A 115343-nucleotide genomic window follows, 5' to 3' on the forward strand; every position below is an offset into this window, starting at 1 on the left:
GGACGTGATCGCGATCAGCGTCTGGTTCTCGATGCCCTCGCGCTCGGCGTACTGTTTCGCGCCCGCCACGGCGAGCGAGCCGGCGGGCTCCAGCACGCTGCGGGTGTCCTGGAACACGTCCTTGATCGCGGCACACAGCGCATCGGTATCCACGAGCAGCACGTCGTCGAGATATTCACGGCACAGGCGGAAGGTTTCCTCGCCGACCAGCTTCACCGCCGTGCCGTCCGAAAACAGGCCGACTTCATTCAGCGTGACGCGCTCGCCGGCTTTCAGCGACGCCGCCATCGCGCACGAATCGTCCGTCTGCACGCCGATCACCCTGATCTCCGGGCGCACCGATTTCACATACGCGGCCACCCCCGCCGCCAGCCCGCCGCCGCCGATCGGCACGAAGATCGCGTGGATCGGCCCCTGATGCTGGCTGAGAATCTCCATCGCGACCGTGCCCTGGCCGGCGATCACATACGGATCGTCGAACGGATGCACGAAGGTCAGCCCGCGCGCTTCCTGCAAAGTGAGCGCATGTGCGTACGCATCGCTATACGACTCGCCGAACTGCACCACTTCGACCGTCGGGCCGCCATGCGCGCGCACCGCATCGACCTTCACCTGCGGGGTGGTCACCGGCACGACGATGATCGCCTTCACGCCCATGCGCGCCGCCGACAGCGCCACGCCCTGCGCATGATTGCCCGCCGACGCGGTAATCACCCCACGCTCCAGCGCCCCGGCCGGAATATGCGCCATCTTGTTGTATGCGCCGCGCACCTTGAAGGAGAACACCGGCTGGTTGTCCTCGCGCTTCAGATAGACGGGATTGCGCAACCGTGCCGACAGATTCGGCGCACGCTCGAGTTCGGTCTCGCGGGCCACGTCGTAGACGCGCGCGGTCAGGGTTTTCTTCAGGTAGTCGTGCCTGAGAGCCACGCTGTCAGCGGCTTCGACAACCTGTTTGAGTTCGTATAGCGGCAAGGCAAGCTCCTATGTGGCAAAGAAAAATCACCAGAGACACCCAGGAGACGGCCATAAAAAAACCCGCCTCGTGGGGCGGGTTGATGTCACTGCTATCAGACGCGCGCTAACCCACCATTCGATGAATGGTGCTAATAATCAGCGCAATACGGATGTCGAGGCAGTTCATGGCGCATGATCTTCGTTGACCTGGCCGGCTTTGTCAATCCCCGCTTTATCGATCTGGCTTTGGCACCTGAGCACGTCGTGCGTCGTTGCCTGTTGCTCGCGCCTCGACTACAAGCACCTGAGCACGTCGTGCGTCATTGCCTGTTGCTCGCGCCTCGACTACAACGCATCGCGGCACCGCCACCGGCGCCGCAAACCTCAGCGCAAGGTGAGTGCTGCTGCGCCTGCGCGACGCGCAAATCGGCGGCGCTTTCATGCAGCGTACTTATTCGCGTATACCGCTTTGCTTTCTGAAGGCGCTGAGAATGCGCCGTTCCAGCGCGTTGTAATCGCGACCGAAGTGATGGTCGCCCGACGTGCGAACGACTTCGACGCCGGTGCTGGCCAGCGCCGGACACAAGGTGTCTTTTTCATTCTCGCCGTAGAAGCACTGCACGATCGCAGGCGGCACGCGGGTCAATTCCGGCTGCGCCTTCAGGGCCTTATCGCTCGCCGGCATGCCGAGCCAGCCGCCGACACGGATCTGAAAATCGGCGTCGGGCGCGAAGCCGAGCAGCGAGATCAGCGACACCTTCGCGCGCAGCGCGTCAGGCAACCGCTTATAGGCGAACGGCATCACGTCGGCACCGAACGAATAGCCGACCAGCGCAACGTGGTTCGCATGCCAGCGCGCGCCATAGGTTTGCATCACGCGCGCGAGGTCGCGGCTCGTCTGCGCGGGCGTCTTTTCGCTCCAGAAATAGCGCAGGCTGTCCAGGCCGATCACCGAGACGCCGTCTTTCTGCAAGGCCTGGGCAATGGTCTTGTCGAGATCGCGCCAGCCGCCGTCGCCCGAGATCACGATCGCCATCAGCCCGTTCGGATGCGCCGCGGGCAACTCGATCAGCGGCAGATCGGAGACGTCGTCCTCGTTCGCCGACACCGCGCGCAGATGCGGCGCGATCAACGCGACGAGGCGCGCGCGATCGGCCGTGCCTGTCGAGGCTGTCTCGACGAAGCCCGGCACCTTGTCGCGAATCACCGTTGGGTCCGGCGGGCACGGTTGAAAGCGCGGGTCCAGATCGCGCTCTCCATCCACCGCGACCGCGCCGGCGATCGTGTTCGACGGCGCCTGCTCGAGCACATGCATCGCGAGCGTCGCGCCCTGGCCGGTGCCGGCGACGATCGGCGCGAAATACCGGCTCGATTGCGATTGCCGTTCAAGCTGGTGACTCAACGCTTCGGCGTCGCCTACCAGTTGATGGCACGCCTCTTTTTTAGCGCTCAGGTTTGCTGCATAACGCGCCGTATCCACGCCGACCGTCAGCGCGCCGGCCTTGGCGAGCGCATCGGCGCTCTGCTGATCGGCGGCGCTCCAGCCGCCCGCTTGCGAGTACAGCACCACGAAGCCGCGCAACGGGCCAACCGGCTGCGTGACCGACACGTCGCCGTAGCGGCCACCGGATACGGTGGCGGCCGCTTGCGCGCCCGCGCCGCAAAGAACGAGGCTCGCCGCTACGGCGAGCCTGAAAACCGGATGCAATGTCATGAACGCCGGCCTCCTGCCAGCAATGACAGGTCCGCCAGCGTGAAGAACACGCCCATCGAACCCGACGCCGCGAGATAGCGCGGCTCCCAATGCGGCTGGAACTTGCTCTTGAAAGCGCGCAGTCCGCGGAAGTTGTAGAAGCGGCCGCCGAAGCGCCACACGATTCCCGCCAGCCGGTGCCAGCGCGACGCGAGCGGCGTGGGCTGCATGCCGGAGAGCGGCGCGATGCCGAGACTGAGCGAACGGAAACCTGCCTGCTTCAGATGCAGCGCCAGCTGCGTGAACAGATATTCCATCGCATACGGCGATGCGGCCTCGACGTGACGCATCACGCCGACTGTCGCTTCGGTGTTCAGATCGGTCGTCATGAAGGTCACGAACGCGGCCGGCTCGCCGTTCTGGCGCACCAGCATGACGGACTGCGCGGCGAGATACTCGTCGGTAAACGCCGCCACCGAGAAGCTTTTCTCGCGCGCGTCGCGGCTGTCGAGCCAGCCGTCCGAAATCTGCCGCAACGTCTCGATCGCAGCGGGCACGTCGGCCTGATCGATCACTTCGACGGTAAAGCCATCGCGTTCGCCGCGTTTGAGCGCATAGCGAAGATGCGCGCGATGCGAGCCCTTCAGGTCGAAATCGTCGAGCACCACGTGGGCTTCTTCGCCGAGCTTCATTAGCGTGAGGCCGGCGTCGAGATACAACGGCAACGCATTCGCCCGCACCTGATAGAACGCCGCGCGGCCACCGTGCGTGTGCGCGAGCGCGACGAACTTGCTGATGAGGCCGGCCCACTCTTCGCGCGGACCGACCGGATCGTGCAGCGCCGCCCACGTACGGCCGTTTTTCGCGTACATCAGGAAGGCCTCGCGCGACTCGGAGAACAGGAAACTCTTGTCGCCCATCAGCGCGAGACCGGCGTCGCTGCGCTCCTGCGCGCGCACGATGCGCGCCGCGTCCAGCAGATCTTCTTGCGCGGGCTTGACGAAGCGGCCCGGCGCCGGGCGCAGCAACTGCCAGAACGCGAAAGTGGCGGCGAAGACGCTCGCGGCCAGCGTCGCGCGCAATGCCCGCGGCGCGCGTTCGTCGAAGGCGAATTGCCACCACAGATCTTGCGTGTACGGCACATCGCGGAACGCAAACAGCATCACCCACACGGCCAGCATCAGCACCATCGCCACCGATACCAGCCAGCCGGACGTAAAGCGCTCGGCAAACAGCGACGAATGACGGTTGAAACGACCGCGCGTCAACAACAGCAGCGCGATCAGCATGCCGAGCACGCCCGCTTCGACGAACGCGAGACCTTTCGTCAGCGACAGCGCGAGGCTCAGCACCGCCAGCAGCAATGTCATCCACCACGCGGCATCCAGGCGCCGCAGCAAACCGCGCGCGACGAACAGCAGCAGCACGCCGAGCACGCTGCACAGCATCTGCGAGCTTTCGAGCACCCACAGCGGCAGCACGTCGCGCAGAATCTGAATGCGTTGCCAGAACGCGGGCGTCGCGCTGGAGATCACCAGCATGCCGCCGACCACAAAGGTCACGAGGCTCAGGAACAGCGGCGCGAGTTTCGACGCTTGCGCCGCGTGATGCAACGGCAAGCGGCGTTTCAGCGCGCGTCCCTCGAAGCCGGCGAGCAGTCCCGCCGACACGATCAGCGGCACGCCGAAGTAGATCGCGCGATACGCGAGCAGCGCCGCGACCATCTGATGCGTTTGCACGCTGCCGTTCAGCGTGAACACCATCGCCGCTTCGAACACACCGACACCACCAGGCGTGTGGCCGATCATGCCAAGCAGCATCGCAGCGGCATAGACCGCGATGAAGGTCACGAAGCTCACGTCCGCATGCGGCAGCAGCGCCCACAGCGCGAGGCCCGCGGCCACCACGTCGAGTACGGCGAGGCCCAGCTGGGCGAGCAGATCGCGGCGCGCCGGAATATCGAACGACAGCCACTGCCAGCGCGTGCGGATCGGACGCGTTTCGCTGCGGCACGCGGCGGCCGCGAGGCCGAGCACGGCCAATAGCGCCGCGCCGCTCCAGCCGAGCGCGAGCGGCGCGAGATGCAGCATCGACGCAAGCGGACCGGCCGCGCACACCATGCCGAGCGCCGTCATCAGCACCAGCGCGAGCGCCAGTGAGACGCTCGTGAACACCGTCATGCGGCCGATCTGCGCGGGCGTGACGCTCGCGACGCCATAGACGCGCGCGCGTACCGCCCCGCCCGTCAACGCACCGAAGCCGGTCGCATTGCCCAGTGCGGAACCGGCGGTCGCGCCGATCCACAACGCCGCGCGCGGCACCACGGCGCCGAGGTAACGCAGGCCGATCGCATCGCGGCCGACCAGCGCGACGTAACTGAGCGCGGTCGCGCCAAGCGACGCGGCCCATTCGGCCGCGCTCAGGTGGCACAACTGGCGTATCAGCGAGCGGTAGTCGACAGCTTGCGACAGATGCTGCAAGACGATCAGCAGCAGCCCGCAGATGACGAGCGCGAGCACAGGCGAGAGGATGCCCCGGTTGCCGAGCGTCTTCGATACACGGTCGAACATCGCGCCTAGCCGGTCGGATTTATTGTTATATCGGTGGAACATAGGTCAGTGCGGCCTTGCTTGGTGCTGGCTTGCTATCGCAGCGACGGGTCGTCTGCCACGGCGTCGCCCTACTACGGCGATTACAAATGGATAACGGCACAATCTCGAAAAGGTTGACAACGTAAGGCGGTGCGTAGGGATTTATCGCGGCCGGGGAAGGCAAAGCGAAATAAGGCCGACGGCTCGGCGGCGTGCCTGGCGACGTAATACGCGTTGGTAAACGGTCGAAATTGCCGGCTGGCCTGCCGGTGTCGACCACAGAATCGCACAGGGGGCAGGATTCTAAACGCTAATTGCGACCGGGGAGATGAAGATTCGAGATCATGTCGATGACGCGCGGTCGGCAACATCGCAATTGCGCTAGGTCTGCCTGCTGGACCTGCCCGTTTAAGCCGCGCGATGATCCTGAAGCGGCGGAGCTTCGAAAGGGCTCGACTGAATACTTCGCAGATGGCTTCCAGAGGCGGCCCTCGAGCGGCCCGACGCGTTTTGATGCTCTAATCGACGGCAATGCATCGAATGACGACGCATGCTTTCCACTGGGACAGGAGACACGGATTGACGAACGAACAGCAACTCGAACGCTGGCTCGCGCAGGAGCAGGAAGTATTGGCGAAAATGAACGCTGGCCCCGGCCCCGGCGTTGCAACGCCTGAACAGGTCGCGGGCAAGAGCGGCCTCGAAATCATGCAGGCCATGATGAATGCCGAGCTGCCGTACGCCGCGATCGCGCGCACGCTCGACTTCACGATCGTCGAAGTTAATGCGGGACACACGGTATTTCAGGGCACGCCGCTCGCGCAGCATCTGAATCCCTTGGGAACCGTGCATGGCGGCTGGATCGCGACGCTGCTCGATTCCGCGCTAGGCTGCTCGGTGCATACGATGATGCCGCCAGGCCGCGGCTACACCACGGCCGAGCTGAGCGTGAACTACGTGAAAGCGCTGACGCCGCGCGTGCAGCGCGTGCGTGCGGAAGGCAAGGTAATTCATTGCGGACGCCAACTGGCGACGGCGGAAGCGCGCCTCGTCGGACCCGACGGCACACTGTACGCGCATGCCACAACGACCTGCCTCGTGTTCGAGATTCCCAGCCGTTGATTCCCAGCCTTCCCTACCGCCAGGACGTGCGCGGGCGCTGATCCCGTGCGCCTGTTTTCAGCCGCCGGCCGGCGCGGCCGTTACCGCGAGTGCGGCAATGACCGCGATTGCTATGCCTACCGCGCGCTTACTGCGGGCGGCGATGCGCTTCGGCGAGCACAGCGCAGGTCTGTAGATGCAGGTTCAGCGCGCGCAACGCGAGGGCGCGCAGTTTGCCGAGCCAGGTGCTGTTAGCGGCGACGGTGGCAGCGCGGGCAGTCTTGGTGTTGGAAGCGGTGTTCATCGTGGACTCCTATATAGGGTTTATACCTAGGCAATAACCCGATTATAGTCTCCTGATGCCGCACCGCAACAAAAAATAAACATGCGCTCAGGCTGTTGTGCCCCGGTCACATCCGCTAGTACACCGTCAAAAAAGGACCGCATCAGACCGCCGGCTTATTAGCAACCCGCACCGTACAGGTGCAATAATCACACCTTTGCCCGCGCCAGCCCGCCGCAGCCCGCCTCCATGACGCTCGCCCAGAAAGCTCTGATTGCGCCTCTCATCGTCGCGTGCGCGATGTTCATGGAAAGTGTCGATGCAAACGTGATCGTTACCGCGTTGCCGGCGATGGCGCGTGACTTCGGCCGCGATCCGGTCACGCTGAAGATCGCGGTAACGAGTTACGTGCTCGGCCTCGGCGTTTTCATTCCGGTGTGCGGCTGGCTCGCCGACCGTTTCGGCGCGCGCACCATCTTCCGCACGGCGATCGGCATCTTCGTGACCGGGTCGTTGCTGTGCGCGGCGTCGAACTCGCTGGCCACCTTCACGCTCGCGCGTTTCGTCCAGGGCGTGGGCGGCGCGATGATGGTGCCGGTCGGCCGGATCATCATCTTCCGCGTCGTGCACAAATCCGACTTCATCCGCGCGATGAATTATCTGAGTGTCCCCGCGATGCTCGGCCCCGCCGCGGGGCCGTTGCTCGGCGGCTTCATCACCACCTATCTGCACTGGCGCCTGATCTTTTTCATCAACGTGCCGATCGGCATTCTCGGCATCTATCTGACCAACCGGCATATCGCCAACACGCGCGAACCAGACCCCGGTCCGCTCGACTGGATCGGCTTCTTTCTGTCTGTGGCCGGCGCGGTGCTGCTTCTGCTCGGCTTGTCGCTGATCGGTGGCGAGCTGATTTCGAATCGGGACGCGTTCGGCATGTGCGCGTGCGGCGCCGTCCTGCTCGCGGCTTACGTCGCGTATGCTCAGCGCGTCAACCTTCCGTTGCTCGATTTGCGTTTTTTCAAAGTGCCGACCTTCCAGGCGAGCGTGCTCGGCGGGTCGCTGTTTCGCATCGGCCTCGGCGCGCTGCCGTTTCTGCTGCCGCTAATGTTGCAGGAGGGGCACGGGATGAGCGCATTCGAATCCGGCCTCATCACCTGCGCGTCCGCGTTCGGCGGCATGTTCATGCGGGCGATCGCTTCGAGCGTGCTGCATCGCTTTGGCTTCCGCTCGGTTCTCGTGGGCAATGCCGCGCTGTCCGGGCTGTCGATTGCGGCGTGCGGTCTGTTTTTCCCCGGCACGCCGGTCTGGATCATCTGGGTGGTCGTGCTGCTCGGCGGCTTTTTCCCTGCGCTGCAATTCACCAGTCTGAACTCGCTGACTTATGCGGAAATTGCCAGCCGCGATGTGGGGCGCGCGACTAGCCTTGGCAGCGTGGTGCAGCAGATGTCGCTCGGGCTCGGGGTAACGATCGGCGGAATCGTGCTGCAGATTTCGCGCGTGCTGCACGGGCATCCGGCGATCGCGTGGTCGGATTTCTGGCCGGCGTTTCTGGTAGTGGGGTTGTGCTCGTTCGCGTCGATTCCGGTTACTTTGCGGATGCCACGAGGGGCCGGCGAGGAGATCGCGCGGGGTGGGCGGGGGTAAGTGTTGCGCGCCGGCGCTGGGGTTTTGCATCTCATCCGGTTTCTACCGCCGCCTCGTCAGTGCGCCGCCGCTACCTTTTCCGCCAGCTTCGCGTCGTAGCTCGAGTGAACGTGCACCCGCTTCTTCTCGGGAAACGCATACGCATAAGCCTTGCGCAGCGCCAGCGACGCCTCGTGAAAGCCGGACAGAATCAGCTTCTGCTTGTTCGGATAGTTGGCGATATCGCCGACCGCGAAGATACCGGGCCGCGAACTTTCGTAGTTGGAGGTATCCACGTCGACGCGGCCACCGTGGATCGACAGGTTCCACTGCGCGATCGGCCCCAGGTCCGCAACCAGCCCGTACAGCACGACGAGTTGCTCGGCTTCGAGCTGCGTTTGCCCGTCGATATGATGCAGTCCGATCGATTTCAACGCGTTGTCCCGCACCGTCAACCCGGAGATCGCACCGACGATAAAGTCCATCTCGCCAGCCTCGACCGCGCGCCGCATCGCAGCGACGCTGGAATCCGCCGCGCTGAAGCCATTGCGCCGATGCACCAGCGTCACGCGCCGCGCGACCTTGCGCAAAGCAAGCGCCCAGTCGAGCGCGGAATCGCCGCCGCCCGCCACCACGACGGTCTTGTCGGCGAAATCGGCGAGACGCGGCACGCTGTAGTGCACATGACGCGTTTCCAGCGGTACGGCTTCGGCGAGCGCCAGCTTCTGCGGGACGAACGCACCGTTGCCGGCGGCGAGCAGAATCGCCGCGACGTCGAACGCGAGGCCGCGATCGGTGCGCACGGTCCAGCGCCCGTCGCCGCGCTGTTCGACCGACTGGACCCGCTGTTCCAGGTGGATGGGCACGTCGAACGGCTTGCACTGCACCATCAAACGCTCCACCAGTTCGCGCGCGGTACATGACGGAATCGCGGGAATGTCGTAGATCGGCTTGTCGGGATACAGTTCCGTACATTGCCCGCCGATCTTGCCGAGCGCATCGACGATCTGGCACGACAGCCCGATCACGCCCGCCTCGAAAGCGGCGAAGAGGCCCACGGGCCCGGCGCCGACGATCAGGACATCGGAGCGAATCGGCTGCGGAAGTTGATCTGCGTGGGGCGTCATTCGATATCTCTTGGCTAGGTCGATGACCCACCATACAGAATCGCCCAAAGCCCGGCAACGATGCCATTACGCACCGTATGGTCGCTTGGACCATCGACCGGCGGCGCCGGTGCGCGAAGAGCGTGGCTAAAAAGTTGCAGTGAAGTGGCTACCTGAAAATAGCCAAAACTGGTGATTTCCTGAAGCCAGTCTTGCGACTAATCTTCACCTACCGCATCGTTGGATGCGCGCAACCCAAACCCCGGAGTGAATCATGGAGCAACGTCTCGATTTCTACAAAGCTAACCCCGCCGCGATCAAGGCACTGATCGGCGTCGAAGAACGCGTCGGCAAATCGGCTCTCGAAAAATCGCTGACCGAACTGGTCCGCCTGCGTGCTTCGCAGATCAACGGCTGCGCGTATTGCGTCGATATGCACACGGCCGACGCCCGCAAAGGCGGCGAAACGGATCGTCGTCTGGCAACCGTGGTGGTGTGGCGCGAGACGCCGTTTTTCACCGACCGCGAACGCGCGGCGCTCGAATGGACCGAAGCGGTGACGCTGGTGTCGCACGAACATGTGCCCGACGCGGTCTGGAGCGCCGTGCGCCCGCACTTCAGCGACGAAGAACTGGTCGATCTGACGCTTCTGATCGCCGCGATCAACGCCTGGAACCGCTTCGCGATTTCGTTCCGCAAGCTGCCGGCTTGAGTGCCGCCCTGGCGTCCTCGCTGTGCCTGGCCGCGCGTGGCAGTGTGCCTACGAATACCTCGCCGATGCATCCGCGTATCAGGTTCATCATAGCGAATTATTATGGAATCCTGCTGGTATGGTGAGCGTGTCGAAGATTCCGTAGCCGATGCGCAAGCGGAGATCGTTACCGCGATTTATGACCTACACTAGAAACGCGTCTTTCGCGTGCTCGGGTGCTGCTTTGACGCAATGCAACGTCGCCGGCAGCCGATTGAAGCGGGCGAATGGCCGTGGCACGGGCAACACACCGTCATCTGCTGCCCGAATTCATCTGGAACTGGTGTTCAAGAAAGGGGGCATCATGTTGCAAGCCAGTGAAATCCAAAAGCGCTTTACTCATCTGCAGCAAACCGTCAGCGAAGCATCACGGACCTGCCATGCCGACACGGCGATTCCAAAGGACTTGATGAACTGGGTGGATGAGCTCGATAAGGAATGCAAATCGGCAAAGAAGATCATGTCGTCCAAGGATGAAGATCGAATCCGGCAGTGTGTCGACGATCTCGAACGGATCGGTAATCGTGCAGAGCGCGCTTGCCAACAGGCCGGCAGTCTCGATGCCAGGATCATGGATGCAGTCAGTTCGATGCATTCGGAACTTTCTGACCTGAAGCGACAACTGCACTGACCTACTTGACGGCCCCGGTCCAACCCGCCGGGGCTATTTACACCTCAGCACCATCAAGACGCGCAGCAACGCATCCGCTTGACGCGCGGCCGTTTGCTTCCGCTTGACTGCCGTGCCCGATTGCGGACGAGTTCATCGCGGCACTGTAACGGGGATTGATGGATCGGGCTCGATGCGATGAAATTCACCGGGTTGATGCTGCGTCTCGCCGTCGCGTATCTGACCGTGTTCGCAGGAGTCGCCATCTTGCAGGATCGATTTATCTACTTCCCTGAGAAGGCCGCAATCGAGGACCTCGCGTCCGGCGGACTTCGCGCCTGGCCGACACCTGAGGCGTTTCGGGGCCTCGTGGCCGAACCGGCCGGCAAGGCGTGCGGCACGGCCATCGTCTTTCACGGCAATGCAGGGCACGCCGGGCACCGTTCGTTCTACGCCGCGGCGCTCACCCGGCTTAGGCTACGCGTGATCCTCGCCGAATATCCTGGCTACGGGCCACGCGACGGCGCGCCGGGCGAAGAGAGTCTGGTGGCCGATGCCCAAAAGACCATCGTGCTTGCGCATCGCCTCTACGGCACGCCGCTGCTGCTCATCGGTGAATCGCTCGGGGCCGGCGTGGTGGCCGCGGCCGGCTCGCGCGAACGCGACAAGACTACCGGCTTGCTGCTCATCACACCATGGGATCGGCTCGAACATGTCGCCGCTTACCACTATCCGTGGCTCCCCGTGAAGTGGCTGCTGCGCGACCGATACGACAGCGTGACACATCTGGCGTCGTTCGATCGCCCTGTTCTCGTCGTGGTTGCGGAAAGCGACACCATCGTCCCCGCGCGCTTCGGCGAGGCGCTCTACAACGCACTGGCCGATCCGAAAAAACTGATGGTCGTAAAGGCGGCTGGACATAACGACTGGATTGGGCACGTCGACGATACCTGGTGGCAGGAGGCGATCGGCTTCCTGCTCCCGCCTTGCCATTGAAATATGAAATCCCGCTCTGTCCCGCCCAGGTGGGAACGATTCTACGTCCTCGATGAGAAGAACAGGCCTGTCGAGGTGTTCGACCGCAGCGAGTGGTCGCGCTGGATGTCTGAGAATGAACTGATTTTCCGCCGCACGTTGCTGGAAGAATCCGGCGTGACGGTCACGACCCGCTTCCGCGGTATGTCCGAAACGAGTACCGGGGAGGCCCTGTTGTTCGTGACGCGCATCGCCGGAATGCAGGCGCGAGACAACAAGAGCTATGGAGGAGGTACGCTCGATGAGGCGTTGGAGCAGCATGAGCGCATCGTACAGAAAATCCTCCGGATGCTGACCGGGCGGTGATCGGCCTTGTGCGAAGCTTTCCATAAGGCCGAGGATCCGCCGGCTCTTCATTGGAAGCGAGTGCCATTTCTCAACCCCAAAGAGATGTTCGCTTCGCGAGATAGCAGACGTTCGCGCGCGCCCGGAAAATGACACGCCTGGCTGTCCCTTGGAGAGAACGCCATCGACTTCGATACCTCTACGCTGTGCTGCCAACCCTCTTTTACGGATGGCAAAGGACACCGCGCGCAGTAGTCGCCTCCACCTGAATACGTTGGCCGTTGATTTCCCCCGGCGTCAGCCTAGTTTTCACGGCTGGCGGCGAATAGCGCAGCCCTGCAAACGTTGAGGAGTTGAGAAGCAGCAGGATAGCCCGCAGCAATTGGAGCCTGAATGGCCGTGCGCCGTGAAAATTGCGAAATCCACGCTTCGCTAGCCAAGCCACGAGCACGATCGTCTGGAGTAGCGCTTCCGGCATCGCCGTACCCAATCGATATGACGACGGCGTTTACCCCAAATCGTCGACAACATGCTTTGCGGCAGCCAGCGTCCGACGCAATCGCTCGTCCAGTTCGAGCGTCTCGGCGAGCTTGCGGTTGGGCACTTCAAGTCCGAATGGAATGCCCGGCGGCAACGCGGCGACGAACTCGCGCAGCGGCAAGCCGCCCTCGCCCGGCAACAGGCGGTCATAGCGCGCTTCGTCGGAAATAGCCGCCGTGGTTGCGGGCTCCGTCGCGCTGGCGTCACAGAATTGCGCGTACCTGATTCGTGCGGGATCGAGGGCCGCAATGTCGCCAATCTTGCCGCCGCTGCGTATCAGGTGAAAGGGATCGAGCAAAATCGCACCGTTGGCTTGCGCCGCTTCGCTGACGATCGCATTGGCGGCCTGAATGCTGCCGACACCGAGCCACGCCGCAAATTCCAGCGCGCAGGAAGTACCGAACGGTGCAGCCAGTTCGCAAAGCTGCGCGAATTTCTCGACGGCCAGCGAGCGCTCGGCAATATCGATCAGCGTCAAAGCATTGCGCGCGCCGAGACGCTGAGCCGTCTCGAATACACGCTTGAAGTCCTTCACGTCGCGTTCAGGCGTGAGCAGCATGACTTCGATATCCAGCACGTCGAGACCGGTGTCACGTAAGCGAGCTTCCGTCTCGAGCAACATCGGCGAGCTGTCGAACATCGGATGCTGTGCCTCGCCCGCCCGAAACGGGCTGAGGCGCAGACTGACCGCGTCGTAACCCGTGCGGCCCGCCGCCGCCACCAGTTCGGGCGGCGTCAGCTCGATCGCTGTGAGCGGCACGAGAGAATAGAACCGTGTCATCACATTGCCCCTGGTTTAGCCTGCTTCGCTCATGGTCGGCTCGGCGTGCAACTGCTCGTGCGCAACCCGTTTCAGCAGATCAAGTGCGACGTCGACGATCATGTCTTCCTGACCACCCACCATCTTGCGCCGGCCCAGCTCGACAAGAATGTCCACGGTTTTGAGCCCGTACTTGCCTGCCGCCACTTCCGCATGACGCAGGAAGCTCGAATACACGCCCGCGTAGCCGAGCGCGAGTGTTTCGCGGTCCACGCGCACCGGACGGTCCTGCAACGGTCGCACCAGATCGTCCGCCGCATCCATCAGCCGGTACAGATCGCAGCCGTGATTCCAGCCCTGACGCTCCGCAGCCGCGATGAACACTTCCAACGGCGCGTTACCGGCTCCTGCCCCCATGCCCGCAAGACTCGCATCGATGCGATCGCAACCTTCCGCCACCGCCACCAGCGAATTCGCGACGCCAAGGCTCAGGTTGTGATGCGCATGCATGCCGGTCTGCGTTTCCGGCTTCAGCGCGTCCTTGAACGCACGGAAGCGATCGCGGATATCGTTCATGCCGAGCGCGCCGCCCGAGTCCACCACGTACACGCAGGTCGCGCCGTAGCTCTCCATCAGCTTCGCCTGTTCGGCGAGCTTCTGCGGCGTGGTCATGTGACTCATCATCAGGAAGCCGACCGGGTCCATGCCGAGTTCGCGCGCGAATTCCAGATGCTGACGCGAGACGTCTGCTTCGGTGCAGTGCGTGGCGACCCGTACGACGCGCGCGCCGGCGTCGTACGCGTTGCGCAGATCGTGGGTCGTACCGATACCGGGAATCAGCAGCGTTGCAATCTTCGTTGTCTCGACGCTTTCCGCCGCGGCCGCAATCCACTCGACGTCGCTATGCGCACCAAAGCCGTAGTTGAAGCTCGATCCTTCGATACCGTCTCCATGCGCGACTTCGATGCTGTCGACGCCCGCCTTGTCCAATGCCGATGCAATCGCCTTCACGTTCGCGATGCTGTACTGATGGCGAATCGCATGGCTGCCGTCACGCAGCGTGACGTCGGATATGTAGAGTTTTCTATCGAGCGATGTCATTTACACGGCCTCCTTGTGACCACGCGCAATACCGGCCGTAACCCGGCGACGCGCCATCATGTCGCCGCACGCGAGCGCGGCCGAGGTCATGATGTCGAGATTGCCCGCATACGAGGGCAGATAGTGAGCGGCGCCTTCTACTTCGAGGAACACCGAGGTTTTGAGGCCGTGCCTGGGACCGATGCCCGGCACGTTCAGCGGCTGCTCCGGCGAGATCACGTCGAACTGCACCTTCTGCTTCAGACGATAGCCGGGGACATAGGCCTGCACGCTCGCCATCATCTTCGCGATGCTGTCTTCAATCAGTTGCGTATCGATCAGATCGGACAGCACGAACACCGTGTCGCGCATGATCAGCGGCGGCTCGGCGGGATTGAGCACGATGATCGCCTTGCCGCGCGTCGCGCCGCCGAGTATTTCGATCGCGCTGCGCGTGGTCTCGGTGAACTCGTCGATGTTGGCGCGCGTGCCCGGGCCCGCCGACTTGCTCGCGATCGACGCGACGATTTCCGCGTAATGCACCTTCGTGACCCGTGACACCGCAGCGACCATCGGAATCGTCGCCTGGCCGCCGCAGGTGACCATGTTCATGTTGCTGGCGTTTTCGGCTTCGAGATTGATCGCGGGGATCACGTACGGTCCGATTGCCGCGGGCGTGAGGTCGATCACCTGCACGCCGTGCTGTTGAAGCACGTCGTTGTGGCGCTTGTGCGCGCCTGCCGAGGTGGCATCGAACACAATGTCGATGTCTTTGAACACGTCAAGCTTCAGCAAGCCGTCGATACCTTCAGCCGTCGTCGTCACGCCCATGCGTTCAGCTCGCGCGAGGCCGTCCGATTTCGGATCGACGCCGACCATCGCGCCCATTTCGAGGTGTTTGCTGTTGCGCATCACCTTGATCATCAAATCAGTGCCGATGTTGCCCGGCCCGATGATTGCCACCTTTACCTTGTCAGTCATATCCTCTCCGGAACCCTGCTTCATGCCTTGGGAAACGTCGCGCTGCCATCCACGACGCGCTCCGCAATCGGCATCGCCTTACCCTTTGACGTGAAAACCCGCGCTGCCGAGCTGTTCCATGTCGACCGACACGTATTGCCCGGGCTTGATCCACTCGGCCGGCGTCGCGCCACCTGCCATCACGATCCAGCCGGCTTGCAACGGCTCGCCAGCCTGAGCGGACAATCGCGCGGCCGCCACCAGCGAACGCAACGGATGACCGAGCAGCGCCGCAGTAGAGCCGACCTGCACGGCACGGCCGTCGATATTGAGCGTCAGGCCAAGATTGCTGAAGTCGATCTTCGGATCGCACCACGCGCCGATCACGAAGCCGCTCGACGATGCGTTGTCCGCGATCACCTCGGGCAGCGTGAACTTGAAATCCTTGTAGCGCGAATCGATGATCTCGAGTGCCGGTGCAATCGCTTCAACAGCGGCGAGCGCTTGCGGTCCGGTCACGTCACCTTCGAGCGAATGCTTCAGTACGAATGCGATTTCCGGTTCGACGCGCGGATGCACGAAGCGGGAGAAATCAATCGCGGTGCCTTCTTCGATCTGCATGCCTGCGGTGAGGCGACCCCAGATCACATCGGAGAGCCCCATCTGAACCATCTTCGCGCGGCTCGTGAAACCCATCTTCACGCCGACGCGGCGTTCACCCCGCTCTACCCGCCGTTTGATCGACGCGGATTGAATTTCGTAGGCCCGATCCAGCGACAGGCGGCCTTCGGGATCGAACTGGGAGACTTCGGTTGCATAGCGCGCTGCGTCGTCGAGCAGCGTCGCGTATTCGGTAATCGAGTTCATTAGCGTGCCTCGCTCGCGGTTTGCGTGGAATCGGCTTCGAACACGGCGCGCACCGAGCCCAACCCGTTGATGCGCGTCTCGAAGATGTCGCCGGGCGTCACCGCCACCATCGGTCCGAGCGCGCCGGACAGCACCAGGTCACCCGCCAGCAGCGGCGTACCGAGCGCGGCCATCTTGCGCGCCAGCCACACCACCGCATTGATCGGGTTGCCGAGGCAAGCCGCGCCCGCGCCGACCGACACCGGCTCGCCGCGCCGCTCCACTACCATGCCGCACAGCCGAAGGTCGAATTCGGACAGTTTGCGAGGACTGTTACCGAGCACATACGCGGACGACGACGCGTTGTCGGCGATCGTGTCGGTAATGCGGATATTCCAGTTGGCAATCCGGCTGCCGACAATTTCGAGCGCCGGCAGTGCGTAATCGATGGCGTTCAACACATCGAGCTGGCCCGGATTCGGCATCCGCAGATCGTGGCCAATGACGAAGGCGACTTCAGCCTCGATCTTCGGTTGAGTCAGAATGGACGCGGGAATGGGTTCGCCGTCGCCGTAACCCATGTCGTCGAACAACATGCCGAAGTCCGGCTGATCGACGCCCAGTTGTTTCTGCACAGCCGCTGAGGTCAGGCCGACCTTGCAGCCGACAATGCGCCGCCCTTCGGCCACGCGCCGGTCGGTGTTGGCGCGCTGAATCGCGTAGGCGTCTTCAATCGTCAACTGCTCGTAGGTCTCGCGCAACGGCGCGATGTACTGGCCGCTACGCCCGGCCTCGACCAATGCGTTGGCCGCTTGTTCGATCGAATGGGGTGTCATTTTCCGTTCTCCTGTGCGGCTGCGGCGAGCTCGTCCCTGGTTTGATCGCCGACGGCCCAATACGCGGCCGGCGTGACCGTCGCGTACACGCGGATGGTGTTGAGCGGCGCGCCTAGCGTTTCGTGCACCGTGCGGGCCACGGCCTTGACGCACGCCTTGACGGCGGCATCGTCGCGGCCTTCTACGAGTGAAATATGGATGATGGGCATAGCATTCCTGTGTGCGTGACGCGACGTCTGGTTAGCGTGCAGCGGGTGGCGCGACCACTGCCGCCGTCTGGCCGCTAAGCGCAAGCGAAGCGACAACGTTCCCCTGAACTTTCATTTCTTCGATGAATGCAGCGAGCGCTGGCGCTGCTTCGGAGCGATCCTTCGGCACGCCCATCGCCTGGCGAATCGTCATGAAGCTGTCGTCGAGTACGCGCAAGCCCCCACGCGTCGATGCATAACGGCTGACTACCTGGCGTACACCGGCAGCAGCGTCGCAGCCCTGCGTGACGAACGCCTCAAACGCTTCGGCGGCGGTGGCGTGACGCTCGATCCGCGCCTCTTTGAGCGTGCGCGTCAGATAGAGGTCGTACGCGCTGCCCGCACCTACCGTTATGCGCACGCCGCTGCAGTCCACCTGCTCGCTACGCACGAACCGCGACGCATCGCGCACCATGTACGCGCCTTCGATCAGCACATACGGCGGCGTGAAGGCGATCTGTTCGCCGCGCGTCGGATCGATCGCGAGGAATGCGACGTCCCACGCGTTGCTGGCGAGCGCTTCGAACACTTTTCCCGCGGCTTCGAAGGTGACAAATTGCACCTCTGCGTCGAGCCGCCTGGCGAGTTCACGTGCAAGGTCGACGGAAACGCCGCTGAGCTCGCCGTTATCAGCCGAACGCTGCGCGAGCACTGTATTGCCGAGATTGATCGCCGCGCGTAAAACGCCGCCCGGCGCAAGCTGCTCACGTGCCTGCTGAAGTGCCTGCTGAAGCTGAGCGTCGCTCATGACGTGCGCTCCAGCACGGACCACGCCGGGCGCGGACCTTCCGCCTTGCCGGTGATCGGCGGCTTCGGCAATTTGGCCTCGCCTGCTTCGATCCTGAAGTGATGCGCGAGCGAATACCACGGCCCCTGGATATCGTCGGACGGTGTGGGCTCGTTGTCGTGCAACACGTATTGGCCCACCAGCGCCTGCGTCACGCCGAATTGCACGTCGGTATCGAGATTGGGATCGTCGCTCGAATAGACCTGCGAGAACTGGGTCTTGAAGCCGGGCTTGTAGATCATGAAGTGGATGTGCGCCGGACGCATGTTGTGGCGCCCTTGCGCGCGCAACAATTCACCTACCGGTCCCGACAGCGGAATCGGATAACCCGCCGGCTTTACGCTGCGCAAAGCAATGTGGCCTTCGCTATCCGTGGTCAGCTTGCCGCGCAGATTCATGTCGGCCTGCTCCGGGTCCTGATTTTCGTAGAAGCCTTCGGCCGACGTGTGCCATACGTCGACTTCGGCACCTTCCACAGGTTTGCCGTCGACATCGTGCACCCACGCGTCGACAAAGATCGGCACACCGGGGGTCGCCGAACGCACAATCGAGCCGCCGTTTGGCGTGGCGGGCGAGTCCATGCGCCAGAACGGCCCCATCAGGTTTGCGGTCGTTTCGGTCTGGCCGTTATCGCCGTTATTTAGCAGGCAAACCAGCGATGACAAGCCGACCGAACCAGCGGCCAGCACCACCTCGTTGTGCGATGCGCTCGACAATTGCCCGAGCTTTGCGATGAAGCCGCAGGCCTGATGAAATTCAGCTTCAGTCAGTTTTGCGTCGCGTGCGAAGTCATGCAGATGCTGCACCGCGGCCGACATGATTTCGCGAAAGCGCGCGTTGGGCGCGCGGCTGAGTTCTGCGAGAACCGCCTGGGTGACGTCTTTCTGATTGCCGATAATCATGCTGTCTCCAATCGTGTGCGCGCTACGCCGGCTTTTCAGTCGCTACGGACTTTGCGGACGATGCGCTGCTGGACGTGTTGCAGCCATGATGCACGCCAGGCGAACATACCGTCCAATACCAATTTTTAAATTCCTGATACCGTATCGGTATGGCTCCAACCGGGCACTCGATACTCCGCCGGTTTTCGGCATACATCCATGAAAGAGAGACGATGGAACTGAAGCAGATGCGCTATTTTCTGGCCCTCGCGGAGGAACTGAACTTCGGGCGAGCCGCCGAGCGCCTGCACATGGCGCAACCACCGCTCACGCGGAATATCCGGGCACTGGAAGAAGAACTCGGTACCCAGTTATTCATCCGTACGACCAAAGGGGCGGAACTAACGGAAGCGGGTCGTGCACTGCGCGACGAAGTGCCGAACATTCTGGCGCTGTCCCGTCGCGCCGAAGAACAGACCCAACTCGCCGGCAAGGGCTACATGGGCCGGCTCGACGTCGGCATCTTCAGCTCCGGGATCCTGAACGTGATTCCGCGACTGCTCGCCGATTTTCATACCGGGAGGCCCGAGGTAAAAATCGGCTTGCACAACATGTCGAAGGCGGAGCAGATCGCGGCGCTTCGGGAGCGGCGCATCACGATCGGCTTTAACCGGCTGGTGCCGAACGAACCGGATATCGCCGTCGACTGGGTACAGCGCGAGCCGTTTCTGGTGGCGCTCTACGAGGGGCATCCGCTATGCGGGAAGAAAACCGTGACGCTGCTCGACCTCGACAACGAGCGCATGATTCTGTACCCCAATGCACCGGTGCATGGGCTCGCTCAGGAGGTCACGGCCGCATTTCGTGCGGAAGGCGTCCGTTTGCGCGTTGAACAGGAAGTGGAGGACGTCGTGACGTGCATCGCGCTGGTTGCGAGCCGATTCGGCGTGTGTGTGACGACGGAGTCAGCGGTCAACCTGCGCTTGCCCGGCGTGGTGTATCGACCGCTTAAGTCAGCTCAGTTGCGGGAGATCGAGTTGAGTTGCCTGTATCGACGCGAAGACACCTCGCCGATCTTGCAAGCCTTTCTCAAGTTGATACGATCGTCCCGCTCGAAACATGTCCACGTGAAGCGCTGAACGTAGCAGCCACGCTGATTCCAGCCGGGTGAGTTGGTGGAATGGAGAGCGAGCTGTCCTTGCATGGCAATTTTCCGCACGTATTGAATGAATTGATCTTCTCGATAAGCGGCCCGAACCCGATAATGGGTTGACGACCAACCGCCCGGCGGTCTGGTACGCACGCGTCGGAAGCCGCACTCGCTTGTGATTTCCTGTCGCGTATTCAGCACTTGTCCACATTGACCGTTACAAAATGGCATTCATGACCGATACGTCCGAAGAAATGCGGACAAACCAGTGGTTCTGCTCCTTGCCTGCGGTCGAGCAGGAGGCGCTTGTCGAGCGAAGCGAATTGATGACGCTGCAGCCTGGCGAATATCTGTTCCGCCGCGGCGATACGCCGACCGGCTTCTGTGGCCTCAAGAACGGCAGACTCAAAGCCTTCACGCTGCGCGAAGACGGCAAAGAGGCGATCCTGGCGGTCATCGAAGCCGGCAACTGGTTCGGACAGACCTCCATGACCGTTCGCCAGCCGCGCGCGCGTGACGTCGTAGCGATCGAGCGATCAACCGTTTTCGTGGTCAGGACACCCGCCTTTGACGAGCTGATGCAGAGTCAAGCGTTCCTTCGGGCCATCGCCGAGTTGCAGTCCATCCACATGAATTGGCTCTATCGCATGGTTGAAGATGCCACCCTCCACTCGACGCGCGCACGCGTTGCCCGGCGCCTGCTGCTGCTCGCGTCGGGCGACGTGACAACGTGGCCGCAGAGTCGCCAGAACGTCAGCGTCTCGCAGGACACCTTGGCCATGATGCTCGGCATCACACGCCAGACGCTGTCGCTGGAGCTCAAGGCACTGGCCGAAAAAGGAGCGATCGTTCTCCGGTATGGTCGAATCGAAATATGTTCGAAGGACATCCTCTCGTCCTTTCAGGATTACCCATGATCGCTCCCGTCGGCGCTCGCCTGGGGCCGCGCGCCGTCCCGCAGGTAGCCTAGAACGTATGCCGGATGCCGGCCATGATGCCTAGCTGGGTCGTGCCGTATGCCGAACTCAGGGCGTTAATGCCCTGGAACTGGGCACCGACCATTCCGCCGCGGTACAGCGAGTAGTCGGCTTCCAGATAGGTATCCGTGCGTTTCGACCAGTTATAGTCAGCGAGCAGCTGGAACTGCGTCGCGTTCCCGTCGGCCGCCTGCGTCTTTCCGGTCTGAATCGTGCGCCATACATTCGCAGAAAGGTGAGTCGCGTCCCCTACCAGTTGCGTCACCCCACCAAAAAACATTTGCCGGGCACTGAATGTATTGAATTTAAGCGCGGACAATTCCGGTGGGGTGAATGGACCGTTAGGGAAATTGCCGACAAACCCGGCGTCCTGCCGGTTCACGGCCCAGCCGGCATTGACTGTCGTATCTCCGAACGAATAGGACCCGCCAGCAGTCCAGGATTTGAAGTGCGCGGAAGTGTTCACGGCATCGCGCGAGTCCAGGTATGCGGCAGCCAGTCGCAATGGTGCGCCCGGCAAATAGAGAATCGATGCCCCAATCTGACTTCCCGAACCAAATGCGCCTGCATTGCCACCAAACGCATACGACACTTCAGCCGTGAGGTATTGCCATCGCACCGCGTATTTCACCATGTTGCTGGTCCACACGCCCTGAGCCATCGTGACTTCCGGCCGAAACTGGTAGAAGGTCGGCAGCCATGCATTGGTCACGAAGGCGCTCAGTACGGCGTCAGAAAGCGGGTTGATCTGACGACCCATGGTCAACTTTCCGTAACTGCTCGACTGCAGGCCAACAAAAGCCGTATTGAAGAACGGATAAGCGGGATCGGTCGCCCCGGTGTTCGGGAAGAAGCGATTTTCCAGCTGAAATACGACCTTCGTTCCGCCACCAATGTCTTCCGTCCCCTTGAATCCCCAAAGGCTCTCGCTTGCGCCGTTGGCGAGCTGCACACGAGAATCGCCTTGCGGATCCGCATGAGTCGTGTAGCGAATTCCTTCATCGACGACGCCGAAAAGCGTGATCGACGACTGCGCGGCGGCTGAGGCGAAGTACAGCGTCGCAGTAGACATGATGGCTGCCAACAGGCCGGCCTTGCGTCGATGTCCCTCTTTTCCAGACAATCTCCCTACCTTCCTCATATATAGATTCCTATTTTATGATTATGTCGTACTACGAATCATATGAACTACATCGGCCGCTTATTCATTACCAGCCGAGCGCGAGCACTTGAGTTCTTGTTGCGTGACTCAATGAGCCGACATGACTTGATCAGCCTGCCGGCCCGGCGAAAACCTCATCCTCTGACGGCACCGGCTCCGATCAAGGCGTTGTGTCCACAACCACACGTTGCCCGGAAACTTTGACCACAACTGCCAGAAAACTTACTTTGCGCGCTGCGAACGCATCGTCCACTGCACCACGCCTTATTCCGCCGCGTTGACGAGGCATGCGGGATAACCCTGGAGGCGTGGCAAAAACACATCGCGCGGGCAACGGATCAATCCAGCCGGCGACCTTCGGATTGAACGCTTCGACTCTGCGTTTCCTCTTCCTGCAGCAGTCGCCACTGGATCTTTCCGCTCGCGGTACGGGGCAAGCTGGCGGCAAACTGAATGACGCGCGGGGCCTTATAGGACGCCATGCGTTCGCGGGCCCACGACACGATTTCTTCTTCCGTTGCGTGCTCGCCGTTCCGGAGCACGATGACCGCCTTTACCGACTCGCCTCGGCGCGGGTCGTGGGTCGCAATGACACACGCTTCCTGTATCGCGGGATGCTCGAATAGCATTGCCTCGACCTCGGCCGGCCAGACTTTGTAGCCGGAGGCGTTGATCATGCGTTTGAGCCGGTCGACAATAAAGAAATATCCGTCCCGATCGACGTAGCCGAGGTCTCCGGTGCGCAAGTAGCGCTTGCCATCGATCACAACGAACGCCGCTCGCGTGGCTTCCGGCGATTTCCAATACCCGTCGAACACTTGAGGTCCGCTAACGAGAATCTCGCCTGTTTCTCCTTCACCGAGAGGTTCGAGCGTCTCGGGATCGACAACCAGCGAATCCGTGTTGAAGACCGGCACCCCCATGCACTGTTGCTTGCTGTGCTTCGGCGGATTGATGTGCGTCGCCGCCATCGTCTCGGTGAGGCCGTACCCTTCCACGTACGGGATGCCCCAACGCTTCTCTATCTGCTGCGCGACAGCCTGCGGCATCGCGGCACCGCCGCCGCTCAGGTACGCAATGGAACTCAGATCGAACATGCCGGCGTCCGCCAGGTTCAGCAGGTCGATGAGCATCGTGGGAACAGTGACCCATGTGCTTACGCGGTGGCGTTCAATCACGTGCGCGGCACATTTCGCATCCCAGCGGGTCATGATCGCCGTCGTGGCGCCGATGAATATTGGCATGTTCATGCAGTTCTGCATGCCGGTGACGTGAAACAACGGCACGGAACACAGCATCACGCTCTCATTCGCGAGGTTCGGCCATTCAGCGCACGAGACCGTTGAATGCATCACGCTGCGATGTGTATGGATGCACCCTTTGGGACGCCCGGTGGTGCCGGACGTGTACGGAATGACCGCCAGATCTTCGGGCCTGGATTCGTGGTCGCGCGGAACGCACACACGAGCAAGCGCGTCATTCCAGCCGATGAGGGCGGCATGGCCGTCGACAGATTCTGCATGAAGCTGCGGACCGGGCGATGTCAGGACGTCGGGCAGCGACAGATCGGTGCGATCGCGCAGATAGTCGGCATAACGTGCAGGGATCACATAATTCACCTGGCGACCGAGCAACGGCCGCATGTGCTCCATGAGCTCTTCGCCGACGAAGGCGACTCTAGCCCCGCTATCTTCGAGTATGTGTTGCAGTTCCGAAGTGCGGTTCATCGGATTGACGGGCACGACTACCGCATCTGCGCGCAGCACCGCATAAAAGGCGATGACGAATTGCGCACTGTTCTGCATGTACAGGACGACGCGGTCACCGCGGGCGATGCCGCAGCGCTGCTGCAGGAATCCAGCCATCGCGTCGGCTTGATGCCGCAACTGCCGGTAGCTTACGGAACTGCCGTAGTAAAGGATTGCGGCCTTTTCCGGATGGCGGTTCGAGGAGACTTCGAGATTCGTGTACAGCGAGGTCTGCGGCGCGGATAGTTGCCGCTGCACGTCGACCAGCCGACGCGTTGATGTTGCCGTCATGTCGACTCCGAGCATTAAACGAAATGCAGTGATATGGCGAAGCGCATTGAAACCGGTTGCTGCGTCACGGGCAAATCGCCCGTGACGCAAGCAGGATCTGCCCACGTCGGCGATGCATGAGCAGGTTGTCGCATCCGAACATCGCGCCATGCGCGAGGCGGATGCGTCTCTCTACTTCTGAAGAAGCTGGCGGCTCCACTGGCCGACTTCTTCAAGCGTCCCGGCGGTTTCCGGCAGAAACGGGAAGAGCGTGAAGACGTGAACCGAATCGGCCACCATCTTCAACGTCACGTTCGCGCCGGCCGCCCGTGCCCGCTCCGCAAAGCGAGTCGTGTCGCTTTCCAGCACCTCTCCCTCGACGGCCGAAAGGAAGACCGGCGGAAGGTCTGCCAGATCCGCGAACAGCGGCGAGACCATCGGATCGGTCGGCTCGTGCCCCTGAAAGTAGGACGCGACAAGGTTGGAAAGCGTCTCGCGATTCGCGGCCGGGTCGTCTCCCGAATTCGCCATGACGGTGGGGCCGCCAAGCGTGAGGTCGGTGAGCGGGCAGATTGCAATGACACCGGCTGGCAACGGCAGCCCCGCGCGACGCAACGCAGCAGCCAGCGCCAGGGCGAGGCCGCCACCGGACGATTCGCCGCTCAGGAACACCGTCGACGGATCGACACCCGAAGCAAGCAAGCCGCGATAGGCGCTGAACGCGTCATCGAATGCCGCCGGATACGGATGCTCGGGCGCGAGGCGATAGTCGACCGTGTAGGACGGACCGTTCAGGGCGCGCGAGAGACGGCTTGCGTATTCAACCGAGCTCTTAGCTGTTCCCAGCACGTAGCCGCCGCCGTGAAAGTGCAATATGGTCGCCTTTTTCCCCGCTCCCGCCGCAACCACGCGCAGCGCATTCACCCCGTGAAGATCGACATCCGTCACCTCGGTGCTTGCCGGCGCCGGGAACTGCTCCCGAAGGAACCGTTCGTAGGCTGCACGCTGCCCCCGGTCGCCACGAGCAATGTCATCCGGCTTGAACACGCCCTTCCAGAGATCGAAAGCACGCTGGCTCTCGGGGCGCGCCATCCGCTTTCCTTCGCGTGCCGCGCTCAAGCCCACGACCTCGCCCGGCGGCAGCCTGGCGGCCTCGAGGATGTTGTGTCCCCAGGCGAACGACCACGAAGCCTCTGCCAGCGGATCGATACGCGAGAGTCCCTTCAGTCGTCCGTTACGCTGGTGGACACGGGCCTCGTCGGGCTCGTGTGCCCAATCGACGACAAATCGCGCGCCCGCCTGAATCCGCGTAGTACGCGGCTGGCGACGCCGTTCGTATTCCAGCAGCGCGTCCTGAACGCCGGCCCGGCCATGGCTCTTGAGACAGGTGGCGAGGACCCATGCGTCTTCGATCGCCTGGCAGGCGCCTTGCGCCAGGTAAGGCACCATCGCATGCGCGGCGTCGCCGAGCAGGGCGATCCGTCCGGTACTCCAGTGTTCGATCGGATCCCGGTGGTACATCCCCGTAATGAACGTCGAGTCCACGGCTTCCAGCATTTTCTGGACGGTCGGCTCGGAACCTGCGAACGAGCGTCGCAGTTGTGCGACGTCCCCCGACTGCGTCCACGACTCGCGGCTCACTTCGGTCGCCGGCACCGACGCGAGAATGCTGTAGAGATCCTTGCGAACCCAGTACGAGACGATATTCCTGCCCACGCCGAACCAGTTGTTCCCCGCCACCGGCAGCTTCAGCCCCGCGAGCCGTTCGGCAGGGATGAGCGAACGCCACATCAGGATGTTGGCGAACTGCTTCTCTTCAGGTCCCCGAAGCGCCGTTCGAACGGCAGAGTGAATGCCATCCGCGCCGATCACCGCGTCGCCACGAATCACTTCGCCATTTTGCAGCGTAACGCAGGCGCCCTCGTCGTCCTGGGAAACCGACGCGCATTCCACCCCAAGCCGGATCACATTGGGCGGCACGGCCTTCGCGAGCAAGTCGATCAGGTCGGCGCGGTGGACGTTGTAGAGCAGCGCCCCGTAACGTGCCTCGGCTTCCTTGCCAAGCGGTGCCACGTACAGAAGACGCCCAGTCGACAACTCGAGGTAGTCAAAGCGCTCGGGCACCGTCGCGATCTTTGCTAGCGCGGGTTCAAGCCCCAATTCCCGTAGCACGATCGTGCCGTTCGCAGCGATCTGGACGCCCGCTCCGACCTCCGTCAATTGCGGGGCGCGCTCCAGTACAATCGGCTCGATACCTTGGTGCAGTAGCGCCAGAGCGGTCGTGAGCCCGCCAATGCCTCCTCCAACTATTACGACTTTCATGCTAAGTTTCTCCAACTGGGTTAGTTACTCCAGTGTAGTTAATTAACTCGACACGGTAAAGTAATGGCAACGTCAGGGAAAACCCTTCGCTCGGATGGGGCAGAGACACGAATTCGCTTAAAAGAAGAAGCCCAACGCCTGTTCGCGCTGCGCGGACTGGACGGGGTTTCCGTGCAGGACATCATCTCCGCCGCAGGGCAGCGCAACAGCGCCTCGCTGCGCTACTACTTCGGGAACAAACTGGAACTGGCACGTGAGCTGGTCGTCGACGGTGCGCGCCTCATAGACGAGGACCGTCAAGCGCGGCTCGACGGACTGGAGGCAGAGGAAGGGGTAAACGTGCGAGCGGTATTGGGCGCGCTGCTCTTTCCGATGCTTGATCTGGCGGATCGTACGGGTCAGGCGACGTATATCCGCATGATCGCCAACTTGCAGTTGAACAACCGCGCGTTCTTGCGGGAGGCGCTGGAAAACAAGTGGAATCTGGGTTATCAGCGTTGCAACGCCCTGCTTCGGAACCTGCTTTCCCAAATTCCGCCGGCAATAGTCGATCACCGACTGTCGCTCATCGGCATCTACGGCAATGCCGCACTGGCAGCGTGGGAAGCCAGTCGGGACAATGGCGGTTCGGGAGGGCTCTGGTCCCCGCAATACGCCGTGTCCAGCTTGATGGACACCTTTGAAAGCGTACTCACCGCAGAGCCGTCGGAGGAAACGCGGTCCCTGCTGGGGGGATCTGACGGCGAGTGCTAGTCGTCTGGCCAATGCGCCGGAAACTCAAGGCGCCCCCCGCGAGGTTACTCTGGTCCCATGCAAAGCCTTGAGACTGGCGCGATGCGTTACACCGACGCCATCAGGTAGGGATTATCCTTGCCCGGCTCATAGGGCTGCGCCTTGATTTCCATGCGTGCAATGCTTTGCAGGTGAACCTCGTCCGGGCCGTCTGCGAACCGCAACGCACGGCCCCACGTCCAGCTATCGGCCAATGGCGTGTCGGGGCTCAACCCCATCGCGCCAAACACCTGCATCGCCCGCTCGCAAACAGCGGTGTGAACACTTGGCACGAGCGCCTTGATCATCGAGATCTCCTTGCGCGCCTCCTTCGCACCCACGTTGTCGATCATCCACGCGGCTTTGAGAACGAACAGCCTCGCTTGATCGATTTCGATTCTGGACTTCGCGATCCATTCGGAGACGGCCCCATGCTCATGCAGCATCTTTCCGAATGCCGTGCGTGCCTGGGCGCGTTCCACCATCAACTCGAGCGCCAGTTCCGCTGCGCCGATTGAACGCATGCAGTGGTGGATCCGTCCCGGTCCAAGGCGCGCCTGCGCGAGCGCAAAGCCGCCGCCCTCTTCACCGAGGAGATTCGACCGGGGTACGCGCACGCCTTTGAACTCGATCTCGCAGTGTCCTTCCGGTGCCACGTGATTGACCACTGTGATATTGCGGATCACCTTGACGCCCGGTGTATCCCGGGGCACGAGAATCATGCTCTGCTGACGGTGGCCCGGTGCGTCCGGATCTGTTTTGCCCATCACGATGAAGACTTTGCAATTCGGGTGTGCTGCATTCGTGATGAACCACTTCCGGCCGTCGATGACATAGTCATCCCCGTCACGGCGAATCGACGTCGTGATATTGGTCGCGTCCGAGGAGGCCACAGCCGGCTCCGTCATCGCAAACGCCGAGCGGATCTTGCCGTCGAGAAGGGGCTTGAGCCACTGCTCGCGCTGAGCGGGCGTGGCAAACATATGGAGCAGTTCCATATTGCCCGTGTCCGGCGCATTGCAGTTGAACACCTCCGATGCCCACGGCACCCGCCCCATGATTTCAGCCAGGGGCGCGTACTCGAGATTGGTCAGGCGGGTGCCGGGCTCGTCGTCGCGCAAATGCGCAAGGAACAGGTTCCAGAGACCCTCTTCTCGCGCCTGCTCCTTCAAGGTATCCATAAAGGAAACCGGATATCGACCCGCACTCACTTCCTCGTGCCATTGCCGGATGCGCGCAACGATGTGGGTGTCCATGAACGTACGCACCTGGGTGCGCAGCGCTTCGACTTTCGGGCTGTATGCAAAGTCCATTTCTACTCCTCCATAATCTGATTAGCGTCGTCAAGGCATCGGCCAACAGTGCGGCCAATCGCGCGTTTCGATCACTTGACTAGATCGTCAGTCCACCATCGACGACAACACACTCTCCATTGGTGTAGCTCGCAGCGTCGGACACCAGGTAAAGCACGGTACCCGCCATCTCGCGAGGTTCCGCGTGGCGCCGCAGCGGGATGCGCGACATCCAGTTTTCGTAGGTAGCCTGATCTTCGAACAGTGCCCCCGCAAATCGGGTTTTGGTCAGTCCGGGGAGCAGCGCATTCACTCGAATCCCCAACGGCCCGCACTCCTTCGCGAATGCCCGCGTCATATTGACAACGGCGGCTTTGGTGATCGAGTAGATTCCCTGCCTGTCGCCAGGCTGCAATGCATTGACCGAAGCCGTGTTGACGATCGCACCGCCGCCGTGCTCCCGCATCAACTTGCCCGCCTCCACGGACATAAAGAAGTAACCGCGCAGGTTGACTTCCACCGTCTTTTCGAAGGACGCCAGATCGGTGTCGAGGATGTGGCCAAAATACGGATTGGTCGCCGCATTGTTGACGAGGATGTCCAGACGGCCATGCCGTGCGCGAATATGCTGGAAGATCGCGAGAATGTCCTCGACGCGCCCGACATGGCACGGTTGCGCTTCAGCGCTCCCGCCGGCTTCCTTGATCTCCCGTGCCACGGATTCGCAATCTTCCAGCTTGCGGCTCGACACGATCACGTGGGCACCCTGCCCGGCGAGTAGTTTGGCGATCTCCTCACCGATACCCCGGCTGGCGCCCGTCACCAGAGCAATTTTTCCTTTCAGATCAAACAAATTAGTAGTCACAATCAGCCTCTCCATGTCTACGTTCCGTGTTTCCTGCCTGTCTTCAGATCAGGTCAATGCCCATCTTCGCAAGCGCCCCAGCCATCTCGCCCACCTGGCGCGCTTTTTCATTCGATGCGTTACCGCTCAAGGCCCGCTTCTTCACGCCCTGTGCGATAGCGGCGAGCCGGAAGAAGCTGAACGCCATGTAGAAGTTCCAGTTCTCAATCGACGACATTCCCCGAAGCTCGCAATACCGCTCGACAATCGACAACTCGTCCGGCACCCCCAACGCCCCTCGATTCAGGCCCTCGAGTCCGGCGATATGGCTGCCCGGCGGCAATCGCAAACACATGCAGAAGTACGCGATGTCAGCCAGAGGATTGCCGAGCGTGGATAGCTCCCAATCGAGAACTGCGCGAACTTGCGGCGCACCGGGCATGAAAATGAGGTTGTCGATGCGGAAATCGCCGTGCACGAGCGAAGGCTTGCCTGCTTCCTCCGGGCAGTGAGCAGGCAGCCACTCGATCAGCGACTCCATCGTCTGCAGTTTATCGGTCTGCGCGGCGCGATATTGCTTGGTCCAGACGTCGATTTGACGCGCGAAATAGTTGCCCGGGCGGCCGTAGTCGGACAATCCGGCTTCGTCGATATCCACGTCGTGAAGAGCGGCCATGGTGCCAAGCAGTGCGTCGTAGATGGAGCCACGCTCTTCGACAGGCACTTCGGGCAGCGCCGGATTCCAGAAGATTCGCCCGTCTTCGTAGCTCATGACGTAAAACAGGCTACCGATGACGTCACGGTCCTCGCAAAGGTGATACGCGCGGGCGACAGGGACCGCCGTTCGGCCGAGCGCCGATATCACGCGAAACTCACGATCAACCGCATGAGCAGCCTTGAGCAGTGTGCCGGGAGGTTGACGCCGCAGCACGTAGCGACCGCTTTGCGCCTTCAAAAAAAACGTCGGATTGGATTGTCCGCCGGGAAATTTCTCGACGGACAACGGCCCATGAAACCCGGGCACGTGCGCCGTCAGATAACGTGTGAGATCTTCGATGTCGAATTGGAGGCTGGTGTGGTTCATTTAGGGGGAATCCCGTCCGAGGTCAGCCGGCAGTTTGCCGATACCGCTGCATCGTGCCGATGGCAACGCGATCGAACCGCAATTCCGCCTGCGCGAAGTACTCGCCGAGCCAACGTGACTGGGTACGACCGGAAGGTGATAGCTCGTCATAGTTTTCAGCGCCGAAAGACGCCTCACCATGACGTACAGGATAGAGTTCTGCCATGCCGTCCTCGCTTCAACATGGCTAGCAGAATACCCAGCGCCGCATCATTCAGGAAATTAATTGTCGTGATAGCCGGCTATAAATTTTCGTGACACTGGGTGCGTATGTCCCGGATGCCCCTTAGACCCGAGCTACCGGGTCATTTCCCGCATAAGACGGCCAACCTGCTCACGCAGCCAACGATGAGCCGGGTCCCCGGTCACGCTTCGATGCCAGTAACAATGAGACTCGAGATCCGGAAGATCGAACGGCAGTTCCAGGATTCGCGCGTCATAGCGCTGAAGGAGCACGAGGGGGGCCGTGAGGACGAGATCGGTTCGCATCGCGATCAACGGGGCGACCAGATAGTGTTGAACCCGTGTCCGAATTGATCGCCTGAGGCCCAACTTGTTCAGTTCCGTGTCGACGAGACCAGACCCTTGGGGGCGACTGGATACGTGGATATGACCGAACCTGAGGTAGTCATCGATCGTCAGTTTCTTCTTTGTAAACGCATGGTCGTGACGCAGCATGCATGCATACCGGTCGCGGCCCAGCGGCTCCTGCTCGAGGTATGGGTCGTCAATCAGCGGCGCGTCGATCGCAAGATTGACCGCGCCACTGGCTAACGCTTCCGGAACCTCTCTACGCGTCGTGAAGTAGCTCTCGATGCGGATGCCGGGCGCCAGTCGCTGCAGCACCTCCTCTAGTGCGGGCAGAAGGAGCGCCTCCGTGAGGTCGGTCATGCTGAGCCGGAACGTACGCTCAGACAAGGCGGGGTCGAAGCGTCCTCCGACGTGAGTACTCGAGTCAAGCAGCTGCAGCGCCTCACGAACCTGGCCGATGATGTTTTCCGAAACGGGAGTCGGCATCATGCCGGCCGACGTACTCACAAAAAGCTGATCGTCGAATGCTTTGCGCATCCGCGCCAACGCATTGCTGACAGCAGGCTGAGTGATGAACAGCATCTCCGCTGCGCGCGTCAGGTTTCGTGTTCTGTAGACGGCTTCGAAAACCACGAAGAGATTCAGATCAACCTTTGACAGACGCATTTTCAAGTTCCCCGACGCCACTCGAACTGTATTTTCGACTCCTCCTGTTCACGCGCATGCGTCGGCGCAAGGCGACGATCGGCGTGGTATCACGGAGCAACCCGGCGAGTCTACTCCTGCCAGTGCGAGACAGCCAAACAGGGACATGAGGACGCTTCGCGCACGCATATCCTTCGGTTCCGCGCAATCGTAAAAGCGGCGATCGATTCGTCCACCGCCGCCCTTAACCCATCGCCGTCTCCCCCCGATGGCAGGCAATGAAGCAATACGGTTCAGCGGCGCGCGCGACCCGGGCGCCGATCGCGTGCAGCATCGTGTTCGCCATCGAGCCGTGGTTGAACGAACCGATCAGCCTGCGCCGGCCGTTCAGCTTCAGATAGCGCGCCGTCCACGCGATCGGCGTTCCGACATCGCAGGTGAAAATCGCGTCGTCGGCCGCGAGCCGCGCTTCCGCACCGGCCGCGAAGGGGCGTCCACAAGCAGCAGGAACTCGCGGTACTGGTAGCGCGCGGGATCGAGATACTCGTCTTGCTCGCCGGTGAACTGCCAGTCGATGAAGAGCACGACCGCGTGCTTTAGGATTCGCACGGTGACGTATCGAAATCGCGCGAAGCGGCGCACCGATCCCGAAAGGAAATCGTGCACGCCGGGAATACCGGCACATATATACCGTCGCGGGGACCCACTTCTACGACCCGCACGTTCAGTTCAACATGGAAATAGTTGATGCCTTCAGGCGCGCGGATATCGCTCGCCGCAGATCCGTGGCACCCTGGTAATGAAGTCACGGATTTGGATCGCCGAGACTGGCCGCGCGCAATCGGTTGAAATCGAGAATGGCGATTTCCCCGGATTTCAGGCTCAATATGCGTTGACTTTCGAGGTTCCTGAGCAACTGATTCGTGGTCTGTCTCGACAGCGACACCATTGAAGCCAGGCTGTCTTGCGAGACCCTGATCCTGCTCTGCGAGGCGTTGAGACCGCCATAACCTCCAGCGATCATCAGCAAACGGTTCGCCACGCGCTGTGCCGCGGGCAACAGAGTCATCGCTTCGGCGTTCTCGAACGAAACCCGAAGTCTTTGCGCCATCAACAACGCAAAATCGCGCCAATAACGAGGCGTGGAATCGAGCAGGTCTTGCAGCGCGGCCTCGGGCACGTGCAGCAACAGCGTCCGGCTGACCGCAGTGGCGTCGTTCGGCCGTGGCAGCCCATCGAACATCGAAATTTCCCCCAGCCATGCAGTCGGTCCGAGCACCGCGAGCAACGCCTCTTTCCCGTTCACGCCGACTGTGCCGAAAGCGAGTGCGCCGCCCAGCACGGCATACAGGCCACAAGACCGATCGCCACGCCGATACAGGAGTTGGCCCCTTTCCAGCGTGAGCAGGTTGGCATGGCTGATCAGATAGTCCCGCAACTCGACGGGCAGACCCCGGAACCACGGCGTCGTTTCGAGTTGTGACCGGTAGCGGTGCAGGCTGGATTCCATTGGCGCGTCGACCTGTCGGGTATCCGACAGATTTTAGGCGGCTTTGCGAGCATTATGTGGACTCGCATCCGACAACGCTATTACTTTGGCCCTTGATGCCCCGTTGCTTTACGGGAACCGCATGCGCGATTTACCGTGCGCTGTCTCAGGTTGTTCCACTACTTGAATAATCGAATCAGTCATCGAATAAGGAGTGTCGACGTGGCCTCATCTCATGTCAGTCTGAAGAACGACGTATCGCCCGCCGAATGGGAAGCGCGAGTCAATCTCGCGGCCGCGTATCGTCTTACCGCACTGTTTGGGTGGGACGACCTGGTGTTTACCCACATCTCGGCGCGCGTGCCCGGCCCGGAGCACCATTTCCTGATCAACCCGTACGGCATGATGTTCGACGAGATCACCGCGTCGTCGCTGGTCAAGATCGGCCTCGACGGCCGCAAGATTTCCGAATCACCGTATGACGTCAATCCGGCCGGTTTCACGATCCATAGCGCCGTGCATACGGCACGCGAGGACGCCCTTTGCGTGATGCACACTCACTCGGTCAATGGCGTTGCCGTGTCGGCGCAGGAGGCAGGGCTGCTGCCGCTCTCCCAGCAGTCGCTCGGTGTGCTGGCGTCGCTCGGCTATCACGACTACGAGGGCATCGCACTGAATGAAGCCGAGAAGCCTCGCCTCGTTCAGGACCTCGGCAGCAACACTTACCTGATGCTGCGCAACCACGGTCTGCTGACGGTCGGCGCTGCGCCGGCGGATGCCTTCGTCGCCATGTACTTCTTTGAAGCGGCTTGCATGATTCAGGTGCGTGCGCAGGCAGGCGGCGGCAAGTTGATTCCCATCGCGCAGCCGATCCTCGACGGCATCAAACACCAGATCGCACTGGCGACGAGGGGCGTCACGCCGGGGGGGTTGGTGTGGCCCGGCTTGCTCCGCCGACTCAACCGCCGTAACCCCGGCTATGCCGACTAGCGCTGTCCGTTCGTTCGGTACGCTAAGCGATGTTCGAATCGGTGTGCGAATCGGTGTTCGAAGCGAGCGGAGAAAGCGCCATGGATCGCGTTCACCGATTCAACGCATCGCCGATGTAATTCGGTAGGTCACTTGAGAAACTGTATGGCAAAGATCTGTATCTACGGCGCGGGTTCCATTGGCTGCTATGTCGGCGGACGGCTTCTTGCCGGGGGTAGCGACGTCAGTTTCATTGGACGTGCGCGCGTGGCCGATCAGTTGCGCGATCATGGCATCACCCTGTCGCGGCACGACGATAGCCGCTGGCACGTGCCGCCGGAGCGGATCGATGTATCGACGGAGGCGGCCAGCGCCGCCGCTGCCGATCTCGTGCTCGTCACTGTCAAGTCAACTGCGACACCCGCGGTTGCGGCAGAACTGGCGAACGTGCTTCGCCCTGGCACGATCGTCGTGAGCTTCCAGAACGGGATTGGCAATGCGGACGTGCTGCGCGCCGCGCTGCCACAGCACACGGTGCTGGAAGGGATGGTGCCATTCAATGTCGTCGAACACGGCCCTGGCGGATTTCATCAAGGCTCGGCGGGCGAGTTGGAGATCAGGCATACACCGGCCATGCAGCCGTTCGTCGACGCGTTCAGGAAAGCGGGTCTGCCGCTGATCCAGCACGTCGATATGTTGCCGGTGCAGTGGGCGAAGCTTTTGCTCAACCTCAACAATGCCATCAACGCGCTAGCGAACCGGCCTTTGAAGGAGGAGCTCTCGCAACGCGCCTATCGCATCTGCCTCGCTATGGCGCAGAAAGAAGCGCTCGCGCTTCTGAAACGGGCCGGCATACGACCGGCCAGAGTGACACCGATTCCGGCCACCTGGATACCGCGTGTTCTCAGCGTACCCGATGCGTTGTTCGAACAACTGGGCCGCACGATGCTGACGATCGATCCGCTCGCGCGCTCGTCGATGTCCGACGACCTGGCGGCAGGGCGCGCCACGGAAATCGTCTGGATAAACGGCGAGGTCGTGCGCCTCGCCCAACGCCTTGGGCGAACGGCACCGGTAAACGAACGGCTATGCGAACTCGTGCGGGAAGCCGAGCGAGCCGACGTGCGCCCTGCATGGTCAGGCGAAGCACTGCGGGCCGAGATGCGGGCCGCAGCGCATGCCACTTCATGGCCGCACGCGGCCCATTGAACTCATCGCGCGGCCGCTCAAATCGAGCATCCATAATGGCGTTGTCAGGTTGTTGGGCCGGTCGCGTAAGATGGCGTGAGCATGGCGCCGAACTCGACATCCTGCTACAAAAGCGGCGCGACAAAGCCGCAGCCAAACGCTTCTTCAAGCGCGTGCCGGCTTTTCGTCTCACGCTCGACAAGTTGATAACACCCGCGTGGCCAATCAATAAAATCTTCGCTCAGGTCCGCAAACATGGTCTACGTTCCTGAAAATTACTACCGCGCACCAAGAGCATTCCCCAAGTGAGCACGGGGCTGCATTGACGGACACCTTCGTCGCTGACACGCTCAAATGACGGCCGTCCAGGCGTTTGGCCGGCGCAGGTATCATTCAATAGAATTTCGTCATCGGACGCGGTGTCGCTGGCGGAAAAACATTCCACGTACCGTCGATGTGCCGGAAGAAAAAGAAGGAAACCCGTCGCTCCTGTCGCGACACCTCGACGCGCACGAAGCGCGTGCCGCCGATTGCCATTCGACTGAAGTCGCTCACTCGGGCAGGTGCGGCTGGCGTTGGCCTAAGCCATTTCTCCACCACAGAACGAAGCGATTGCTGCGCGAATCTCACACGCTCTGGCGCGGAATTCACTGTAATTGGACTCATTTGGCTTACCTCCATACCGACACATCATCCCCTTCCCCCCTTGTACGCGAAATTCCCGGAAACACTACGCCGAACTCACGTACAGCAGGCCAAGGTTCGAAGATCGGACTTTCGCCAACAATCGACCCTGGTCTTTTTCGATTCATCGAATACCGTTGATGATTATTATGTTTTCCATATGTACAGTTTAGACTAGTAAAATACTTACCAGATGTAAAGCATTACGGGGTTAGGACTATCCCTATGTGGCGGCGCCTTGCGAACACGAGAACCATCAGACGTTATCGTGAGCTGTGGGGACCGCACGGCCACGGCGAGCCAATCAAGCGGCAGCAAATGGCGACCTGATTCCCGGCACAGCATGCACGCTTCGTCTCTGCCCCTACCCGTCCTGAGCCCGCCACGCCGGTTGCCGCAATAACGTGCGAATTATCCAGGCTATGCGCGTCACTCAGCAGACAACTGGTTGTATATGAACGCGTCCCGTTTGCGCCAGTGTTTCGTGTGTTCCGACATCGACAGGGTGGGTTGCAGCTGTATATCCGGCCTTGTTGCAGCCGATACTGCCGCTGCGGGCCCCGATGAAATCCGCTGACTCACACCTCATTGCGGGAACGAGCTCGAAGCTCGGCAACCAGTTCAGGTTTAGTGAGTCCCGGTCCGACCTGTCTTGTCATCTCACGCGATTGCCAACGCAACTTTTCGACGTCCACCTTGTGTTAAACGCCTTCAAAGCATCGGGATTCTAGCCGATTCGCGCGATGCGAACGAAACCCATGCCCGCTGTGGCGTTCAGCCGATTCCGGCAGCTCGAAAAAACCCGCAACCAGTAGAAAAACTCGGGCGAGTTGCACAGGCGCGCTCGAAATCGCGGCATGCCGCCACGTTCGAGGCTCGGGAATAAAGCGGACGCTGGCGTGGTTAGCTCAGTGTACGCAGCACGATCGACAGATCGCGGCGTTCCGCTACCGACAGCTGATCGTCGTGAGCTGCGGCAGAAATGGAAGGAGGCGAACATGAACATCGCCGAGAAGTCCCTGCGGTTCCTGGTAGAAAAATGGCTTGCGCCTACTCCGACGACGCAGCTCCGCGTAATTCAATTCGGCCGTACCGGCTGCGAGAGGAGACGTTATGTGCGCGTTGAAGCCTTGGCCCCGAGCGGTTCGCATGCGATTTTCTTCTTTCGGCACGATGACGGCTGCTGGTGTGTATTCCCGCCTGCGATTGCACGGCCGGCATTGAAGGGTCGTCGGCTTGCAGCGTAGAGGAGCGCCATACGGGTAAAAGGAGCAATCGGGCGATTGCCCAGCCACGGATAGACGTTCTTCGCAAGCCGCCGCTCGATCTATCCAGATAGGCTACCGACCAGTGCGGTTTCTGCTCCCTGGTCCAGACTTTTGCCACTGCTTCAAAGGTCGAGTCGGCGTTGAACCTGGCTTGAGCCTTCGCCTCTCGCGTGCCTTGCGTCGGATCAATCCCCTGCCGCAGCAGTTCGCGGCCAGCCGCGTGAGCAGCGCGGGCCTCTTTTTCCGAAACCTCTGGCGATCCGCCCAGCGCCATCGTTTTGGTCTTGCCGGCGAAATCGTAATTCCATCACCAGAGCTTAGCCCGAAAACACCCAGCGAAGCCTTATGGGATAAGTTGCCCACGCAATTCGATCCGGCGGATACAACGAAAAATACAACGATCCGGGGTTCTGCCGCAAATGTCGCAGCTTGGCAACGGAAATCTGACCTCACTAGCTAACCCGAAGTGCGGGTCGGGACGCTCTCACCGTACGAGCCATTCGGGCTTGCTCGAGCCTCGTGGCACGAGCACCGTCCTGAAGGCCCCCGGAGTCTTCGACAAGACCACCTGGTCGGTCATGCCCTGATAGGTGCCCAGCGGGGTGTCCGCCGTGAACAGATCGGGAGCGACGTAGGCGTGCTCGTCGGAAGATCCGGCGGTCGCCCGCGCATAGTCCCTGTCGAAGATGCCGAGCGAGAACAGCCACAGCACGGTTCGGGTCAGAGAAACGGTGACTCGATAGCTGCCGCCCTCGATCGCACGCCGGCGCAGCGCCGCGAGTACGCCGACCGTGCCCAGCCAGCCCACCACGTTGTCGACAATGGGGATGATCGGCGGCGACTTCGGACGCGCGAGGGTACCTTCGACGGCGAACAGCCCCGAGACGGCCGCGCCGATTTCATCGAATCCGGGACGATACTTCCAGGGGCCCTTGGCGCCGTGAAGCAGGACACTGGCATGGATCAACCCAGGCTTCGTGCCGCAGAGCTCCTCGGCCTCGAGACCATGGCGTTCCAGATAGCCCGGACGCTTGTTCGCGAAGAAGACGTCGGCATCCTTCAGCAGGAGATCGAATTTCGCGCGATCCTCCTTCGAGTAATCCAGGATCGTCGAGCGCATCCCGACCTGGGTGTCCCACGCGAACGCCTCGATCTCGCTGTCGTCGAACGGCCGCCAGATGTTGAGGACATCGGCCCCGTGCAAAGCGAGGTCCCGCCCGATGGCCGCTCCGGCAATCACGTGACCCATCCCAAGTGCGCGAATGCCGTCCAGCGGACTGGTGCCCTCTTTCCTGAAAGGGATCGGCTCGCTTTCGCCGATCTTTTCCACGTTGATCAGCGACATTCTCGAGAGGACCTCGGTGTACTGAAGCTCCTTGCAGAATTCCTCGAAAGTACGCACCTTCGCGATGACGATCCCGGCGTCCGCCGCCGCATTCTCCAGGTCGTCCGCGCGCCATTGCAGAATGGCGTTGCGCACGGCTTCCGGGCTGGCGTCGCACCGCAGCAGGCTGAGTTCGCGGGCGGCCAGCTTTGGGTAGATGTTCAGGGGCACGACGTGCCGTCCATCGCGGGTCTCGCGGAAGAGATTCGTATCGACTTTGAGGGCCGGAGGACGTCCATTGATCGTTTCCCATTTCAGATCGAAGAACCCCGCGAAGCGCCGCAACGCTTTACGAACGTCCACTTCGATGTCCTGTTCCTCGCCGCTCCGCAGTCGCCATAGCGCAGCGACGCCGACGGCCTTGGCGGCCAGGGCGATCGCGGACAACGCGCCGAACCGGAACAGAGCGGGAATGATCGGATCCCGGCCGTGGAAAGTGATCTTGCCACCGCTGTCCGCCGTCGATAACCCCACGTCTTTCAGTACGTCATTGAGCGCGCCGTGCAGGTCGATATCCGGGCTCCGCGCCGGATTCGCGAGCTTCGATTGAATGATTCCGGTAAGCCGATCCGTTTCATTTTCGATTGGAAGATTGTTCGAGTCATTCATTTGCGAAATTCCATTTCGATAGGGAGTGTCAACTGCCCGCGATCAGTTCCCGCGAGCCGCGGCCACGCGTGGCGTGGCCGCATTCGTACCTTTAACGCGCCTTTCCTTTAGTGCGCAGTTCGATGAGGCCGAGCAGCATCTCGTCGCGCTCTGCCTCCAGCTCCTCGATGGACCGCGATCCGACCTCGGAATGAACGCCGTCGATGAGCTTCTTCTGCACTTCCGGCGTCAGCTCGGGCGAGCCGAGATCCTTCCACCCGGCCGTCATCGGACCGGTGAACTGATGGAAGAAGTGCTCGATACCGCCCTGACCGCCGCCGAGGTGATTGAGCATCATGTTGCCCATCACGCCCCAGCGCAGGCCCGGCCCCCAGGAGAGGGCGATGTCGGCGTCGGCGGCGCTCAGCACATCCTCCGCCACCAGGTAATAGACCTCGCGCGCCAACGCGAACTGCAGACGGTTGGCGACGTGGCCCTGCAGTTCCTTGTGCAGGCGCACCGTCTGTTTCCCGATCGATGTGTAAAACTCCGCAGCGCGCCGGATCGTCTCTTCCGAGGTCTTTGCCCCGCCGACGATCTCGACTAGCGGGATCAGGTGCGGCGGATTGAACGGATGGGCGACGACGCAGCGCTCGGGATGCAGCGCGGCGCCCAACTGGATGCTGCTCATGGGGAGGGTCGACGTGCTCGACGCGATGATCACGTCGGGCGGCAGCAGTTCATCGAGTTGCCGATAGAGTTCCTGCTTGAATTCGAGCCGCTCGGGCCCGTTTTCCTGGACGAGATCCACATCCGTGAGCGCTTGCGCGAGCACGGGCGTGAACGTCAGGTTCGTTTGCGACGCTCCGGTCGCAAGGCCCAATCTCTTGAGCGCCGGCCAGGCGGACGCCACGAACTTCCTGAGCTGGGCCTCCGCGTTCGGCGCAATGTCCGTCGCAACGACCTGCAGTCCCTTGGCGAGAAACAGCGCGATCCAGCTGGCGCCGATCACGCCGGTGCCGATGACGGCGATGCGATGAATGGGCGTGGTATCAGTCATGTCACTTCTCCGATGCGTTGGTCAGACTTCGGCATAGGCGATGCCGGTGAGATTGCCTTGGGCGAAGAGGAAGTTGCGCTGGTTCTTTCCATCGAGATCGACGCAATAGATGGAGCCGGCCAGGTCCGTGACGAACATCCGATTACCGGGAACGTCAAGCGCGATGCCGATTCCCTCCATCAGGTGCGTAACGATGATTTCAGGCGCCGCCGCTCCGTCGACCGGCGCGCGATTGACGGTATTGCCGAGCGGAGGATCGCCGCGGTCGGTCCAGTAGAGGACGCGGTTCGCGAGGTCGAGCTCGAGGTCGATGGGTTCTGGCAGCCGGTCGAACAGCACCTCGACGTCGGAGCGGTTTGTCGGGTCTTCGCCCTGCGGGACGTCGACGTTGGCGCGGAAGATGCGGCCCAGACCGGCGTTGTCCGGTCCTTTCTGCGTCCAGTAGAGTTTCCCGAGCTTCGGATCGACAGTGATGCCGACGCACCACCGGGTCTGGTCGAGCCGATCCTTGTCGCCATGCCCGGTCGCGACCAGCGTTTCGATTTGAGAGCCGTCGAGGTTGGCGCGCATCACGCGCATGCCCTCGCGGTCGCACCAATAGAGCTTGCCGCCAGCCTTGTCGAGATGAATCTGCTTGGGTGTATGCGTGACGCCTTGCGGGACGATGACCACGCGGTTTTTGCCGTCGAGGTCGGCGCGCTCGATTGAGCCATCATCGCGGCTGATCGTACCCATGTTGGTCCAATAGATATGACCGGCATCCGCCTCCACGACGATTCCGTCGGGGAGGCGGCAATCGGTGACGATCGTCTTGCGATCGGATCCGTCGGGGTTTGTCGAGTGAATGCGGCCGCCGCTCAGTTCGAGGAAAAACAATCGGCCGGAGCGGGTCGCGTCCGCGGAAACATTTGCTCCACTGATTTGGGGCACAGTCATGGTGCGTCCTTTTGTGTCACTGCCGTTGGAAGAGAGACTGACTGTCGGGCGCGACTGTGTACCGCGGGGTAGCGCGCCCGTCGATCATCGCGAAAGGATCGGAAAACCGGCGGTCGGCGCCAACGCACTAACTGCGTACCGAAGCGCGAGATTTTTGATGGTAGTTGGCGGGGCGAAGGACGGCTATTACATGAATCTGTAATCAGCCCAGCGAGGCGATTGGCGCTCGACGGCGCCGTCATTTGCAACCCGATACGACTGAATACTCTGGGAACCGCGCACCGCATTTATGAAAACAATGGGCTTTATGACTGCGAGGCTTACGATAGAAATTCGCGTTCAGCCTGGTCCAACTCCTGTATAGCCTAGTCACAGTGCGCGTGACGCGCTATATTTGCCAGGCGCCATGCGCTCGGCCGGTCCGCATTGAATCATGCGTTGCCGCCGGGCGCCGCGCGGAGCACGCCTGCGGTGAATCGCCCCGTTTGCGCAGGACTGGGGACGATGCGGACAACGAAAGAAGAGTCCACCTGGGAGCTGACGTGAAATATCAACTGGGCGCATTCGTGCTGCTCGCAGCCAGCACTGCCGCATCGGCACAGTCGAGCGTGACGCTGTATGGCCGCGTCGACGGTGGTGTCGAGTACCTGAATCACATCGCCAACGGCACGGGCGGCAGCTCGAGCCGCTGGAGCGCGGAAGGCGGCGACTGGGGCACGAGCATGCTCGGCTTCAAGGGGACCGAGGACCTGGGAGGCGGCACCAGCGCGCTGTTCGACCTCGAAACCGCGCTGCAGATCATGAACGGCACGACGGGCGGCGGCAAGATGTTCTCGCGCCGCGCGTACGTCGGCTTGAAGAATGAGACGTGGGGCCAGCTGCAGGCGGGCCGCAATCTCTTCATCGACAGTGACGGCGTGTGGGAGTTCGATCCGTTCGTGCAGCAGGCGGTTTCGTCGGCCTCGCTCGTGCGCGGGCGCAACTGGCAGCAGACGAGCAACAACGTCGAATATCACAGCCCCGTCTGGCGCGGCCTCGACGTGCAGGCGCAGTACGCGTTCGGCAACCAGGCGAGCGGCTTCAACAACGGCGCCGAAGGCGATTTCGGCCGCTCGGACGGCATCATGCTCAGCTATCACTCGCCGCTCTTCGATCTGCGCGGCATCTACGACGAGCTGCGCGATTCGAACGGTCGCTTCTCCAACGTCTTCACGGCCTCGCGCGAGTACTTCCTGGGCGCGAACGTGCGCGTGCAGAAGTTCAAGATCCAGGCCGCGTACACGCACTACGCGGCGCCCGATTCGCCCGCGGGCGTGGCCGACAGCGCCGACCACTACTGGCTTGGCGCCACCTATCAGGCCACGCCGCGCTGGGCCGTGACGGCGGCGGGCTTCTACATCCGGGTGGGCGACGGCGGCGGCGACGTCTCGCACGATCCGGGCAGCCATGCGATGCTCTATGCGCTCGGGACCACCTACAACCTGAGCGCGCGCACGTTCCTGTACGGCACCGTCGCGTACGTGAACAACAGCAAGAACGGCACCTTCTCGGTGTTCGCGACGCCGCGCGATTCGAGTTCGCCGACGAGCCCGATGGCCGGCGAATCGCAGACCGGCGCATACATCGGGATGATGCACGTGTTCTGACGTGACTTTTTTTCCGCATTTCCGGCATGCCCGAGCGCACCGGGCCGGCCGGATGCCTCGCCGGCGTTCGCGCCGGCGTGCCTGCGCTGCGGGCATCGCGTGACAGGCGGTGCGAGCGGCGTCCTCAAAAGAAGGTTGAGATCGTCATGCCCAGACAATCGACATCGCCGGGTTTCATCAGCGTCATCACACTACTGTTCACCGCGCTAACCGCGCTCTATCTGCTGATAGGCGGCGCATGGCTGCTCTCGCTCGGCGGATCGGCGTATTACGTCGTGACCGGCGTCGTGCTGCTCGGCGTGACCTGGCTGCTGTACCGCCGCAGTCCGGCGGCGCTCGTGCTCTACGCGCTCGTGCTCGTCGGCACGGCGATCTGGGCGCTGTGGGAGTCGGGCCCCGATTTCTGGGCGCTCGCGCCGCGCTCCGGCGTGCTCGTCGTGTTCGGCGTGTGGCTGCTGCTCGTGAGCTGGCGCCTCGAAGCGCCGCGCAAGCTCGGCGTGAGCTCGCTTGTCGGCGCGCTCGTGATCTGGGCTGGCGTGCTGGTCTACGCGAGCTTCAATGATCCGCAGACGATCAACGGCACGCTGAGCGCAGCGGCCGGAACGCCCGCGGCGACCTCGAACGGCATCGATCCCGCCGACTGGCCCGCCTATGGTCGCACCCAGGAAGGCACGCGCTATTCGCCGCTGCGGCAGATTACGCCGGAAAACGTGAAGAACCTGCAGGTGGCCTGGACCTTCCGCACGGGCGACATGAAAGGCCCGAATGATCCGGTCGAGATCACCAATGAAGTCACGCCGATCAAGATCGGCAATCTGCTCTATCTGTGCTCGCCGCACCAGATCCTGTTCGCGCTCGATGCAAAGACGGGCGAGCAGAAGTGGAAGTTCGACCCGAAGCTGCAGCCCGATCCGTCGTTCCAGCACGTGACCTGCCGCGGCGTGTCGTATGTCGATCTCTCGGCGGGCGCCGCGACGGCAGAGGCCGCCACGCCCGCGAGCGACGCCGCCTCGGCAGCAACAGTGGCGTCGTCGGCCAACGGCGCGTGTACGCGCCGCATCTATCTGCCCGTCAACGACGGCCACCTCTACGCGCTCGACGCGCAGACGGGCGAGCGTTGCGCGGGCTTCGGCAACAACGGCGACCTCGACCTGCAGCACGCACAGCCGGTCACGACGCCAGGCATGTACGAACCGACCTCGCCGCCGGTCGTCACGAACAAGGTGATCATCGTGGCGGGCGCGGTCGAGGACAACTTCTCGACGCGCGAGCCCTCGGGCGTGATCCGCGGCTTCGACGTGCGCACCGGCGAGCTGCTGTGGGTGTTCGATCCGGGCGCGCGGGACCCGAACAGGATTCCCGGTGCGGGCGAGCATTACACGCTCAACTCGCCGAACTCGTGGGCGCCCTCCGCCTACGACGCGAAGCTCGACATCATCTATCTGCCGATGGGCGTGACGACGCCGGACATCTGGGGCGGCAACCGCACGCCTGAGCAGGAGCGCTATGCGAGCGGCCTGCTGGCGCTGCATGCGTCGACGGGCACGCTGGCCTGGTTCTACCAGACCGCGCACCACGACCTGTGGGACATGGACCAGCCGTCGCAGCCCACGCTCGCCGACATCACCGACAAGGGCGGCAAGACCGTGCCGGTCGTGTATGCGCCCGCCAAGACCGGCAACCTGTTCGTGCTCGACCGCCGCACCGGCGCGCCGGTCGTGCCCGCACCCGAAATGCCGGTGCCGCAAGGCGCCGCGCCCGGCGACCACGTCTCGCCCACGCAGCCATTCTCCGATCTCACGTTCCGCCCGAAGAACCTGCTCACCGACGCCGACATGTGGGGTGCGACGATGTACGACCAGCTCGTATGCCGTGTCATGTTCCACAAGCTGCGGTACGAAGGCACGTTCACGCCGCCGTCGCTGCAGGGCACGCTGGTGTTTCCGGGCAACCTCGGCATGTTCGAATGGGGCGGCATTGCGCTCGACACCGACCGCCAGCTCGCTATCGCCAACCCGATCGCGCTGCCGTTCGTCTCGCGCCTGATCCCGCGCGGCACGGGCAACCCGATGGAGCCGCAGCCCGGCGCGAAGGGAAGCGGCACGGAAGCGGGCATCCAGCCGCAATACGGCGTGCCGTACGGCGTGACGCTGAACCCGTTCGTCTCGCCGTTCGGCCTGCCGTGCAAGCAACCGGCGTGGGGCTATATGTCGGCCATCGATCTGAAAACAAACGAGATCGTGTGGAAGAAGCGCATCGGCACGGTGCGCGACAGCTCGCCGCTCCCGCTGCCGTTCAAGATGGGCATGCCGATGCTGGGCGGTCCGATCGTGACGGCGGGCGGCGTCGCGTTCATCGGCGCGACGGCGGACAACTATATCCGCGCGTTCGACGTGAACAACGGCCAGGAACTCTGGCGCGCGCGCCTGCCTGCGGGCGGCCAGGCCACGCCGCTGAGCTATTCCATCAACGGCCGTCAGTACGTCGTGATCGCCGCGGGCGGCCACGGTTCATTCGGCACCAGGTTCGGCGATTACGTGATCGCCTACGCGTTGCCGCAGTAACGGGTCGATCGAGCGCGGCGCAGCGCGTCTGACGCGGCACGGCGACGTGCGCTTCGGGACGCGTCGGGACAACGCCGACCAGTTCAGCGCGGCCTGCGAGTACGATCTTTCGAAGCGCGTGCTGCTCTACGCGAGCCGCCGGCTGGCTGCGCAACCGGGGGGATCCGTGGTCTTCGACAGCCAGAAGATTCCGACTAGAAACGATAGCCGATTCCGACAAAGGTAATCCACGGATTGGCCGTGATATGCGTCTTGTTGGTCAGCACCGCTTGCCCGTTGGCGGCAACGGCGCTGATCGTCGCGTTTGTCTTGAGCGGCAGGTAAGTCGCCGACGCAGTGGCGTACCAGTTCTTGCTGATGTTGTAAGAGACGCCAGCATTGAAAGCGGGATTCCACGACGGGCTGAGCGATGCATTGACATGGCCGCCTGGTCCCGCAAACTGCTGCAACGCGCCGTTGAAGGTCGAATTGAGTTCGATATGCGAGTACCACGTGTAATTGACGCCCACGCCGATGAAAGGACGCAGCCTGGTTTGCGCCGCGCCGAAGTAGTACTTCAGGAAGAGAATCGGCGGCCACGCTCTCGTGGTGGCGAGCGGTTGCAGGTTGCCGAGAGGGAGACCCGGCCCGCCTGGGCCGAGCGGGGCCGCCGTGCCCTGCGCATAGAGCTTGAGTTTGGGCGGCACGCCGGTCGCCAGATCGACAGCGATGTTGTCCGTGATGAAGTAGGTCAGCGAAAGCTCGGCGGTGAACGTATTGTGAATCTGTCCAGCCGTTCCCGTCGAGGTAAACGTGCCCGCTGCAGAAGTACTCTGCAATGCCGTTGCAGACGACGGACCAAAGTCGAGCCACGCCCCACCCGCGCTGGTCACGAGGCTGCCGGCGCTCTGCGCCATTGCGCTGCCACCTATCGCCGCTGGTATCAAGGCAAGATACACGATCCGTTTCATCTCTGCCCCCTCATTATTTCGCATGCCGAATTGATGCGTTTGTGGTTTTCGCAAGCCGTCTATACTGCGCAATTAAAGTTGCTCGATCGCGACTTGCGTTGCGCCCGATGAGCCGGTCCGGATTGCGTCCAGAAGACCGCTGGCTTTAGGCAGGATTTTGTCTGCGTAGAATCGCGCGGTGGCGAGCTTTGCCTGATGGAAGTCCGGGTCCGGGTCTCCACCGGTCGCACTTTTCCTGGACACGACCAAAGCCGCACGCGCCATTTGCCATCCGCCGCATACATAGCCGGTGAGCATCAGATAGTCGACCGAACTGGCGAGCGCTTCATCGACCTGACTCGTCAGTTCGCGCAACATCCAGCCGGTAGCTTCCTCGAGCGACTGAACGCTCGCGGCCACGCTGGTGCCAATCGCGGCAAGCTGCCTGTCCGCGCTTCGTTCCAGCGCCAGCGCAGTGTCACGCATCTCCGCGATCAGCTCACGCATCGCCGCGCCCTGATCCGACGCGAGCTTGCGGCCCACCAGGTCCGCGGCCTGAATGCCCGTCGTGCCTTCGTAGATCGTTGCGATCCGTGCGTCACGCAGGAACTGGCAGGCGCCCGTTTCCTCGATGTAACCCATCCCGCCATGCACCTGTACGCCCAGCGAGGCCACTTCGACGCCCAGTTCGGTGCACCATCCCTTCAGAACCGGAATCAGAAGATCGACGCGCGCCTGGCGACGCGCGCGTTCGGCGGCATCCGGATGCCGGTGCGCGCGATCCATGTCGGCCGCCATCACGTACGCGAACGCGCGCATCGCTTCGCTCTGCGCCTTCATCGTCATCAACATCCGCCGCACATCCGGGTGATGAACGATGGCAACGGCGTTACCGGATTTGCTCGTCGCGAGACGTCCCTGAACCCGCTCCCGCGCATAGTCCCGAGCCTGCTGATATGCCCGCTCGGCCATCGCCAGTCCTTGTATCCCGACCTTCTGACGCGCTTCGTTCATCATCGTGAACATGTGCGCGAGGCCCTTGTTCTCCTGCCCGACGAGATAGCCGATCGCGCCACCCCGGTCGCCGAAGCTCATCACACAGGTCGGACTCGCGTGAATACCGAGTTTGTGTTCGAGCGACACGCAGTGCACGTCGTTGCGCGAGCCCGGCGAGCCATCGGCGTTGAGGAGAAACTTCGGCACGAGGAACAGCGAGATGCCGCGCACGCCTTCGGGCGCGTCAGGCGTGCGCGCCAGCACGAGGTGAATCACGTTGTCCGTCATGTCGTGATCGCCCCACGTGATGAAGATCTTCTGGCCATGGAGGCGATAGTGATCTCCGTCAGGCACGGCTTTCGTACGCACGGCGGCGAGATCCGAACCGGCTTGCGGCTCCGTCAGGTTCATCGTGCCGGTCCACTCGCCGCTGACCATCCTCGCCAGATAACGTGCTTTCAACTCGTCCGAACCGTGCTGCCGCAACGCCTCGGTGGCGCCGGCGGTCAACAGCGGACACAGGGCGAACGCCATGTTGGACGAATTCCACATCTCCACGGTCGCCGCCTGCACGAGTTCGGGCAGGCCCTGCCCACCAAACTCGGGGTCACCGCTGAGGCCGCTCCAGCCTCCGGCGACGAATTGCCGGTACGCAGCCGCGAAACCATCGGCGGCCAACACGCCATCAGGCGTCAGTCGCGCGCCCTGTTCGTCGCCCGGTTTGTTGAGCGGCGCAAGCACTTCAGTCGCAAGCTTTGCGGCCTCCTCGAGTACCGCCTCGGCAAGTTCCGGGGTTGCTTCCTCGTAGCCTGGCAGCGCGGACAATTCGCCGAGCTCCGCCAGTTCCGTCATCACAAAACGCATGTCGCGCAACGGCGCAATATAAGTGCTCATCATGTGCTCCCGCATCAACCCTGTTGCAACTTGTCCAGTTCGCGAGACAACTCCGGCAATACCTTGAAGAGGTCGCCCACGATCCAGTAATCGGCGACCTGAAAAATCGGCGCCTCCTCGTCCTTATTGATCGCGACGATCACCTTCGAGTCCTTCATCCCGGCCAGATGCTGGATCGCGCCGGAGATGCCCACCGCGATATACAGTTGCGGGGCAATGACCTTGCCGGTCTGGCCCACCTGATAATCGTTGGGCGCGAAGCCCGCATCGACCGCGGCGCGCGATGCGCCGACCGCCGCGCCGAGCTTGTTGGCAATCTCATCGATAAGCGCGAAGTTTTCGCCGGAACCCATGCCGCGGCCGCCGGAGATCACGCGTTGCGCGGACGTCAGTTCCGGACGCTCGGAACGGGTGAGCTGGTGACTCACGAAGCGCGAGCCTGGCACGTCAGCGGCGGCCTCCAACGCTTCGATCGTGGCGGCGCCCCCTTGCGCGGGTGCGGCCGCGAAGGCCGTGGTTCGAACGGTAATCACCTTGATCGGGTCGGCGCTTCGCACCGTCGCCAGCACGTTGCCCGCGTAGATGGGGCGCACGAACGTATCGCCGGATTCGACTGCAACGATCTCGGATATCTGCGCCACGTCGAGCAGCGCGGCCACACGTGGCATCACGTTCTTCGCGGTGGTGGTGGCCGGTGCGATCACGTGGCTGTAGTCTGCGGCGATCTTCACGACGAGCGCCGCGAGGTTCTCGGCCAGCGCGTGGCCGTAGTGCGCGGCGTCGGCGAGTCGAACCCGCGTAACGCCCGCAATGCGGGCCGCCTGTTCGGCGACGGCCGCGTTGTGCGAGCCGGCCACGAGAACATGAATGTCGTCGCCGAATCGGGCGGCGGCGGTGACGGCATTCAGCGTCGCGGTCTTGAGCACTTGATTGTCGTGCTCAGCAATAACGAGTACGGGCATGGTTCTCCCCTTGCATGTTAGATGACGTGTGCGACGTTATTCAGCTTGTCGACCAGTTCGGCGGCATCGGCGACGCGAATGCCTGCCTCGCGTTTGGCGGGCTCCGCGAGCGCGAGCGTGGTGAGACGCGGCTTGACGTCGACACCGAGCGCATCCGGCGTCACGACATCCAGCGGCTTCTTTTTCGCCTTCATGATGTTGGGCAGCGTGGCGTAGCGCGGCGTGTTCAGCCGGAGATCAGCCGTAACGACCGCCGGCAGATCGACTTCGATCGTTTCGAGGCCGCCGTCGATTTCGCGCGTGACCGTGGCCTTGCCCGCTTCAATGGCGACCTTCGAGGCGAACGTTGCCTGCGGCCAGCCGAGCAGTGCCGCGAGCATCTGGCCGACCTGGTTCGAGTCGTCGTCGATCGCCTGCTTGCCGAGCAACACCAGCTGCGGGTGCTCCTTGTCCACGAGCGCCTTCAGCAGCTTCGCGACCGCTAGCGGCTGCAATTGCACGTCCGTGCTGACAAGAATGGCGCGGTCAGCACCCGTCGCCATCGCGGTGCGCAGCGTTTCCTGGCACGCCTCCACGCCACACGAAACCGCGATCACCTCGGTCACCACGCCGGCCTCCTTCAAGCGCACGGCCTCTTCAACACTGATTTCGTCGAATGGGTTCATCGAGAGCTTCACGTTGGCGATGTCGACAGCGCTGCCGTCGGCCTTCACGCGAACCCTCACATTCGCGTCGACCACGCGTTTGACAGGAACAAGTACTTTCATTGCCTACTCCATTTGAATATTGCATAGCGTTCACCGCACCGTCATGGCATCGCGGCGAACACGCTGTTGGGCTGACCATCGAACCTGTCGACCAGGTAGCGTTCAAGCGGCTTTTCCGATGCGGTCTTCGGTATCTCGGGCACCACCTGCAACCAGGAGATGACCGAATTCGCTTCCAGCTTCGCGCGGCACGCGCGGAATATCTGTTGCGGGTCGAAACGGGCTGCGTCCTTGGGCACCACCGCCGCGACCACATCCTTCTCGCCGGGCGCGCCTGAGGCGGCCTTCACGCCGTACACGTAGACATCCTCGACAAGGCCCGATTCGGCGATCACTTTCTCGATCGGCGCCGGGTTGATGAACTCGCCGTTGTGGCGAATGCCGCCACCCTTGCGGTATTCGAAGAAGAGCCAGCCGTTCTCGTCCTCACGCACAACGTCCCCCATGTACAGCCAGCCGTCCCGGCACTTCTTCGACGATGCTTCCGGGTTGCCGAAGTATTCGACCTTGAACGGCGAGCCGTCCGCCGGACGGAACAGCAGTTCGCCGGGCACGCCGGGTGCGCAGTCGTTACCGTCGTCGTCGACAATGCGGTGCCTGAGAATCGGCGCCGGCTTGCCGATGCTGCCGACCGGACCGATGCCGAGCGGCTTGACCGTGAACCCGCCTTCCGCCGCGCCGTAGAACTCGACGATCTGGACACCGAAGCGCTGCTCGAACGCCGTCCAGATCGCTGCGGGCATCCCCGCGGATATCACGAAACGCACGGGGTTATCCGCGTCATCGGGCTTGTTCGGCTCGCTGTAAACCGCCGTGGTCATCCCGCCGAGCAGCGTGAATGTCGTACAGCGGTATTTGCGGGTGATGTCCCACAGACGCGACTTCGTAAAGCGGCGCGACAGCACGGCGCGCATGCCGGCGGTGAGCGAGGCGCCCAGCGTCACGATCTGCGCATTGGCATGCGTCAGCGACAGTCCCGAATACGGCCGGTCGCCGGGAACGTAGCCAAACAGTGCCGACACCGCCGCCGAGGTCCCGCAATAGCGGCGGTGCGTCATGACAATGCCCTTCGGATCGCCGGTGGTGCCGGAGGTGAAGATCAACTGCATCGCGCTGTCTGGATCGCGGGCCACGATGGGTAACCCGGGCACCTGTTCCGGCAGCAATGCGCGGTACGACAGCACGCCGGGGAAATCGCTGAGCGGCTTCGCATCCTCGTGCGTTTCGAGCCCGATCACCCAGGACAGTTGTGAGAGCGAAGCGCGTACGGCAAGCAGGTTATCGAGCGCATAGTCCGCGGCGATGACGCCGCGGCAGCCCGCGCTGTCGAGCATGAAGGCAAGCTTCTCGCCCCGCGCACGCGGATCGATCGGCACGAACACCGTGCCCGAAATCGACGCCGCGACCATTGCGTCGATAAACTCCGCGTGATTGGCCATCAGCAGCGCGAAGTGCTCGCCGGGTTGCAGGCCCTGATCGATCAGCACCTGTGCGAGCCGTTGGCCGTTCTCCCACAGCTGCCGGTAGGTGCGCACCTCATCGGGGCGCACGCCGGCGCCTTCGATGGTCAGCACGTCGAGATCCGGCATACTCTCGACGCGGTTGACGAGCAACGCTGCCAACGTGGTTTCGGGTATGGTGCTCATGGCGCCCTCTCTCCTTGCAGATACGGTTCGGTGTTGCGCGTGCGCAGAATCTGTCGCGGCTTCACGCGCGGCTTAACGATGCAGCCTCAACGTCCGAGAATCGTGATGCTGGCAACGGCCTCTTCCACGCCGCACAGTCCGCCGCCGTTCTCCGCGATCGCGATACGCGCGCCCTCGACCTGGCGTGCGCCTGCTTCACTGCGCAACTGGGTTACCAGTTCGTAGAGCTGACCGAGTCCTGTCGCACCGATCGGGTGGCCCTTCGATTCGAGGCCGCCCGACGGATTGATCGGAATCCGGCCGCCTATCGTGGTCTCGCCGCGTTCCGCGGCCACCCCGCCCATGCCCGGCTCGCACAGTCCAAGCACTTCGGACTGGATGATTTCGCCGATCGCCGTCGCGTCATGCACCTCGGCAACCGAGACATCCTGCGGCGCGACGCCTGCCTGCTCATAAGCGCGCAACGAGCCCAACCGGACCAGATGCCGGTCGAGCGCCGAGGCCGGCCGGTCGCTGCCCGTTTGCAGCACGGATGCCAGCACGCGAATGGCGCGCGAGCGCCGCCCACCCAACAGCGCGAGGCCTGCCTCGCTGCACACGATCGCCGCGGCCGCGCCATCGCTGACGGGCGAACACATCGGCAACGTGAGCGGATAGGTGATCGGCGGTGCGGCGAGAATCTCTTCGATCGAGTAAGCCTGCCGGTACTGCGCGAGCGGGTTGTGAATCGAATGTCCGTGGTTCTTGGCGGACACGGCGGCAAACTGCCGCTGGGTGGTGCCGAATTCGCGCATGTGCATGCGGCCCATGGACGCATAGATATCCATGAACACGCTGTACGGTTTCGTCGAGACGCTGCCTGCGGGCGGCTCGATGCCCTCGCCCATGTCGAGCAGCCGGCGCTTGCCGTTCTCGGTGTCGTGCACGTCCCACGCGCCGTCGAAGGCGCTGAAGGTGCGCGCCTTGTCCGTGGAAAACATCTTCTCGGCGCCCACCGCGAGCACGATGTCGGCAGCACCGGCTTTCACGTAGTTCACCGCGAGGTGAAACGCGGTGCTGGCGCTCGCGCAGGCGTTCTCGACGTTGATTACCGCGACCTGGTCGATACCCATTGCCCGCAGCGCAAGCTGGCCGCGAATCATGTGCTGGCCTTCCATGTGGCCCTGCGTGGAATTGCCGAAAAACGCGCCCTGCAACTGCGCTTTGTCACAGCCTGCGTCGGCGAGCGCATCTTCCACTGCCGTGCGCGTGAGCTGCTTCACGCTGGTTTCCAGATGCTTGCCGAAGGGCGTCATGCCGACGCCCGCGATATACACTTCGTTGCCCATTTCGATTCTCCACCGCCAGGAGGCGCGCGCCGCAAGCCACAAGCTGCTGACGCGAGCCGTTTGATTCGTCGTCAAACGCTCTTTACTTCGTAGGCGAGATAGCCTTCCTCGGCCTGTGCGGCGACCAGATTTCGTGCGCCGAACGCCTTCGCCGGCGAAACGAAACCGGTTGCGTGCAACTGCCCGCGCAACACGCGCCGCACCGCCTCCGCACCGAGCACGCCGGTTTGCGCATAGGGCGAATTGCCACGCAGAATCACACTGACCGAATTGGTATTGCCTCGCCCCTGACACGACAGCGTGCAGCGATTCACATCCGGGTTTTCGCGCGGAGGCTCGACCTGCGTCACGGCCTTGCCCCACTCATTGGTAACCTCTTCCTGTTTGGCGGGATCGAGGTGCCGGCACTCTTGCTCGAACTTCTTCAGCAGACCTGCCACCGCGAGAAAACGCTCCCGATTCCTGAACGACACGAGCGTCTGGCAATTGCGCACGCGCGGATCGTCCTGGTACCAGATCGGCTCGCCGCCGCCGCTCCATGGCAACGCGTTCAGCAGCACGTGCTCGCCCGGCACATGAACCTGATACGGCGTCGCCCACGGCCACTGCACCAGTTGCCTGTTGCGCAGGTAGAACTGCGGCTGCGTGCACATCCGCAGAAACGACATCGTCGAGGCGACGCTCACTTCGGAGTCGCCGAGATAGAGCACGTCGAGCGTGTCGATACCCGGCGTTTCCAGTGCGATCTCCGCCGCGAGATTGCCTTCAGTCCACATGTATGAATTGCCGGGGCACAGCGCCAGATCACGGGCAGCGAAGGCCTCGCCATACGCGCGTTTCAGCAGGGACATCCAGTCGGTCTCGCCAGTGGTGTCGAAGTAATGGCAACCGGCCGCGAGGCTTGCCTCGACGACCGGGCGCCCGAGCTGCATGAATGGCCCGACGATGTTGATCACCACCTTCTTGCCCTTGAAGAACTCGGTGAGCGCGCCTGTTTCGTGCGGAGCCGCCACGCATCGATAGTCATGTCCAGCGAGTTCGGGCACCTTCGCCAGCTCTTCTTCCAGCCGCTCCTTGCTGCGCCCGGCGGCAATGAACGGAATGCCGCGCTCGGCGAGCTTCCATGCCGTGAGCTTGCCCGTGTAGCCACTCGCTCCATAGAGGACCACTTCGTATGTCGTTGCCATTTCGTCGTCTCCTTCAGGTTGTCATCGGATTGCGCGAGCGTGCCGTTCAAAGCAGCTCGGGATCGATCAGGTAGTAGCCGCCCTTGATCGCGAGCACTTCGTTGCAGCCGTCCTCGATCATCGAAGCGCGTGCGTCGCGCCAGATCTTTTCGATCGGATACTCGCGTGTAAGCCCGTTGCCGCAGAAGATCTGCAGCGCGTCGTTGGCGACTTCGAACGCGGTCTGGGTCGCAGTGACCTTCGCGGTCATTGCCGCGTGCAGCGAGGGCTGAGCCGCCGTGAAGTTGTGGTGCACGACACGCTGCGCGAGCGCACGGGCGGCCTCCACCTTGCGGAACATGTGAAAGAGCCGTGATGCGACCGACTGATGGCGAATGATCGGCAAACCACCCTGCTTGCGTTCATGCGCATAAGCGAGCGCGAGTTCGAACGCGGCGCGCGCGGTACCGGTAAAAACGGTGGCCATGATCGCGTTGGCAAACGTGTGGATCGCGTAGACCGCGTCGACGTACTGGTCCGGGCCGGCGAGGAGGTGCTCCTTCGACAACGTGACGTTCTCGAAGAACAGTTCGCCCTGATTGAGCGCGCGCTGGCCGATCTTGTCGAGCGGCTTGCCGCGCGAGACCCCTTTGGCGTCGAGCGGCACGATCACCACCACGCCGCGTTTCGTGTCGGCGCCGTTACCGCGGTCTGCCGCGCAATAGAGAATGCACACGTCGGCGGCGATACCGTTCGACACCCACGCCGACTTCTGCCCGTTGATGATCACCTCGTCGCCGCGCAGCGTCGCCACGCAGTTGGGCCGGCCGTATGTGCCCTGCGGATGAAAGATCATGCCGTTCACGTCGAGCATGTCGGAGCCGTGATCGGGTTCCGTGATGGCCCAGCAGCCGAGCTTCTCATCCGGGGCGAGCGCACGGCAGAACGCGTTGCCGGACATCGCGCTCATCAGTGCGGGCAGCAAGCCTGCACCGTAGGTGATGGCGAGTCCCGCATCGCCCCAGCCGAGCTCTTCGAACAGGATGCTCATCGTCATCGCCCGTTCGGCGGGTTCGAGCTCGAACAGTCCGTCGACGCCGAAACCGAGCCCGACAAACTTTTCGCGTGCCTCCCAATAAGGCGAGCCTTGCGCAATCACCTCCCCGGGTGTCATGCGATCGAGCTTGACGCCGATCGGGCGCATGACTTCCTCGGCGTAGCGATGCACGCTCTGCTGGACCATCTGGTTCATCTCGGAGAGTTCCGGTTGCGCGCCGAGCGGACCGAGTTTGTGCGATGCAATGCGATTCGTTGCAGTGGACATGTCTCCTCCTTCGAGGTGGTTGGGCGTATGATTTCTGTGGAATCCATGGTGTCCCCGCGCGGCGCCGTGCAACATCCCCCGTATAGGGGAGCGCGATTGCATGGACGGGGGATGGCAGCCAGGGTCAACCCGAATGCCCGGAGCAGCAGCCAATGCATGTCATTGAAGCGATACCGTCACAGAAGCCACCTTTCCTTCTCGCCACGAAGGTTTTTCCGCCACGGTTGCCCACGGGCCTGATCGATCGTCCCCGGCTCAACGATCTGGTCGAGCAGGCCGACAGCAAGCGGCTGACGGTGATCAAGGCGCCCGCCGGCTTCGGCAAGACTTCGCTTGCGCTCACCTGGCTCGACCGGCTGCGGGCGGCCGGCGCCCAGCTCGCGTGGCTATCGCTCGATACTGAGGATGACGAACCTGCGCGCTTTCTCCATCACGTCGCGCAAGCGTTGCGGCATGCCTGCGGCAACGTCGGCGCTGCGGCGATCGGTTTGACGGCCGAGGCCTCGCTCGTTCCCGCGCACTCCGTCGTGTCGACGCTCATCAACGAACTCGTCGATGTCGACGACGAGGTCTATCTCTTCCTCGACGACTATCACCTGATCAGCCTCGCGGCGATTCACGATGCCATGTCGTTTTTCATCGCCAACCTGCCTTCACATGTCCACGTGGTGATCTGCACCCGCACGGACCCTGCACTGCCGCTCGGCCGGCTGCGCGCCCGCAACGATCTGCTGGAAATCGACGGACCGGCGCTGCGCTTCAACTTCGACGAAACCCGCAGCTTTGTCGAACACGAATGCCCAGGAAAACTGCGTGCTTCCGGCGTCAAATCGCTCTTCGCAGGCACTGAAGGCTGGGCCGCGGCGCTGCGCATTTCCACCTCCGTGCTGTCGCGCGAACAGTGCAAACCAGGTTGGGAATTGAGCGCGCCGTCCGGCGCTTCCCGGCCGTTCGCTGCTTATCTGGAAGACATGATCAGGCGCCTGCCCGTCGAGACCGTCGAGTTCATGCTCCGCACGTCGATACTGGACCGGCTGACAGCGCCGCTGTGCGAGGCGCTCACCGGTGTCGAGGCGAGCCAGAGCCTGCTGGAGGCGATCGCTGCACGCCAGTTGCTGCTCGATCCGATGGATCAGGAAGGACACTGGTTCCGCTATCACCATCTGATGGGCGAGTACCTGCGCCTGCGGCTGGAGACGCAGTACCGCGACGAAGTGCCGGCTTTGCATCGCCGTGCGAGCCAGTGGTATGCCGCGCAGGAGTTGTGGACCGACGCTGTCAGGCACGCCATCGCCGCAGGCGCCACGGAAGACGCCATCGCCTTGATGGGCCAGTGCGCGATGGCGCTCGTCACCAAAGGTGATCTGCTTACATTGCTTGGCTGGCAACGCCAGTTCCCTGCGCATCTGATGCGGGCGCAAGTGAAAGTCACACTGGCGATCGCCTGGGGCATGGCGCTGGCGATGCGTTTTGATGACGCGCTGGCGATGCTGGATTCGATCGCGCACGACGCCGCCACCAGCACGAGCGCCGACGCCGAAAGCATCCATTGGGAATCCCAGGCGATCCGTTCGGTCCTGACCGCACTGCAGGACGATCCGCAACGCGCGCTCGTGCTTGCACAGGCCTGCCTCGACCAGCCGTCGACGGATATCTGGACCACTAACGTGGTATCGAACGTGGTGCGCTTTGGCCACTGGAAAGCGGGCAACCTCGAAGCACTGTACGCAACGCCCTGGATTCCCTATTCGATCGAAGAAGACAAGCGCAACGTGTTTTCTTCGGTTTACCGGCTTTGCCTGCTTGGCCATGCGGAAATGCAGCAGATGCACTTCGCGCTGGCCGAGCGGTATTTCACGGAGTCGATGCGGCTCGCCGAACATCATGCGGGCCCGCAGTCCATCTGCGTCGCGTTATGCGCGCCGATGATCGGCCATATCCGCTACGAACAAGGCCGGCTCGACGAAGCCGAAGCGCTGGTCATCGACCTGATGCCGGTGGTCGATGTCGCGGTCATGCTGGATAGCGTCCTGATCGCCTATCGTCTGCTCATCCGGATCGCGATCGCGCGCGCGAACCTTGCGCAAGCCTATACCCTGCTCGACCAGGCTCAGGTCCTGGGCTACGCGCGCCGGTGGGACCGGCTGAGCGCCGCCGCTCTCGCCGAGCGCACCCGGCTATATCTCGCGGAAGGGAGGATCGCGGAAGCTGCCGCGTGCGTCGCGCAACTCGATCGGCTGGCAGCCTCCACTCGCGCACCTGTGCAGTCCGTCTCACCGGAGATCGAGACCTATCGCGCGCTTGCGTCGGCCTTTGTGGCGATGGCGCAGGGCCGCCCGCAGGATGCGGTCGAGACGCTGAACGGCGCGCTGCGCAGCGTCGAACGCCGGCATGGCGATTACCTCGCGTTACGCTTGCGGACCGTGCTCGCGCTCGCATGGCTCGGCGCGGACCAGCGCGGCCGGGCACTCGACATCTTTCGTGAAGTGCTGAGCGCCGCCGCGCCCGCGGGCATCTATCGGTCCATTCTCGATCAGGGCGTGGAAATCGGCCCGTTGCTGCTGGCCGTTCGCGACGATATGCGTGGCACGGCGCAAACGAAGGAGACGAGCGCATATATCGATCGTCTGCTCGACGGCTGGCGTGCGCTGTACCAGCCCGACACCAGGCCCGAGCGCGAGGCGCTGAGCGCAAGAGAGTGCAAGGTCGTCGAGTTGATCGCCCAGGGACAGTCGAACAAGGAAATCGCCCGCGCCCTCGGGATTGCGCCTGAAACCGTCAAGTCCCATGTGAAGAGCATCTTCGTGAAGCTAGCCGTCGAAAAGCGCGCTCAGGCCGTTGCGCGCGCGCAGTCGCTTGGCCTCGTTGGGCAGCACTAGTTCGCACTTCAGCGCACTTCACCGCGCGACGGCCAGCGTGGCCGCATGGAGCACCACGCCAATCAGGCCGCCGACGAATGTGCCGTTGATCCGGATGTATTGCAGGTCGCGGCCGATCTCCGCCTCGATCTTCCGGCTGACTTCTTGCGCGTCCCAACTCTTCACGACTTCGGTGATCAGTGACGATAACTGGCGCCGGTAGCGCACCACGAGCGACCGCGCGAGTTCCAGCCACCATGCGTTCAGCTTGCCTTGAATGGCTGGCTCGCTCCTTACGCTTCTACCGAGCGAAGCCAGCGCACTCGCGGCCACCTCGCGTAGAACCGAATGCTCGCGTTCGAGGTCGGCTGCCACGCTCGCGCGGGCGTGATCCAGAAGCACACGACAGTATTCGCCTTTCCTGGCATGCCGAATGCAATCGCGCAGCAACGATCTGCCCAGGCGGCGATGAACGGCTGAGGTCTGCAATTGAACGATCAGATCCCGCACGGCCTCGTCGAACTGACGGCGCAGCTCATGATCCGGACTCGCAGCGACTTCATGAAGCAGCGCAACGATGCCCTCGACGAATCGGTTGACGATATAGGCGTCGAGCGGCGCAGGCGTAAATCTCGACGCCGCGCTGAATTTCGCCTTGATCAGATCGACGTTGGCCTTGAGCCACGTCTCCAGTGCGCCGAGTCCGCGATCGAGCAGCGGCTGATGCCGGTCACCCTCGGTCAGGACTTTCAGGATGCCGCCGGCCGCCCGTGACACGTCGAGCATGCGCAGTTGCGGAATCACCACCTGGTCGAAGAATCGCTCCACCTCCGCGTCGTCGATGCCGCCCAGCAATCCCGGCAGCGAGTCGGCCACCACATCGGCAATGGCCCGGCTGTTCGCCGGCTCGGCCAGCCAGCCGGCCAGCGCATGCGCGGCGTTATGGCCGTTCAGGCGGCTGATGATGAGCTCCGGCGTCAAAAAATTTTCTTCGATGAAGTTGCCGAGACTCTCGGCGATGCGTTGCTGCCTGTGCGCAATGATCGCCGTATGCGGGATCGGCAAGCCGAACGGATGCCGGAACAACGCGACCACCGCGTACCAGTCTGCTATCGCGCCGACCGTGCCGGCCTCCGCAAACGCCCGCAGCCAGGCAAGCCACGAATACCGGGCCTGCAACGGAATGCAAACGAGCAGCAGCGCGATCATGACCGCAAGCAGGCAGGTCGCCGTTCGTCTCATGCGTGTCAGGCGAATTGCCTTGTGGTCCTCCGGTACAGCGGCTGCCGCGCGTTGGAGCCGCTCGCTGCCATCAGTCAGGAACCTCAAACCGCCTCCTGCCGAAGGAACCTGCGCACGACAGGCGCGACGTCTTTCGCACGTGTGATCAGAAACAGGTGTCCGTCGTCGATCACGTAGAGCGTCGCGTCGCGGATGCGGGCCGCGAGAATCTTCGCGTTGGTCAGGGGCACGATAGGATCGTCGCTGCCGTGCATGACGAGCGTTCTCTGGCGCAAGCCACCGAGCCAGGGCAAGCTGCTCCAGCCCGTGGCGGCCAGCAGTTGATACAGATAGCCACGGCCGCGCGGCGCCTGAATGTGGCGGCTATGTTCCTTCAGCAGCGCAGGATCGCGCCGGTAGGCGCCGCCATATATCTCCGCCCCGACCTGTTGCAGGTAGGCCGGATCGGTATAGCGCCGCGGTCCGATCAACTTCGACAACACCGAGAGCTTCGCCGGCACCATCACGACGCCTGGCGAAGTTGCCGCCAGAATCAGCCGGCGGCAGCGCCCCGGATACAGATGCGCGAATTGCTGCGCGAGCGCGCCGCCCCACGACACGCCGAGCACGTCGACGGGTCCGTTATAACCCAGCCGCGTCAACAGCTTCTCGGTCAGCACGGACAGCGTCGAGAAGCGATACGGCACGACCGGCGCGGGCGAACCGCCGACGCCGGGAATGTCGAAGATGATCACGCTCACATCCTCCAGCGCGGTCACGAACGGTTCCACCAGTTCGAGATTCGCGCCGATGCCGTTGAAGATCAACAATGGCGGCGCAGCGTCACTGCCATGCCGGATCGCAACGCGCAGCACCTGCCCGTCCAGATCGACGGTCTGGATCTGCAGGGTGGTGGCAGACTGGGGGTGAATAGTCATTTTTTCTCATCCGGAAGACCTCATGACGTGACATGACACGACACGTCGGACCGCCGCTGCCTCGGCGGCATCGGTGTTTCGCATTGCGATGCAACGTTACTTCCTGGGTTGCAGCAGCGCCTTCAACTCTTCGACGTGCTCAGCGACACGCTTCGTCACCACCGCGAAACTGTCGGATTGGGCCCGGTATGCCGTGTCCGCGAGTTCCTGCATGTCCACCAGCGCCTTGTGCAACGCCTGTTGAACTACTTCGCCGGTATTCGCGGCTGGCTTGCCGCCTGACGCGGTCAGGCGCGTGACGAGCGACTGCAGCTCGGTCATCGTCGTGTGCAGAATCTCCGTCTGCCGGTTCGCGAGCGATTGCATGCCGGCGAGCGCGGTCGTGTTGGCCTGCGCCAGGGCGTCGATGTCCTTGCGGCGCGACTCCAGAAGCGCGGCAACGTCGATGCCCGGCAGCTTGAATTGCCCGATCATCTTCGTGTATTCAGTGAAAAGGCTGTTGGGATTGGTTGATTCCATGGTCAAGACTCCAAAAGACTGCGTTGAAAAAATGCGGGCCGTGATGCGGTGATGCCGTGATGCGGTGAGGCGACTACACGGCCCAAGAGGGGTACGTCACGCTTGCATCACGTAGGTGCCGGGCGCCTGGGCGAGCGACGCATATCGCTCGTTGCCGGGCGACGCCGGCGCGGCCCGGCGCTCGCCTGAACGGGCGGCCAGCCAGTCTCGCCAGTTATTCCACCACGAGTCCTTTTCGGGCTGCGCGGCAGCGAGCCACGCGTCGGCACTGGCCGGCAGCGCCGGGTCCGGATTGACGAAGAACTTCGCCTTCGGATTGCCCGGCGGGTTGATCAGGCTTTGAATATGGCCGCTCGAACTCAGCACAAAGCGCGTATTGCCGCCGAAAGTCCGCGCCGAGTTGTACACGCCCTTCCACGGTGTGATGTGATCCGTGATGCCGGCCACCACGTACTTGTCGCAGGTCACCTCGGCCAGGTCGATCGGCGTATCCAGCACCGTCAGCGCGCGCGGCTTGCAGAACAGGTTGCCCGTGAAAATATCGAGCAGTTGTCCGTGCAGCTTCGCAGGCAATCGGGTCGTGTCGTTGTTCCAGTAGAGGATGTCGAAAGCAGGCGGGGTCTTGCCCAGCAGGTAGTTGTTGACCCAGTAGCTCCACACCAGGTCGTTGGGGCGCAGCCACGCAAACACGCGGCCCATCTCCTCGCCGGCGAGCACGCCCCGCGCGGTGCTGCTCTGCTTGGCCGCCGCGATCGCTTCCGGCGTCGCGAAGAGGCCGAGTTGCGACTGTTCGGTGTTGTCCAGCACGGCGACCATCAGCGTGGCGGCGTTGACGGTCTTTTCACCGCGGCTCGCGAGGTGCCCGAGCAGCGCCGAAATCGTCATCGCGCCGGAGCAGGCGCCGTGCAGATTCACATCGTCGCTGCCGGTGATGTCACGTACCGCCGCGATCGCTTCAATGAGCGCGGTGACGTAGGTATCCATGTCCCAGTCGCGCTGCGCGGCGGTGGGATTGCGCCAACTCACGACGAACACCTGGAACTCGTTCTTCACCAGGTAGTTGACGATGCTCTTGCCTTCCGACATGTCGAACACGTAGAACTTGTTGATCTGGGGCGGCACGATCAGTTGCGGGCGGCCGTACACCTGCTCCGTGGCCGGCGCGTACTGGATCAGCTCAAGCACCTCACTGCGAAATACCACCGTACCCGGCGACGTGCCGAGATTCTTGCCGACTTCGAATGCCGTGCGGTCGACCTGCTCGGGCATGCCCTGGTTCTTCAGCAGGTCCATTATGAAGTTCCTGAACCCGCCAAGCAGGCTCGCGCCGCCCGACTCGACGATCTTCTTGAGCGCCGCCGGATTGCCGAGCAGCGTATTCGTCGGCGCCAACGCGTCCGTGAAAAGCGACATCACGAACTGCGCGCGCTCCTTGCTTTTCGGCTCCAGTGCCGAGCGGGCGACGAACCCGTTCAAGGCATCGCGCCACGCCACATAGCCTTGCAGCGTCATGCGGTACCACGCGTTGTCCTGCCACGCCGGATCGCCGAAGCGCTTGTCGCCCTGCGGCAGCGTGCACTCCGCGCTGCCGGACAGCACGGCAATCAGCTCGCGGGCCAGCGCCGCTTCCTGTTCGGCGACCAGCGCCGGTTGCCGCAACGCCTGGGCGCCGATCTGCTGTGCAGTGGCCAGGATGTCGCACGGGCGCAGCCCGACAAACGGATTGGGACCGAGCATGCCCTCCGCCGCAGACGCCGCGAGATCGTCGGGCGGCGTGCCGCGTGACGTGTTTTCAGGGGTTACCGCCATTTTGCTGCTCCTAAAACGATTGCATCATGTTCGTCAGACGATCCGGGCTCATGCCACCAGCATCGCCAGCGTCTCCGCGATCAGGGCCGGTTTGGCCTCGCCCTCGATCTGCAGTTCGTTCATCGTCTTGACGATGACGCGGCCGCCGGCCTTTTTCTCCACCGACACCAGCGTCACGCGATTGCGTACCCGCGCGCCGGCCTTCACCGGTGTCATGAAGCGCACCTTGTCGAGCCCGTAGTTCAGCCCGGCCGATGCGTCCTCGGGAATCAGGCCGATCTCGATCGCGAGCGCCGCCAGTAAAGACAGCGTCAGATAGCCGTGCGCGATCGTGCCGCCGAACGGGCTCTCGCGCTTCGCACGCTCCACGTCCACATGAATCCACTGTTTGTCGCCGGTGCATTGCGCGAATGCGTCGATGCGCGCCTGGTCGACGACAACCCAATCCGACACGCCCAGTTCGCGGCCGACGAAGTCGTCAATCGCGGCAAGGCTGTATTCCTTGATGCTCATCGTGCTGCTCCTCGAGTTACACCTCGTGACCGGTCAGGCGAACTGTTCGCGCAACCACTTCTTGTTCATCTTGCCGACGCTCGTCTTCTGCAACGCGTCGACGAACTTGACGACCTGTGGCACCGCGTACTTCGAAATCCGCCCGGTCGTGCTGAACGTCATCACATGCTGTTTGATGTCTTCTTCGGTCGCCGCTACGCCGTCCTGCAGCACCACAAGCGCCACGGGCCGCTCGCCCCACTTGTCGTCCTTGATGCCGATCACCGCGACTTCGGAGACGCCCGGATACAACGAAATCAGGCTTTCGATTTCAAGCGACGAGATCCACTCGCCACCCGACTTGATCACGTCCTTGATGCGATCCGTGATCTGCAGATTGCCGGTCGGGTCGATATTGGCGATGTCCTGCGTGTGCAGATAACCGCCCGCCCACAACTGCGTGGACGCCTCGGGATTGTTCAGGTAGCCCTGTGTCAGCCAGGGCGCGCGCACAACGACCTCGCCGTAGGCATTGCCGTCGTGCGTAACGTCTTCCATGCTCTCGGTGACGATGCGCAGATCGACCAGCGGGACCGGCCTGCCGGTCTTGCAGCGCAGGCGCACCTGCTCATCGAGGTCAACGCCCTCGCTACCGGGCGGAAGTTGCGCGAGGCTCAATACAGGGCACGTCTCGGACATGCCGTAGCCGACGAAAACGTCGATACCCCGCTCGAGTGCGGTGCGTGCGAGACCGTGCGGCAAGGCGCCGCCGCCAATCACGATCTTCCACTTGCTGAAATCGGCCGACTTCGCCTCGGCGCAGCCAAGCAGCATGTGCAGGATCGTGCTCACGCAATGCGAGAACGTGACGCCTTCGTCGCGTATCAGTTGCACCAACCGTTCCGGCACGTAGCGGCCCGGATAAACCTGCTTCACCCCCAGTACCGTGGCGATGTAGGGCATGCCCCACGCGTGCACGTGGAACATCGGCGTGAGCGGCATATAGACGTCGCCGCGGTGAAAGCGCTGGCCCGACACCGGACTGGCCAGCGCCGCCATTACGGTGAGGGTGTGCAGCACGAGTTGCCGGTGCGAAAAATAGACTCCCTTGGGCAAGCCGGTGGTGCCCGTCGTGTAGAACGTCGTGGCCCGCGTGTTCTCGTCGAAATCGGGGAATGCGTAGCTGGTCTCGCTGGCGGCCAGCATCGCTTCGTATTCGGTAGCGAAAGGAATGGTGTGCGCGCTTGCGTCGCTGCCCGGCTCGTCGATCCAGACGAAGGTGCGCACCGTTTCAAGCTGGTCCTTGATCGCCTCGATCACCGGCAGAAAATCGGTGTGAACCAGCAGGATTTCCGCACCGGCGTGGTTGATCGTATAAGCGATCTCCGCCTGCGAGAGCCGCACGTTGACCGTCTGCAGCACGGCGCCCATCATCGGGACCGCGAAATAGCACTCAAGATAGCGGTGACTGTCCCAGTCCATCACGGCAACCGTGCTGCCGTGCCGCGCGCCGAGTCTGCCCAGGCCATTGGCGAGCCGCGCAATGCGTTCGTGCAGCGTGGCATAGGTCATGCGGACCTGACCGCGGTAGACGATTTCCTGGTCCGGGGCCTGAACAAACGGCGTATGCAGCAGTTGCCTGATCAGCAGCGGATACGCATAAGCGTTGGGCGTCGGGTCTTGCATGTCGTCCTGCATCTACATCTCCTCGATTCCGAAAATGGATCACGGGCTGACACGGGTGGTTCGTCGTGTGGCGCGTTCAGTGGCATCCCGAATGAAGCCATGATCGGCGCGCGAGGCGTGCCGGACCATCCCCTGAAAGGGGGAGCGGCATGGGTGATCGCAAGGAGGGTGGTAAACCCGCGGGATGCGGCGGTAGCCGGCTGGCTGGGCGCCAGCTGGCGGGCGGCTTTAGTGCGGCTGGCGGGCGACTTCAGTACGGTTGGTACCGCCCGGCGATCGTTCAGCGCGGTTTGAGTTCGACGGGCGAATCGGCGCGATAGCCGCCGCCCAGCGCTTTTGTCAGCGCAATTTCCTGACTGAGCCGCTGCCCGTCGAGGTTGACGAGCGCAACCTGCTCGGCAATCAGCGGCTGGCGCGCCTCCAACGCCGTGAGGCGGTTCGCCAGCCCGCGCTGGTAATAAGCTTCGGCGCTGTCTCGCGCGAAGGCCACGGCCTGCACCTTCTGCGTCTGCAGTTGCGTTTCTGCATCCAGGTCCTGCAGGCGGCTGCCGGTCGACGCGACATCGCGCACGGCATCGAGCACTGCCTGGTTGTACTGCTCGATCAGCATATTGCTGGCCGCGCGCGCACCGCCCAGATTCGCATTGAGACGCCCGCCGTCGAAGATCGGCAGGGTCAGACCGGGAATCAGATTGATCTGCTGGCTCGCGTGCGTGAACAGATCGGCCAGATGCAGCGCGTCGAAGCCAAAGAACGCCTTGATGTCGAAGCTGGGGTAGAACGCCGCCTTCGCGGCGTCGATCTGGTCGAACGAAGACTCGACGTACCAGCGCGCCGCCTGCAGGTCTGGGCGCCGCGCCAGTAATTCGTATGACAGGGTGGCCGGCAAGCCGGCCTGCGGCTGCGGCAACGGTACGGGCTCGATCTCCTGCAGACCGGCCGGCCCGGCGCCGATCAGTGCCCGCAACGACTCGCGGAACTGCTTGAGCTGCCCCTGCGCCGCGACGATCTGACGTTGCACGGCCAGTTGTTGCGCGCGCGCTTCTTCGACCCGGGTCCGCGACTCCAGTCCGCGTGCCGCGCGCGCCGCGTGCGTTTCCAGCGCGAACGCCGCGACCTGTTGCGACTGCTCCAGCAGATCGATGAGCTGATAGGTGGTCTGGATGCCGTAATAAAGCTGCGCGACGTCGGTCGAGATTTCGAGTTCGACCGCCGACGTCTCCGCGAGGCGCGCGTTGTGCACGCCCAGCGACGCCGCCACCTGCGCGCGTTGCTTGCCCCAGATATCGATGTCGAGACTGGCGCCGAGCCCGACGATGCCCTCGGTGTACCACGGCCCCGTCAGCCCCGCAGCCGGTTCGTTCTTTGCGAACGGGCCGAGAAAGCCGTTTGCGGAAATATGCTCGCGATCGACCGAGCCCAGCGCAACCACCTGAAGATTCGAACCGGCTTTCACCAGTTCGACATTCGATCTGGCCTGCGCCACCCGGGTGCGGGCGAGCACGATCGTCGGTGCATCCGCGAGTGCGCGCTCGATCAGCGCATCGAGCTGCGGATCGCCGTAGGCAGTCCACCAGCGCGCTGACGGCCAGCCGTCGCGCGCCAAATGGATATCGTCGGCGAGACGGATCTGCTCCGGCTGGATCTGGGCGGACGGCGTGCCGTTCTGGTGGATCAGCGCGCAGCCCGAGAGCACGAACGACATCCATGCGACGCATGACGAGCATCGGCGCCAGCGCCAGTCCCGCAAACCCGGGCGCGCCTTCATGATGTCTCCCGCCGGGCCGCCCCAAGGGAGGCATCCGCCCCCTTGGGGGGCAGCGAACGATAGTGAGCGTGGGGGTCGTTCACGTTCTTATGGCCTGTGATGAGGGCGCCGCGACGGGCGTCTCGACGCGCCAGTCCGGCAATCCTGCGACCTGGCGCGACAGGTCGTCCGCAGCGGCGATGAGCGGCTGATCGGTGGGTTGGGTCGGTTGGGTCGGTTCGGCTGCCTGCGCGGCAATCGCGATGCGTCGCGGCGCGTGCGCGTCGGGCGGGTTGGCGGCAAGGCCGTCCGCGTACCGGTTGAGTTCGATCGACGCCTGTTCCTGGGTCGAGCGCGCTGCATCGACCGCGCGTGGGCTCGACGATTCCGTTTGCGCCGCCAATGTGCTGCGCAGCGCATCGCCCGCCAGCATGATCTCGCGGCCCTGCGCGACAACCGTTTGCGCGAGAAGCGTCAGCTGCTCCTGCTCCCCCTCCCGCCAGCCGGGTTCGAGCGCGACGCGCGAGAGCGTCGCCTCGCAATCGCCCAGCACGGCCCACGCCTGCAACTGGCGCTGCGCATAGGGCAACTCATCCCCGCTTTCGACGCCTGGCCGCGGCGTGCGCAGCTGGGCGGCAATCGCGCGCAACAAGGTGGCGAGCTTCTGCCGCAGCGCATCGCCCTCGCCCTCCCGCCAGAACGACATCTGCACGAAGGTCGCCACGCCGACGCCCAGCAGAATGCCCACCATCCGGTCGCGAATTTCGGTGAGGTTGGTGGTTGGGCCGAACTGTTCGAGCAAGGCGAGCGAGAAGGTGAACATCACCTGCAGGCCGGCATAGCTGATCCGCTCCGACCCGGCCGTTATCCACGCCCCGAGCGCGATAACGGGCAGCGCCATGAGCAGCAGACTGACCACGTCGTCAATATGGGAAACGACGAACACGACCATGAACAGCGCCAGCGCGCTGCCGACTGCCGCCCCACCCACCCGCAACAACGCACGTTGCGTCGACGCGCCGAGGCTCGGCAGCGCGACGATCAGACAGGTCAGCATGATCGTGTGGATACCTTGCCAGTCGACGGCGTTGTAAAACACATAGCAGATCAGCACGGCAAGCAGCGTCTTCAGCGAAAAGCGCATGTAGGCGGGATTGGTCCATGCATCGGGCGCGACCATCGGCTCGCTCGCGGGCGGCTTGCCGGGCGCGGCGGCACCGCTTGCAACCAGATCGGCGTAGCCGTGCAGCGCGCGCTGCAATTCGGCGGCCGCGGGTATCGAATCGGCGACGGCGCGCTCTTCAGGCGTCGCGGTGACCACGTAGCGATAGGGTTCGCCCGACATCACCGATTCATCGAGCGCCCGGGCGTTCGCGCGCAGCTCGCGCAATATCGCAAGCCGCGCGGCCGGTGCCTCCGGCCGCGTAGCCGGCAACTCGCTCGCGCTGCGATAAAGGCGCGATACGGTCGCGATGCATGCAAGCTGCAACGCCTGATGTTCGCGGTAGTGGGCATCACGCATCGTCGCGAACCGCAGCAGCTTTTGCAGCGTCAGCGCGCCTTGCTGGACACTCGCCAGCGTGATCGGCGCGGTGCGCGCGGCGCCGTCGATCAATTGCGTCAGACGCGCGTCCAGCGCCGCGAGTTGCCGATGCATTTCCGCCTTGAGTTGCAATTGCGGTTCGGCGGGCAGCAACAAGGTGTTTACCACGAGCGTCAGCGCGATCGGGTAGTTGACGGCGACCCACACCCACAACACCGCGCGGATCAGCAGGTCGGCCTGATCGGTCAGGTCCACGAAGCTCTGCACGTAGATCACAACGATGGCGACGATGAAGAACACCACGCCGATCTTGAGAACGCGAAGCAGATACACGCTGCCGAAGAACAGCAGACTCGCGGTCACGATGCGTAGCAGCGGATAGTCGAAGGTGAACTTCAGCACCAGGATCGACAGGCCGATCGCAAGCGTCGATCCGACGATAAACATCACGCCGACCAGCCGCGTGACCACCACGTTCGACTGCGTGACATAGAACACCACCAGCAGCGACAGCGCGAGCTCCGGCACTTCGAGCGCCATCGACGCGACGATCACGATGGCGCTTGTCAGCACGCAACGCAACATCACGTTGAGACGTCCGGGGAACGGCGCGAACTCACGCCCCAGGAAAGCGCCTGCAGCGCGCAGCGAGACGGGCAGGTAGTCGGCGGCGGTCATGGGCTCCTCAATGGCGCTCGCCGTTGCCGTTGCCATCGCCGGCGCGCCCGGGTTCCAGCACGGCCACCGCCGACGTACCGACGCGGAACAGCTCCAGGTTCGGCTGGTCGACCCGGATTTTCACCGGAAAGCGTTGCGCTACATGCACCCAGTTAAGCGTGCGTTGAATGTGGGGCAACCCGCTGGGCAAGGCAAGGCCGCCCTCATCGTTCGCGACGCCGTAACTGATCGAATCGACCTTGCCCTGGAAGCGCTGGCCTGGATCGCTCATCAGGTAGACCGTGGCGGGTGTGCCCGCGCGAATGCCCTTGAGTTCGGTCTCGCGAAAGTTCGCGACCACATACCAGTGACGCGTGTCGATCAGCGTGAAGACGGGTTTGAGTGCCGTTGCAAACTCGCCGGTCGATGTCTTCAATGACACCACGCGTCCGTCGAACGGAGCGCGCACCGTCGCGTACTCCAGATTCAGTTCGGCAATCGAGATCTCCGCCATGACGACAGCACGTTGCGCGACCAGCGCATCAACGCCGCTCACCGCCGCTGCCGCCTGTTGCGCCTGCAGTTGCGCGGCGCTGAGTTCCGCCTGCGTGGAGCGTTGCGCGGTGCGCGCGCGGTCGACGTCTTCCGCCGACACATAACCGTGCGACAGCAGTGGCTCCATGCGGTGCAGCGTATCGGATGCCTGACTGGAGGCGGCGCGCGCGCGTTCGACGGCCGCACGCACCGACTCCGCGTTGTACTGTTGCGCATTGACCGAGCGCTGGGTCAGTTCGATCTGACGGTCGAGCGCGACGAGGGACGCCTTGCCCCGCGTCAGTGCATCCTGATACGGACGCGGATCGATGCGCAACAGCAGATCGCCCTGCTTCACCGCCTGATTGTCACGCACGGCCAGCTCGACGATACGCCCGTTGACCTCGGGCACGACGTTGATCGTATCCGCATAGACATAGGCGTCGTCGGTGCGCGGCGCACGGTCAAGCTGCCGGACGACGAAAACCAGCAGCAGCAGCGTCAGCACGACCAGGATAATGGCCGGCCATTTTCTCTTCGATGTCCTGCTGGCTACGGTCGCCATTCAACCACCCGAACGAGATTCAATGTTGGAACGCCACCAACCAGATAGCGAACGCAAGGAAAGCGACCAGCGTGGGATACACCACGGCTGAAGGCCACATCAGATGGTCGGCCTGCAAACGCTTGAGGATCAGATAAATGACGACCGTGAGCACAACGCCTGCGACGATACAGAACAGCCAGTCCGGAAAGTACGCGCCGAGCACGCTGATCGACGGCGCGTTCACGCACCCCGACAGGAGGATCGCGACGATCGTGGCCATGCCGATTGCACGCTTTGGAACGTTGCCTCTGGCGATGGGAATGTGCTGTTTCAAAGTCGTCCCCGTGGGTGGAATCCATGTCACTGCAGCCCGCGCTCCGTTCGCCGGGAGCTTGTAGACGTATCAACCCGTCACGATAACGTCTGCAGAGGCATTCCGCATTACATATATATGCAATGTCGCCGCAAGAAACAACAATATAAAGTTCAGGGTTAAGCCCGTTATCAAGCGACGCTTATTAAACGATGCTATCCAGCAGGTCCAGCAATGCATCTCCGTCGACAGGTTTCCGGAAGAAACCTAGCGCACCTCTTTGCAAATAGTAATCTTCCGTATGCTCGCTCGGTTTGCCCGTGATAATAATGACCGGCGTGGCTGCGTCTGAATGAACCGTTCTATCGAGCACCTGAATACCGTCGATGGGCCGCATGCCCAGATCGGTAACCACGCATACCAGACCCGCACAGCCGTCGGCGAAAAAATCCAGAGCGGATTCGTAAACCCGTGTTCTGTATCCACCAGAGGCCAGCAGGTTCGCCAGCGACGTCAGAACGCGCCGGTCATCATCAATCACGGCAACCGTTCTGGCCGGAGGCGTGGACATTTTATTCTCCGGTCATCGAGTCCAACAAAAAATTGGCGTTGGCGTCAGGCGTAGAAAGTGGTTGTGGGCGATGTTTCGAGTTGCAATTTGCACGCCTGCCTGACCAGCGTGGCAAATGAATCCGCTCGCATTTTTCTCATGATGTGGCCACGATGCACCTGCACCGTATATTCGGTAATCCCAAGTACCGCCGCCGCCTGCTTGTTCAGCAGGCCGCTTGCGAGCAGCGGAAAAATCTCCTGCTCACGAGGCGTCAGCGACCGATAGAGCGCCTGGAGCACCGCTGTATCTTGCGCCTCCCTGCGAAGAACTTGCGCTCTCGCGAGTGCCGCATCAACCGCGCGTATCAACTCGTCTTCATCGAGGGGCTTGGTGAGGAAGTCAACCGCCCCGCCCTTCATCGCAAGCACCGTGGAAGGCACATCGCCCTTTCCAGTAATGAAAATGACGGGAATCTGTGAGTCTTTGCTGACCAACTTCTGGACTTCCAGCCCATTCATGCCGGGCATTCGCAAATCCAGAATCAGACATGAAACGGCCTTCTGACGCGGCGTGTCCAGAAACTCCCTGCCGGAGTCGAATGCGCGGACATCTCTTCCGTTTGCGCGTAGCAGCGCGGAGAGTGCTTCTCGCACCCGCCTGTCGTCATCAACCACATACACCAGTTCGCCTGCGGATTCCATGCACCTTCTCCGTTGCCAGGTGAAAACCCAGCCTGACGTCGGCACAGACGGTCCACGATAATTTCCCTGAATGTTCTTACGTGGTCCTGCCGACAAAAAATTATAGCCGTCGGAACGGTTACCCGGTGGAAAGTGGGCCGTGTTCTGCATTACATAAATATGTAATCGCACGGCCCAATATGAAACTGTAGGCTTGAAAGCTGTCTAGATGCGGTGCGGTGCGCAGCGGCTGGGTCGAGGCCAGGTTCAGGCTGATCATGCTGATCGCCGGAGGCGGATGGCGATACCGCCTGCCATCGTCAACGTGTGGACGCGTTCGACCTTTCTATCGGCAGGCTGAAGCTGAAGGTTACGCCGCGGGACACATTGCGCGCGGCCCAAATCCGGCCCGCGTGTGCTTCCATGATGGACTTGCAGATTGCCAGCCCCATGCCCATGCCTGTTTTCTTTGTGGTGAAAAATGGCTCGAAGATCTTCTCGAAGTTCACCTGCCCCGTACCGTGATCTTCCACGTCGATCACCACATTGCCTGCATCGCGCCGTGAGCGAATCACTAGCAGCCTCGGTCGTTCCTCCATTGCCGCCAACGCTTCGATTGCGTTGCGCACGAGGTTCACCAGCACCTGTTGAATCTGAACCGCGTCCGCGCTGATCTTCGACACGTCTTCGCCGAGAATTGTCTCGAGCGAAACCGCATTGTGCTGGATGTCGTCGGCCATCAGCGTGCATACCTGAAGAATCAGCTTGTTGACATCGAGATCGACCCTTTGCGGAGCCGTGTGCCTGAAAAGCGCCCGGATGCGGCTCACCACGTCCGCCGCGCCATTCGCGTCGCGGAGAACCTGCTCGGCCGAGTATTTGGCTTCGTCTAGCCTGGGCGGTGTTGCCGCGAGCCATCGCACGCAGGCGTGTCCATGCGCGACGATGGCCTGGAGCGGCTGGTTGAGTTCGTGGGCGATGGAGGCGGACAGTTCGGCAACGGCCGCGAGCCTCGACGCCTGCGCCAGTCTCTCCTGCGCATCGCGCAAGGCCTTCGACAGCTCTGCGCCGTCATCGATGTCGACATCGAGGCCGAAGAACTTCATCACTTGCGCGCCGGCCGCTTCAGTACCGCGGTGCTCCCGGACGTGCTCGACTTCGATCCTTGAGAGCAGGTCCGGCTCGGCCAATAACTGCTCGAGGAGCGCGACGAGATGATGCCGCACGCTGTCGGAGCGGCGCGCGCCTTCCTCGATTGCGATGGCGAGTTCCGCCCACCGCGGCTGCCGGTATTGATCAGCCAGATAGGCCCGGACTACGATCTGCGCAATGAAATCGAAGTGATCCAGCAGATACAGCGAGACGTCGACCAGAAGTTCTTTGGCAATACGCTCGTCCAGCTCGCCGAGCGCGATGTAGGTGCTCCAGATTTCCCGTAACCCCAAGTGCAGCGCCTGAAGATGGCTCTGCAGCGGCACACGTTGATGGTCACGTCTCTGGCTGATTTCGCGAAAGACGTCCAGGTCCTGTGCCGAGGGACGTTCGCCCGACAACAGCGTCTCGAACCAGACTTTGGCCGACAGCGTGACGGATTCCTGAACGTCCCGCTTCGCTGCCGGTGCGAGCAACTTGTATCCGTCGATCTGCGTCAGTAACGCCAGCGTACGTTCGACGACAAGCGTCAGATCCGCAGCGATGGACACGGTTTTTTCACGAAAGTGACCGCTGATTCTTGGGACTTTGGCTAACACGGAGGCATATCCATCAATAACGGGCGCACGATTTCAAACAGTAAGGAGCCCCGGCGCAGCGACGTCTGCGACTGCGCACTGACCGGTTCCTGCCTGACACCTGCAATGGGATTAGACGCGACGTATCATGTAGCGAAAAACGGGTTGGTCCACGCAAGGTGCCGGTGAGCCGCCCGGCGGTGATCGGCAGGCGCATTACCCCTGGCCGGGGGCGCGTCGATCTCAATCCGGTATACGTATGGTCTCCTGGCGCGGCACGGTCTACCATCCCCCATATTGGGGAGAGTCCGGAGAGTCCCACCCTCCCCCAATATGGGGGATGCGCTTCAATAAATGGGAGACGGCGGCAAGCACGGCCCCCAATAACTGACTGACTCAAAACAATGGGTGACTGAAACATGCGCGTGATTGGAGAAATGTCCGCGAGCGGCCTGCACTTTTTCCTCGCAACGAAGATCGTTCCGCCGCGCGTGCCGGTGGATCTGATCGCTCGCCCGCGGCTTGTCGGTCTGGCTGAGCGCGCCGCAAACAAACGTCTCACGGTGATCAAGGCGCCCGCCGGATTCGGCAAGACTTCACTGGCGCTCACCTGGCTCGACCGGCTGCGCGCGAGCGGTGCACAGGTGGCGTGGCTCTCGCTCGACACAGAAGACGACGAACCCGCGCGCTTCCTGAACTATCTGGCGCATGCATTGCGGCGTGCCTGCGAAAAGGTCGGCGCCGCGGCGATCAGTCTGACTGCCGATGCCGCGTTCGTCCCGCTGCACGCCGTTGTTTCCACGCTCGTCAATGAGCTTGTCGAAGTCGGCGACGAGGTCGTCCTGTTTCTGGACGACTATCACCAGGTCAGCCTTCCTGCCGTGCACGACGCTATGTCGTTCCTTATCGAAAAGGCCCCGCCCAATCTGCATGTGGTCCTCTGCGGCCGCACCGATCCACCGCTGCCGCTCGCGAGGCTGAGAGCAGGAGACGATCTGCTGGAAATCGATGAGCCGGTGTTGCGTTTCGACTTCGACGAAACGAGGCGCTTCGTCGAACGTGTATTGCCCGGCACGCTGAACGCTTCGCACATCCAGGCGCTATATGCGGGCACGGAGGGCTGGGCTGCGGCGTTGCGCATCCAGATGTCCGTGCTATCGAGCAAGGACGGCCAAACGGTTCGGGAGCGTCAGGCGCCGTCCGGTACGTCACGACCGTTCGCCGCCTATCTCGAACACATGTTCGAGCGCTTGCCGACCGACATGGTCGAGTTCATGCTGCGCACGTCGATACTCGACCGCTTGAGCGCACCGCTCTGCGAGGCGATAACGGGCCTGCACACGAGCCAGCGCATGCTGGACGAAATCGCCGGGGGCCATTTACTGTTGCAGGCGCTCGACTACAACGGGCAATGGTTCCGTTACCACCCTCTGATGGGCGAGTACCTGCGGGCGAAGCTCGAAGCACAGCACGCCGACGAACTGACGGAACTACATTGCCGCGCGTGTGCGTGGTATGGCGGACAGGAGTTGTGGACTGAGGCGGTTAAACATGCGATCGCCGCGGGGAGTGCGGATAACGCGATTCGTCTGATGGAGCGGTGCGCGATGGCGCTGGTCAAGAAAGGTGACCTGCTCACGCTGCTCGACTTGCAGCACCGCTTTCCCGCCGTTCTGGCCGGTGCACAGGTGAAGGTTACGCTGGCGATCGCCTGGGGGATGGCGCTCGCCATGCATTTCGAAGAGGCGCTCGCGCTGCTGGATGCGGTCGAACACGATCTCCCGTCCGGCACTGGCGCCGAACCCAAAGACATCCGAAGGGAATGCCGGGCGATCCGCTCGGTTGTCGCGGCACTGCAGGACGATCCTGAGCGCGCGCTCGCTATCGCTGAGCCATGCATCGAGCAGCCGTCTGCCGATATCTGGACAACCAATGTGGCATCGAACGTCGTGCGCTTCGCGCATTGGAAGGCCGGCAATCTCGAAGCGCTTTACGCAACGCCGTGGATGCCCTATTCAGCCGAAGAAAACCAGCGCAATCTGTATTCCTCGGTCTACCGGCAATGCCTGCTGGGACATGCGGAGATGCAACAGTTGCACTTCGGCCTTGCCGAACGGTATTTCACCGAATCGATGCAACTGGCCGAACGCCATGCCGGTCCGGATTCGATTTCGGTCGCGCTGTGCGCCCCGATGATCGGCCAGATCCGGTACGAGCAAGGCCGGCTGGACGAGGCTGAAACACTGGTTGCCGGGTTGATGCCGGTGATTGATGTTGCAGTCCTGCTCGATAGCGTGCTGATTGCCTATCGTCTCCTCATCCGGATCGCCGCCGCACGTGCCGACGTGACGCAGGCGTACGCGTTGCTCGATCGGGCGCAGGCGTTGAGTTGCGCACGTCAATGGGAACGCATGACCGCCGCCGCGCTTGTCGAACGCACACGGCTATATCTTGCGGAAGGCAGAATGGTCGAAGCGGCTGCGTGCGTTGCGCAACTCGATCAGATGGCGGGCTCCAGTGCGCATTCTTCACGTTCCATCTCGCTCGAAATCGAAAACTATCGTGCACTCGGCGCGGCCTATGTTGCCGCAGCCCAACAGCGGACCGACGAGGTCACCGTGGTGCTGAGCGCCGCGCTGCAGAGCGCCGAAGGACAACATCGGGATTTTCTCGCGATACGGTTGCGAACCATGCTTGCGTTGGCCTGGCTGGCCGCGAACGAGCGCACCCGTGCAATTGAAATCTTTCGCGAAGTCCTGAAGGTCGCTGCGCGCGCAGGCGTGTACCAATCCATTCTCGACGTGGCGCCGGACATCGGATCGCTGCTGCACGCCGTCTGCGAAGACGCACGGCATACGGGGCACACAGAGCACACCGGGCAAACGAACGAGCTGATCGCCTACGTCAATCATCTGCTCGATGGCGCGCGGATTCTCTATCAACCCGGCGGCCCCCGTCAGTGCGACACTGAACGCGGATCGCTCAGTTCAAGAGAGCGCGAAATCGTCAATCTGATTGCCCGAGGACAGTCGAACAAGGAAATCGCGAACGTGCTCGGGATTGGCGCTGAAACCGTCAAATCTCATCTGAAGAGCGTCTTCATGAAACTGGGCGTCGACAAGCGCGCTCAAGCCGTTGCCCGTGCGCGGGATCTCGGTCTTGTTGGCTCAGACTAGGCCGCATGCCGAAGTTACCGACATGAATATGTAATGGCGCCACCCGGCATGAAGTTTTAAATTTATCTCTTTTCCTTGTCTTTCCCCTGAGCGGCCTGACTGCGTCGACGAACTCCGAGGTTGACATGCTTACCATGTTGATACCACGCTCGTCCCGGGTTGCCGCCCTCAGCGTTGCCATAGCCGGCGCGTCAGGGGTGGCAGGATTATTCGAACCGGTTACGGGCTGCCTCAGCCTCGTGCTGGTTGTTCTGTTCACGCACTTTTTCGACCGCGGCTTCGGGCGTCTCGCCGCGGCTTTCGCCTCGCTTGGGATTGCGGGAGCGATGTTGAGTTCCGGTCACCCTCTTCTATCTTCCGGCTCTATCAGCCGTTGCACCGTCGCTATCGGCGCGGCATGGCTTTGTGCCGAACTGGTCTCCCGGCGCTCCCAGCGAGACCCAGCGGCCCAATCGAAGAATGACGATCCCGATCCCAAGGTTCAACAGGCGCTAGCGGCAAGCGAGAAAGAAGCCAGAGAACTCCTCGACCGGTTACCGGGCCGCTTTGCGACTCGCACAGCGGAAGATTTCGACTTCATCAATCAGCAGATTCTTGAGGCATCGGGAACAACGCTTGAGGGCATGCAGAATCTCGGCTTCTTACGATTCATTCATCCCGATGATCGCGAGAGAATCAAGGAGGGCTATCTTCGCTCGATTCAGGAAAACAGCGCCTTCGACACGACCTACCGATGGGCCGACCACGAAGGTGATTACCGGTGGCGTCACTCGCGCTCCGTGCCTTATTTCAACGACGACGGGAGCGTCTACAAGTGGTACGCCGTGAACATGGACATCGATGACCTATGCAAGTCGAGAGAGCTTATCCGTGAACGGGAGGCGCAACTGAACTGGATGACCGAAAATGTCCCCAGCCTGCTTTGGCGCACGGACGCTCATGGCCGCCTGGAATATGTGAACAGGCGTACTGAAGACTACACCGGCCTACGGCTCGAAGGTCTGAGAGCGAGCGGCTGGCTTCACCTAGTGCACCCCGATGACGCTGCGTCAACCCTTGAAGCCTGGCAAGACTCCCTCGATAGCGGGAGCCCTTACGATGCGGTCCATCGGCTCCGCGCGGCCAACAACACGTATCGCTGGTTTCAATGCAAAGGCTCGCCCGTGCGGGACGCCGATGGCAATATCTTGAGCTGGTATGGTCTTTCAACGGATATCCACGAGCGGCAGCTCGCTCAGGAGGTTCTTCGCACGGAAGAGTTTAATTTGCGAACTCTCGTAGACGCATTGCCCGCGATGATCTGGCGAGCCACCCCGCAAGGCAATGTCGACAGATGGAGTCGGCAAATGCTCGCCTTCATGGGAAAGAGCGAGGAAACATTCGACGGAGAAATGTTGCTTAGACTCATTCCGGAAGCAGACCGTCTTCGTGTCCGCTCGCGCTGGAGGCAAGCTGTAGAGGAAGGCGTGTCATATCAGGACACGTACCAGCTTGCCGGTGCCGGCGGGACACTGCGCTGGTATCTCGCTCGCGGCGAACCGTTTCGTGACGAAAGCGGGCAGATCCTGCACTGGTACGGCGTATGTACGGACATCAACGATCTCAAACAAACGGAAGCCGCGCTCGAACAGCGGGAGCACCAGCTCCGCGAGCTGATCGAGACCATTCCCGCCATGCTCTGGAGCAATGAGCCACGAGGGGAGCTCACTTACGTCAATCGGAAAACCTCCGAATATATCGGTCTGGGTATTTCGCAACTCCAGGACGGCGGCTTTCAGCAGACCATCCATCCTGACGATCTGGACAGGCTGCTTCAGGCGTGGACACACTCGATCGAGACGGGCGAACCGTACAGCCACGTTGCAAGGCTTCTCCGAAAGGACGGGGTTTACCGCTGGCACCAGCACATCGCTGAAGCAATGAGAGACGCCGACGGCAAGATTTTCCAATGGTACGGGCTCATTCTTGATATCGACGAACCGAAGCGCGCAGAAGACCGGCTCAGACAAACCCAGGCTGAACTCGCCCTGGCAACCCGGATCGCCACGGTCGCGGAACTCTCGGCCTCGATCGCGCACGAACTCAACCAGCCTCTCACGTCCGTTATCGCCAATGCGCAGGCTTGCAATCGGTGGCTCGCCGCGTCTCCGCCCAATTTAAGCGAAGCCAGGACCTCCGCGGAAAGCGTCGTTCGAGATGCCCATTCCGCTGACGAAACGATGAAAAGCATCCGCGCGCTGTTCAAGCGGCAATCATTGCAGAAGCGCAAGCGTAACGTGAAAGACATGGTTCTCGAATCCGTGAGGCTGCTACGTGAAGACGAAACCAGGCGTACTGTCGACATCGCCTTCAATTTTCCTGATGGTCTGCCGCCGGTATTCGTCGACCAGATACAGATTCAGCAGGTCCTGCTTAATCTGATCACGAATGGGATAGAGGCCGCGGAAAACTCGGGACGCACACCCAGGATTCTCATTACCGCAAGCGCTCTTCCTGACCAGTCCGTGCTGCTCGAAGTGATCGATAACGGTTCGGGCATCGTGGGCGGCGACAGCATATTCGACGCATTCGTCACGACGAAGAGCAAGGGAATGGGCATCGGGCTTGCAGTGTCCCTCTCGATTGTCGAAGCGCACGAGGGACATCTGACTGCGGCCAATAATCAAGGCTGTGGAGCAACCTTCAGCGTTGTTCTGCCGGTCCTGGACGGTGACGCTGCACCTTCGGACGTCAAGATCAGCGGAGCGGCCGGTTCCTGAGCCGGGCATGGAGCTGCGGAGTACGGCAGCGCGAGTGAGGGACGCCTCGGCCCAAACTCGTTCAACCTGCACCACGAAACATCGAAGCAATGATTCCCGCCACCGTGCTGGAAGCTGTCTCTGTGGAAGGCGGCATCTGACGGTTCAGATCCGGCCGGTCACTGGTCAAGCACCAGGAGGCTTTGATGGACAGGAATCTTGCTTACGAGTGGCAGAGCGTGCCGCTCCCGTCTGCCGTCGACGATAACCACGTACAGCGTTATCTGCCTGCCATGAACACGGTGCCCGATTATGCGGCCCTGTTCGATATGACACTCGTTCTCACTATCGTCTTTTCGCTATTCGAACTCGCGGTCGAACTGCTTCGCATTGAGAGCCTGAACGAAGCGGTGGCCCTCGTTGCTGCGACCGCAGTGTGGACCACGCTCGCCTGCGGCGCAGAGGTTTTCATCCGCAGCGCTCTGCTTCGATTCTACGTTCTCTTCAGTGCAGGATTCGTTGCAAGCATCCTCATGCTGGTCTCGCACATCATGCTTGCTCCGTTAGGGATGGCTCTTTACAGCATCGACTGTCTGGGAAAATTCGCCGTTGTCATGCTGGCGCTGCAGATCCGGTCGAAGCATTAAGTGTGCCCCGCTCCTGTAGTCGGTCACCATCCAAACTTCGCTTCAACGCCCACATAATCGGCGTTGCGCGCTCCTGCGCGCGGATCGAGTCACCGACTTCAAAATGCACCGCTTCCACCTGGCCTCATTGCCCGACAGGTGTGGAGCGCGAATTGCCTCGCCAGGATGTTCCAGATTCATGTAATAGCCGCCTTTAGACCGGCAAACTACTATCAGGAACATCGCATAGCGAACAGGTCTTCATTCGTCCTGCTTCAACGGACGAAGCACTCAAGCGGAATGCGCTTCTGCTGCCTCTCTGGGAAGCATCCGATCTGTAGCAAATTCTTGATCTATGGAGATGTGAAATGGCGACGATAGCTGCCGACTACATGGTTGATGCACTGGTCAATGCGGGCGTGAAGCGTGTGTTCGGTGTGGTGGGAGATTCGCTGAATGGATTCACGGATTCCCTGCGCCGGGAAGGATCGATCGAATGGGTTCACATGCGGCATGAGGAAGGCGCGGCTTTCGCCGCCGGCGCCGAAGCTCATCTCACGGGGGAACTTGCGGTCTGTTGCGGAAGCTGCGGTCCGGGCAATCTGCACCTGATCAACGGCTTGTTCGATTGCCATCGCAGCGGTGTTCCTGTTCTCGCGATCGCCGCGCATATTCCAAGTTCGGAAATCGGTATCGACTATTTTCAGTCCACCCATCCCGAAGTGCTGTTCAAGGAATGTAGTCACTACGTCGAACTCGTCACCAGCCCCGACCAACTGCCGCAAATTCTGGGCCGCGCTATCCGGACGGCCGTTGCGCGTAAAGGCGTCGCTGTTGTCGTCGTACCTGGAAATGTGGCACTCGGGCCGCTCACAAAACCTGCGCCGAAATGGAGCGCGCCTGTTGCTCCGGTGATTCGCCCATCGAACGACGAAGTCGCGAAACTCGCAGGCCTGTTGAACAAGTCCTCGCGCGTGACGTTGCTTTGCGGGGCGGGTTGTAAAGACTCCCACGCGGAAGTCGTGGAACTCGCCCGCAAACTGCAGGCGCCCATCGTGCACTCGCTGCGAGGCAAGGAGTACATCGAATACGACAACCCGTTCGATGTGGGAATGACGGGCCTTGTCGGGTTCTCCTCCGGTTATGCCGCGATGAAGAGCTGCGACATGCTCCTCATGCTGGGTACCGACTTCCCTTATCGACAGTTCTACCCGGAGAAGGTGATCATCGCGCAAGTCGATACACGGGCAGAAGCGCTCGGCAATCGATGCCCGATCGAGCTCGGCGTATTAGGAACAGTCAAGGATACGCTCAGTGAACTTCTGCCCATGATTAAGGAGAAAACGGACAGCAGCTTCCTGAATCACGCGCTCGACGACTATCGCAAGGCTCGCCACAGTCTGGATGAACTGGCGGTGCCGGAAGCGGGCAGCAGCACTATCCATCCGCAATACGTAACCCGGCTCGTCAGCGAACTCGCCAGCGAGGATGCCATCTTCTCCTGCGACGTCGGCACGCCCATTGCATGGACAGCCAGATATCTGAAGATGAACGGCAAACGACGGCTGGTTGGTTCGTTCAATCACGGCTCGATGGCCAATTCGCTGTTGCACTCGATCGGCGCGCAGGCCACCTTCAGGGACCGGCAGGTGATTTCGATGTCAGGTGACGGCGGCTTCGCCATGATGATGGGCGAGTTTTTGACGCTGATTCAGACAGGTTTGCCGGTCAAGGTCGTGGTGCTCAACAACGGAACGCTGGGCTTTGTGGAAATGGAAATGAAGGCCGGCGGATTCCTCGATACGGGATGCGACCTGAAAAATCCGAACTTCGCCGCAATGGCCAATGCGATCGGAATTAAAGGCGTACGCGTCGAGCATCCGGCGGAGCTGGAAGGAGCCCTAAGCGAAGCATTCGCCCATCCGGGTCCGGCTCTCGTCGACGTAGTGAGCGCACGCCAGGAACTCGTGATGCCGCCTGCGACCACCGCTGACCAGACTTACCACTTTGGGCTGTTCATGCTTCGTGCCGTCATCGACGGTCGCGGCCAGCAGCTCGTCGACCTCGCAAAGGTCAATCTGTTCCGGTAATGCAGCGTATCGCCGCCGGGCATTGGTCCCTGCCCGGCCGATCGGCAACTCAATGGAAACCGAACCATGTCCAGCAAGATCGTCAGCACTGTAAATGTTCCATCCGCCCGCGAGCCCATCCACATGGGCTTCGTCATCGCCTGGCTTTTCTGTGCCGCGTTCTACTTCATGCAGTACATGCTGCGTTCCGCGCCGGGCGTGATGGTGCCCGAGCTGAGTGCGGCGTTCGCGCGCGACGCGCTGGGCGTGGGCGCGCTCGTCGGTCTGTACTACTACACCTATGCGCTGTTCTCGATCGTTTGCGGTGCATTGCTCGATCGGCTCGGTGGCAAGGCGGTCATTCCGGCCGGCATCGTTCTCGTTGCTGTCGGCGCGGCACTGTTCGGACTGGGCAGCGTGGAGGCCGCTCAGGTCGGCCGCCTGCTGCAAGGCGCGGGGTCAGCGTGCGGGTTTATCGGCGCGGTGTATCTCGCCACGCACGGCTTTCTCCCGCGTTCGCTTGCGACGGCGGTAGGCTTCACTCAATGCTTCGGCATGCTGGGCGGCTCCGCGGGTCAGTTCGCCGTTGCGCCGCTCATTCACGGCCTCATCACGTGGCAGCAGTTCTGGTGGCTTGCCGGCCTCGTCATCTTCCTGATCGCCGCGCTGGTGTTCGTTGTGACACCGGCAACCCATGATGATAGCCCGGCCAGCCAGGGCTCGTGGGTGAAGATGTTCGCGCCGTACAAGCAGGTGCTGACCAATCCGCAGTCTTATCTTTGCGGTTTCTGCGCCGGCCTGCTGTTTTTGCCGACCACGATTGGCGACATGATCTGGGGCATTCCGTTCCTGCACAACGGTCTCGACGTCAGCTATGGGGAGGCCGTCAATCGCGCGAGCATGGTGCCGCTCGGCTGGGTGATCGGCTGCCCGCTGTTGGGCTACCTGTCCGACCGTCTGGGCCGCCGCAAGCCAGTGTTGATTGCCGGTGCGCTGCTGATGCTTGTGTCGGCCGCGGGCATTTTCTATCTGCCGGCCGGCGTGGCGCCGCCTTACGTGCTCGGCCTGCTGCTCGGCATCGGCTCCGGTGCGGCGATGCTACCCTACACGGTGATCAAGGAAGTCAATCCGGACAACGTCAAGGGCAGCGCCAGCGGCGCGATCAATTTCCTGGTGTTCACGTTCAGCGCGTTGCTCACGCCCGTGTACGGCAAGCTGCTCGCTCACCATGCGAACGGCGGCGCAATGAACCTGACGACTTTCCGCGCAGCCGGCTCGTGGCTGCTCGGCGGCATTGTGCTCGCCATGGTGCTGGCGATGTTCATGCGCGAAACCGGACCGCGCGGGCACGCGAACGCGTGAGGGGATGCATTCGTGAGCGCGGAGCCAAAACCGCGCAAACCGTGGTTCAGCGCATAAAAACGGTCGTCATCCGCCCTCGCCTGATACCGCTGCATTCAATGCCAATGCGAGCACCCCAACCACGATGAGGCTCGATGCCCAGAACGCATCCAGGTTGAACCAGCTCCGTGACACGAACTTCAATCCCAGATAGCGGTACACCAGCCAGGCGACAAGTCCGCCGACAACGATCATCGCGGTGGCATGGAAAGCCACGGAAAGGCGTTCTTTTTCAAACGGCGTTCGATCTTGTCCAGGTAGCTTGCCGACCAGTGCGCCTTTTTTCGCGAATTCACTCTGCAGCGACACGCTCAAACGTCGCCGAGGTTCGAAGGCGAGTCTGTGCTTTCGCCTCCCGCCGTTCACGCATAGGATCGAGACCAGCGGGCAATAAAAAACCCGCAGAGCCAGTGGCCACGCGGGTTTCAGGGTACTGCAGCAGATCTCTTTGGACCTGCCCGGACGCCAATCACGAAACGGAAATGGTGGGTGCTGAGAGGCTCGAACTCCCGACCTACGCCTTGTAAGGGCGCCGCTCTACCAACTGAGCTAAGCACCCGTTTCGCAATTCAGCGTGCTTCCTTCTACCACCTGACGTAACAACCCGTGGTAACACCAGGTCGCTGCATTCTCGTTGCACTTCTTTCTAACGAAACCTGCAGATCATCAAGCAGTAAGCCCGTTAGTTTAGCGCATCCTTCAGAGCTTTGCCAGGCCTAAATTTAGGGACCTTCGCTGCCTTGATCTTGATGGCCGCGCCGGTGCGCGGATTGCGGCCCGTACGCGCCGTACGCTTACCAACGGCAAACGTGCCGAAGCCGACCAGCGTCACCGAACCGCCCTTCTTCAACGTACCTTTGACGCCACCGATCACGGCATCGAGTGCGCGGCCGGCCGCAGCCTTCGAAATGTCAGCCTGCTGTGCAATGTGATCGATCAATTCCGTTTTGTTCATTCCAACCCCCGAGAATGTTATGGCAATCGTGACGGCGCTCTATAGCACCTGGCATCACGCGACCGGCGGGCAGCGCCGGGCCGACTCATTAGAATTGGCCGAAACCCTTGTGTCAAGCGGGGTTGAGCCTGATTACGCAGGTTCCCGAGCGATCTTTTGATGACCGAATCTTGCTGCCGATCGATGTGCGCACAACCAGTTGAGCGAATGCAGGCACGTTTGCTCAAAAAGTGGGACGGCGCTCGGTCCAGCAGATCCTCTCGGGATATGACGGATAATAAAAAAACCCGCGGACCAAGCCGCGGGTTTTCGAACAGCAACCTACTTTCGCTACGATTGCTTTAGTGTTTAACGACTTCCGTAGCGCCGGCGTCTTTCGCCGGCTCCGCTGCGACAGGCGTAGCAGGTTTCGGCTCTTCTTCCGGCAATGCGGCTGGCACACGTTCGAGCGCCAGCTCGAGCACCTTGTCGATCCAGCGGACCGGCACGATCTCGATCGCGTTCTTCACGTTGTCCGGAATCTCCGTCAGATCCTTGACGTTTTCTTCCGGAATCAGCACCAGCTTGATACCGCCGCGATGCGCCGCCAACAGTTTTTCCTTCAGGCCGCCGATCGGCAAGACTTCGCCACGCAACGTGATTTCGCCCGTCATCGCGACATTGGCGCGCACCGGAATTCCGGTCAGCACAGACACCAGCGCGGTCGTCATCGCGATACCGGCCGAAGGACCGTCCTTCGGCGTCGCGCCTTCCGGCACGTGGATGTGAATGTCCTGCTTCTCGAACGCTTCGTCCTTGACGCCCAGACGGCGCGAACGCGAGCGGACCACCGAGCGCGCCGCTTCGACGGATTCCTTCATCACGTCGCCGAGCGAACCGGTGCGGATCACATTACCCTTACCCGGCATCACCGCGGCTTCGATCGTCAGCAGATCGCCGCCGACTTCCGTCCACGCGAGACCCGTGACCTGGCCAACCTGATTTTCCTTCGCGGCCAGACCGAAGTCGTACTTGCGCACGCCGAGGAACGTGTCGAGATTGCTGCCGTCGACCTTCACCGCGCCTTCCGCCTTCTTCAGCAGAAGCATCTTCACGACCTTGCGGCAGATCTTCGAAATTTCACGCTCGAGCGAACGGACGCCCGCTTCGCGCGTGTAGTAACGAATGATGTCGCGGATCGCGGTTTCCGTCACATCGACCTCGCCATCCTTGAGGCCGTTGTTCTTCTTCTGCTTGGGCAAAAGATAACGCTGCGCGATGCTGACCTTCTCGTCTTCCGTGTAACCCGACAGACGGATCACTTCCATCCGGTCGAGCAACGGCGGCGGAATATTCAGCGAGTTCGACGTCGCCACGAACATCACATCCGACAGATCGAAGTCGACTTCGACGTAGTGATCGGCGAACGTATGGTTCTGTTCCGGATCGAGCACTTCCAGCAAAGCCGACGACGGATCGCCGCGGAAATCCTGACCCATCTTGTCGACTTCGTCGAGCAGGAAGAGCGGATTGCGCACACCGACCTTGGTCAGGCTTTGCAGAATCTTGCCGGGCATCGAACCGATGTACGTACGACGGTGACCGCGAATCTCGGCTTCGTCGCGCACGCCGCCGAGCGCCATGCGCACGAACTTGCGGTTCGTGGCGCGCGCGATCGACTGGCCCAGCGACGTCTTACCGACACCCGGAGGCCCAACGAGGCACAGGATCGGCGCCTTCACCTTGTCGACACGTTGCTGGACCGCGAGATACTCGAGAATGCGTTCCTTCACCTTCTCGAGACCGAAGTGGTCTTCGTCGAGCACGCGTTCCGCATTCGAGAGGTCGTTGTTGACCTTGCTCTTCTTGCGCCACGGCAAGCCGATCAGCGTATCGATGTAGTTGCGCACGACCGTCGCTTCAGCCGACATCGGCGACATCAGCTTGAGTTTCTTCAGCTCGGCGTCGGCCTTCTTCTTGGCTTCCTTCGGCATGCGGGCAGCCGTGATGCGCTTCTCGAGTTCTTCGAGGTCCGCACCTTCTTCGCCTTCGCCGAGTTCCTTCTGGATCGCCTTGACCTGTTCGTTCAGGTAGTACTCGCGCTGGCTCTTCTCCATCTGGCGTTTGACACGCCCACGGATGCGCTTTTCAACCTGCAGGATGTCGATCTCGGCTTCGAGTTGCGCAAGCAGATGCTCGAGGCGCTCGATGACCGGGAACATTTCGAGGATGTGCTGCTTCTGGTCGAGCTTGAGCGGCAGATGCGCCGCGATCGTGTCGGCCAGACGCCCGGCCTCGTCGATACCCGACAGCGACGTCAGGATCTCCGGCGGGATCTTCTTGTTCAGCTTCACATACTGGTCGAACTGCGACACGATCGCGCGACGCAGCGCTTCAGTTTCAGCGCTGTCGGCGTGGTCGGGTTCGAGCGGCATGACTTCGCACGAGAACTGCGTTTCCTGTTCTTCGATGGAAAGCGTTTTCGCGCGCTGCAAGCCTTCGACGAGCACCTTCACGGTGCCGTCGGGCAGCTTCAGCATTTGCAGGATGTTGGCAACACATCCTACTTCGTACATGTCCTTTTCGGTCGGCTCATCTTTCGCAGCCGTTTTTTGGGCGACGAGCATGATGTGCTTGCCGCCTTCCATCGCTGCTTCGAGAGCCTTGATCGACTTCGGGCGGCCTACGAAGAGCGGAATCACCATGTGCGGGAAGACGACTACGTCACGCAGCGGGAGCAGCGGGAGCGTAATGCGTTCCGGCGGAAGGAGTTGGGTTCCTGACATTTCATTTCCCCATGAGTGGAATCAGTTCGTTCGATAGGTGAGGCCAGCAGAAAAGATTGCAAGCCTCCGCGTGTGGGAAAAGTTCAGTGACTCCGAAGGTTCAGTGACTTCATAGTGAAAACAACCATCCTGACCACACGATAAACGAAAAAGCCGTTCACGTCGCCATGAACGGCTTGTTTGCAGAACCCGAAGCCGATCAGTTCGAACCCGCAACCTTGGGTGCGTCTTCGTAGATCAGCAGCGGTTTGCCGTCGCCGTCAATTACGTTGTCGTCGATGATAACCTTGCTAACGCCTTTCATGGCCGGCAGGTCGTACATCACATCAAGCAATGCCTGTTCCAGGATCGAACGCAGACCTCGTGCGCCCGTCTTGCGGCGGATCGCCTTACGCGCCACAGCCTGCAACGCCGCCGGACGAATCTCGAGTTCGACGCGTTCCATATTGAACAGCTTGTGGTACTGCTTGACCAGCGCGTTCTTCGGTTCGACGAGGATCTTCATCAACGCCGCTTCGTCGAGCTTGCCGAGCGTAGCCACCACCGGCAGACGGCCGATCAGCTCAGGAATCAGCCCGAACTTGATCAGATCTTCCGGCTCCACTTCGCGCAGCACTTCGCCCGCGTCGCGGTCCTGCTTGCTCTTCACGCTCGCGCCGAAGCCAATACCGGTCTTCTCGGTACGGTCGACGATGACCTTTTCCAGGCCGTCAAACGCGCCGCCACAGATAAACAGGATGTTGGTCGTGTCGACCTGGATGAAGTCCTGGTTCGGATGCTTACGGCCACCCTGCGGCGGCACCGAGGCCATCGTGCCCTCGACCAGCTTCAGCAACGCCTGCTGCACGCCTTCACCCGACACATCGCGGGTAATCGACGGGTTGTCGGATTTGCGGCTGATCTTATCGATTTCGTCGATATAAACAATACCGCGCTGGGCCTTGTCGACTTCGTAATTGCAGTTCTGCAGCAGCTTCTGGATGATGTTCTCGACGTCTTCGCCGACGTAGCCGGCTTCCGTCAGCGTCGTTGCGTCGGCAATGACGAACGGGACGTTCAGAAGGCGCGCGAGCGTCTGCGCGAGCAAAGTCTTGCCGGAACCGGTCGGGCCGATCAGCAGGATGTTGCTCTTGGACAGCTCGATCTCGTCCTTCTTGTCGAGATGCTTGAGGCGCTTGTAGTGGTTGTACACCGCTACCGCGAGAATCTTCTTCGCGCGTTCCTGACCGATCACGTACTGGTCGAGGATTTCACGGATTTCCTGCGGACTCGGCAGATCGGACTTGGACAAGCCCGCCTCGATGCCCGCACCTGCAGCCTCATCGCGAATGATTTCGTTGCACAGGTCGATACATTCATCGCAGATGAACACCGACGGGCCGGCAATCAGTTTTTTGACTTCATGCTGGCTCTTGCCGCAGAACGAGCAATACAACAGCTTTTCGCTGTTAGAACCTTTCTTGTCCGCCATAGATGTGTGAGCCTCCGGACACTCGATTACATGATACGCCGTTTGCCCCTGCCTCACAGTTGGGCGCGGCAGGGCTTGAGCCAGGATAACGGCGTTTGCCGCAGGCGCTCGGACGAGTCTTGATTATTTCACAACCGATCCGGTGCGTTTTTGCCCCATTATGGGGCAAAAACGCACCGGATCAAGGACGCTTGTGAGCCACCTGATCGACCAGGCCGTATGCTTGCGCGTCATCGCCGGACATGAAATTGTCGCGGTCAGTGTCGCGCGCGATACGTTCCACCGGCTGGCCGGTGTGGTGCGCAAGCAGATGATTCAGCCGTTCCTTCAAATACAGAATTTCACGCGCCTGAATTTCAATGTCCGACGCCTGACCGCGCGCGCCACCCAGCGGCTGGTGAATCATCACACGCGAATTCGGCAGCGCAAAGCGCTTGCCCTTCGCACCGGCCGCCAGCAGGAACGCACCCATGCTGGCCGCGAGACCCATGCACAGCGTCGACACGTCCGGCTTGATGAACTGCATCGTATCGTAGATCGCCATGCCGGCCGACACCGACCCGCCCGGGCTGTTGATGTAGAAGCTGATGTCCTTGTCCGGGTTCTCGCTCTCGAGGAACAGCATCTGCGCGACAACGAGATTGGCCGTCTGGTCGTTCACTTCGCCGACCAGGAACACAATGCGCTCTTTCAGCAGACGCGAGTAGATATCATACGAGCGCTCGCCGCGGCCGCTCGTTTCCACGACGATCGGCACCAGTCCGAGCGCCTGCGCTTCGAGATCCCGCGACGACTGGGAGGTCAACGTGTCCAGCATTTGGGCGCGAAAGGTCATGCAATGGATCCTTGTCTGGAAATATTCTAAATATTAGATGCTAGACAGTTGTGTACGACGAGCCCGTATTCAAGTGCGCGATCCGTGTACTGAACTTCATACTTGAACCAGTGCACATTCCCAGCACAAAAAAACGGCGTGCGGGCCGTCGCTCCGACAGCCGGCACGCCGTTACAGCGACGCTTACGCTTGCGCCGTTGCGCTTGCCAGTTCTTCGAAGCTCACTTCCTTGTCCGTCACCTTGGCCTTGCTGAGGACGAAATCGACGACGTTGGCTTCAACGACGTACGCTTCCATTTCGGCAAGACGTTGCTGATTGGAATAATACCAGCGGACGACTTCCTTCGGGTCTTCGTAGCTTTTCGCGAATTCGTCGACTTCGGCACGAATCTGCTCCGGCTTTGCCTGCAGTTCGTTGGCCTTGACCAGCTCGGCCAGCACGAGGCCCAGCTTGACGCGGCGCTCTGCCTGTTCCTTGAACATTTCAGCCGGGATCGGTGCATCAGCGGCGTTCGGCACGCCGCGTTGCTCCAGATCCTGACGGGCCATGCCGACGAGGCGCTCCTGATCCTGCTCGATCAGCGCGTTCGGCACGTCGAGCTCCGAAATCTTCAGCAACGCGTCCATCACCTGATTCTTGACGATGGCTTGCGTGCGGCGCTTCGCTTCGCGTTCGAGGTTGTCCTTGATCTCAGCGCGCATCTTGGTCAGATCGCCGTCTTCGATGCCGAGCGACTTCGCGAATTCAGCGTCGATTTCCGGCAGGTGCGGCCACTCGATCTTCTTCATGTTGATCGTGAATTGCGCCGTTTTGCCTGCCACTTCCTTGCCGTGATAGTCGGCCGGGAACGCCAGGTCGAATTCCTTCGATGCGCCGACCGCGAGGCCCAGCGCTGCCTTCTCGAATTCCGGCAGCATGCGGCCTTCGCCCAGCACGAATGCGAAATCTTCCGCGCTGCCGCCCTGGAACACTTCACCGTCGATCTTGCCGACGAAGTCGACCGTTACGCGATCGCCTTCTTTCGCTGCCGTGTCCGCGCCGCCGTCACCGTGCTCGCCGGCTTCGCCGCGAGCATGGAAGTGCACGCGCTGCTTGCGCAGGATGTCCAGCGTGCGGTCGATTTCCGCTTCGCTGATGGTGGTCGTGGTGCGTTCGATTTCAGCCGTGGCGACGTCGCCCAGCTTCACTTCCGGATACACCTCGAAGGTCGCGTCGAACGCGTAGTCGCTTTCAGCAGCGTCGGCCTTCGGCGCGAAGCTCGGCTGGCCGGCGACGCGCAGGTTTTCGGCGCGGCTGATGTCGAAGAATTCCTTGCCGACCTTGTCGCTCAGCACTTCGGCTTCCACCTGGCCCGAATACTGTTGCGTCACCATCTTGAGCGGCACCTTGCCCGGGCGGAAACCCGGCATGCGCACGTTCTTCGCGAGTTGACGGATACGCGAGTCCACTTCCTTCTGCACGGCGTCCTTCGGCAGGGAAATCGTGACGCGGCGTTCGAGCTTGCCGAGGTTTTCAACAACGTTAGCCATGGCTTCAATCGTCCTAAAATTATTCGAGCGAATCAGTTATCTTCTCCGTGCCGCTTTTCGATGTCGCTTCGCATCGCGCGTCACATCAATTCGGCGCCTGCGCCGCGGGCTTGCAGGCCGCCGGCAGCACGGTTTGGGTCTAAAGAGCCGAATATTTTAGCAAACTATTTGCGCGCCTAACCGGGATTCGATGATTGCACACGTTTTTATCGGCTTTCCAGGTGCTTTCCGGCGTGTTTTCGCCGGCTTTGCGGCGGTTCGATCGAGCCGCCTCGCGTGACGCGCGCGGCGCGCGGCCTCACTTGCGACCTCTTTCACCAGACGATGCCGGCTATGCCGTTCGACCTATTCAGTCGGCGCCGCCATGCTGCTAAGCTAACGGACGCGCTCGGGGCTGCGCCTCTTTTCCCGCATCGTTATCGCCCTCGCAACGATTCCAACCATTCAGAGACACCATGCCGAATCTGCCGTCCTTGCCTGTCGTCGTCATTGCTCCCGATTCCTTCAAAGGCTCGCTCAGCGCCGAGCAGGTCGCGCAGGCCATTGCGTCCGGCATCCGGCGTGCCCGGCTCGACGCCGACGTGCGCATCTGCCCGATGGCCGACGGCGGCGAAGGCACGCTCGACGCCATGCTCACGAACGGCGGCGAGCGCCGCAAGCTGAGCGTGCGCGGCGCGGCCGGGCCGGTGCGCGAAGCGCTCACCGGACTGCTCGCGGACGGCAGCGCGATCATCGAAACCGCGGAAATCGTCGGCATCACGGATCCGGTCGGCATGGGCGTGCCGGTCGAGGCGCGCAGTACACGCGGCATGGGCGAGGCGATCCGCGCACTGCTCGACGCGGGCGTGCGGCGCTTTTTCGTCGCGCTCGGCGGCAGCAGCACGAATGACGGCGGCGCAGGTCTGCTCGCCGGTCTCGGCCTGAAGCTTTTCGACGCGCAGGACAAGGAACTCGACGCGACGCCCGAACAACTCGCGCGCGTAGCGCGCCTCGATGTGTCGCAACTCGACGCCCGGCTGGCGGACGCGTCGTTCGTCGGCATGTCGGACGTGGACAACCCGCTCACTGGCGACCACGGCGCAACCGCGGTGTTCGGTCCGCAAAAAGGCGTGAAGCTGGAGCAGATTGCCGTGATCGACGCCGCTCTCGCTCACTTTGCCGATCTGCTCGAGGCGGCGCTCGGCCGAACCGCGCGCGATCAACCCGGCGCGGGCGCGGCTGGCGGTCTGGGCTTCGCGCTGCATATGCTGGGCGCGCAGTTCGAGCCGGGCGCGGAAACCGTCGCGCGGCAAATCGGCCTCGACGCCGCGCTCAAGGGCGCAAACTGGCTGATCACAGGCGAAGGCCGTTCGGATGTCCAAACGCTTCACGGCAAGGCGCCCTTCATCGCCTGCCGTCATGCGCAGGCCGCGGGCGTGCCCGCCACGCTGCTATCGGGCGCGGTCGACTCCGCGGCGCTGCCGCGCCTCGCCGAATATTTCAGCGGCTGCTTCTCGCCCGCCCCCGGGCCGATCACGCTAGAGGTCGCGATTCGCGACGCGGCGCGCCTGCTCGCCGATGCAGCCGAACAGCTGACGCGCCTGAAATATGGCGCGCGTTGACCGGTGGACGGTTGCGGCAACAGACGGTTGCAGCAACAATCACAACGCCACGACCGCTCCACTTATCACGGGAAGACCATGAAGGCCTCCGCCAAAACTGGACTGGAACAACTCCTTACGTACCGTCTGCACGTGCTGAACAAACTCACTGAGCGTGGCATCAGCGAGCGCTATCAGGACAAGCTGGGGGTGACGTTGCCGGAAGCGCGAGTGATTGCGTCGGTGGGATCGTTCGGGCCGTTTTCGATCATGGAGCTGGCGCGGCACGCGAATCTCGACAAGAGCCAGGCGAGCCGTGCTGCAGAGGCGTTGATCAAGCAAGGGCTCGTGAAGCGCGAGCCGAGCGCCGAAGACGGTCGCGTGGTGCTGGTGTCGCTAACCGCTGAAGGCCGCGCGCTGTATCGCAAAGTCATGCCGATGGCGCGCAGGTGGAATGACGATCTGTTCGAGTGCCTCGACGAACAGGAAAAGCTCGCGTTCGGCCATGCGCTCGACAAGATCATCCGTACGATGACCGCAGGCGAGGCGTGAGCGACGAAGCGTGGGCGGGCGCGGATGCGAGCGCGAGGAACTGCGACCCGCCCGTGCTGTAATCATGCCTTGCCGTTGCTTTGACCGGTGCCGTCGGCACTGCCCGCACTGTCCGCCTTGTCGGTCGTCGCACCCGCCGCATCGCCGGCCGCATCCGCAGCTGCCCGAGCACCGCGCGCGAGCCGCCAGGCGATCGCACCAAGCGAGCCGACCGCCAGCAGCAACGCCGCCCACAACACATAGCGGCGCATCGCATGCGGGTCTTTGTTCGCCGACTGCGCATCGGCATCGTCCGGCGCGACGGGCAGCGCTTCTCCCAACCGCGCCGCGACCGCAACCGAAGACGCACCCATCAGCAAATCCTCGCGGCTCACCGCCGACGACATAACCGCCTCATTGCCCACCGCCAGCGTAAACGGCGCCGATCCGCGCGCGACGAACGTGAGCGTCGCCGGACGCCAGCCCGCCGCGATAGTCAGCGCACCGCTCCCCAAGCCGCCGTTGCGCGCATCGACTACCACGCGCCATTGACGGTCGGTGTCCGCCGCCACCTCGATCGATGGATTGCTCTGCTCCACCGGGCCATTGTGCAGCCGGTACAGCGTCGCGTTCGAGACCTCGCGCCACGGCGTCTGCAGACCTGGGCGCGAATAGACGACGGCCGGCGCCACCGTATTGGGCTGCGGCAAATTCAGGCGCAAGCGATCGACGGGATAAGGGCCGCCCGTGTCGAAGAAATACTCGCCGGCCGTCGGCCCCGCGTGAGCAACGATGCCTTCGCGCCATTCCCGCTGGGTATCCGCGCGCTGCGCGCGGTCCGCGTTGGCAGCCTGCACCTCGAGGTCGATCGATTCGATGTACGGCGCGCCGTCGAGCCAGCGCAGCCGCACGTAACGCGCCCGCACCGCATCCAGCGCAATGCGTTCCTGACTCAACGTGCTGCCGTTATAGGTCACCTTGAGCAGTTGTGCATCGCCGGCGGATTGCCAGCTGCGCAAGTCGTTGCTCGATTCGACCGTCACGCGCCCTTGATAATTGTCGTTGCGCAGATGCACGACCAAGGCGCCCGCCTCGCCCGCCACATGGCCGAGATCGACCAGGTCCGTATCGTGTTGCGCGCGTGCCGGCGGCGCCGCAGTGGTACGCAGCGACCCGTCGGCCGCGATCGTCACGCCGAGCGGCGCGCTGGCGCTGTCCGCAGCAGTCACCGGCAACGGGAACCAGCGCACCGTGCGCAGCGTGTGCGGCGTGCGGGCCGCATCGCGCGGCGCATCGAGCGAATACGGCACCGGCTCGCCGGCGCCGTTGAATACGCGTACGTCGCCGAGATCGCTGCGCCGGCTCGCCGCGTACACGGCAGCCGGCAGCTTGATGCTGTAGTACGCGGCGCCGTTGTCGAGTTCGAGCGCAAAGCGCCGCGCAAAATGATCGGCCGCAGCCGCCACCGGCGGCGCCCCAATGAACGAAATCGCAACGCACCAACCGGTCACAATCAAGAAACGCTTCATTGCTCAGTTTCCATCACGACAGCTTTTGGCGGCAGCGGCGAGAAGTAGCCGATCAACAGCAACATCACGCCGATACCGATGAACGACACGATCCGCTCGATACCCGTTACATGCGACAGGTCGAACAGGAACAGCTTGACGACGGTCGCCGCCAGCAAAGCGCCGCCGGCGAACCAGGACAGGCGGCTCGCGCGGCGCGTCGCCCAGATCATCATGGCCAGCGCGCATACCGTCCAGAATACCGACACGGAAGCCTGCACGAGCATCGAGTGCGACATGTCGTCGAATTGGTACGGCACGCCGGTCCAATGATGCAGCGTGCGCAGCAGCAACGCGTTGAACCACAGGAACAGCGTGGCGAGCACGGCGTAGTCGAAAGCGCGCGGATGCCATGTCGGACCCAGCGCGCGCAGACGCCGCAACCACACGGCGAAAGCGATGAACGCGAGTATCTGTGCAACGTCGAGCGGATTCACGATCGGCAGCCAGAAAAGCGGCGCGGCGCTACCGTCGCTGATAACGCTCGCGATACTCCACGCCCACAGCAACACCGCGAGAGGCGCCGCGCCCCACACCTGATAAGCCTGCGTGTAGCGCGCGACCGGCCAGCGCAGACGGTGCCCGACACCGGCCACCAACAGCAGCAGAATGCCGAAGCCATAGGCCCACGCGCTCCAGCTCCACGCCCCTTCGGGCACGTACGCGCGCAAACCCCAATAGCCTTCGAGCGCGAGGAGCACGCCGACCGTCCAGAACATCAGCGTATGCAGTGGTGCGAGAACGCGGTCGCCGACATCGCGCTGCTGGCGCCACAACAACACGTAGGCGAGTACCGCGATGACCGCACAAACCAGCCAGCCGTAGCCGCTGACCGGTGTCATGCTGTACATGAACAGGCTCGCCACCAGCAACGCGAGGAACGGCACCAGCGCCAGCGCCGGCCACTCGGCGAGCGGCCAGCTCAGTTTGCGGCGTGCACCATGCGCAAGCCAGGCGGTCAGAGCGGCGAACAGCGCGACGAACGCGTCCTCGAAACGATCGCGGTCATAGGAGAGATGGGCATGCGCGTACTCGAAGATTTCGTGGATGCCGCCCAGAACCCACCACAGCAGCCCCCAGATTGCGGCAACAAGACCGATCTGCGGCATCCACGCGTGCCACGCGCTCGCTTCGCTTCGGCCGTGCAGATGCCATCCCGTGAATATACCGGCGAGGGAAATCAACGCCGTGGCGATATAAGCGCCATTCAGCACCGGCCAAACCGCCCTGTAATCGATCTGCATGCCGGTGCCAGCGATAAACGCGCAAGCCGCGGCCAGTTGCATCAGCAAGCCGAAACCGAACGCGATCAGGCGCCGCTGACGCACGCCGAGCCAGCTGATCGCGGCGCCTTCAATGGCCCACGTGGCGCTCGTCGTCGGCCCGCTGAAAGCGAGCGGTACGGCCAGGGTCGCGAAAATCACAGCCAGCGCCAGCATGGCCTCGAACAGCATGCCGAGGCGCTCGCGGCGGCGCGCCAGCCAAGCTGCGACCGCGAGGTAGAACGCGGCCAGCGCTACCGCGCTCCACGCCAGACCGAACTCTGTGCTTTTCATCAATGCGGCTTGCAGGCCGATGGCGACCAACGGGGTGCCGAATACCAGCGTACCGTCGACGTAATGCTTGAGCGCAAGTTCGCGCCGCACCGCGTACAGCAACGCAATGCCGACATACATCAGGAAGAACAGAACCAGGAACGGTTCGGTGCTGGCGAGCAGTTCGGGCCGGTAGGCCGTCGCGCCCCATGCGGCACCGATCGAAAACGTGAACACGAAACCGAGCAGATTCAGCGGACGCCACGCCTTGAACCACGCAATCGCGAAGATGCCGGCGTTGAGCAGCGCGTAGTAGCTGAACAGCATCACGTGACTGCCGCCGCCGGTCGAGAGCAGCATCGGCGCGAGAAAACCGCCGGCGCTGCCCATGAAGGCGAGCGACGACGCATTCTGCCGCACCGCCAGAAACGCACTCAACGCGCAGATCGCGATCATCAACGGCAGTGCCGCGCCGGCCGGCAGCAGATGATAGAGCCTGGTAGCGGCAAACACTGTCAGATACAGCGCGCCGACGCCGCCGCCCTGCAAGATCAGCCCATATGCGCCACGGCGCTCGCCGATGCGCCAACCGACGGCGAGCAACGCGGTCGCGGCAAGCGCGACGCCGGCAAGGCGGAATTCTATCGGCAACAGGCTGTTGTCGGCCGCGTACTTGAGCAGGAAAGCAATGCCGAAAAACAGCACGACGATACCGACCCGCACCACCGTGTTGCCGCCGAATAGCCAGTCGCGGCCGGCTTTGAAGAGGCGTTCGGCGAGACCTGGCCCGCGCGGCGGTGCAGGCGGTGATTCGGGCAGCGGCGGCGGAGTCGGGAACGATGCCGACGCGGGCGGCGCTGCCGCAGCGGCGTCTGTCGACGCCAGCGGCGTGACTGCGCTGACGTTCGCCGTAGGACGCACGGCCGCGGACTGCACCGGCGCGACCTCCGCCGCGTGGCGCTGCTTCCGGACCGTTGCGGGAGGCATCGCGTATGGGCGCGGCACAGCGGCGGGCGGCCGCAGTTTGAACATCGGAGGTGGAGCACTCGCTGCTTCGCCGACGGACGCGGACACGCCCGTGGCAGCGCCGCTGCGCAGTTGCCGGATTTCGCCGCGCAGTACGACGATCGCGCGCTCGAGCCGCTCGACACGCACGGCCAGTTCATTGGGTGGATTCCAGCTATCGGTCGCGGCCGGCTGAGCCGAGGGTTCGGTCGCCGCGTCGCGAGGCTTTTTCATCACCATACGCGCAAGCGCAAAGCCGGCGAGCGCCCCCACCACAGGGCCGTTCGTGATCGAAAAGCCGTACGACAAGGCGATCGCGCCACCGATCACCGCGCCGAACACCACAAATATCCAGCTCATCGCATCCCTCTTATAGTCTTCTATCGAGATCCGTTTAGTCGCACGGATTAATACGCCAATATTGCGCCAGCAATACGGCGAAAATCGGCGCGCAGAATACCATGTTATCCGAGCGATCGAACCCCTCGGCAAACGAAATCGAATAACGGCAGATATCCAGCGATGCATCCTCGTTTTTACTGTCAGACAATCGCCGATATCCGTACGGTTTCTTCACGCACGCACAAGGATGGGGAAGCCTTGCTTGCTCGGGTGCGTTAGCCGGCACGCTGCGCATACCGTCACCATTGACTTCAGACCGGGAAGAGTGAACGCTTAATTAGACAATCCGCTCGGAACGCGAACGGAGATAAGCCGCTGCGCAATATCACCTGAACCGCATATCGTCTGATCCTTGGCACCGCTCGTTTACGGCTTAACCTGCCGGCAGCGGATTTTTAATTGGCCGGATGAGCATTGCGGCACAGATTAAATGCCGTGAAAACCGTTGCCGTGCGAGCGCGGCAAGCGATCCGACACGCGACTGCCCGCGCTGCAACAGCGCCAACCATGTCAAAATTCGGGATCGGCCACCGGGCCTCCAATCTTCCACATTTCATCCAAGGAAGCTTCAGTGGACATCAACAAACAGGTCGCGGCCCTCACCGCTTCGGAACTCCAGACCGCCGGCGCGAGCCAGGCGACCGCGATTGCGGTCAGCGTGCTGCTGCGCCATCTGCGCTCGCCTGAACTGGCAACATTGCTGTCATCGGCATTCGAGAACCACCAGGCGGTCATGCTGCAAACGCCTTGGCCCGATCAGATGCTGCAAGCGTTCGAGTCGACCCGCCGCTTTCTCGAAGGCGCTGCGCAACCCGAGTTGCCCGGTACGGCCGCTCAGGCGCCGAGCGCCTGAAGGCACGAGCGAAGGTTCGAACACTCATATTGGCGAGCCAGGAATGGTTGAATGTTAACAGAGCCTGACCGGCAAAGGCGGCGTGGATTTAGATCGGCCGTGGAAAATACAGCGCGAAGGTCGTGTTGTCGCGATTGCTCACCACTTCCACCTTGCCCCGATGTGACTCCATGATCGACTTCACGATCGCAAGACCTAACCCGGTGTTTTTGGCTGACCCCTGTCTCGCCGCATTGATTCTATAAAACCGGTCGAAGATTTTCTCGATGTGCTCAGGGGGAATGGGCTGACCTCTATTCGTGACCTCGATGGTCACATAGCCTTCCGATTCGTATGTACGCAGTTCGATGTCGGTTCCCACCGCGGCGTGATCCAGTGCATTGGACATCAGGTTGCTGACTGCCCGGCGAAACATGGTTGGGTCCGCGGTGATCGTAGCGGTGCCATCGACGACGAAGCGGACCCCCGTCCCTTCGGCGACGCCTTGAAAATACGAGGTAAGCCTCGCGAGCTCACCGCGACAGTCCACTTCACCCAGCTTGAAATACTGCTTAGAATTGTCGTTTCGCGCGAGAAACAACATGTTCTCAATCATTCGATGAAGACGCTCGCACTCTTCAATATTGGAGTCAATCAGGTTTTCGTATTCTTCCGTCGTTCTCGTGCGGGACAGCGTAACTTGTGAGGAACTGATCACGTTCGCTAACGGGGTCCGCATATCGTGAGCAAGGTCCGACGAAAACTGGCTCAGGCGCATGAACGCCCGTTCAAGACGGTCAAGCATCCGATTGACCGATACCGCAATTTCCTGCAATTCGACGGGGCCCGTGCTGATATCGAGGCGTTCGTTCAGCCGGTGTGCTTCAATGGTCGACGTCTGACGGCCAATCGTTTTTACAGGCGAAAGTCCCCTGCGCGCGATTGCATAACCCAGGATGCCCATCAATATCGACCCTACGGCAATCGCGAGCCAAACATCGATTTGATAGGTGTCGAGTAGGGATTTCCGTTCAGTCGCCACATGCGCGAGGACAACGCGAATCACTTCGCCTGAGGGCAACGTTTCGTCGCCAAAAATGCAGCGGGACGTTCCGATGGTTGGCGGATCACACGTATACGCCGTATGTTGACCAGGGTGCGCTGCCCCCAGGGAACTCAACTCCCGCGAAGGTTTGTTCGAGTGCTGGACCACGATGTCACCGCGACCGCTCGAGATCAGCAGATAGACGGCAGGATGCGACTGCAGCGCTTCATGGAACACCGCACTATTTTGGCGCAGCCCTTGCGTTGAACCGAAATCGCGAGCCTGCAGCAGAAATTGATCCAGTTTTTCGGCGATCTCGACGTCATCCCGCCGTTGGAGTTCGAGACCGAGCGTGTCGTATAACAGACCACCCACCAACCCAAACACGAATAGCGCGACGACCGAAATCGCTACCGTCAGGCGCTTGAGCAGCGAGTAGGGTCTGGCGACGGCGGGGCTGGCAGGGGCAGTCAAGATCTGTCCTCGAGGACGTAGCCCATGCCCCGGACGGTATGCAGCAATTTATTATCGAACGCGCTGTCAATTTTTGCGCGAAGCCGTCTGACGGCGACATCGACCACATTAGTGTCACTGTCGAAATTTATATCCCAGATCTGTGACGTCACGAACGTTCGTGTCAGTACCTCTCCTTGCCGTTCAGCGAGGAGTTGCAGCAGAGCAAATTCCTGAGCGGTCAGGTCGATGCGCGTTTTCCCGCGTCGACTTCTGCGTTTGATCAGATCGATCTCAAGGTCCCCGACTACCAGGACGTCCCGCGTTGTACGCGGCGCCCGACGGACAAGCGAGCGAATCCGCGCGAGCAACTCGGCGTAGGCGAACGGCTTGGAAAGATAATCGTCAGCTCCCGATTCGAAACCAGCGACTTTGTCTTCAACCGTATCCCGCGCCGTGAGCAATAGCACGGGCGTATGTTTTTTTTCCATGCGCAGGCGTTTAAGCACGCCCAGTCCGTCCAACTCCGGAAGCATCACATCAAGCACGATCAAGTCGAAATCTTCGTGCAATGCGAGGAACAGTCCGTCCCTCCCGTCCGCCGCAATATCGACAGTGAAACTGGCTTCCGTAAGCCCTTTTTTAAGGTAGGACGCCATTTTTGGCTCGTCCTCGACGATCAAGATCCTCATTGCACGCTTACCTTTCAGGTCAGGAGGCTGAAGCGGGCTCAACGCCGCGTTGTCGAAGCTATCCTGGAGATTGATACAGAGAGATGGAAAAAAAATTACATTTCTGCCATCTTGGCGCGGATGACTGAATAGTCATCGATCGGCCAGGTCGTCGTTGCGAGCAAGCCGATGGCCTCACGTGAATCGTACCAGCTACCCACTGTTTCGTCTTTCAAGCGCCCATCCTGACGGTGACAACCGCGGCACTATTCCAGGCGCTGGGCGGTGGTTGGTGGAATAGTTCGGTGTCCGATGTAGCTTCATAGATTACCGAACCGTCACTTTCGGGTCATGCCGCGTTCACGCGTGCAACCCAATAATGGAAGAACGCAATCACCGCTTTTACCGGCGGCGAATACGATCACCGCGGTCCGTCAACGCACTACGCTGGAGTTCAATTGATGTTGTCACGATTACCTGCATTAAGCCGTCTGATCGTCATTTCGACTTTGCTCGGAACGATTGCTGGATGCGCAAGCTCGACGACGGGAACGCCCTCTTCTCTTGCCAGCAACGCAACGCCGCGCCTTCCACGCGCTTACCCCTGTCAATATATGCATGTGAAAACGGTGAACTGTCCGGCGGTCTGAACACAGTCGTGCAGGCGGTGAGTGGACGCAGCGCCGTCGGCGTGTTCCGGATGCGCGGCGCGTAGCCGGCGGAGCCTTCATGAACGCTGCTATTCGCCGCGCTCTTTAGCAAGCCTGTAGCACGTTGATGACGCGGCTCGCAAGCAGCGTGCGTATATTGCGTCCATATTCGGCCATGTGTGCGGAGGCCCCATGCGCCCGCAACGCTTCCGCGCTTTCCCAGCGTTCGATGACAGCAAACGTGTCCTTGCCGAGCGGTGTCTGAATCGTCCCGAACTCAGGCACGTCGACGACAGCCTCGTAGGCAATGCAGCCTTCTTCCGCAAGCACGGCCGGACGGTTCTTGTTGAAGAGCGCCAGCACGGCTTCGCGTTGACCGGGCTGGGCAGTGATCGTGGCAATGACATGGATCATCCGGGTATTCTCCTTTCCTGTTTCGGCGTCGGTCGCCGCATGAAATCATAGCCGCGTTTGCGCACGCTTGCTGAGTACGGGTCCTCATTACGATCGGCAGCAGACGGGCAAGCACCTTGCTTGTCGAATAGCGTTGCGCCGGTCCGGCGTTCGAACGCAATGAGGGCAGCGCGCGTATCCGTACACCTTGTGAATTTCGTCCGCCTACAATCGTTCGATGTTATTTTGAGGGCCCAACGGCACATATGATGTTTGAAAAGCCAACACTGGACACTGACGAACGCCCCGCCTATCTCGTGTTGGCCGACGAACTGATTCGCCACGATACGACGAGCAGCCGCTCGAATCTCGGCCTGATCGAAGTAATCCGGGACCGCCTTCGAGCCCATCACATAGAAACGCTGCTGGTCTATGACAGGGCCGGGCAAAAAGCAAATCTGTTCGCGACACTGCCAGCCTTGCACGGGGAGACGAATGGCGGCGTCGTGCTGTCCGGCCACACCGATGTCGTTCCCGTAACCGGCCAGAACTGGTCAAGTGATCCCTTCGACCCGGTCATCCGCGGCGGTCGGCTCCATGGCCGCGGCTCGTGCGACATGAAGGGCTTTATCGCGGTGACGCTTGGACTGTTGCCCGAAATCCAGAAACGCTCACTACGCGAGCCTCTTCATTTCGCGTTCTCTTTCGACGAGGAGGTCGGCTGTCTCGGTGCACCCCTGCTTCTGGCTGAACTTGCGGAACGCGGCATCCGGCCGGCTGGCTGCATCGTCGGCGAACCGACCAGCATGCGGCCCGTCGTCGCCCACAAGGGCAACAACGCCTACCGGTGCTGCGTGAAGGGCGTGGCCGCCCATTCCTCGCGTACGCCGAGCGGCGTCAATGCGATCGAATATGCCGCACGCCTGATTTGCCGGATCCGCGACACCGCCGATGCGTTGCGTCGTAGCGGCCCGTTCGATCGCGCGTTCGATGTGCCGTTTTCGACGGCGCAAACCGGCCTGATCAAGGGCGGCGTCGCGATCAACACGATTCCCGAGGATTGTGAATTCTTCTTCGAATACCGCAATCTGCCCTCTGAAGATCCGGAAGGGCTCTTTGAACAGATCGCCCGCTATGCCCGCGAGGAGCTCGAGCCACAGATGCGCGAAGTCTCCAGTGCCGCGGCGATCTCATTTGAGAAGGTCGGCACGACGTTGTCGCTCGACAGCGCCGAGCAAGCCGCCATCACGCAACTCGTGCGGACCCTGTGCAATGACTTCGAAACGCGCAAGGTGACTTACGGCACCGAAGCCGGCCTGTTTTCGAAGGCAGGTATCCCCACGGTCATCTGCGGTCCCGGCAGCATCGACGACGCGCACAAGGCGGACGAGTCTGTAGAACTCTCGCAACTCGCCGAATGCGACCAATTCCTGCGGCGCGTACTCGACACGCTTACGGCGACCTGAATCGCCTCGGCATCATAGGCCGTGGACGAGGATCGCCTCCAGGTCGTCGTTCTCTTCCTCCGGTTCATGCAGCCGCAACGTCGCTTCGATATGGTCGAGATGTTCGTCCATGAGCTTTTGCGCAAGCTTGACGTTGCCCGCTTCCACCGCGTCGATCAGACGCGCGTGTTCGTCGTGCCGGCATGCCTGCACGGTCGGCGCGTTGTAGAGCAGGATCGTCAGGCACGTGAGCATCTGCAAGCCACGCATGGTCCGCTCGATGAAGCGGTTGCCCGACACCTGCGCGAGCATCACGTGAAATTCGCCTGAAAGCCGTACCGTGGCGCGCCGGTCATCACGCTTACGGGCCTCGTCTTCCTGTGCCACATGCGCGCGCAAACGCGCCAGATCTTTCTTCGTGGCGCAACGGCACACCTTTTCGATGATCGGCAATTCGATCTGACGCCGCGCCTCGAACAACTCGCGCGCTTCTTCCACCGTTGGGCTCGCAACGAAAGCCCCGCGATTCGGCACGATGGTCACGACAAGCTCGTGCGACAACTGCTGTAACACCGCACGCACAGTGGTCCGGCTCACGCTGAAAATAGCGGCGAGCCGGTCCTCGGCGAGCTTCGTGCCGGGCTGCAGCCGATGCTCCGAAATCGCATTCATCAAGCGCTCGTAAATCACGTGGCGATGCGCGCCGTCAAAGGAGCCAGCCGCCTCGGTGTCGGCTGTCTTCGCCCTCTTCTTATCAGTCGGCATGAAAGGGTCCTGGTAATGGATTGAATCACGACGAGGGCAATGTGCGCGGTTGATCGCACCGATCATATGCCTCGGTTGTAGTGCGCATTATCGCCGATATTGCACACACGTCTTATGCCAAATTGTATTTCGTCGACGAGAACAAAATGTGCGTCCGGGCGTGTCCTTTCTTGAAAATCGCAAGCTGGCGATGCTTAAGCGCATGATGCCCAGTCACTGTGCCGAGTGCAGCATGGCGGTGCAAATTCGACCCTCAGGCCACATTGTGGTGCATCTTTTCGAAGACTGATGGCCCTACAATTGTATACAATCAATGCCATTTCTATAAAACAATCTACAGAACATCCCGTAGACAAAGCGACGCATTAAAGTGCACATCCAACGCCTCTCGCTGGCACGGTCTTCGCTAAAACGTCCTTAATCCTCGCGTGCAGCAACCCATCTGTCGACGCGATTCCTCGACGCCCCAGATTCCGTCATGCAAAAACTGCTCCTGGCGCACGGCAGTGCGCTTTCCAATCTCGCGTTGTTCATAGCAGTCGATACCGGCCTGTTCGAGCGCCATGGTCTGCAGGTCGAAGCACCGCCGCTGACGCAGTTCGGCTCCACCGCCGCCTTGCTGAGAAGCGGCGAGGCTGATCTCGGCACCACCGGCTTTACACAGCCGCTGGTCGATCATGCCCGGCCCGACCCGCTGCGTATCGTCGGCGGCAGCGGCAAGCTCGGTATGGCGCTCATGGGGCAGCCGGGTCTGTCGATGAGCGATCTGCGCGGCCAGCGCGTCGGAACCTTCGCCGACGATCCAATGGAAGTCCTGCTGCACGATGCACTGCGGGTACATGGCATGGATCCCATGCAGATCGAACGCGTACTGTACCCATCGCTCGCCGAGGCGCTCGACGATCTGGGCGCCGGCCGCCTCGCGGCGCTGACATTGATCGAACCCTGGATTTCCCGCCTTCGGCTGCGCGGCTTCGAAGTGCTGTGCGACGGCTTGCACGCCTGGGGGGGCGACTATCCCGACACGTTGCTCGTCGCCCGCAAGAGTTTTCTCGACGCGCATCCCGAGATCATCTGCGCGGCCTTACGCGCAATGCTCGATGCGCGGGAAGCGATCACGAACAATCCCCGCGAAGCCCTGCGCGCCAGCGCGTACCGCTACCCTCAATTTACGCTCGACGAACTGCTGACCGGCATCGCAGCGCAGCCACCGATCATCGATATCCGCCCGCTTCGCGAGTGCATTCTCGCGCGTGCCCGGTCGCTAGAAGCGCTCGGACGAATGCAGGTTTCAGGCTCGATCGGAGAGATTTTCAGCTTCGACATGCTGGAACAAACGCTTGCGCAGTCGCCCGCGTAAATTTTCACGTCCCCATCTGCTGTTCAACCTCTCTAAGGATCACGCGATGTTCAGGAAATTTGTTCAGCAAGACCCGAATGGTTACCCTTTGACCGAACTCGGCAATACGCGACGCGAATTCCTGATGCGCGGTGCGTGTCTGGCCGGCGCCGCGGCGTTGGGCGGTGCCTATCTTCCTCAGGCCATGGCGGCCGGCCCGCTGACGCTCAAGGCGACGCACGGCACGGGTCTCTGCAACTGCCCGTTCTTTCTCGTCAAGGAACGCAACCTCGCGCAGGGCGTCACGCTCGATTTCGTGACGACCCCGTCGAACGCCGACATTGCCGCACTTTTTGGCGCAGGCGTGGTGGACGTCTCGGTCGTTCCGTACACCAACTTCATGACGCTCTACGATGCCGGCGCACCGATCAAGATCGTCGCCGGCTCGGGCGTGCAGGGCTGCGTGATCGTCGCGCAGCCTGGCATCACGTCGGCGGCGCAACTGCGTGGCAAGACCATCGGCACATTCCAGGCCGATACGCTCGAAATGCTGCCCTACGACTACCTGAAGAAAGCGGGCATGAGCTTTGCCGACGTCAAGGTGCGCTACTTCGGCACGTCGCCGGAACTGGCGCAGGCTTTCATCGCCGGCAATGTCGACGCGATGTGCCACATAGAGCCGTATGCAACGCAGGCATTGAAAGCAAGGCCGGGCTCCGTGCAGCTCTCGAACGGCGTGGACGTCTATGGCGCGAACTACTCCGACTGCGTCCTCGCCGTGCGCAGCAAGCTCCTGCACGAAAACCGCGATGCGGTGAAGGCGCTGATCAAGGCAATGATGGTTGCGCAGCATCAGGAAGAACTGGACCGCGCGTCGGCCGTCAAGGACACCGTCGGCAAGTACTTCAAGACGAGCTATGACGCAACCCTCGATGCAGCCACGAAACAGCCGGCAATGATCGACCAGCGCAGCAACCAGAATTTCATCCTGCAGCGCGCGCAGAACCTCAAGGATCTCCGTTACATCAAGCGGCTGCCTGGCCCCGATGTCTTCGACTGGGGTCCACTCCATGAGGTAATCAAGGAAAACGGCGATCTCTACGGCCAGCTCAAGCTGAAATCCGCATGAAAGCCGATCCGACGACCCTTCTCGCGCACCGGCGCGCGGTGCGCCCGGCAGCAAATGCCCGGCCACGCTCCGACCTCGTCCGGCAACTCGTGCCGCTTGGCTGGGGCGTCGCCTCGCTGGCGTGCTTCATTGCCGTGTGGGAACTGGCGTGGGCCGCAGGTTGGGCAGACCCGCTTCTGCTGCCGCCGCCGCACATCTTCCTGCGCAACTTCGCGTCGCAAGCGCAGTACTTCATCCCGACTGACGTGATTGGCGAGACCTCCAACGCGACCGCGCTGAAGTCGCTCGCCATGACCATCGTCGCGACGACGCTGCGGGTGCTAAGCGGCCTTGTGCTGGGTTTCGTCTGCAGCGTGGCGATGGGCGTCGCGATCCGCTACTTCCGGCTGTTCGGCAACCTGACCTTGCCGACGATCACGCTGCTCGCGCCCATCTCGCCCATTGCGTGGCTGCCCGTCGCGATCTTCCTGTTCGGAATCGGCAATGCACCCGCTGTATTCATGGTGTTCATCTCGCTCTTTTTCGTCATGACAGTCTCGACGATCAGTCAGATCGACAACGTCAGCCGCACCCACCTCAACGTCGCCGCCGTGATGGGCGCGACGCGCGCGCAGACTTTCCGTCATGTGATTCTGCCGACCATCCTGCCATCGCTCTTCATGGTGCTGCGCATGAACCTGTTCGGCGCATGGATGGTGGTGCTGGTGGCGGAAGCGACCGGCGTCGGCAGCGGGCTCGGCCAGGTCGTCATGCTCGCGCGCAATACCTTCAACTCGAGCCTGTCGTTCTTCACGATGACACTGATCGGCATCACCGGTTTCGCCTTCGACGTTGCGCTACGAATCGTCCAGCGCAAAGTGCTGTTCTGGGTGCCGAGTAACGGCCTGGGGAAATGATATGAGCCAGAATGATTCAGCGTCCGTACAACCGCCGCTCGTCACCTGCAAGGGCGTCGGCAAGACATGGCAGACAGACGGCGCATCGTTCGTCGCATTGCGTGACATCGACCTGGATATCGCACGCCGCGAGTTCGTGGTGTTTCTCGGTCCAAGCGGATGCGGCAAGAGCACCCTCCTCTATCTGATCTCAGGGCTGGAACAGGTATCCAGCGGCCGCATCGTCTGCGGCGGCGCCGAGGTCACCGGACCGGGCACCGATCGCGGACTCGTCTTCCAGGACGCCTCGCTCTTTCCATGGTTGAGCGTCGGTGAAAACATCACTTTCGGCCTGAAAATGCAGCACATGCCGAAGGAGAACCGGCGGCGTGTCGCACAGGAAATTCTCGAACGTGTCGGCTTGTCCGAAGCCATCGACAAACGGCCCGACCAACTCTCAGGCGGCATGCGCCAGCGTGTGGCGGTCGGGCGCGCGTTAGCGCTCAAACCCGAGATACTGCTGCTCGACGAGCCGTTCGCCGCGCTGGACGTACAAACGCGTGCGAAGATGCAGGACTTCCTGATCCAGGTCTGGCAGCAAAGCAACGTGTCGATGGTGTTCGTCACGCACCACATTGACGAAGCCATTGCGCTCGCTGACCGCATCGTCGTGTTCACGGCGCGCCCCGGGCGCATCAAGACCATCATTCCGGTCGATCTGCCTCGTCCACGCGACACGCGCAGCCGGGCGTTCCACGATCTCAGCGTCCAGTTGACCGACCTGATGCGCGATGAAGTCGATCGCGCCTTCGCCGAGCAGGAGCGAGTCCGATGAATTTGCCGGCAACCTTGAGCACACTTCGCGTCGCCGCACTGCAACTGCCCCCTTGCACGACCGACCTCGACAAAAACGAGGCCGCAGCATTTGCCGCCGTGCGCGCCGCTGCCGATGACAGCGCCCAGTTGCTCGTCTTGCCCGAACTCTCCATGGTGCCGTACTTCGCAAGCGCACCGGGAGGGCAATATCGTGACTGGGCGGAGCCCGCCGACGGTCCCCTCGCCGCACGCTGTGCCACGCTGGCCAAGGAGTGTGGCGTCACCCTGTTCGTGCCGTTCTACGAAGTCGATCCCGCGACTGGCCGGTACCACAACGCAGTGCTCGGCTTCGGCGCCGATGGCAAGCCGCTGCGCGTCGGTCCGGTCGCGCGCAAGCTTTACCTGCCTGTCGGCGACGATCCACCGCCCGGCTACGACGAAGCCGCGCACTTCACGCCTGGCGACTCGCTGCACGTCGTGCAGGTGGGCGTGTGGCGTATCGGTATTCTGGTCTGCTACGACCGCCGCTTTCCGGAATGCTGGCGCGCGCTGCGTGCGGCTGGCGCTGACCTCGTCATCGTGCCCGTCGCGGGCAGCGGCGGCGACGATATGGATTTCTTTGTCGGGGAGCTGCGCACGCACGGGAAAATGGGCTGGCGGTCGTTTGCGCGAACAAGATCGGTGACGAATTCCTTGATGGTGCGCGCATCGACAACTATGGCGAGTCGTGTGTGATTGCCGCCGACGGCGCTGTACTCGTTCGCCGGCCCGGCAACGAAGGACCCGGCATCGTCAGTGCGACGCTCGCGCATGCTGAGATCGCGGCGACCCGCGAAAAGCTGTCTTATTTCGACCATCGGCGTGTCGATCTATACGACACACCATCGTTCTGAAACTCTTCTCTATTCAGGTAAAAGCAACCATGTCCGAAACATTGATTGTCGCTGGCTGGATCGTCAAGGGCGTCGCCGACCGGCACACCGCAGAGGTCATCCGCGACGGCGCGCTGTATCAACGCGACGGCGTGATCGTCGAGATCGGCGATGCGCAGGAACTGGTCGCGAAGTATCCGAACGCGCCGCGTCTCGGCTCGCCGGATACGGTGTTGCTGCCCGGCTTCGTCAACAGTCATCATCACGTCGGCCTGACGCCGCTGCAGCATGGGTCGCCGGATTACGCTCTGGAACTGTGGTTTGCAAGCCGGATGGGCGCCCGCGAGATCGATCTTTACCTCGACACGCTCTACTCCGCGTTTGAAATGATCGCGTCCGGCATCACCACGGTGCAGCATATCCACGGTTGGCGGCCGGGTCCGTTGTCGTCGATACATGAAGCGGCATCAAGCGTTCTGAAGGCGTATCAGGACATCGGTATGCGCGCGTCGTACAGCTTCGCCGTACGCGAGCAGAACCTGCTCGTCTACGAAGCCGACGACGACTTCGTCAAACGCCTGCCGGCGGACATCGGAGCGAAGCTCGCCGCGCATCTGAAAGCGCAGCAAGTCCCTCTGACCGAGCATCTACAGTTGTTCGACATGCTCGTGCAGGACAACGAAGGCCAATCGTTGACCCGGATTCAACTGGCGCCCGCTAACCTGCACTGGTGTAGCGATGAGACGCTGCTCGCCATCAAGGAACGCTCGGACAAAGCCAGCGTACCGATGCACATGCATTTGCTCGAAACCGCCTATCAGAAGGAATACGCGCGCCGCCGGACGGGCAAGACCGCCGTCGCGCATCTGAACGATCTCGGTCTGCTCGGTTCGTCGCTAACCCTCGGTCATGGCGTGTGGCTGACTGAAGCAGACATCGAAATGGTCGCGCACACCGGCACTTGCATCTGCCATAACTGCAGTTCGAATCTACGTTTGCGCAGTGGCGTGGCGCCCTTGAACGCGTTTTCGAAATACGGTGTAACGGTCGGCATGGGACTCGACGAAGCCGGTATTAACGAAGACCGCGACATGTTGCAGGAGATGCGCCTCGCACTGCGCGTACACCGCACGCCGGGAATGGACGACGACGTGCCGACTTGCCCGCAGATACTGAAAATGGCCACTGAGGACGGCGCTCGAACCACCCCATTCGGCGCGCAAATCGGGCGTCTGGAAAACGGACGCCTGGCCGATCTGGTGCTGATGAACTGGAAGACCGCCACGTATCCGTATCAGGACGACAACATTCCCATGCTGGATGCGCTCATGCAGCGCGCCAAGACGAATGCCGTCGATACGGTGATGATCGAAGGCGAGCTCGTGTATCACGAAGGCCGCTTCACCCGCGTGGATCGCGATACGATTCTGCGTGAGATCGAGCAGATACTGGCGAAACCGCGCGCCTCGCAGGATCAGGCGAAGCGCGAGCTGGGTTCAGCAGTGTTTCCTTACGTCAAGGCGTTCTACAGCGACTATTTCGCGCAAACGCCGAAGCGCGAACCCTTCTACGCGCCTTCGTCGCGGACCTGATCGGATGCGGCGTTGATCGATTCGATTCAGGCGTGGCCGGCGGATCGATCGCATCCGCCGCAGTAACGTGCACCGCCACGCGAATGCCCCCATTCGCGCCCGCCCCGTGCCCGGCGCAAAAAAATCCTACGTGCTACGATCATTCGCTCCTGTTCGAACGAATCGGAATCGCGGGCGCCCGATGGCGCCACGGTTTCGGCACCAACAAGGTTTCTGATGACTCATCCTGCTCTGACTCCGGGCGCAGTCGCCGTGATTACCGGCGGCGCAGCCGGCATCGGCCTCGCTGCGGCCAAACGTTGCGCGCAACTCGGGCTGCGCGTGTGCATTGCCGACCTCGGCGCCGACCGCCTCGCGCGTGCGGTGGAGGAAATCGCCGCGCTGAGCGCGAACGGCGCGCAAGACGTCTTCGCCGTCGAGACCGACGTGAGCGTCGTCGAAAACGTGCGCCGCTTGCACGATACTGTCGTCGAACGTTTTGGCGGCACCGACGTGCTGATGAACAACGCCGGCATTCAACCGGGCAGCACGATGCTCGGCCCCGGCGAGAACTGGGAGCGTGTGCTGGGCGTCAACCTGTGGGGCGTGATCCACGGCACGCAGGTCTTCGTACCGGAGATGATCAAGCGCGGCCGCCCCGGCCTCGTGATCAATACCGGTTCCAAGCAAGGCATCACGACACCACCGGGAGACCCCGCATACAACGTCTCGAAGGCAGGACTCAAGGCGTTCACCGAAGCGCTGCAGCACGAACTGCGCAATACCGCCAACTGCCAGATCAGCGCCCATCTCCTGATTCCCGGCTTCGTATTCACGGAACTGACACGGCACGGCCGCGCAGAAAAGCCGGCCGCCGCCTGGACACCCGAGCAAACCGTCGATTTCATGTTCGACCGTCTGGACGCCGGTGACTTCTACATTCTGTGTGCAGACAATGACGTGCCGCGTTCCCTCGACGAGCGGCGCATTCTGTGGGCGGCGGGCGATATCGTCGAAAACCGGCCCCCGCTGTCGCGTTGGCATCCTGACTACGCGGCGGCATTCGAAGCGTTCATCAAGCAGCCCCGCTGAGAACATCACCGCACGCCGGCGCGAGCGCAATCACTACGGATCGGATACTCGTCAAATCCGCAATGAGAGGGTGATCGGCGAAGTACGTGGCGTGATCGGGCACCTTGAGCATGGATCTATTCGATCTGCCGCCAGACCGCAACACGAGCCCACGGTCGGGTGCGCAGCATTGCTTTGTCGGTCGATGTCATCGTGCTGTCATTCCCACCGGTTCAAATGAGCACGGCGTCGAGCATTGTAGTGCGCGAGCCACGATGGAAATATCGAGCGGATCTCCTGCCCGGCGACTCGTGCGACATTTGCCCATATACATCTAGACGTTTAGATGAATTGGCACAACGCCCCCGCTTCGCGAATGGCGATCCTCACGCACGCGCAGAAGTCGCAACGCGCCGCCTCGAATGACAACTACTGCGGCTGCGCATTACAGCAACGTTACGCAGAAGCCGATATACATACGGAGCATGTCGATGTTGATCCGGAACGCTCGCATCATCACGCGAGAGGAAGAATTTTCAGGCACCTTGCGAATCGAGGACGGCCTCATCCGCGATATGGAACGCGGCAATACGTCTGCACGCGAGGCCGTCGATTGGGACGGCGACTATCTGTTGCCGGGTCTCATCGAACTGCACACCGACAATCTTGAAAAGCATCTCGCGCCGCGTCCCGGCGTGCAGTGGAATATCGATGCGGCGTTCGTGATTCACGATGCGCAGGTCGCCGCGGCCGGCATCACGACCGTCTTCGATTCGCTCAGAATCGGCGCGCGCTCCGACGTGGACATGCACAGCCGCGATCTGCAGACGCGGTGTACGCATGCCCTCGCGCGCTTGTCCGGGAATGCATTGCTCCGTGCCGAACATTTCCTGCACCTGCGCTGCGAAATCGCCGCACCCGACGTGGTCGACGTGTTCGATTCGCTCTACACGCATCCGCTGCTACGTCTCGCTTCGGTCATGGATCACACGCCGGGCCAGCGGCAATGGCACGATCGCAATCAATGGCGTCGCTGGCAGGAACGGCACGGCAAGCTGACTGATGAACACTACGCCGCCGTGGTAGCCGAGCTTACGGATGGACAGGAGCGCTACGCCGACCAGCACCGTCGTGAAATCGTCGCGCGCTGCGCAGCGCTCGGCGTCCCGGTGGCGAGTCACGACGATACGATTGTCGAGCATGTCGAACAGGCGGCGGCCGAAGGCATCGTGCTGGCCGAGTTCCCGACCACCCGCGTCGCGGCGCAAGCGGCACGCGAACACGGTATTGCGACGATCATGGGCGCGCCCAACATCGTAAGGGGCGGATCGCACTCGGGCAACGTCTCCGCGCTCGAACTTGCCGAGGCCGGACTGCTCGACATCCTGTCATCCGATTATGTGCCCTCGAGCCTATTGACCGCTGCATTCGAACTTGTCGACAAGGCTGGCTGGACGCTCCCGCGTGCAATGGCAACTGTATCGGCCGAACCGGCTCGCGCGGTGGGACTGCACGATCGCGGTGCTATCGCCCCCGGTTTGCGGGCCGACTTTGTGCGCGTGAGGATGCACGAAGCGCTGCCCGTGCCGCGCGCGACCTGGCGGGCAGGCGAGCGCATCGTCTGACGCACGTCACGCTGCGATCGATCACATGGGCGTGTCGGGGCGACTGTCCGTGCTTCATTTAGATGAGTCGACATAGATACATGGATGTCTCACATGCAATTCCTGGAATGCGACAGGCCGGATAGTCAAGCACCAACGATCACCCGCAAGGGAAAAGCGCGGGGACGGTGGAAAACGTCGGTTAACTGTTCGGTACGCTTCGAATACAACTTGAGGAAAATATGAAAGTCTCCAAAGTTTTAGCAGCGGTGGCATTTGCGGCAGGTCTTGTCTCGGGTGCGGCACATGCAGCCGGTACCTGTCCGAACGACGGCGTGGTTCGCTTCGGCGTCGAACCGTACGAATCGGCGCAACGCATGCTGCCTGTCTACTCGGACCTCGCCAAGTTGATTGGCGACAAGCTCGGCTGCACCGTACAGCTTTACGTGGCAACCAGCTATAACGCCGAGATCGAGGCGATGCGCAACAACAAGCTTGAATTCGGCGAATTTGGCCCGCTCGGCTACGTGCTTGCTCACCAGGTCGCGCATGCCGAAGCCGTCGCCACCTTTGCCGGCGAAGGTGGCAAGCCGGCCACGTATTACGCGTCCATCGTCACGTGGCCCGGCTCTGGTATCAAGACGCTCGCCGACATCAACGGCCGTTCGTTTGCATACGCCGATCCGGCTTCCACGTCCGGCCACCTGTTTCCCGCCTACGGTCTAAGCAAGAGCGGCATCGATCCGGACAAGGGTGTGAAGGGGATCTATGCGGGCAGCCATACGGCATCGTTCGAGGCGCTGCGCAATCACAAGGTTGACGCAGGTGAGCTGAACAGCGAGGAAATCGCCAGCGCCAAGCTGCACAACGAATACGATCCTTCGGCCTACGTGACGCTGTGGAAATCGGAACCGATTCCGATCGACCCGCTGGCGGTGCGGGGCGACTTGCCCGCTGACTTCAAGGCTCGCCTCGCAAGCGTCCTGAGGTCGCTCGATCTGCATCAATTGCCGGAGGCCGATCAGAAGTTCCTCGCGTCGAACCAGAACCCGCAGTTGATGACGGTGCCCCAGACGGATGCCGCTTACAACCAGATTCGCGATCTGGTCTCCACGCTCCACATCGACTTGGCAAAACTGTGAATACCCGGTTCGGCGCATCCCACGACGCAGCACCAGCCCCGGCGGCGGCATTCGCAGCCGCCGGATCCGGCAGGCGCGCGACAGTACCACGGCCCATGCTCGCGCCCGCAGTGAAGTTAGCCGTCGATAACCTGACGATGCGTTACGCGAACGGTCACACGGCGCTGCGCGACTTCAATGTATCCGTCCGGGCCGGCGAGATGATAGTGGTGCTTGGCAGCAACGGCAGCGGCAAGTCGACCCTTATGAAGTGCGTGGTAGGACTGAACCGGCCGACAGCCGGTTCGGTCGAGGTCGCTGGACGCGATCTGGCCGCGCTCTCGGGCAAAACCCTTCGCCAGGCGCGTCTGCCGCTCGCACTGATCTCGCAGAACGCCAATCTCGTCAAGCGGCGCAGTGTGCTGGCGAACGTCTGCTGCGGCGCGTTGGGGCGCCACCGGACCTTGGCGACCGCGATGGGGCGCCTGCCTCGCGAGGAAATCGAACCGGCACGAGCCTGTCTGGACGAAGTCGGCCTGCTGCATCTGGCTGGCCAGCGCGCCGGCACGCTCTCGGGCGGACAGGCGCAGCGTGTGGCGGTCGCGCGTGCGCTGGCGCAACGTCCAGACGTGCTGCTCGCCGACGAACCGGTCGCGAGCCTGGACCCCGAGGCAGCCGATGAAGTCATGCGGCTGTTGCGCCGCCTCGCCACCGAAGATGGACTCGCGGTGGTGTGCGTACTGCACCAGCCCGAACTGGCGGCGCGCTATGCCGACAGGCTGGTCGGCCTGCGCCGTGGGCAGCTGGAATTCGACCGGCCGGCTGCGGAAGTCTCCAGTCAACACATCGCGCGGCTTTACGTGGACGAAGCATGATGAACAAGGCTCTCGAAATGCGGGCGTCCACGGGCACGCCGGGCGCACGCAATTTTTGGACGGTGTGTGCCGTCGTCGTCGCACTGGCCTTGTTCGTGCAGGCGTGGATCGTCGTTCAGGCGCGACCGCAGGATCTGGTGACCGGCGCCCACGGGATGGCCGACATTATTTCGCGTGCCATGCCGCCGGCGTTCGATCAGTTC

93 protein-coding genes, 1 tRNA gene and 5 pseudogenes (1 of these 99 running past the window's edge) are annotated in these 115343 nt (G+C 62.1%); 37 read left to right on the plus strand and 62 right to left on the minus strand.

The features are described 5' to 3' along the window. The 3 genes from ilvA to mprF form a co-directional block, all read right to left on the minus strand. The coding region (ilvA, locus tag SB772_RS07505; protein WP_410832649.1) for a threonine ammonia-lyase, biosynthetic at positions 1-975 on the minus strand (975 nt) is incomplete at its 3' end. 433 nt (positions 976-1408) lie between these two features. Next, the gene (locus SB772_RS07510; protein ID WP_410832650.1) at positions 1409-2671 is read right to left on the minus strand and encodes a virulence factor family protein; all 1263 of its coding nucleotides are present in this window, start codon (positions 2669-2671) and stop codon (positions 1409-1411) included. Beyond that, entirely contained in the window at positions 2668-5220 is a 2553-nt protein-coding gene (gene mprF / locus SB772_RS07515) for a bifunctional lysylphosphatidylglycerol flippase/synthetase MprF (protein ID WP_410832651.1), read from the minus strand. The genes SB772_RS07510 and mprF overlap by 4 nt, the downstream gene beginning before the upstream one ends. A 660-nt stretch (positions 5221-5880) precedes the next feature. Here mprF and SB772_RS07520 point away from each other — a divergent pair. Further along, positions 5881-6363: a PaaI family thioesterase gene (locus SB772_RS07520; protein ID WP_410832990.1), complete on the plus strand. Its 483-nt coding sequence runs from the start codon at positions 5881-5883 to the stop codon at positions 6361-6363. Between the two features lie 127 nt (positions 6364-6490). On the opposite strand, the gene SB772_RS07525 is transcribed toward SB772_RS07520, so the two are convergent. After that, positions 6491-6646, minus strand: coding sequence for a hypothetical protein (locus SB772_RS07525; protein WP_410832652.1), 156 nt, complete (start codon positions 6644-6646; stop codon positions 6491-6493). A 228-nt stretch (positions 6647-6874) separates the two neighbouring features. Here SB772_RS07525 and SB772_RS07530 point away from each other — a divergent pair, with 228 nt between their 5' ends. After that, a complete protein-coding gene (locus SB772_RS07530) occupies positions 6875-8272 on the plus strand; it encodes an MFS transporter (protein WP_410832653.1) in 1398 nt (465 codons plus the stop codon). A 56-nt stretch (positions 8273-8328) separates the two neighbouring features. Here the strand turns inward: SB772_RS07530 and SB772_RS07535 are convergent, their stop codons facing one another. Beyond that, positions 8329-9378 (minus strand): NAD(P)/FAD-dependent oxidoreductase, encoded by a 1050-nt coding sequence (locus SB772_RS07535; protein WP_410832654.1) that lies wholly within the window; start codon positions 9376-9378, stop codon positions 8329-8331. A 253-nt stretch (positions 9379-9631) separates the two neighbouring features. Between SB772_RS07535 and SB772_RS07540 the strand changes: the two genes are divergently transcribed. The 4 genes from SB772_RS07540 to SB772_RS07555 all read left to right on the plus strand — a co-directional run bounded on the left by SB772_RS07540 (position 9632) and on the right by SB772_RS07555 (position 12059). Continuing rightward, entirely contained in the window at positions 9632-10069 is a 438-nt protein-coding gene (locus SB772_RS07540) for a carboxymuconolactone decarboxylase family protein (protein ID WP_410832655.1), read from the plus strand. Between the two features lie 343 nt (positions 10070-10412). Beyond that, positions 10413-10739, plus strand: coding sequence for a hypothetical protein (locus SB772_RS07545; protein WP_410832991.1), 327 nt, complete (start codon positions 10413-10415; stop codon positions 10737-10739). Between the two features lie 177 nt (positions 10740-10916). Further along, positions 10917-11714 (plus strand): alpha/beta hydrolase, encoded by a 798-nt coding sequence (locus SB772_RS07550; protein ID WP_410832656.1) that lies wholly within the window; start codon positions 10917-10919, stop codon positions 11712-11714. Between the two features lie 3 nt (positions 11715-11717). Beyond that, entirely contained in the window at positions 11718-12059 is a 342-nt protein-coding gene (locus SB772_RS07555) for a hypothetical protein (protein WP_410832657.1), read from the plus strand. Positions 12060-12546: 487 nt separating this feature from the next. On the opposite strand, the gene SB772_RS07560 is transcribed toward SB772_RS07555, so the two are convergent. The 8 genes from SB772_RS07560 to SB772_RS07595 all read right to left on the minus strand — a co-directional run bounded on the left by SB772_RS07560 (position 12547) and on the right by SB772_RS07595 (position 18997). Further along, positions 12547-13359, minus strand: coding sequence for a sugar phosphate isomerase/epimerase family protein (locus SB772_RS07560; RefSeq protein ID WP_410832658.1), 813 nt, complete (start codon positions 13357-13359; stop codon positions 12547-12549). Positions 13360-13374: 15 nt separating this feature from the next. Further along, positions 13375-14439: a 4-hydroxy-2-oxovalerate aldolase gene (gene dmpG / locus SB772_RS07565; protein ID WP_410832659.1), complete on the minus strand. Its 1065-nt coding sequence runs from the start codon at positions 14437-14439 to the stop codon at positions 13375-13377. Next, positions 14440-15399: an acetaldehyde dehydrogenase (acetylating) gene (locus SB772_RS07570; RefSeq protein WP_410832660.1), complete on the minus strand. Its 960-nt coding sequence runs from the start codon at positions 15397-15399 to the stop codon at positions 14440-14442. 78 nt (positions 15400-15477) lie between these two features. After that, on the minus strand, positions 15478-16245 hold the full coding sequence (locus SB772_RS07575) for a 2-keto-4-pentenoate hydratase (RefSeq protein ID WP_410832661.1): 768 nt from the start codon (positions 16243-16245) through the stop codon (positions 15478-15480). Then, positions 16245-17060, minus strand: coding sequence for a 2-keto-4-pentenoate hydratase (locus SB772_RS07580; RefSeq protein WP_410832662.1), 816 nt, complete (start codon positions 17058-17060; stop codon positions 16245-16247). The genes SB772_RS07575 and SB772_RS07580 overlap by 1 nt, the downstream gene beginning before the upstream one ends. Next, the gene (locus SB772_RS07585; protein ID WP_410832663.1) at positions 17057-17269 is read right to left on the minus strand and encodes a tautomerase family protein; all 213 of its coding nucleotides are present in this window, start codon (positions 17267-17269) and stop codon (positions 17057-17059) included. The genes SB772_RS07580 and SB772_RS07585 overlap by 4 nt, the downstream gene beginning before the upstream one ends. Before the next feature lie 31 nt (positions 17270-17300). Next, positions 17301-18056 carry a transporter substrate-binding domain-containing protein gene (locus SB772_RS07590; protein ID WP_410832664.1) on the minus strand — a complete coding sequence of 252 codons (756 nt, stop codon included), beginning with the start codon at positions 18054-18056 and terminating at the stop codon, positions 17301-17303. Further along, positions 18053-18997, minus strand: a complete 945-nt coding sequence (locus SB772_RS07595) for a dioxygenase (RefSeq protein WP_410832665.1) — start codon at positions 18995-18997, stop codon at positions 18053-18055. The genes SB772_RS07590 and SB772_RS07595 overlap by 4 nt, the downstream gene beginning before the upstream one ends. 212 nt (positions 18998-19209) lie before the next feature. On the opposite strand from SB772_RS07595, the gene SB772_RS07600 reads away from it, so the two are divergent. Continuing rightward, positions 19210-20115 (plus strand): LysR substrate-binding domain-containing protein, encoded by a 906-nt coding sequence (locus SB772_RS07600; RefSeq protein ID WP_410832666.1) that lies wholly within the window; start codon positions 19210-19212, stop codon positions 20113-20115. A 235-nt stretch (positions 20116-20350) separates the two neighbouring features. Continuing rightward, positions 20351-21043, plus strand: a complete 693-nt coding sequence (locus tag SB772_RS07605; RefSeq protein ID WP_410832667.1) for a Crp/Fnr family transcriptional regulator — start codon at positions 20351-20353, stop codon at positions 21041-21043. Positions 21044-21092: 49 nt separating this feature from the next. On the opposite strand, the gene SB772_RS07610 is transcribed toward SB772_RS07605, so the two are convergent. The 3 genes from SB772_RS07610 to SB772_RS07620 form a co-directional block, all read right to left on the minus strand. Further along, positions 21093-22244, minus strand: coding sequence for a porin (locus tag SB772_RS07610; RefSeq protein WP_410832668.1), 1152 nt, complete (start codon positions 22242-22244; stop codon positions 21093-21095). Between the two features lie 359 nt (positions 22245-22603). Then, positions 22604-24304, minus strand: a complete 1701-nt coding sequence (locus SB772_RS07615; protein ID WP_410832669.1) for a long-chain-fatty-acid--CoA ligase — start codon at positions 24302-24304, stop codon at positions 22604-22606. Between the two features lie 171 nt (positions 24305-24475). Then, positions 24476-26605 carry an alpha/beta hydrolase fold domain-containing protein gene (locus SB772_RS07620; protein ID WP_410832670.1) on the minus strand — a complete coding sequence of 710 codons (2130 nt, stop codon included), beginning with the start codon at positions 26603-26605 and terminating at the stop codon, positions 24476-24478. 63 nt (positions 26606-26668) lie between these two features. Here SB772_RS07620 and SB772_RS07625 point away from each other — a divergent pair, with 63 nt between their 5' ends. Beyond that, positions 26669-27358, plus strand: a complete 690-nt coding sequence (locus tag SB772_RS07625; protein ID WP_410832671.1) for a TetR/AcrR family transcriptional regulator — start codon at positions 26669-26671, stop codon at positions 27356-27358. Positions 27359-27444: 86 nt separating this feature from the next. Here the strand turns inward: SB772_RS07625 and SB772_RS07630 are convergent, their stop codons facing one another. From SB772_RS07630 to SB772_RS07665, 8 genes and pseudogenes are all read right to left on the minus strand, one after another. Next, complete coding sequence (locus SB772_RS07630; RefSeq protein WP_410832672.1) at positions 27445-28689, minus strand: acyl-CoA dehydrogenase family protein; 1245 nt, start codon at positions 28687-28689, stop codon at positions 27445-27447. A gap of 79 nt (positions 28690-28768) precedes the next feature. Next, positions 28769-29533: an SDR family oxidoreductase gene (locus SB772_RS07635; protein ID WP_410832992.1), complete on the minus strand. Its 765-nt coding sequence runs from the start codon at positions 29531-29533 to the stop codon at positions 28769-28771. Positions 29534-29576: 43 nt separating this feature from the next. Then, positions 29577-30596 carry a phosphotransferase gene (locus tag SB772_RS07640; RefSeq protein WP_410832673.1) on the minus strand — a complete coding sequence of 340 codons (1020 nt, stop codon included), beginning with the start codon at positions 30594-30596 and terminating at the stop codon, positions 29577-29579. Positions 30597-30627: 31 nt separating this feature from the next. After that, positions 30628-30801 (minus strand): annotated as a pseudogene (locus SB772_RS07645) (histidine phosphatase family protein); the annotation flags it as partial. A gap of 131 nt (positions 30802-30932) precedes the next feature. Further along, positions 30933-31832 (minus strand): LysR family transcriptional regulator, encoded by a 900-nt coding sequence (locus tag SB772_RS07650; protein WP_410832674.1) that lies wholly within the window; start codon positions 31830-31832, stop codon positions 30933-30935. Between the two features lie 223 nt (positions 31833-32055). Further along, positions 32056-32256, minus strand: coding sequence for a thiamine pyrophosphate-dependent enzyme (locus SB772_RS07655; RefSeq protein ID WP_410832993.1), 201 nt, complete (start codon positions 32254-32256; stop codon positions 32056-32058). Beyond that, the gene (locus tag SB772_RS07660; protein WP_410833010.1) at positions 32205-32477 is read right to left on the minus strand and encodes a hypothetical protein; all 273 of its coding nucleotides are present in this window, start codon (positions 32475-32477) and stop codon (positions 32205-32207) included. The genes SB772_RS07655 and SB772_RS07660 overlap by 52 nt, the downstream gene beginning before the upstream one ends. Positions 32478-32616: 139 nt before the next feature. Then, on the minus strand, positions 32617-33321 hold the full coding sequence (locus tag SB772_RS07665) for a Crp/Fnr family transcriptional regulator (protein WP_410832675.1): 705 nt from the start codon (positions 33319-33321) through the stop codon (positions 32617-32619). A 201-nt stretch (positions 33322-33522) separates the two neighbouring features. On the opposite strand from SB772_RS07665, the gene SB772_RS07670 reads away from it, so the two are divergent. The 4 genes and pseudogenes from SB772_RS07670 (at position 33523) to SB772_RS07685 (ending at position 37388) form a co-directional block, all read left to right on the plus strand. Continuing rightward, positions 33523-34290: a class II aldolase/adducin family protein gene (locus tag SB772_RS07670; protein ID WP_410832676.1), complete on the plus strand. Its 768-nt coding sequence runs from the start codon at positions 33523-33525 to the stop codon at positions 34288-34290. A 144-nt stretch (positions 34291-34434) separates the two neighbouring features. Then, positions 34435-35478 (plus strand): 2-dehydropantoate 2-reductase, encoded by a 1044-nt coding sequence (locus SB772_RS07675; protein ID WP_410832677.1) that lies wholly within the window; start codon positions 34435-34437, stop codon positions 35476-35478. 71 nt (positions 35479-35549) lie between these two features. Next, positions 35550-35639, plus strand: a pseudogene (locus SB772_RS07680) (IS6 family transposase); the annotation flags it as partial. A gap of 1500 nt (positions 35640-37139) precedes the next feature. Next, positions 37140-37388: a hypothetical protein gene (locus tag SB772_RS07685; RefSeq protein WP_410832678.1), complete on the plus strand. Its 249-nt coding sequence runs from the start codon at positions 37140-37142 to the stop codon at positions 37386-37388. Between the two features lie 196 nt (positions 37389-37584). Here the strand turns inward: SB772_RS07685 and SB772_RS07690 are convergent. The 4 genes and pseudogenes from SB772_RS07690 to SB772_RS07705 all read right to left on the minus strand — a co-directional run. Then, a pseudogene (locus tag SB772_RS07690) lies at positions 37585-37701 on the minus strand (Arm DNA-binding domain-containing protein); the annotation flags it as partial. Positions 37702-37893: 192 nt separating this feature from the next. Next, the gene (locus tag SB772_RS07695; RefSeq protein ID WP_410832679.1) at positions 37894-39402 is read right to left on the minus strand and encodes a CoA transferase; all 1509 of its coding nucleotides are present in this window, start codon (positions 39400-39402) and stop codon (positions 37894-37896) included. Between the two features lie 91 nt (positions 39403-39493). After that, the gene (locus SB772_RS07700; protein ID WP_410832680.1) at positions 39494-40441 is read right to left on the minus strand and encodes a 3-hydroxyacyl-CoA dehydrogenase NAD-binding domain-containing protein; all 948 of its coding nucleotides are present in this window, start codon (positions 40439-40441) and stop codon (positions 39494-39496) included. A 21-nt stretch (positions 40442-40462) separates the two neighbouring features. Beyond that, entirely contained in the window at positions 40463-41317 is an 855-nt protein-coding gene (locus SB772_RS07705; protein WP_410832681.1) for a 3-hydroxyacyl-CoA dehydrogenase, read from the minus strand. A gap of 602 nt (positions 41318-41919) precedes the next feature. On the opposite strand from SB772_RS07705, the gene SB772_RS07710 reads away from it, so the two are divergent. Then, positions 41920-43023 carry a porin gene (locus SB772_RS07710; RefSeq protein ID WP_410832682.1) on the plus strand — a complete coding sequence of 368 codons (1104 nt, stop codon included), beginning with the start codon at positions 41920-41922 and terminating at the stop codon, positions 43021-43023. A gap of 146 nt (positions 43024-43169) precedes the next feature. After that, positions 43170-45587, plus strand: a complete 2418-nt coding sequence (locus SB772_RS07715; protein WP_410832683.1) for a glucose/quinate/shikimate family membrane-bound PQQ-dependent dehydrogenase — start codon at positions 43170-43172, stop codon at positions 45585-45587. A gap of 194 nt (positions 45588-45781) precedes the next feature. Here SB772_RS07715 and SB772_RS07720 read toward each other — a convergent pair whose 3' ends face one another. The 8 genes from SB772_RS07720 to SB772_RS07755 all read right to left on the minus strand — a co-directional run bounded on the left by SB772_RS07720 (position 45782) and on the right by SB772_RS07755 (position 55599). Beyond that, positions 45782-46537, minus strand: coding sequence for an OmpW/AlkL family protein (locus SB772_RS07720; protein WP_410832684.1), 756 nt, complete (start codon positions 46535-46537; stop codon positions 45782-45784). Between the two features lie 72 nt (positions 46538-46609). Continuing rightward, a complete protein-coding gene (locus SB772_RS07725; protein WP_410832994.1) occupies positions 46610-48406 on the minus strand; it encodes an acyl-CoA dehydrogenase C-terminal domain-containing protein in 1797 nt (598 codons plus the stop codon). A 14-nt stretch (positions 48407-48420) separates the two neighbouring features. Beyond that, entirely contained in the window at positions 48421-49368 is a 948-nt protein-coding gene (locus SB772_RS07730) for an electron transfer flavoprotein subunit alpha/FixB family protein (RefSeq protein ID WP_410832685.1), read from the minus strand. A gap of 17 nt (positions 49369-49385) precedes the next feature. Next, positions 49386-50135 (minus strand): electron transfer flavoprotein subunit beta/FixA family protein, encoded by a 750-nt coding sequence (locus tag SB772_RS07735; RefSeq protein WP_410832686.1) that lies wholly within the window; start codon positions 50133-50135, stop codon positions 49386-49388. 41 nt (positions 50136-50176) lie between these two features. Continuing rightward, positions 50177-51781: an AMP-binding protein gene (locus SB772_RS07740; protein WP_410832687.1), complete on the minus strand. Its 1605-nt coding sequence runs from the start codon at positions 51779-51781 to the stop codon at positions 50177-50179. Between the two features lie 86 nt (positions 51782-51867). After that, positions 51868-53109: a thiolase family protein gene (locus SB772_RS07745; protein ID WP_410832688.1), complete on the minus strand. Its 1242-nt coding sequence runs from the start codon at positions 53107-53109 to the stop codon at positions 51868-51870. Between the two features lie 71 nt (positions 53110-53180). Continuing rightward, the gene (locus SB772_RS07750) at positions 53181-54296 is read right to left on the minus strand and encodes a saccharopine dehydrogenase family protein (protein ID WP_410832689.1); all 1116 of its coding nucleotides are present in this window, start codon (positions 54294-54296) and stop codon (positions 53181-53183) included. A gap of 46 nt (positions 54297-54342) precedes the next feature. Beyond that, on the minus strand, positions 54343-55599 hold the full coding sequence (locus tag SB772_RS07755; RefSeq protein ID WP_410832690.1) for an acyl-CoA dehydrogenase family protein: 1257 nt from the start codon (positions 55597-55599) through the stop codon (positions 54343-54345). A gap of 152 nt (positions 55600-55751) precedes the next feature. Between SB772_RS07755 and SB772_RS07760 the strand changes: the two genes are divergently transcribed. Further along, positions 55752-58478 (plus strand): LuxR C-terminal-related transcriptional regulator, encoded by a 2727-nt coding sequence (locus SB772_RS07760; protein WP_410832691.1) that lies wholly within the window; start codon positions 55752-55754, stop codon positions 58476-58478. An 18-nt stretch (positions 58479-58496) separates the two neighbouring features. Here SB772_RS07760 and SB772_RS07765 read toward each other — a convergent pair whose 3' ends face one another. From SB772_RS07765 to SB772_RS07825, 13 genes are all read right to left on the minus strand, one after another. Continuing rightward, positions 58497-59786: a DUF445 domain-containing protein gene (locus SB772_RS07765; RefSeq protein ID WP_410832692.1), complete on the minus strand. Its 1290-nt coding sequence runs from the start codon at positions 59784-59786 to the stop codon at positions 58497-58499. Next, a complete protein-coding gene (gene phaZ, locus SB772_RS07770) occupies positions 59783-60616 on the minus strand; it encodes a poly(3-hydroxyalkanoate) depolymerase (protein ID WP_410832693.1) in 834 nt (277 codons plus the stop codon). Before phaZ ends, SB772_RS07765 begins: the two co-directional genes overlap by 4 nt. 96 nt (positions 60617-60712) lie before the next feature. Then, a complete protein-coding gene (locus SB772_RS07775) occupies positions 60713-61135 on the minus strand; it encodes a phasin family protein (protein ID WP_410832694.1) in 423 nt (140 codons plus the stop codon). Between the two features lie 96 nt (positions 61136-61231). Further along, entirely contained in the window at positions 61232-62944 is a 1713-nt protein-coding gene (locus SB772_RS07780) for an alpha/beta fold hydrolase (protein ID WP_410832695.1), read from the minus strand. 48 nt (positions 62945-62992) lie between these two features. Then, on the minus strand, positions 62993-63457 hold the full coding sequence (locus SB772_RS07785) for a MaoC family dehydratase (RefSeq protein WP_410832696.1): 465 nt from the start codon (positions 63455-63457) through the stop codon (positions 62993-62995). A 33-nt stretch (positions 63458-63490) separates the two neighbouring features. Next, positions 63491-65134 (minus strand): fatty acid--CoA ligase, encoded by a 1644-nt coding sequence (locus SB772_RS07790; RefSeq protein WP_410832697.1) that lies wholly within the window; start codon positions 65132-65134, stop codon positions 63491-63493. Positions 65135-65402: 268 nt separating this feature from the next. After that, positions 65403-66890: an MdtP family multidrug efflux transporter outer membrane subunit gene (locus SB772_RS07795; RefSeq protein WP_410832698.1), complete on the minus strand. Its 1488-nt coding sequence runs from the start codon at positions 66888-66890 to the stop codon at positions 65403-65405. 79 nt (positions 66891-66969) lie between these two features. Continuing rightward, a complete protein-coding gene (locus SB772_RS07800; RefSeq protein WP_410832699.1) occupies positions 66970-69090 on the minus strand; it encodes an FUSC family protein in 2121 nt (706 codons plus the stop codon). A 7-nt stretch (positions 69091-69097) separates the two neighbouring features. After that, positions 69098-70168: a multidrug transporter subunit MdtN gene (mdtN, locus tag SB772_RS07805; RefSeq protein ID WP_410832700.1), complete on the minus strand. Its 1071-nt coding sequence runs from the start codon at positions 70166-70168 to the stop codon at positions 69098-69100. 19 nt (positions 70169-70187) lie between these two features. After that, a complete protein-coding gene (locus SB772_RS07810; protein ID WP_410832701.1) occupies positions 70188-70430 on the minus strand; it encodes a YtcA family lipoprotein in 243 nt (80 codons plus the stop codon). A 238-nt stretch (positions 70431-70668) separates the two neighbouring features. Continuing rightward, positions 70669-71034 carry a response regulator gene (locus SB772_RS07815; RefSeq protein WP_410832702.1) on the minus strand — a complete coding sequence of 122 codons (366 nt, stop codon included), beginning with the start codon at positions 71032-71034 and terminating at the stop codon, positions 70669-70671. 44 nt (positions 71035-71078) lie between these two features. Further along, on the minus strand, positions 71079-71717 hold the full coding sequence (locus SB772_RS07820; RefSeq protein ID WP_410832703.1) for a response regulator transcription factor: 639 nt from the start codon (positions 71715-71717) through the stop codon (positions 71079-71081). A 299-nt stretch (positions 71718-72016) separates the two neighbouring features. After that, positions 72017-73399, minus strand: a complete 1383-nt coding sequence (locus SB772_RS07825; RefSeq protein WP_410832704.1) for a sensor histidine kinase — start codon at positions 73397-73399, stop codon at positions 72017-72019. A gap of 464 nt (positions 73400-73863) precedes the next feature. Here SB772_RS07825 and SB772_RS07830 point away from each other — a divergent pair, with 464 nt between their 5' ends. The 5 genes from SB772_RS07830 (at position 73864) to SB772_RS07850 (ending at position 83397) form a co-directional block, all read left to right on the plus strand. Continuing rightward, on the plus strand, positions 73864-76602 hold the full coding sequence (locus SB772_RS07830; RefSeq protein ID WP_410832705.1) for a LuxR C-terminal-related transcriptional regulator: 2739 nt from the start codon (positions 73864-73866) through the stop codon (positions 76600-76602). Positions 76603-76727: 125 nt separating this feature from the next. Further along, a complete protein-coding gene (locus tag SB772_RS07835; RefSeq protein ID WP_410832706.1) occupies positions 76728-79361 on the plus strand; it encodes a PAS domain-containing protein in 2634 nt (877 codons plus the stop codon). Between the two features lie 185 nt (positions 79362-79546). Next, positions 79547-79987 carry a hypothetical protein gene (locus SB772_RS07840; RefSeq protein WP_410832707.1) on the plus strand — a complete coding sequence of 147 codons (441 nt, stop codon included), beginning with the start codon at positions 79547-79549 and terminating at the stop codon, positions 79985-79987. A gap of 347 nt (positions 79988-80334) precedes the next feature. Beyond that, positions 80335-82056, plus strand: coding sequence for a ubiquinone-dependent pyruvate dehydrogenase (gene poxB / locus SB772_RS07845; RefSeq protein WP_410832708.1), 1722 nt, complete (start codon positions 80335-80337; stop codon positions 82054-82056). A gap of 66 nt (positions 82057-82122) precedes the next feature. Further along, the gene (locus SB772_RS07850) at positions 82123-83397 is read left to right on the plus strand and encodes an MFS transporter (RefSeq protein WP_410832709.1); all 1275 of its coding nucleotides are present in this window, start codon (positions 82123-82125) and stop codon (positions 83395-83397) included. Between the two features lie 66 nt (positions 83398-83463). Here the strand turns inward: SB772_RS07850 and SB772_RS07855 are convergent. The 7 genes and pseudogenes from SB772_RS07855 to tig form a co-directional block, all read right to left on the minus strand. Then, positions 83464-83643 (minus strand): annotated as a pseudogene (locus tag SB772_RS07855) (hypothetical protein); the annotation flags it as partial. A 276-nt stretch (positions 83644-83919) separates the two neighbouring features. Next, positions 83920-83995 (minus strand) — tRNA-Val (locus tag SB772_RS07860). Between the two features lie 123 nt (positions 83996-84118). Further along, positions 84119-84391: an HU family DNA-binding protein gene (locus SB772_RS07865; RefSeq protein ID WP_007585907.1), complete on the minus strand. Its 273-nt coding sequence runs from the start codon at positions 84389-84391 to the stop codon at positions 84119-84121. A gap of 341 nt (positions 84392-84732) precedes the next feature. Beyond that, on the minus strand, positions 84733-87156 hold the full coding sequence (gene lon, locus SB772_RS07870) for an endopeptidase La (protein WP_410832710.1): 2424 nt from the start codon (positions 87154-87156) through the stop codon (positions 84733-84735). A 199-nt stretch (positions 87157-87355) separates the two neighbouring features. Then, a complete protein-coding gene (clpX, locus tag SB772_RS07875) occupies positions 87356-88627 on the minus strand; it encodes an ATP-dependent Clp protease ATP-binding subunit ClpX (protein WP_341312226.1) in 1272 nt (423 codons plus the stop codon). A gap of 181 nt (positions 88628-88808) precedes the next feature. Next, positions 88809-89462 carry an ATP-dependent Clp endopeptidase proteolytic subunit ClpP gene (gene clpP, locus SB772_RS07880; protein ID WP_007182010.1) on the minus strand — a complete coding sequence of 218 codons (654 nt, stop codon included), beginning with the start codon at positions 89460-89462 and terminating at the stop codon, positions 88809-88811. A 183-nt stretch (positions 89463-89645) separates the two neighbouring features. Continuing rightward, positions 89646-90992 (minus strand): trigger factor, encoded by a 1347-nt coding sequence (tig, locus tag SB772_RS07885; protein ID WP_410832711.1) that lies wholly within the window; start codon positions 90990-90992, stop codon positions 89646-89648. Positions 90993-91447: 455 nt separating this feature from the next. Here tig and SB772_RS07890 point away from each other — a divergent pair, with 455 nt between their 5' ends. Continuing rightward, complete coding sequence (locus SB772_RS07890; protein WP_410832712.1) at positions 91448-92593, plus strand: glycerate kinase; 1146 nt, start codon at positions 91448-91450, stop codon at positions 92591-92593. Between the two features lie 78 nt (positions 92594-92671). Next, entirely contained in the window at positions 92672-93124 is a 453-nt protein-coding gene (locus SB772_RS07895) for a MarR family winged helix-turn-helix transcriptional regulator (RefSeq protein WP_410832713.1), read from the plus strand. 62 nt (positions 93125-93186) lie between these two features. On the opposite strand, the gene SB772_RS07900 is transcribed toward SB772_RS07895, so the two are convergent. Continuing rightward, positions 93187-94632, minus strand: a complete 1446-nt coding sequence (locus tag SB772_RS07900; RefSeq protein ID WP_410832714.1) for a DUF3999 domain-containing protein — start codon at positions 94630-94632, stop codon at positions 93187-93189. Continuing rightward, positions 94629-97571, minus strand: a complete 2943-nt coding sequence (locus SB772_RS07905; protein WP_410832715.1) for a DUF2339 domain-containing protein — start codon at positions 97569-97571, stop codon at positions 94629-94631. Before SB772_RS07905 ends, SB772_RS07900 begins: the two co-directional genes overlap by 4 nt. 613 nt (positions 97572-98184) lie before the next feature. On the opposite strand from SB772_RS07905, the gene SB772_RS07910 reads away from it, so the two are divergent. After that, positions 98185-98466: a hypothetical protein gene (locus SB772_RS07910; protein ID WP_410832716.1), complete on the plus strand. Its 282-nt coding sequence runs from the start codon at positions 98185-98187 to the stop codon at positions 98464-98466. 88 nt (positions 98467-98554) lie between these two features. On the opposite strand, the gene SB772_RS07915 is transcribed toward SB772_RS07910, so the two are convergent. Together SB772_RS07915 and SB772_RS07920 are read right to left on the minus strand one after the other, a co-directional pair. After that, the gene (locus SB772_RS07915; protein WP_410832717.1) at positions 98555-99964 is read right to left on the minus strand and encodes a heavy metal sensor histidine kinase; all 1410 of its coding nucleotides are present in this window, start codon (positions 99962-99964) and stop codon (positions 98555-98557) included. Continuing rightward, positions 99961-100635: a heavy metal response regulator transcription factor gene (locus SB772_RS07920; protein ID WP_410832718.1), complete on the minus strand. Its 675-nt coding sequence runs from the start codon at positions 100633-100635 to the stop codon at positions 99961-99963. Before SB772_RS07920 ends, SB772_RS07915 begins: the two co-directional genes overlap by 4 nt. Before the next feature lie 508 nt (positions 100636-101143). Here SB772_RS07920 and SB772_RS07925 point away from each other — a divergent pair. After that, positions 101144-101329: a hypothetical protein gene (locus tag SB772_RS07925; protein ID WP_410832719.1), complete on the plus strand. Its 186-nt coding sequence runs from the start codon at positions 101144-101146 to the stop codon at positions 101327-101329. A gap of 40 nt (positions 101330-101369) precedes the next feature. On the opposite strand, the gene SB772_RS07930 is transcribed toward SB772_RS07925, so the two are convergent. Next, the gene (locus tag SB772_RS07930) at positions 101370-101678 is read right to left on the minus strand and encodes a putative quinol monooxygenase (RefSeq protein WP_410832720.1); all 309 of its coding nucleotides are present in this window, start codon (positions 101676-101678) and stop codon (positions 101370-101372) included. A 245-nt stretch (positions 101679-101923) separates the two neighbouring features. On the opposite strand from SB772_RS07930, the gene argE reads away from it, so the two are divergent. Beyond that, a complete protein-coding gene (gene argE / locus SB772_RS07935) occupies positions 101924-103123 on the plus strand; it encodes an acetylornithine deacetylase (protein WP_410832721.1) in 1200 nt (399 codons plus the stop codon). A 12-nt stretch (positions 103124-103135) separates the two neighbouring features. Here argE and SB772_RS07940 read toward each other — a convergent pair whose 3' ends face one another. Continuing rightward, the gene (locus SB772_RS07940; RefSeq protein WP_410832722.1) at positions 103136-103867 is read right to left on the minus strand and encodes a GntR family transcriptional regulator; all 732 of its coding nucleotides are present in this window, start codon (positions 103865-103867) and stop codon (positions 103136-103138) included. A 478-nt stretch (positions 103868-104345) separates the two neighbouring features. On the opposite strand from SB772_RS07940, the gene SB772_RS07945 reads away from it, so the two are divergent. From SB772_RS07945 to phnE, 11 genes and pseudogenes are all read left to right on the plus strand, one after another. Further along, positions 104346-105227, plus strand: a complete 882-nt coding sequence (locus SB772_RS07945; protein ID WP_410832723.1) for an ABC transporter substrate-binding protein — start codon at positions 104346-104348, stop codon at positions 105225-105227. A 46-nt stretch (positions 105228-105273) separates the two neighbouring features. Continuing rightward, positions 105274-106335, plus strand: a complete 1062-nt coding sequence (locus tag SB772_RS07950) for an ABC transporter substrate-binding protein (protein WP_410832724.1) — start codon at positions 105274-105276, stop codon at positions 106333-106335. After that, the gene (locus SB772_RS07955) at positions 106332-107231 is read left to right on the plus strand and encodes an ABC transporter permease (RefSeq protein WP_410832725.1); all 900 of its coding nucleotides are present in this window, start codon (positions 106332-106334) and stop codon (positions 107229-107231) included. Before SB772_RS07950 ends, SB772_RS07955 begins: the two co-directional genes overlap by 4 nt. Before the next feature lies 1 nt (position 107232). Then, positions 107233-108045 (plus strand): ABC transporter ATP-binding protein, encoded by an 813-nt coding sequence (locus SB772_RS07960; RefSeq protein WP_410832726.1) that lies wholly within the window; start codon positions 107233-107235, stop codon positions 108043-108045. Further along, positions 108042-108919, plus strand: a pseudogene (locus SB772_RS07965) (carbon-nitrogen hydrolase family protein). Before SB772_RS07960 ends, SB772_RS07965 begins: the two are co-directional and overlap by 4 nt. 29 nt (positions 108920-108948) lie before the next feature. Beyond that, entirely contained in the window at positions 108949-110490 is a 1542-nt protein-coding gene (locus SB772_RS07970) for an amidohydrolase family protein (protein ID WP_410832727.1), read from the plus strand. 216 nt (positions 110491-110706) lie between these two features. After that, a complete protein-coding gene (locus SB772_RS07975) occupies positions 110707-111561 on the plus strand; it encodes an SDR family NAD(P)-dependent oxidoreductase (RefSeq protein WP_410832728.1) in 855 nt (284 codons plus the stop codon). 470 nt (positions 111562-112031) lie between these two features. Beyond that, on the plus strand, positions 112032-113165 hold the full coding sequence (locus SB772_RS07980) for an alpha-D-ribose 1-methylphosphonate 5-triphosphate diphosphatase (RefSeq protein ID WP_410832729.1): 1134 nt from the start codon (positions 112032-112034) through the stop codon (positions 113163-113165). A gap of 221 nt (positions 113166-113386) precedes the next feature. Further along, complete coding sequence (locus SB772_RS07985; RefSeq protein ID WP_410832730.1) at positions 113387-114286, plus strand: phosphate/phosphite/phosphonate ABC transporter substrate-binding protein; 900 nt, start codon at positions 113387-113389, stop codon at positions 114284-114286. A 110-nt stretch (positions 114287-114396) separates the two neighbouring features. Beyond that, a complete protein-coding gene (gene phnC, locus SB772_RS07990; protein ID WP_410832731.1) occupies positions 114397-115140 on the plus strand; it encodes a phosphonate ABC transporter ATP-binding protein in 744 nt (247 codons plus the stop codon). Beyond that, positions 115137-115343, plus strand: the 5' portion of a protein-coding gene (gene phnE, locus SB772_RS07995) for a phosphonate ABC transporter, permease protein PhnE (protein WP_410832732.1). The gene runs 597 nt beyond the window's last position; the window shows 207 of its 804 coding nt (coding positions 1-207); it begins with the start codon at positions 115137-115139; the stop codon falls past the right edge of the window. The genes phnC and phnE overlap by 4 nt, the downstream gene beginning before the upstream one ends.

The organism is Paraburkholderia sp. SIMBA_030 (assembly GCF_046535245.1).
Lineage (GTDB): Bacteria > Pseudomonadota > Gammaproteobacteria > Burkholderiales > Burkholderiaceae > Paraburkholderia.

Excerpts from the sequence above, each read along its gene's own strand:
- SB772_RS07890 (WP_410832712.1), top strand. The coding sequence starts at position 91,448 with ATGCCGAATCTGCCGTCCTTGCCTGTCGTCGTCATTGCTCCCGATTCC.
- argE (WP_410832721.1), top strand. The coding sequence starts at position 101,924 with ATGATGTTTGAAAAGCCAACACTGGACACTGACGAACGCCCCGCCTAT.
- SB772_RS07620 (WP_410832670.1), bottom strand. The coding sequence starts at position 26,605 with ATGAAAGTCGTAATAGTTGGAGGAGGCATTGGCGGGCTCACGACCGCT.
- SB772_RS07550 (WP_410832656.1), top strand. The coding sequence starts at position 10,917 with ATGAAATTCACCGGGTTGATGCTGCGTCTCGCCGTCGCGTATCTGACC.
- SB772_RS07820 (WP_410832703.1), bottom strand. The coding sequence starts at position 71,717 with ATGGAATCCGCAGGCGAACTGGTGTATGTGGTTGATGACGACAGGCGG.
- SB772_RS07830 (WP_410832705.1), top strand. The coding sequence starts at position 73,864 with ATGTCCGCGAGCGGCCTGCACTTTTTCCTCGCAACGAAGATCGTTCCG.
- SB772_RS07800 (WP_410832699.1), bottom strand. The coding sequence starts at position 69,090 with ATGACCGCCGCCGACTACCTGCCCGTCTCGCTGCGCGCTGCAGGCGCT.
- SB772_RS07925 (WP_410832719.1), top strand. The coding sequence starts at position 101,144 with ATGCGCAAGCTCGACGACGGGAACGCCCTCTTCTCTTGCCAGCAACGC.
- clpX (WP_341312226.1), bottom strand. The coding sequence starts at position 88,627 with ATGGCGGACAAGAAAGGTTCTAACAGCGAAAAGCTGTTGTATTGCTCG.
- SB772_RS07945 (WP_410832723.1), top strand. The coding sequence starts at position 104,346 with ATGCAAAAACTGCTCCTGGCGCACGGCAGTGCGCTTTCCAATCTCGCG.
- SB772_RS07985 (WP_410832730.1), top strand. The coding sequence starts at position 113,387 with ATGAAAGTCTCCAAAGTTTTAGCAGCGGTGGCATTTGCGGCAGGTCTT.
- SB772_RS07535 (WP_410832654.1), bottom strand. The coding sequence starts at position 9,378 with ATGACGCCCCACGCAGATCAACTTCCGCAGCCGATTCGCTCCGATGTC.
- SB772_RS07545 (WP_410832991.1), top strand. The coding sequence starts at position 10,413 with ATGTTGCAAGCCAGTGAAATCCAAAAGCGCTTTACTCATCTGCAGCAA.
- SB772_RS07735 (WP_410832686.1), bottom strand. The coding sequence starts at position 50,135 with ATGAAAGTACTTGTTCCTGTCAAACGCGTGGTCGACGCGAATGTGAGG.
- mprF (WP_410832651.1), bottom strand. The coding sequence starts at position 5,220 with ATGTTCGACCGTGTATCGAAGACGCTCGGCAACCGGGGCATCCTCTCG.
- SB772_RS07665 (WP_410832675.1), bottom strand. The coding sequence starts at position 33,321 with ATGGAATCCAGCCTGCACCGCTACCGGTCACAACTCGAAACGACGCCG.
- SB772_RS07750 (WP_410832689.1), bottom strand. The coding sequence starts at position 54,296 with ATGGCAACGACATACGAAGTGGTCCTCTATGGAGCGAGTGGCTACACG.
- SB772_RS07795 (WP_410832698.1), bottom strand. The coding sequence starts at position 66,890 with ATGAAGGCGCGCCCGGGTTTGCGGGACTGGCGCTGGCGCCGATGCTCG.
- SB772_RS07540 (WP_410832655.1), top strand. The coding sequence starts at position 9,632 with ATGGAGCAACGTCTCGATTTCTACAAAGCTAACCCCGCCGCGATCAAG.
- SB772_RS07700 (WP_410832680.1), bottom strand. The coding sequence starts at position 40,441 with ATGACTGATACCACGCCCATTCATCGCATCGCCGTCATCGGCACCGGC.
- SB772_RS07950 (WP_410832724.1), top strand. The coding sequence starts at position 105,274 with ATGTTCAGGAAATTTGTTCAGCAAGACCCGAATGGTTACCCTTTGACC.
- SB772_RS07575 (WP_410832661.1), bottom strand. The coding sequence starts at position 16,245 with ATGAACTCGATTACCGAATACGCGACGCTGCTCGACGACGCAGCGCGC.
- SB772_RS07560 (WP_410832658.1), bottom strand. The coding sequence starts at position 13,359 with ATGACACGGTTCTATTCTCTCGTGCCGCTCACAGCGATCGAGCTGACG.
- SB772_RS07725 (WP_410832994.1), bottom strand. The coding sequence starts at position 48,406 with ATGAGCACTTATATTGCGCCGTTGCGCGACATGCGTTTTGTGATGACG.
- SB772_RS07650 (WP_410832674.1), bottom strand. The coding sequence starts at position 31,832 with ATGCGTCTGTCAAAGGTTGATCTGAATCTCTTCGTGGTTTTCGAAGCC.
- SB772_RS07865 (WP_007585907.1), bottom strand. The coding sequence starts at position 84,391 with ATGAACAAAACGGAATTGATCGATCACATTGCACAGCAGGCTGACATT.
- SB772_RS07780 (WP_410832695.1), bottom strand. The coding sequence starts at position 62,944 with ATGGCGGTAACCCCTGAAAACACGTCACGCGGCACGCCGCCCGACGAT.
- SB772_RS07755 (WP_410832690.1), bottom strand. The coding sequence starts at position 55,599 with ATGTCCACTGCAACGAATCGCATTGCATCGCACAAACTCGGTCCGCTC.
- SB772_RS07940 (WP_410832722.1), bottom strand. The coding sequence starts at position 103,867 with ATGCCGACTGATAAGAAGAGGGCGAAGACAGCCGACACCGAGGCGGCT.
- SB772_RS07580 (WP_410832662.1), bottom strand. The coding sequence starts at position 17,060 with ATGACACCCCATTCGATCGAACAAGCGGCCAACGCATTGGTCGAGGCC.
- SB772_RS07610 (WP_410832668.1), bottom strand. The coding sequence starts at position 22,244 with ATGAGGAAGGTAGGGAGATTGTCTGGAAAAGAGGGACATCGACGCAAG.
- SB772_RS07585 (WP_410832663.1), bottom strand. The coding sequence starts at position 17,269 with ATGCCCATCATCCATATTTCACTCGTAGAAGGCCGCGACGATGCCGCC.
- SB772_RS07640 (WP_410832673.1), bottom strand. The coding sequence starts at position 30,596 with ATGAACCACACCAGCCTCCAATTCGACATCGAAGATCTCACACGTTAT.
- SB772_RS07695 (WP_410832679.1), bottom strand. The coding sequence starts at position 39,402 with ATGAATGACTCGAACAATCTTCCAATCGAAAATGAAACGGATCGGCTT.
- SB772_RS07525 (WP_410832652.1), bottom strand. The coding sequence starts at position 6,646 with ATGAACACCGCTTCCAACACCAAGACTGCCCGCGCTGCCACCGTCGCC.
- SB772_RS07900 (WP_410832714.1), bottom strand. The coding sequence starts at position 94,632 with ATGAAGCGTTTCTTGATTGTGACCGGTTGGTGCGTTGCGATTTCGTTC.
- SB772_RS07570 (WP_410832660.1), bottom strand. The coding sequence starts at position 15,399 with ATGACTGACAAGGTAAAGGTGGCAATCATCGGGCCGGGCAACATCGGC.
- clpP (WP_007182010.1), bottom strand. The coding sequence starts at position 89,462 with ATGACCTTTCGCGCCCAAATGCTGGACACGTTGACCTCCCAGTCGTCG.
- SB772_RS07975 (WP_410832728.1), top strand. The coding sequence starts at position 110,707 with ATGACTCATCCTGCTCTGACTCCGGGCGCAGTCGCCGTGATTACCGGC.
- tig (WP_410832711.1), bottom strand. The coding sequence starts at position 90,992 with ATGGCTAACGTTGTTGAAAACCTCGGCAAGCTCGAACGCCGCGTCACG.
- SB772_RS07810 (WP_410832701.1), bottom strand. The coding sequence starts at position 70,430 with ATGGCCACGATCGTCGCGATCCTCCTGTCGGGGTGCGTGAACGCGCCG.
- dmpG (WP_410832659.1), bottom strand. The coding sequence starts at position 14,439 with ATGACATCGCTCGATAGAAAACTCTACATATCCGACGTCACGCTGCGT.
- SB772_RS07590 (WP_410832664.1), bottom strand. The coding sequence starts at position 18,056 with ATGAGCGACGCTCAGCTTCAGCAGGCACTTCAGCAGGCACGTGAGCAG.
- SB772_RS07605 (WP_410832667.1), top strand. The coding sequence starts at position 20,351 with ATGGCATTCATGACCGATACGTCCGAAGAAATGCGGACAAACCAGTGG.
- SB772_RS07510 (WP_410832650.1), bottom strand. The coding sequence starts at position 2,671 with ATGACATTGCATCCGGTTTTCAGGCTCGCCGTAGCGGCGAGCCTCGTT.
- SB772_RS07555 (WP_410832657.1), top strand. The coding sequence starts at position 11,718 with ATGAAATCCCGCTCTGTCCCGCCCAGGTGGGAACGATTCTACGTCCTC.
- SB772_RS07850 (WP_410832709.1), top strand. The coding sequence starts at position 82,123 with ATGTCCAGCAAGATCGTCAGCACTGTAAATGTTCCATCCGCCCGCGAG.
- SB772_RS07840 (WP_410832707.1), top strand. The coding sequence starts at position 79,547 with ATGGACAGGAATCTTGCTTACGAGTGGCAGAGCGTGCCGCTCCCGTCT.
- SB772_RS07715 (WP_410832683.1), top strand. The coding sequence starts at position 43,170 with ATGCCCAGACAATCGACATCGCCGGGTTTCATCAGCGTCATCACACTA.
- SB772_RS07685 (WP_410832678.1), top strand. The coding sequence starts at position 37,140 with ATGAACATCGCCGAGAAGTCCCTGCGGTTCCTGGTAGAAAAATGGCTT.
- SB772_RS07625 (WP_410832671.1), top strand. The coding sequence starts at position 26,669 with ATGGCAACGTCAGGGAAAACCCTTCGCTCGGATGGGGCAGAGACACGA.
- SB772_RS07615 (WP_410832669.1), bottom strand. The coding sequence starts at position 24,304 with ATGACGGCAACATCAACGCGTCGGCTGGTCGACGTGCAGCGGCAACTA.
- lon (WP_410832710.1), bottom strand. The coding sequence starts at position 87,156 with ATGTCAGGAACCCAACTCCTTCCGCCGGAACGCATTACGCTCCCGCTG.
- SB772_RS07815 (WP_410832702.1), bottom strand. The coding sequence starts at position 71,034 with ATGTCCACGCCTCCGGCCAGAACGGTTGCCGTGATTGATGATGACCGG.
- SB772_RS07905 (WP_410832715.1), bottom strand. The coding sequence starts at position 97,571 with ATGAGCTGGATATTTGTGGTGTTCGGCGCGGTGATCGGTGGCGCGATC.
- SB772_RS07955 (WP_410832725.1), top strand. The coding sequence starts at position 106,332 with ATGAAAGCCGATCCGACGACCCTTCTCGCGCACCGGCGCGCGGTGCGC.
- SB772_RS07720 (WP_410832684.1), bottom strand. The coding sequence starts at position 46,537 with ATGAAACGGATCGTGTATCTTGCCTTGATACCAGCGGCGATAGGTGGC.
- SB772_RS07630 (WP_410832672.1), bottom strand. The coding sequence starts at position 28,689 with ATGGACTTTGCATACAGCCCGAAAGTCGAAGCGCTGCGCACCCAGGTG.
- SB772_RS07520 (WP_410832990.1), top strand. The coding sequence starts at position 5,881 with ATGAACGCTGGCCCCGGCCCCGGCGTTGCAACGCCTGAACAGGTCGCG.
- mdtN (WP_410832700.1), bottom strand. The coding sequence starts at position 70,168 with ATGGCGACCGTAGCCAGCAGGACATCGAAGAGAAAATGGCCGGCCATT.
- SB772_RS07745 (WP_410832688.1), bottom strand. The coding sequence starts at position 53,109 with ATGGGCAACGAAGTGTATATCGCGGGCGTCGGCATGACGCCCTTCGGC.
- SB772_RS07895 (WP_410832713.1), top strand. The coding sequence starts at position 92,672 with ATGAAGGCCTCCGCCAAAACTGGACTGGAACAACTCCTTACGTACCGT.
- SB772_RS07920 (WP_410832718.1), bottom strand. The coding sequence starts at position 100,635 with ATGAGGATCTTGATCGTCGAGGACGAGCCAAAAATGGCGTCCTACCTT.
- SB772_RS07785 (WP_410832696.1), bottom strand. The coding sequence starts at position 63,457 with ATGAGCATCAAGGAATACAGCCTTGCCGCGATTGACGACTTCGTCGGC.
- SB772_RS07740 (WP_410832687.1), bottom strand. The coding sequence starts at position 51,781 with ATGAGCACCATACCCGAAACCACGTTGGCAGCGTTGCTCGTCAACCGC.
- poxB (WP_410832708.1), top strand. The coding sequence starts at position 80,335 with ATGGCGACGATAGCTGCCGACTACATGGTTGATGCACTGGTCAATGCG.
- SB772_RS07970 (WP_410832727.1), top strand. The coding sequence starts at position 108,949 with ATGTCCGAAACATTGATTGTCGCTGGCTGGATCGTCAAGGGCGTCGCC.
- SB772_RS07730 (WP_410832685.1), bottom strand. The coding sequence starts at position 49,368 with ATGCCCGTACTCGTTATTGCTGAGCACGACAATCAAGTGCTCAAGACC.
- SB772_RS07790 (WP_410832697.1), bottom strand. The coding sequence starts at position 65,134 with ATGCAGGACGACATGCAAGACCCGACGCCCAACGCTTATGCGTATCCG.
- SB772_RS07600 (WP_410832666.1), top strand. The coding sequence starts at position 19,210 with ATGGAACTGAAGCAGATGCGCTATTTTCTGGCCCTCGCGGAGGAACTG.
- SB772_RS07530 (WP_410832653.1), top strand. The coding sequence starts at position 6,875 with ATGACGCTCGCCCAGAAAGCTCTGATTGCGCCTCTCATCGTCGCGTGC.
- SB772_RS07980 (WP_410832729.1), top strand. The coding sequence starts at position 112,032 with ATGTTGATCCGGAACGCTCGCATCATCACGCGAGAGGAAGAATTTTCA.
- SB772_RS07960 (WP_410832726.1), top strand. The coding sequence starts at position 107,233 with ATGAGCCAGAATGATTCAGCGTCCGTACAACCGCCGCTCGTCACCTGC.
- SB772_RS07595 (WP_410832665.1), bottom strand. The coding sequence starts at position 18,997 with ATGATTATCGGCAATCAGAAAGACGTCACCCAGGCGGTTCTCGCAGAA.
- SB772_RS07775 (WP_410832694.1), bottom strand. The coding sequence starts at position 61,135 with ATGGAATCAACCAATCCCAACAGCCTTTTCACTGAATACACGAAGATG.
- SB772_RS07760 (WP_410832691.1), top strand. The coding sequence starts at position 55,752 with ATGCATGTCATTGAAGCGATACCGTCACAGAAGCCACCTTTCCTTCTC.
- SB772_RS07675 (WP_410832677.1), top strand. The coding sequence starts at position 34,435 with ATGGCAAAGATCTGTATCTACGGCGCGGGTTCCATTGGCTGCTATGTC.
- SB772_RS07835 (WP_410832706.1), top strand. The coding sequence starts at position 76,728 with ATGCTTACCATGTTGATACCACGCTCGTCCCGGGTTGCCGCCCTCAGC.
- phaZ (WP_410832693.1), bottom strand. The coding sequence starts at position 60,616 with ATGACTATTCACCCCCAGTCTGCCACCACCCTGCAGATCCAGACCGTC.
- SB772_RS07930 (WP_410832720.1), bottom strand. The coding sequence starts at position 101,678 with ATGATCCATGTCATTGCCACGATCACTGCCCAGCCCGGTCAACGCGAA.